We start from the raw sequence: 112,386 nt of genomic DNA, 5'->3' as shown, positions 1-112,386 counted from the left end.
AAGCGGCCCTGCGGACTGGATGCGTCAACCGTGCGACCGACGAAGTTCCGCGCGAACTGCCGGGCGATCCGGTGAACGGAATGACCCTCGGGCATCAACCAGCTTCTGGGTCGAACGAGTCCGTTACCGCGGTGTTCGCGACATCCCGCGGGTCAGGCAGCAGGGAACCGTCGGCCTCGTATGCCGCGATCTGGCCGATGCGGCGCACGTGACGTTCTTCGTTCGAGAACGGCGTCTCGATGAACCGGTCGATGAAGGTCACGACCTCGTCGAAAGAGTGCTGCCGGGCTCCGATGGCGATGACGTTCGCGTCGTTGTGCTGTCGCGCGAGCTCCGCAGTCGCGATGCTCCAGACGAGGGCTGCACGGATCCCGCGAACCTTGTTCGCAGCGATCTGCTCACCGTTTCCCGAACCGCCGAACACGATCCCGAGGGCCTCGACTCCCGCGCTCTGATCGGCGACGACACCGAGGGCGGCACGGATGCAGAACGACGGGTAGTCATCGACGGCGTCGTACTCGATCGGGCCGTGGTCGATGACCTCGTGACCCTCCTCAGCCAGATGGTGCTGAAGTTGCGTGGAGAACTCCATGCCGGCGTGGTCGGTGGCGATATGGATGCGCATGGCTCCCATCCTAGGGAAGCGCGGGTGAACGGCGCGGACCGATCTACGCCGATATGATGTTTTCATCATGCCATTGAATGATGCTCAAAGACCGCTCTATGAAGTCAAGGCCAACCTGTTCAAGGGGCTCGCGCATCCGTTCCGTATCCGCATCCTTGAACTGCTGTCTTCGAGTCCCGAAGTGAGCGTGGCCGATCTGCAGGGTGAGACGGCGCTGGAGGCGTCGCATCTGTCGCAGCACCTGGCAGTGCTGCGCCGCCATCGCCTCGTGCAGTCGGAGCGTCGAGGCAGCCACGTGTTCTACCGACTTGCTGATCCCCGCGTCGCCGACCTGCTCGCTGTCGCGCGGGCGCTGCTCCTGAGCCTGCTGGAAGCCGACAGCGCTCAATTGGCGCACGTCGACACACTGCCCACGTTCGGCACGGCAGCGCCATGAGTCGGGCACGCCGCTCGGCGCGGTCGCTCGCACAATCGGCGCGAGCACTCTTGCCGAGCATCCAGGACTACCGCCGGCTGCCCCGCACATGGCGGGGAGATCTCGTTGCCGGCGTCACGGTCGGAATCGTCGCGCTCCCACTCGCTCTCGGTTTCGGAGTGAGCTCCGGCCTCTCCGCTGAGGCGGGCCTGGTCACGGCGATCGTCGCGGGCATCCTGGCCGCCGTCTTCGGCGGATCGAACGTGCAGGTCTCGGGGCCGACCGGAGCGATGGTCGTCGTCCTGGTTCCCATCGTCGCAACCCATGGTGCCGGTGCCGTGGTCGCCGTCACGGCGATCGCGGGCGTCATCGTCGTCGCTGCCGGCGCTCTGCGGCTCGGTCGCGCCGTCTCGTTCATCCCCTGGCCCGTCATCGAAGGCTTCACCCTGGGGATCGCAGTCATCATCTTCCTCCAGCAGGTGCCGCTGCTCACCTCACCGCACACTGTTCATGCCGGCGACCACTCCTCGAACGCGATCATCGCCGCGGTCCAATCGGTCGCGGAGGCGGACTGGTCCTACGTCCCGTGGTCGCTGGGGGCTGCCGCCATCGTGTCCCTCGTCATGCTCATCGCGCCCCGGATCCACCGCGCTCTTCCCGGCTCCCTGATCGGCATCACCGTCGTGACGGCGCTTGCCCTGATCATCGCTACGCCACTGGCGACGATCGGCGCCCTTCCGTCGAGCCTGCCCTCGCCGTCTTTCCCTTCGCTCGACCCGAGTGTCATCGGTCAACTGCTGCTGCCCGCCCTGACGGTGGCAGCACTTGCGGCCATCGAGTCACTGCTCTCGGCTCGTGTTGCAGCGTCCCTCGCCGACACCGGACCCTATGACCCCGACCGCGAACTCGTCGGCCAGGGCATCGCCTCACTCGGCTCAGCACTTTTTGGCGGGATGCCTGCCACCGGCGCCATCGCACGCACCGCCGTCAACGTGCGCTCGGGCGGACGCACCCGTGTCGCCGCGATCACGCACGCTCTCGTCCTCCTGCTCGTTGTCCTCGTGATCTCTCGGCCCGTCGGCGCCATCCCCCTCGCCGCTCTCGCAGGCGTGCTGATGATGACGGCCGTGCGAATGGTGCATGCCTCGACCGTGCGAGCGATCATCACCTCGACACGCGCCGATGCGATCGCCTTCGTCATCACCGCGCTTGTGACGGTGTCGTTTGACCTCATCGTGGCGGTCATCATCGGCGTTCTGTTCGCGGGAGTCATCGCGGTGCGCAGCCTCTCGCGCCAGACCGGCGTGCGTCGCGAAGCAATCAGCGGCGAAGCGGTCGACGGAGACGAACGGATCGCGATCATCGCCATTGACGGCCCGCTCTTCTTCGCCTCCGCCGACCGCGTTTTCGAGCAGGTCGCCTCACTCACCGATGTCTCGGTCGTCGTGCTCCGGATGTCTCAGCTCGAGCTGGTGGATGCCACGGGTGCACGCATGCTGGCCGACATCATCCAGTCGCTCGAAAGACGCGGCATCACGGTGTTGATCAAAGGTGTGCAGCCGCTTCACGACGGTCTGTTCCGGCGGGTCGGGGTCCTGGATTCCCTGCGCCACCACAATCACCTCTTCACCGACCTTCCCGCAGCGATTACCCACGCCCGCAGTCACATCGCGCGAGAGCTCGCGGCGTAGGCTTGGGGGTTATCGCGCCCACAATGCGCGAGGCCGTGTCGCGGCATCCCTGACCCCTCACACACTTGGGAGCATCCGAAAGTGCCTGGAGAAAACCTCACCCGCATCGAAGCGCAGGAACGTCGCGGCGTCCTTGACACGCAGTCCTATGAGGTCGAGCTTGATCTGACCACCGGCCCGGAGGTGTTCCGCTCCACCGCAACGGTGCGTTTCACCGCAACCGAGGGCGCCTCCACGTTCATCGACCTGATCGCGCGGGCCGTCCACTCGATCACGCTCAACGGGCGCAGCATTCCGACATCCGCGTTCGCGGACTCCCGGATCGCACTGGACCAGCTCGCACTCGAGAACGAGCTCGTCGTCGTCGCCGACTGCGAGTACACGAACACCGGCGAGGGCCTGCACCGGTTCGTCGACCCGGTGGACGGCGAGGTCTACCTCTATACGCAGTTCGAAGTGCCCGACTCCCGGCGAGTCTTCGCCGTCTTCGAGCAACCCGACCTGAAAGCGACGTTCCAGTTCACGGTTACCGCTCCCGCGTCATGGAAGGTCATCTCCAACTCCCCCACCCCCGCGCCTGTGCCCAGCGGCGAAGGCATCGCGACGTGGGAATTCGAGCCGACCCCGCGCATCTCGTCCTACATCACTGCGCTGATTGCCGGCCCCTACGAGTCGACGTACTCCGAACTCACGAGCACGTCCGGCCGGGTCATCCCGCTCGGCATCTTCGCGCGAAAGAGCCTGTGGCAGTACCTGGATGCCGACTACATCTTCGAGAAGACCCGTCAGGGCTTCGCCTACTTCGAGGAGAAGTTCGACTATCCGTACCCGTTCGCCAAGTACGACCAGCTGTTCGTCCCGGAGTTCAACGCGGGAGCGATGGAGAACGCCGGCGCGGTCACGTTCACCGAGGTCTACGTCTTCCGGAGCAAGGTGACGGATGCCGTCAAGGAGCGCCGGGTCGTCACCATCCTGCACGAGCTCGCGCACATGTGGTTCGGCGACCTCGTCACGATGAAGTGGTGGAACGACCTGTGGCTGAACGAGTCGTTCGCCGAGTGGGCGTCCACGATCGCCACGGCCGAGGCCACGGAGTGGACCGAGGCCTGGACCACCTTCAACGCGATGGAAAAGACCTGGGCCTACCGTCAGGATCAGCTCCCCTCGACCCATCCTGTCGTCGCCGAGATCAACGACCTCGAGGACGTCCAGGTCAACTTCGACGGCATCACCTACGCGAAGGGCGGATCGGTTCTCAAGCAACTGGCGGCCTGGGTCGGCATCGACGAGTTCTTCGCGGGCGTCGGCGCCTACTTCCGCAAGCATGAGTACGGCAACACCGAGCTGCGCGACCTGCTCACAGAACTCGAGACCACGAGCGGACGAGAGCTGACGGCATGGTCCAAGAAGTGGCTGGAGACCGCTGGCGTCAACACCCTCTCTCCGGCGATCGTGGAGGCCGCCGACGGGACGATCTCGGCCTTCAAGATCGTTCAGACGGCGCCGGCCGACTATCCGACGATCCGCCCCCACCGTCTGGGCGTCGGCTTCTACGCGCTCGATGGCGGTGCGCTCGTGCGCACCCACTTCACCGAGCTGGATGTCGACGGAGACCTCACTGACGTGCCCGAGCTGGTCGGTCTCCCGCGCCCCGACCTCGTGCTGCTGAACGACCACGACCTCGCCTACGCGAAGATTCGCCTCGACGAGCGATCGCTGCAGACCGCGATCGACCACTTGTCGAAGATCTCCGACCCCCTCGCACGTTCACTCGTCTGGGGAGCGGCATGGGATCAGACCCGCGATGCCGAGGCGTCGGCATCGGCCTACATCGACCTCGTCCTGCGCAACATCGGGTCGGAGACCGAATCGACGACCGTGCGTACGACGCTGGCCCAGCTCCAGCTCGCCGCGAACTCCTACGTGGCGCCCCACAAACGAGACGCCTCACGCCAGAAGGTTGCTGACGGACTGTGGGCGCTCGCGCAGGCAGCCGAGTCGGGAAGCGACAGTCAGCTGCAGTTCGTGACGGCGTTCGCAAGCGCCGCCGCGAGCCCCGAGCACTGGGAGACGATCCGTTCGCTCCGCACTGGCGAAACGGCTCTGGACGGCCTGGCAGTCGACACCGACCTGTCGTGGCAGTTGTTGGTCTCGCTCGCGGCGGGGGGCGTCGTGACCGAAGGTGTCATCGATGAGGCGCTCGCGGCCGACAACACCGCCAAGGGCGCCGAGTTCGCGGCGCAGGCGAAGGCGGCGCTGCCGACGGCGGAAGCCAAGAGCGCGGCCTGGTCGTCCCTCGTCGATTCCGATCGTCTGTCGAACACCCTCGTGCGCTCGGCAGGTCTCGGATTCACCCATCCCGCGGGCGTCGCCCTGCTCGATGAGTTCGTCGACCAGTACTTCGCGATGCTGCTCCCGGTCTGGGAGTCGCGCACCTACAAGATCGCCGAGTATCTCGTGCTCGGCCTGTACCCCGCGCCACTGGCAAGTGCCGCTCTCCGCGACGCGACCCGCGCATGGCTGAACGAGCACACAGATGCCCCTCCCGCATTGCGCCGCCTCGTGGCCGAGAACCTCGCCGGTGTCGAGCGCGCCCTGGCCGTGCAGGAGCGCGACGATCACTGAGTGCGCTCCACAACCCGCGCCCTCAGTGATCGCGTATCGCTGAGGGCGCGGGTTCTAGGATTCCACTGATGCACTCGTTCGACACCGCTCCGACACCCGCGACCGTGTGGGACAGCTTCCTGTCCATCCTCGGCTCGATCAGCGGCACGTTGCTTCAGCTCCTCGGAGTGCTCGTCGGCGCGGTTCTGGTCGTGTGGCTGCTGCGCGTGATCATCCGACGCGTGGTCCGACGGGTCGTGGAGGGCGCGAAGTCCCGAGCGAGGGTCGACGACACGCAGGCACTGGACCGGTCGCCCCTGGCATCGGTCCGACTCGTGCAGCGAACGCGAACGCTCGGCTCGATACTGCAGAACATCGTCAACGTGACGGTCGTCATCGTCGCGATCTTGCTCATCATCCTGATCCTGGCAGGGCCCCAGGTCATGAGCTCTTTCACCCTGCTGAGCGCCGCGATCGGCGCAGGGCTCGGCTTCGGCGCGCAGAACATCGTCAAGGACGTCCTGAACGGGATCTTCATCGTCGCCGAGGATCAGATCGGGATCGGCGACGTGGCCGACCTCGGCCTTGCGACCGGGGTCGTCGAGTACGTCAGCGTGCGCATCACTCAGGTGCGCGATGTCAACGGGACGCTCTGGTTCGTCCGCAACGGCGAGATCACCAGAATCGGCAACATGTCGCAGGGTTGGTCCCGCGCCATCATCGACCTCGCGGTGCCGGCCAACGCCGACGTGGAGGAGGTCGAGCAGGCGATGCTGGACGCCGCCCGCGCGCTCGCGCAGGAGCCGAAGTGGCGCAGCCGCATCATCGAGGACCCCGAGGTCTGGGGTCTGGAATCCGTCTCCGGCGACGCTCTCGTCATCCGGATCGTCATGAAGACCCGCGCCGGCGCAAAGGATGATGTCGCGCGCGAATTGCGGATGCGCCTCAAGCGTGCGATTGACGGGCTCGGGCTGACCCTTCCGCAGATGAACTCGATCATGCTGTCGGGACTGGAGAACGCGGGCCGTGTCCGCGGCGCGAACCCCCCTCGCACCAAACCCACGCCGATCACCCAGCCGGGGGCGCCGGACCGGCCGGTCTGGCGTGCGAAGCGCACGAACAAGAAGGTCGATGCGCAGCCCGAGACAACCGAAGCCGGCGAGGAGACAGAGTCGTGAGCACACCCGCACAGCCCGGTACACCCGAACAGCAGTCGTTCTTCGATGCGGTGGGCGGCCACGAGACCTTCGTGCGGATCGTCGACGGCTTCTACCGCGGCGTGGCAGAGGATCCGGTGCTGCGCCCGATGTATCCCGAGGAGGACCTGGGGCCGGCGAAGGAGCGGCTGCTGATGTTCCTCGAGCAGTACTGGGGAGGACCGACCACCTACAGTGAGCAGCGCGGACACCCGAGGCTCCGGATGCGGCACGCACCGTTCCTCGTCAACCCCGACGCGCGGGATCGGTGGCTCGCTCACATGCGTGCCGCGCTGGACGAGGTCGAGTTGTCTCCCCTCCACGAAGAAGCGCTGTGGGACTACCTGAGTCGCGCCGCCCATGCGATGGTGAACTCGTTCGCGCCCACGGAGATCGGGCCGAACGCGGGACACCGCACAGACATCCCCCTGACGTCCGAGAACTGACGCAGGTGACGACGAAGGAGTCGCATGACCGCAGCATCCGTTCACCGCACCGACGTCCTGGTGATCGGCTGGGGGCTGGCAGGCCTGGTCGCCGCTGCTGAAGCGACGGCCGCCGGTAAACGCGTCACGATCATCGACCAGGAGCCGCGCACCAACCTCGGCGGCCAAGCATGGTGGTCCTTCGGTGGGCTGTTCTTCGTCGACTCCCCCGAGCAACGACGCATGGGCATCCGCGACAGTCTCGAACTGGCACGCCAGGACTGGTTCGGCACGGCCGGCTTCGACCGCGACGAGGACGCGTGGCCGCGGCGGTGGGCAGAGGCGTACCTTCACTTCGCGGCAGGAGAGAAGCGCAGCTGGCTCCGCGAGCGCGGGGTCGGCTTCTTCCCCGTCGTGGGCTGGGCCGAGCGGGGCGGGTACACCGCCGGCGGTCCCGGCAACTCCGTGCCGCGATTCCACATCACCTGGGGTACGGGACCGGGCCTTGTCGCTCCGTTCCAGGCGGCGATCGAGCAGGCCGAGCGTGCGGGGATGCTCACCGTCCTCCCGCGCCACCGGGTCAGCGCGCTGACGGTCACGGATGGTGCGATCACCGGCGCCGAGGGCGACGTGCTCGCCCCTTCCAGCGCCGCCCGAGGACTGGCGACCTCGAGGGAGGTCGTCGGGACGTTCTCGATCGAGGCCGGGGCGACCGTGGTCGCCTCCGGCGGGATCGGGGGAAACCATGACCTCGTCCGCAGATGGTGGCCCGAGAGGCTCGGCACCGCGCCGACCGACATGGTGTGCGGTGTTCCCGCCTACGTCGACGGATCCATGCTCGAGGTCACGCAGGCCGTGGGAGCGAACCTCATCAATCGCGACCGCATGTGGCACTACGTCGAAGGCATCCAGAACTGGGACCCCATCTGGCCGATGCACGGCATCCGGATTCTTCCTGGGCCCTCCTCGCTCTGGCTCGATGCCACCGGGGCACGCCTGCCCGTGCCCCTGTTCCCGGGCTTCGACACGCTCGGCACCCTCGCTCACCTGCGCGCGACAGGCCACGATCATTCGTGGTTCGTGCTCTCTCAGCGCATCGTCGAGAAGGAGTTCACCCTGTCGGGCAGCGAACAGAACCCGGATCTCACCGGGAAGGATGTGCGCCTGCTCCTGCGCTCCCGGCTGGGGAAGGGCGCTGCCGGCCCCGTGCAGGCATTCCTCGACCATGGTGCGGATTTCGTCATCCGGGATGACCTCGACAGTCTCATCGATGGCATGCGTGCCATGCCGGGCGGTGACGCGCTCGATGCCGACCGCGTGCGATTCGAGGTCCAGGCGCGCGATCGTGAGATGGACAACGAGTTCACGAAGGACGCGCAGGTGGCGATGCTGCGCTCCGCGCGGGCATACCGCGGCGACCGCTTGGTGCGCACGGCGGCCCCACACCGCATCACCGATCCCGACGCCGGTCCGCTCATTGCGGTCAAGCTGCACGTCCTCACCCGCAAGTCACTCGGCGGCATCGAGACCGATCTGGAGGGACGAGTCCTCCAGCCCGGCGGCACTCCCCTCCCCGGGCTGTTCGCCGCCGGCGAGGCCAGCGGGTTCGGTGGCGGAGGCGTCCACGGATACCGCGCGCTCGAGGGCACGTTCGTCGGTGGATGCCTCTTCTCAGGCCGCGCAGCCGGTCGCGGCGCCGCGACGCACACCTGATCGCTGAGGGTCGACGCGCCGGGGCCGGTTCAGGTCAGCCCACCGTCCACCGAGCGGCCGTACTCTGACGGCGCGTCCCGGACGAGCACGGGCGTGTCACGGTTCAGGCTCTCCCCCCGGAAGAAGGACTTCGCACGGGGGAACAGGAACCACAGGAGCATCAGCACAACACCGAACGCGAGCGCTCCGATTCCCAGCACGAAAGTGCCGCCGACCCCGAGAAGCACCGTGTATCCGTAATCGACGTCGTACATGTCGATCGCGGATTGCACGAAGGCGTACGTCAGGGTGAGGGCGCCCAGGAGGGGAAAGAGGAACTTGTAGAAGAAGTTCCTGCGAGATGTGAACAGCTCCCGCCGGAAGTACCAGACGCAGGCGTAGCCGGTGATCGCGTAGTAGAACGCGATCGCAAGACCGAGCGAAAGAATCGAGTCCTGCAGGATGTTGTCGCTGATCAGGGTCATGCCGACGTAGTAGACGATGGCGACGATGCCCATGACCAGCGTCGAGAACGACGGCGTCCGAAAGCGCGGGTGGACCGTCGCGAACTTCTTGGGCAGCGCGCGGTACGCGGCCATCGCGAGCGTGCCGCGCGCGGTCGGGAGGATGGTCGTCTGCGTCGACGAGATCGCCGACACCATGACGGCAACGATGAGTACCCAGCCGAGCGGGCCGAGAAGACCATCCTTGACGGCGATGAAGAAATCGTCGGCATTCGTCTCGTTCCCCAGGCCCGTGGGTCCGTCACCGAGACCCGCGTACATCATCGCCGCGACCGTGACGGTGACGTACGTCACCAGCAGGATCACCGTCGTCAGCAGCGCGGCAAGTCCCGGGATGCGCCGTGGGTCCTTCGTCTCCTCGTTCAGGGCCAGGGTGGTGTCCCATCCCCAGTAGATGAACAGCGCCAACAGGATCGCCTGCACGAACCCGCTCCAGTCGGCGATCGCGAACGGGTTGAACCACGACCACTCGAAGGGCGTGGGATCGGGCGCGCTGCCGCCGAAGAAGTGCCACAGCGCGGCCACGACGAAGATCGCCAGAGCGAGGTACTGCACCGACAGCAGGACGTTCTGGACCTTCTCCCCGATCTCCACGCCGCGCCAGCTCACCCAGGTCATGGCGGCGATGAAGACGACGCCCGTCACCGTGACCAAAGGTGCGTTGTCCGCCAGCAGCGCGTCCTGGGGGCTTCCGACGATCCCGTCGACGAGCGCCCACAGGTAGATTCCGCTGATCTGCGCGAGGTTGGCGAGCACCACCATCCCCGCGACCGCAACACCCCAGCCGCCCATCCAACCGACCCACGGTCCGAAGGCTTTCGTACCCCAGGTGAAGGTCGTCCCGCAGTCGGGTATCTCCCGGTTGAGCTCGCGGTAGGCATAGGCGATGAAGAGCATGGGCACGAACGCCAGCACGAAGATGATGGGCGCTTGCGCGCCGACCGCGATGACGATGAACCCCAGCGTCGCGACGAGCGAGTAGACCGGTGCGGTGGACGCCAGCCCGATGACCGTGGAGCCCCAGAGCCCCAGAGTGCCGGCCGCGAGGCCCTTCCCCTCCGGAGCGGTGAATGTGATCGGTGCAGTCGCCATTCCGTCACCGTAGGGGTCGCGCGAATTCGCGGTCAAGCATGAGTGTGCCGCCGTGACGACGGTCGCGGCGTCACGACGCGCCAGTGCGGCGAATGCCACCGGCACGCCGGACCAGCACGTGGCCCCGGCGAAGCGACAGTCGCAGCCATGCACCGGACTCCCGCAGCGGCACAGTCTCCGCATCCTGCCCGAGGAATCCGAGCACCTGCGCGACGAATCCGGCGCCCCGAGGCAGGCCATCCAGACGCGGATCGGATGCCCCCCACACCGCACTTCGGATCTGGCGCACCACGTCCTCCCCCGCGTTCGCCGGCACCGCGGTGGCGACGTCCTCCATTCCGCGGTGAGCGGCGGCGGCGAGATCCGTCGATGACAGGTGGCCGAGCAGGGTCCAATCCGCGACGGGCGGCGACACCCCTGCCCACGCTGCACGCATCCCCGCGTCGGGGAGCCGGAGGGCCTGACCGTCCGCGCGAAGCGATGCGCCGTCGACGACGACGTCGCAGGACAGCTCGGGGTCGGCGCCGAGAACGCGCACGCCCAGGACCGTCGGCGAGGTGTCGAGGATGCCCCGGGGTGCGATCGGCGCGCAGCTCATGACCAGGATGCCGTCGGCGGCGCGAAGCCTGACCGCGCCGTCTCCGACACGAGCCGCTCGCGAGGCGAAGGTCTGCGCGTCCACCGCGGTCTCGGCATCAGCGAGAATCAGGAGCGTGGGCATCCGACCTAAACTACCAAGCGAGAAAGGCGCCGCGCCCGCGGCGGCACATTCGCGCTCCGAGGAGGCTCGATGACCGACGGCACCTCCAGCGAGATCGTCGAGGCCGATCCCGTCGCGTCGCTTCTGGCCGTCCTCGATCTCTCCTCCAACGGCGCCCGGACGACAGAGGACATCTTCACGGGAGTCTCGCAGTCGATGCCGCTCGGTCGCGTCTATGGAGGGCAGGTGCTTTCGCAGTCCATCGTGGCCGCATCCCGCACGCTCCCGCCGGGACGGTCCGTGCACTCCATGCACGGCTACTTCCTTCGCCCGGGAGATTCGTCGGCCGAGATCACGTTCGCCGTCGATCGGATCCACGACGGCCGATCCTTCTCGACGCGCCGAACGCAGGCCTTTCAGGACGGCGTGCCGATCTTCTCGATGATCGCGTCGTTCCAGGACGAGGACCCGGGCCTCGAGCACGCGGCTCCGATGCCCGAGGGCATTCCTCGTGCCGAGGAGCTGCCTGACATCGAGGACCACCTGATCGGGCTTCACCCCATGAGCAAGCGCATGTTCACGGACCGCCCTCTCGATGTGCGCCACGTCCCCTCGCCCATCTACCTCCACGTGGAAGGCGAGCGCGTCCCCCGCCAGGCGGTGTGGTTCCGCACACGTCGGCGCTTCCCCGACGATCCCGACCTGCATCGCGCGGCCCTCGCGTACATGAGCGACATGACGATCCAGGAATCGGTCCTGCGCGCGCACGGAATCGCCTGGGCAACGCCGGGGCTCAAGGTCGCAAGTCTCGACCATGCCATGTGGTGGCATCGATTCGCCCGTGTCGACGAGTGGCTGTTGTACGTCCAGGAGTCACCGAATGCGCGGGGCGGTCGCGGACTGGCCACGGGCCGGATCTACACCGCTGATGGCATCCTGGTGGCAAGCGTCGCGCAGGAGATCACGATCCGGGTTCCCGACCACGCCTAGCTGTTGTCAGCGACGGTGACCGTATCGGAGCGGCTCACCGACATACGGCGCCCACGCCTCGCGTTCTCGCTCGCTCAGACGCAGCGGGCGGCCGGAATCGGCATCGACCTTCACGACGACCGTCGTCGCACGCGCATAGATCTCCTGCCCGCTCTCGCCCGCGGTCTCCCGCGGGCTGCACACCTCGTAGCAGACGTCGATACTCGAACCACCGAGCCGCCCGAACCACAGTTGCACATCGAGCGGGTGCCGCTGGTAGGGCACCGGGCGCACGTACTCGATCTCCTGGCGGGCGATGAGGGTGAGCACTCCGGAGTGAAGGCTCGAGTCCATGACGGCGGTCGGCGGAGCCGTCTCGCCGTCACCGGGCTGCCAGAACGCGCGCACACGCGCTTCCTCGAGCAACTTGAGCATCGACGTGTTGTTCACATGGTTGAACGCGTCGAGATCTCCCCAGCGCAGATGGATCGGCAGGTGGACCCGGGCTCCCCCCGCCGCGGGCTCTTCCGGCTCGGTCATCGCGAGTTCAGTCTCGCGTCAGCTTGCGGTATGTGGAACTCGCGCGGTTGAGAGCGTCGGGCCCGAGCCGTTCGAGCTTGTTTCGCTCATACGCCTCGAAGTTGCCCTCGAACCAATACCACGCATCCGGATTCTCGTCTGTCCCCTCGTAGGCGAGAATGTGGGTCGCGATGCGGTCCAGGAACCACCGGTCGTGGGTGATCACCACGGCGCAGCCGGGGAACTCGAGGAGGGCGTTCTCGAGCGACTGGAGAGTCTCGACGTCGAGGTCGTTCGTCGGCTCGTCCAGCAGGAGAAGGTTGCCGCCCTCCTTGAGGGTGAGCGCGAGGTTGAGGCGGTTGCGCTCACCGCCGGAAAGTACGCCGGCCTTCTTCTGCTGATCGGGCCCCTTGAAGCCGAACTTGGACACATAGGCGCGCGAGGGAATCTCCGTCTTGCCGACCGTGATGATGTCGAGGCCGTCGGACACGACCTCCCACAGGGTCTTGTTCGGGTCGATGTTCGAGCGAGTCTGGTCGACATAGCTGATCTTGACCGTCTCGCCGATCTTCAGTTCGCCGCCATCGAGCGGCTCGAGTCCGACGATCGTCTTGAACAGAGTCGTCTTGCCCACGCCGTTGGGGCCGATGACTCCGACGATTCCGTTGGGCGGAAGGCTGAAGCTCAGCCCATCGATGAGGGATCGCCCGTCGAAGCCCTTCTTGAGCTTCTTGGCCTCGATGACGACACTGCCCAGTCGCGGACCCGGCGGAATCTGGATCTCTTCGAAGTCCAGCTTGCGCGTACGCTCCGCCTCGGCGGCCATCTCCTCATAGCGCGCGAGACGCGCTTTGGATTTCGCCTGGCGGCCCTTCGTGTTGGAGCGGACCCACTCGAGCTCGTCCTTCAGCCGCTTCGCGAGCTTGGCATCCTTCTTGCCCTGGATGTCCAGTCGCTCGGCCTTCTTCTCGAGGTAGGTCGAGTAGTTGCCCTCGTACCCGATGAGCCGGCCGCGGTCGACTTCCGCGATCCACTCGGCGACATTGTCGAGGAAGTACCGGTCGTGCGTGATCGCGATGACCGCGCCCGCATACTTCTGCAGGTGCTGCTCCAACCACAGGACGCTTTCGGCGTCGAGGTGGTTGGTGGGCTCGTCGAGCAGCAGCAGATCGGGCTTCTGCAGCAGGAGCTTCGTCAGCGCGACACGCCGCTTCTCACCGCCCGAGAGGTGCGCGACCTGGGCGTCTCCCGGCGGTGTCCGCAGGGCGTTCATCGCCTGGTCGAGCTGCGAGTCGAGGTCCCACGCGTCGGCCGCGTCGATCTCTTCCTGCAACGTGCCCATCTCTGCGAGCAGGCTGTCGAAGTCGGCGTCCGGGTCGCTCATGAGTCCGGAGATCTCGTTGAAGCGATCGAGCTTGGCCTTGATCGCGATCCCGTCCTGGATGTTCTCAAGAACCGTCTTGGACTCATCGAGCTCGGGCTCTTGCATCAGGATGCCGACGCTGAACCCCGGCGTGAGCGTTGCCTCACCGTTCGACGGCGTGTCCAGACCCGCCATGATCTTCAAGATCGTCGACTTTCCGGCACCGTTGGGCCCCACCATGCCGATCTTCGCTCCTGGAAGGAACGCCATCGTCACGTCGTCGAGGATCAGCTTCTCGCCCACAGCCTTGCGGGCGCGGACCATCTGATAGATGTACTCAGCCATAGCCCGACCAGTCTACGGGCCGACCGGCGACGCCCCGTTCAGTGGTCGCCGGCGGGCGGGCGGCACGGGGCCGGCCCCGCATCCCGCCGGCCCGTGCCGGGCGATGTGTCGGACGACTGTCACCAGTCGATCGGCCGCGTGTCGCCGATGAGGCACCGCTCGGTTGCGAGACCCGGCATGACCGCGACAACCGGATCGCCGGTGGACGGCCCGACCTGACCGACCAGACACTCATCCCCCCACCTCACCGAGAACTGGATGCTCTCGGCGGGGTTGCCGACGGTGGATTCGTCGTACGTGACCTCCATGGCCGACTTATCGAACCCTGCCTGGACCAGAGCGTCGATGTATGCGCGGCCCTGGAATCGCTGATCCGTCGCCCACACTGCTGTCACCACGTCGGCGAAGAACGGCAACGCCTGATCGGCATCCGTCGCCTCGCTCAGCTGCTGCGGCGTCGGGGTCGGCGTCTCCGTCGCCGTCGGTGGGGCACTGGCTGTCTCGCTCGGCGTCGGTGTCGGCGAGGGGCTGGGGGTGCACCCGGCGAGCCCGATCGCGGCGGCGGCGACGATTGCCGCCACTCGTGAGGCGCGCGGGCGACCGGCCGCCTCGCGCGGAGCGGTCATTCGAGCAGCACACACGCAGAGGAGTCTAGAGCCCCGCACCCCGCGGCTCCCTGAGAGCTAGAACGGCGTCTCGCTGACCGCGTGCAGGGCAGGGCGAGTGCCGTCGGCACCTCCGGGGGCCGCCCAGCCATCCTCCGCCGCCGCAGGTACGGGTGGGGTGTTCGGCTCCGACACCGAGGCGGCAGTTTGCGCGCTCGACTGTTTGGTGTAGGTCGCCGTGCCCCATCGCAGATCGTGCCCGAGCGTCTCGGCGTCGATCTCGATGCTGACTCCCTTCTTCCCCCCGGACTCCCACGCACGAAGTCGTAGCCGGCCGGTGACGACCAGGGGCTCGCCTTTGGAGACCGAGGCGGCGACGTGTTCCGCCAGTCCGCGGAACGCCGACACGTTGTACCAGTTCGTCCCGTCGTCGACCCAGCTGCCGCTTGATCGGTCGAAGTGGCGCTGGGCGCTGGCGAGGCGGAAGTTCGCCACCGGCATGCCGCCCGTGGTGACTTTGAATTCCGGTGGAGTGGCCACGTTTCCGGTGACCGTGATGACGTCTGACATTTCTCCCTTTCCCGTCCGGACCTGTTCCGGACTGCGCTGGTACCCGAGTGCCCGTCGGGTACCAGCGCCGAGATCAGGCTCGCCGATCAGCGGCCGCTACCGCGCGCGGTGCAGCGGTGTCGTGAACGCACCACCCATCGCGCGCGGCTGGGGAGGAATGCTCAGGCGGTGACGTACTCGGCGAAGCGGGCCCGCACCTTGTTGACCTTCGGTACCGCCACGGCCAGGCAGTACCCCTGCGTGGGGTTCTTCGCGAAGAAGTCCTGGTGGTACTCCTCGGCGGGGTAGAACGTTCCGAGCGGCTCGATCGTCGTGACGATCCCGCCGTCCCACCACTGCGCCGCACGATCACGCGCTGCCTCGAAAAGCTCGCGCTGCTCGTCATCTGCCGGGAACATCGCGCTGCGGTACTGGGTTCCGATGTCATTGCCCTGACGGTTGAGCTGACGCGGATCGTGCATCGTGAAGAACGCGTCGAGGATCACGTCGTCGGAGATGACGTCGGGGTCGAAGGTCACCGCGACAGCCTCGGCATGACCGGTGCGCCCGGTGCAGACCTGCTCATACGAGGGATTCTCGACAGCGCCGCCGACGTAACCCGAGACAACCGACGAGACGCCTCGCAGTGCGCGGTATGCCGCGTCGAGGCACCAGAAGCAGCCCCCGGCAAGAACGAACGTGTGCATGATTTCTCCTTGTTGTGCGCCGGATCCGCGGCGCCACTGGAGACAACAGTCTCGCGGGATCTGCTGTTCCCCGCATCCGTGTCGGTGGTCGGATCTATGTTCGACTCGGAGGGAGAGGGATGACGACACCACGCATACGGCTCGTACCGATCGGAATCGACACCTGGCGAGTGGTGCACGACGACCTCGGGCCCATCGGGCAGGTGCGGGCCGGATGGGACGAGCAGGGCGAGCACTACGCGGTGAAGCGGTTTCATCCGCGCGATCGCCGCTTTCACGTGCTCGGCCGATTCTGGAACAAGGATGACGCCATCGACGCGCTCGTCCTGTCGACATGACGCGAGCATCGATGCCGGGAGGTCACACCGGCGCGCTCCAGAGGTCACGCACGCCGCGTGGCGCATCCCGCAGCACGCCCGGCCAGATCTGCGCCAAGATCTCGACGGCACGCCGCAGGTCAGCGGGCGGCCCCGTGAAGGGAATGCGCAGGTGGCGCTCGTTCCCCCCCTCGAGAGCGAACCGGGGACCGGCAGCCAGCAGCAGTCCCGCCGAGCGAGCCTGAAGCACGAGCGCAGAACTCAGTGGCGCATTCAGTTCGACCCAGAGCGCGACACCCCCGTCCACTGACGGCACGCGCCACTCGGGCAGCCGTTCCGCGAGGGCCGAGACGAGCGTGTCCCGACCCTCCCGCAGGAACTCCCCTCGATGTCGCGCGATCTCAGGAAGGCGGGGCACGAGTCCCGTTGCGACGGCCTGTTCGAACTCCGGGGTGCCGAGATCGTACGCGGGCCGCTCTTGCACGAGTCGATCGATCAGCTCGTGATCGGTCCGGATCCATCCGACGCGAAGACCGCCCCACACGGTCTTGCCGAGCGAACCCACGCGGATCACGAGGGATTCGTCATCGGTGCGGAAGCCGCGGTCGCAGGGACCGCGATCGATGTCGAGGTCTGCGGTGGTCTCGTCGATCACGAGGCGTGTTCCCCAGCGACGCGCGGCGGCGAGCACTGTCTCTCGTTCATGCGCCGACATGCTGCGCCCGGTAGGATTCTGGAAGTCGGGCATGAGGTACGCGAGCACCGGACGCGTCCGCGCGAACGACTCCTCGACGCGCTCCAGATCCCACCCGGACTCGGCGGCGACGGGTATGCCGACCAGTCGCCCGCCCGCGCGGCGCAGGGCGTCTGCGGCGTGCGGGTACGTCGGAGTCTCGATTGCGACACGCTCACCGCGGTTGACCAGCACGCTCGAGAGCAAGTGGATCGCGCTCTGCGCGCCGGCGGTGATCATGACGTGGCGGGGCTCGGTCGGAAGCCCGCGCGCGCGGAAGTGTTCCGCGATCGCCTCACGCAGCTCTGCGCGGCCCAGAACGTCGTATCCCGATCGCGAGGCGAGGGTGGCCGCCTCGGCGGCGACATCCGCCATGTGTCCGGCAAGACCCGGCCATGCGGGTGGACTCGCCTGCTGCAAATCGATCGTGCCCGTCGCCCCCAAGACGCGCGCCACCTCGCGCCGACCGAGCGGGAGCGTGACGCTGCCGGAGCCGCGAACGCTGCTGATGTGGCCCGAGTCCCGCAAGCTCTGGTACGCCATTGACACGGTGCTGCGACTGATGCCCAGCGCCGACGCGAGTTCGCGTTCCGCGGGAAGCGCGGTTCGGGGCGCGATGCGATTGTCGAGGCACAGCAGACGGATGCCGTCCGCGAGAGCCTCGTATGCGGGCTCGCGTGTGCGCCAGCCGCCCAACGCAACGGTGAGCGCACGAGCGGACATTCGTGACTCCATGGCCACTCCTTCCCAATTGGACTGGTCGCCGCAGTCCACTTCTGGACTTGGATGGTGCCATGGTCCGCCGTATCGTGCAACTTCTCATCGGCCTCCCCCTCTACGGCGCAGGTGCGGCCCTGACAGTGGCGGCAGGGCTCGGTGTCGACCCGTGGACTGTCTTCGCCGAGGGGCTCTCGCTTCGCACCGGTATCGGGGTCGGCTGGATGACGAACATTCTCGGGCTGCTGATCCTGCTGGCGTGGATTCCGCTTCGCCAGCGTCCTGGAATCGGCACCATCGCCAACATCCTGATCGTCGGCACCGCGATGCAGATCACCCTGTGGCTGCTGCCGCCCATTTCGGGCTTTCTCGCGCAGCTGGCCGTCCTCGTGGGCGGAATCGTGCTGGTCGCGATCGCCTCGGGTCTGTACATCGGAGCACGATTCGGACCCGGACCCCGGGACGGTCTCATGACCGGTCTTCGGAGCCGCTTCGGGATGCCGATCTGGGCGGCGCGGGCGAGTGTCGAGGTGACGGTGCTCATTCTGGGATGGCTGTTGGGCGGCACTGTCGGACTGGGCACCGTGCTGTTCGCCCTGACGATCGGACCTCTCGTTCATGTGACGCTGCCGCTGTTCGACACGGCACGCAGACGGCATCCGGCGTCGCCGCTGGCTCCGGCGCCACTGGTCACACCGAGGTAGGAGAAGTGTGCCCCCGCGCCCTCCCGCCACTCCACGCGCCGCGACGCGACGCGCGGAGCCTCCGGCGGCAGGGGCCCGTGAATCGGGCGGTGTAGAGACGGAGAGGACCGCCCCTCCGGGACGGTCCTCTCCATCTCGTGCCCCCGACAGGACTCGAACCTGTAACCGGCGGATTAGAAGGCCGCTGCTCTATCCATTGAGCTACGGAGGCGCATCTCCCAGATTACCGGGAGCCGCCAGGGCACCCGGGAGGCCCCGCTCTAGGATGGGCGGCATGGCCTCGAGCGAGAACGACCGTCTGGTGTGGATCGACTGCGAGATGACCGGGCTGGATCTCGCCGTCGATGAACTCGTCGAGATCGCCGTCATCGTCACCGACTTCGAACTACGCCCCCTCGACCCGGGCTTCCAGGTCGTGATCAAGCCTGACGCCTACGCGCTGGCGAACATGAACGAGTTCGTCACCAGCATGCATCAGAAGTCGGGGTTGCTCGAGGAGATCCCGAATGGCGTGAGCGTGGCCGAGGCGGAGTTCGAGGTTCTCGAGTACATTCAGCGTTTCGTTCCGCAAGAGGGCAAGGCGCCCCTCGCTGGCAACACGATCGGCACTGACCGAATGTTCCTCGCGAAGTACATGCCCAGGGTCGATCGGTGGCTCCACTACCGCAACGTCGATGTATCCAGCATCAAGGAGCTCGCGCGACGCTGGTATCCGCGCGCCTACATCCACGCCCCGGCGAAGGATGGCGGCCACCGCGCTCTCGCCGACATCAGTGAATCCCTGCGTGAACTGGCGTATTACCGCAGCGTCGTCTTCGTTCCCGAGCCCGGACCCACAAGCGACGATGCCAAGCAGGCGGCGGCTGCCGCCGTGTCGGCGTTCACCTCCGGCGTGTGAGAGAATCTTTTGGTTGCCCGCCTCGGTGGGCACATGGTGGGTATAGCTCAGTTGGTAGAGCACCTGGTTGTGGTCCAGGGGGTCGCGGGTTCAAGTCCCGTTACTCACCCCAATGAAGCCGTGAACGACACCGGCAGGGTGCGGCCATGATCGAGATGGATGCGGAAACCTTCGAGCAGTTGGTCGTCGACGAGCTCGATCGCCTTCCCGACGACATGGTCGATGGCCTCGACAACGTCGTCTTCGTGGTCGAGGATCGTGGCGAAGACGGTTCGCTGGATCTTCTCGGACTGTATGACGGTTGGGCGCTCACCGAACGCGACAGGTACGGCGCGGGCGAGCTGCCCGACCGGATTATCGTCTATCGTGAAGCGCACTTGGCGGCGTGCGACGACCTCGACGAGCTTCGCGCCGAGATCCATACGACTCTTGTCCACGAAATCGCACACTTCTACGGCATTGACGACGACCGACTCCACGAGTTGGGATGGGCATGATGAACACGGCGACTCTCCCCCGTGCCGACGAGGATCTCGAACTGCGTGGCGCACCCGAAACGCCCTGGCAGACAGTGGTGTGGAACGATCCGGTCAACCTGATGAGCTACGTGACACACGTCTTCCGCACATACTTCGGATTCAGTGCTGAGCGGGCAGAGTCGCTGATGCTCGCCGTGCACCACGATGGCCACGCCGTGGTCGCGGAAGGAGCGCGCGAGCAGATGGAACTGCATGTCCACGCGATGCACGACTACGGGCTGACTGCCACGGTCCGGAGGGCCCCGCAATGACGCGCGAGCTCGTGATGGCGATCACGCGGGTGGAAGCGCTTCACCTGTCCCAGATGACACAGCAGTTCCTGGATCTGCTCGAGGCGACGACGGATGCCGCCAGCGACGAGGCGGTTGCCCGGCTCGTTCCGGACGGATACAGCGACGACGATGACGCGGCGCGCGAGTTCCGGCGCCTGACGGAGCGAGAACTGCTCGAGCGTCGTCACGTCGATGCCCAGGCCGTTCTCGAGATCCTCCGCCCGACGCTGCCCGACCAGCCGATCGCGCCCGACGACGCGTCTCTCACCGAGGAGGTCGTCGTCCATGCGAGTGCTGACGACGTCGGCGCACTCCTGCGCACCCTGTCGGCGATCCGCCTCGTCCTCGCCACGCGCCTGGGCATTCAGAGCGAAGACGACCACGATTCGACCGATCCGAGGTTCGGGATCTACGACTGGCTCGGCTACCGGCTCGACAGCCTGATCGCCGCGATCGACTCGGATTCGCCGCCCACGGCACCCTGACGACGCCCGCAGCCCTTAGCTGCGCTCAGGGCACGACCACATGGTGAGTGGCGTGGGCCGCCGGATCGTCGCGGTCGATATGACGCTGCTCCTGTCGTGCCCACCTCTCCCAGTGCGGCCGGTAGGTGTCGCCATCCCGCTCGAGGGCGCGTTCTCGACGCGACGGCTCCGGCGACTCGACCCACACGCGCACCTGCGCCAACTCGGCAGTAACCGGGGTGAGGATGCCCGAGCCCTCCACGAGCAGCGGCAGACCGGCATCCACCTCGTGCGTCTCGGCGTATGCGGCCGCCTCCCAGTCCCACCGGCGCCACGCTCCGCGCCGCCCTCGGGCGTGCGGGGTCAGAACGTGTCGCGCGACGTCGTCGACAGCGGCATCCAGCCCGTCCCACCCCGGGTAGGTCGAGTCCAACGCCAGCACCTGAGGTGACAGCGGCAGCGGCCACTGACCCACAAGGAGTCGCGCCAGGCTGGTCTTTCCAGCCCCACTGCGTCCGTCGATGAGCACGACAGGGGCTTCGATCCCCAGAGCGAGGAGGTCGGCGCGCAGCAGCTCCGTCGCCCCCGTCAATGCGTCGGCGACGAGAGCGTCACTTCTTGAGGGCGCGAATGACACGGATCAGCACATGCCCGGCAACCCAGACGAAAGGAATACCGACCGCGAGGAGCGAGACCAGGTTGGGCTCGAAACGCAGATCGTCACCGCGGCGAATGTACGCGCCGATGGGGATCGCCGTGCCTCCGGCGCCACCGCCGCCGTTGCCGCTCTCGTCGGAGCCGCCGCCGAAACCCGACGACGCGAGCGCGACGGGAATGATCCGGATGCCGTCGACGTCCTGCTGTTCTCCGTAGATGCCGGAGACGCCGAAGGATGCTGCCTGCTTGCCGATTTCGAGCGCGATGTTGGGCATGAGCCCCACGCTACCCGCACCGAGCGTCCGAGGACAGGCCGAAATGGGCCGGGTCGTGTCAGTTCGGCATGTCGCGCGGAGGACGCGGATTCGAGGGCAGGCTTCCGCCCCCGCGTTCGGTGATGAGTGTCGCGCGGGTGACGGCTCCTCGACCGAAGCGGGCCGTCGCGGTGTCCAGCGCGGACTCGACACGTCGCCACTCGCCGTCATCGTCCCAGAGCGCCGGCGCAGACTCAGCCACTGGCCGAAGCTTCTCGGCGCGGACCCCCACGAGCCTCACGGGCAGGCGCCGGTCGATGTCGTCGAACAGTTCGAGAGCGACATCTCCGATCCGCTGACCGACCGAGCTGGGTTCAGGGAGCGTGCGTGAGCGCGAGACGGTACTGAAATCGGAGAAACGCACCTTGATCGCCACGCTGCTCGCCTCCCACGACGCCGCGCGCAGGCGCGCCGCCACGCGGTCAGAGAGGCGCCGCAGCTCCGAGCGCAGCACCGCCGCATCGCCGATATCCGTGCGGAACGTCTCCTCGTGACCGACGCTCTTCTCCACGCGGGTCGTCGTGACCTCTCGTGCATCGCGCCCGCGGGCAAGATTCCAGACCCGCTCACCCATCGCGGCGCCGAGCGCACGGTCGAGAACCGCGCGCGGTGTCTCGATCACATCGGAGACGGTGTGGATGCCGCGCGAGGCGAGCGCCTCGGCAGCCTTCGGCCCCACTCCCCACAGAGCGCGAACCGGGCGCGGTGCGAGGAACGCGGCGGTGTCGGCCTCGGCGATGATCAACAGACCGTCGGGCTTGCTCATCGTCGAGGCCATCTTGGCGACGTGCTTTGTCGCCGCCGCCCCGACGCTGCACGTCAGCCCGGTTTCGTCCTTCACCCGCGCCCGAAGCATCCGGGCAATGGTGCCGGGAGGGCCCCAAAGCCGGCGCGCCCCGCGCACGTCGAGGAACGCCTCGTCGATCGAGAGCGGCTCCACCAGCGGGGTGATGTCGTGGAACACCCGCATGACTTCACGCGAGAGCGCAACGTAGCGATCGAAGTGGGGTGGTACGACGATCGCCTGCGGACACAGCCGCAGAGCCTGCCCGACGGGCATCGCGGCGCGCACGCCGAACGCGCGCGCTTCGTACGACGCGCTCGAGACCACCGAGCGGCTCTCCGGCGCCCCGATGATGAGGGGCTTGCCTGCCAACGACGGATCATCCAGCACCTCGACGGCGGCATAGAACGCGTCCATGTCGACATGCAGGATGTCGGCCCCGGTGTCATCGGCGTCCTCCGCCGACACGAGGCGATCGCGCCCATCCCCGCGTCCCATGCCCCTATTCTCCTCCGCCCCTCCGACAGCGGGCGGAGGGCTTTCTCACGGTCGTCCTTCAGCCGGAGGATCCGCATCCGCTATACCCTAGGGGGTATCAGAATCCATGATTCACAGGAGTACATGATGATCGCCTCGAAGGCGGCGAGGCTGGCCACATCGGCCGCTCTTGCTGCGCTGATCTCCACCACCGTCGTACTTGCCGGGTGCACAGCGTCCCCGCCTGAGAGCACGACCGTCGATCCTGTTGCGCCGACCGCTTCGCTGTCGACCCCGCCCTCCACCTCACCGGAGCCGCTCGAATCCGACGTCGCGGCCGATGCCGAGACCGAGCTTCGCGCCCAGCTGCTCTACCTCATCGAAGAGGAGAAGCTCGCGCACGACGTGTACACGGTGCTCGGTGATACGTGGGGCGGCAACGTGTTCGTGAACATCGCGGCGTCCGAGACCACTCATCAGGAGGCCGTCGCCGCGCTGCTTCCCGACTACGGGCTGACCGATCCGCGCGTGAACGAGGTGGGCCTCTTCCAGGACGCGAGCCTGCAGACCCTCTACGATCAGCTGATCGCCGAGGGCATGCGCTCCCGCGATGACGCGATCGACGTCGGCGTCCTCATCGAGCAGACCGACATCGCCGACCTCACCGAGGCTCTCGATGATGCACCGGATGACGTCGCCGTCGTCCTCGAACGTCTGCTCGCCGGGTCACAGAATCACCTTGCCGCCTTCGAGCGGCAGGCCTGAACCGGGCACCGATCAGGCCTGCCCAGCGCGCTCCAGAATCAGCTCACGCACGCGCGCGGCATCCGCCTGCCCTTTCATCGCTTTCATGACGGCGCCGATGATCGCGCCGGCAGCCTGAACCTTGCCGTCGCGGATCTTCTCGAGCACATCCGGCTGGGAGGCCAGCGCCTCGTCGATCGCGGCAATGAGCGCTCCGTCGTCCGAGACGACAGCGAGCCCTCGTGCGTCCACGACCTCCTGGGGCGTGCCCTCACCCGCGATGACACCCTCGAGCACCTGGCGGGCGAGTTTGTCGGTGAGCGTTCCCGCATCCACGAGCGCCTGCAGCGCCGCCACGTCAGCCGGGGAGACGAGCTCGCTCGCCTCCCGCTCCTGGGCGTTCGCGATGCGGGCGATCTCGCCGGTCCACCACTTGCGCGCGGCAGCCGGCGACGCACCCGCCGCGATCGTCGCCTCCACCTCGGCGAGGATGCCCCCATTGGCGACGTCCTGGAACTCCAGGTCCGTGAAGCCCCACTCGGTCTTCAGGCGCCGACGCCTCGCTGCCGGGGGTTCGGGCAGCGCCGCGCGCAGTTCCTCGATCAGCTCGAGCGACGGCTCGACCGGCAGCAGGTCGGGCTCGGGGAAGTACCGGTAGTCGTCGGCATCCGACTTCGGGCGTCCCGGCGAGGTCGTCCCGGTGTCTTCGTGCCAGTGGCGGGTCTCCTGGATGATCGTGCCGCCGGCGGCGAGGATCGCGGCCTGGCGCTGGATCTCGTGGCGCACCGCCCGCTCGACCGACCGCATCGAGTTGACGTTCTTGGTCTCGGTGCGCGTCCCCAGGGGCGCCGGCGGCTCTCCCGGGGCGGTACGGGGACGCAACGACACGTTGGCATCGCACCGGAGGTTTCCGCGCTCCAGTCGCGCCTCCGAGATGCCCAGCGACAGCACGATGTCGCGGATGGTCCGTACGTATGCCTTGGCCACCTCGGGTGCACGGTGCTCGGCGCCGAAGATCGGCTTGGTGACGATCTCGACGAGGGGCACACCGGCGCGGTTGTAGTCGACCAGCGAATACTCGGCGCCCTGGATGCGGCCGGTTGCCCCGCCCATGTGGGTGAGCTTGCCGGCATCCTCCTCCATGTGGGCCCGCTCGATCGGGACCTCCACGATCGTGCCGTCTTCGAGCTCGACCTCGACGGTGCCCTCGAAGGCGATCGGCTCGTCGTACTGCGAGATCTGGTAGTTCTTTCCGAGGTCGGGATAGAAGTAGTTCTTGCGCGCGAACCGACTCGACGGGGCGATCGAGCACCCCAGCGCCAGGCCGAGGCTGATCGACGAACGCACCGCGGTCTCGTTGACGACCGGCAGCGCGCCCGGAAGCCCCATGTCGACGGGAGCGACGAGGGTGTTGGGCGCAGCGTCGTGGTTGTCGGCGTGAGCGGGGTTGCCGGCGGGCGAGAACATCTTCGTGCGGGTGTTCAGCTCGACGTGCACCTCGAATCCGAGCACGGGCTCGAACAGCTCGAGCGCCTTGTCGAAGTCCATCAGCTTCGCGGTGGCCATCAGGCTCGCCCTCCCATCGATGCCCCCAGGACCGGCGCCCGATCCAGCAGGGGTCCTCCCCACTCATCGACCAGCAACGCCTCCAGCGCCGCCCCGACCCGGTAGAGGCGGGCATCCTGCCGCGCGGGGGCGAGGAACTGGATGCCGACCGGTAGGCCGTCCTCGGCAGCCAGGCCCGACGGGAGAGAGATGCCGGGCACACCGGCGAGGTTCGCGGGGATCGTCGCGACGTCGTTCAGGTACATCTGCATGGGGTCGTCGACCTGCTCGCCCAGGCGGAACGCGGTGGTCGGCGCTGTCGGGGTCGCGATGACGTCGACCTGCTCGAACGCCTCGTCGAAGTCGCGCTGGATGAGCGTGCGTACCTTCTGCGCCGACCCGTAGTACGCGTCGTAGTATCCGGCGCTGAGCGCGTAGGTGCCGAGGATGATGCGGCGCTTGACCTCGTCGCCGAACCCGGCATCCCGGGTCGCCGCCATGACGTCTTCGACCGTGCCGCCGGGGACGTCGACCCGCAGTCCGAAGCGCACGGAATCGAACTTGGCGAGGTTGCTGGATGCCTCAGCCGGAAGGATCAGGTAGTACGCGGCGACCCCGTACTCGAAGTGGGGTGCGCTGATCTCGACGATCTCGGCTCCCTGGGCCTCCATGGCCGCGAGCGCTTCCCGGAAGGATGCCGAGACGCCGGGCTGGAATCCGCTGTCGGGCAGCTCGCGGATGACGCCGACCCGCAGGCCCTTGAGCACATCGCCGCGGGCACCCTCGCGGGCGGCATCCGCGAACGAGGGCCAGTGCTCGTTCAGCGAGGTGGAGTCGTGCGGGTCGTGCCCGCCGATGACGTCGTGGAGCAGGCCCGCGTCGAGCACGGTGCGGGTGACGGGGCCGATCTGATCGAGGCTCGAGGCCAGGGCGATCGCCCCGTACCGGCTGACCGCGCCGTAGGTCGGCTTGACGCCGACGGTTCCGGTCACGTGCGCGGGCTGGCGGATCGAACCGCCCGTGTCCGATCCCAGCGCGAGAGGCGCTTCGAACGCGGCGACCGCTGCCGCCGATCCGCCGCCGGAGCCGCCGGGGATGCGGTCGAGGTCCCAGGGGTTGTGGGTGGGACCGTACGCGGAGTGCTCGGTCGACGAGCCCATCGCGAATTCGTCCATGTTCGTCTTGCCCAGTGGCACGAGCCCGGCGGCGCGGGCGCGGGCGACGACCGTCGCGTCGTACGGCGAGACGAACCCCTCGAGGATGCGGGAACCGCTCGTGGCGGGCATGTCGGTCGTGACCAGCACGTCCTTGATCGCCAGCGGCACCCCGGCAAGCGGCGGAAGGTCCTCCCCCGCCGCCCGACGGGCATCGATGGTCTCGGCGACCTCGATGGCGTGATCGCTGACGTGCAGGAAGGCGTGGATGTCGGCATCCACCGCCGCGATGCGGTCGAGGTGCGCGCGGGTCGCCTCGACACTCGAGACCGCACCGGTGCGCAGCTGCTCGGCGAGGTCGGCCGCGCTCAGGCGGATGAGGTCGTCGCTCACTGCTCTTCTCCCAGGATCGCGGTGACCCGGAACCTGCCATCGGCAGCATCCGGCGCATTCTGAAGCACCTGCTCGGGGGTGAGCATGTCGCCCGGCTCGTCGGGGCGGAAGACGTTCTGCAACGGGATCGGATGGCTCGTCGCCACCACATCGGGGGTCGCGACCTGCGAGACCTTGGCGATGTTGTCGACGATCACGTCGAGCTGCCCCGTCAGGCGCTCCACCTCCTCGTCGCTCAGGTGGATCCGGGCGAGCACGCCGAGATGGCGCACGAGATCGGGGGTGATTTCAGACACCGGACCATTCTAGGCGGGGCACTCCACGCAGCCCGTTCTGCCCCTTCCCGTCGATGTCGCATCACCCATAGGCCCGGCGCTGCGCCACCCATAAGCTGGGTGCCGTGACGACGTACGACCCGCCCCGTCCCTGGATCGCCAGCTATGCCGAGGGGGTGCCGGCCGATCTCGACCCGGTGTCGGGCTCGCTCGTCGACATCGTCGCGGCATCCGTGCGCGACTACCCCGATGCGCCCGCGCTGCAGTTCTTCGGTCGCACGACGACCTATCGGTCGCTGGACGAGCAGATCCAGCGCGCGGCGGCTGCCCTCCACGAGCACGGTGTGCGGCCGGGAGACCCCGTCGCGATCGTGCTTCCGAACTGCCCCCAGCACATCGTCGCGTTCTACGCGATCCTGCGGCTGGGAGCCGTGGTCGTCGAGCACAACCCGCTCTACACGCCACGGGAGCTGCGGAAGCAGTTCGAGGATCACGGCGCGAAGCACGCGATCGTCTGGAGCAAGGTCGTACGCACCGTCCAGGAGTTCCCGCGGGACCTCCGGGTGGACACGCTGATCTCGGTGGACATCACCAAGGGCATGCCGTGGACGATGCAGCTGGCCCTGAGGCTGCCGATCGCGAAGGCGAAGGAGGCGCGCACGGCCTTGACCGAGCGGGTCAACGGCACCGTCAGCTGGGAGGATGTCGCGTCGCACGCGCCCCTGCCGGCGACCCACCCGACTCCGGGGACCGATGATCTCGCCCTCATCCAGTACACGAGCGGCACCACGGGAACCCCCAAGGGCGCCTCGCTGACCCACCGGAACCTCCTGTCCAATGCCGCGCAGGCGCGTGCCTGGGTGCCCACGATCCACCGCGGCGAAGGATGCGTCGTCTACGCCGTCCTCCCGATGTTCCACGCCTACGGGCTGACGCTGTGCCTGACGTTCGCGATGTCGATGGGGGCACGGCTCGTGCTGTTCCCCCGCTTCGACCCCGACATGGTGCTGGAGGTCACCAAGAAGCACCCCGCGACGTTCCTGCCTCTCGTCCCGCCGATCGCGGATCGACTGCTCAAGGAGGCCAAGCTCAAGGGCGTCTCGCTGGCGGGCACGGGTGTTGCGATCTCGGGGGCGATGGCCCTGCCGCACGAGCTGGTCGTGCCGTTCGAGGCCGAGACGGGCGGATATCTCGTCGAAGGGTACGGTCTGAGCGAGTGCTCGCCGGTCTTGATGGCCAACCCGGTCGCCGACAATCGCGTCCCCGGAACGGTGGGCCTTCCGCTGCCCGGCACCGAATGCCGCGTCGTCGACCCCGAGAACCCCACCGTCGATGTCGCGCCCGGCGAACGCGGCGAGCTCATCGTTCGCGGTCCGCAGGTGTTCTCGGGTTACTTCGGCAAGCCGGAGGCCACTGAGGCGGTATTCGTCGACGGCTGGTTCCGCACCGGCGACATCGTCACGATCGATGACGCCGGATTCGTGCGGATCGTCGACCGCATCAAGGAACTGATCATCACCGGCGGGTTCAATGTCGCTCCGACCGAGGTCGAGAGCGTGTTGCGCCAGCATCCATCGGTCGCCGACGTCGCCGTCGTCGGTCTGCCATCGGACCGGTCGGGCGAGGAAGTCGTCGCCGCTGTGGTCCTTGAGCCCGATGTCGACGAGGTGGATGAGGCAGCCATCCGGGAGTTCGCGCGCAGCATCCTGACCCCGTACAAGGTGCCCCGCCGCATCTTCGTCGTCGACGAGTTGCCGAAGTCGCTCATCGGCAAGGTCCTGCGTCGCCAGGTGCGCGACAAACTCCTGGAGCTCTCCGGCGACGAGTAATCCGTCGATGACGTTCAACCGGGGGACTTCGACCTCGAGCCGTCGAGCCTCAGGCGCGTGGTCGAGTTGCTGCGTGACTCCGGCGCTGGCTTCCGGCTCCGGCCTAGGGAGAAGAGCGACTCCCCGGGAGCGACTCACCCGCATCGACAACGCGGAAATACGCATGCGCCAGTCCGATGTCGGATCCCCCTCGTAGTGTTGGTATCAACAGGGAATCGCACACGTGCCCACTTCGTGCGAGACGGATGCCGCGGTTGCGGTCCGATCGGAGATGGGTATGGAACACGACGCGAACGCCGCCGTCGTGGGGTGGCGTGCCCTCGACGCGCTCGTGTCCGAACTCGGGGACGCGCATCGGGCTGTGGCGGAAGCTCAGGCGCGGGTGTCGCGGTTGTTCGCCGCGGCGCTCGATCTCGCGCTGGAGCGCGCTGCGCAGCAGCAGGCCGACGGCATCCGGCGCCGCGCCGACAGTGATCTGCCGGTGCGGGAGGTCGCTGCGGAGATCGCGGCGGCGTTGCGTCTGAGCGATCGGAGCGTGCAACGGCGGATGGGTGACGCGTTCACGACGGCCACCGACTACGCCCGCACTCAGGACGCGTGGGAACGCGGCGCGATCGATGCGGCTCACGTGTCGGCGATCCTCGATGGCGGTGTGGGGATCGATCCGACGCTGCGTGAGACGTACGAGCGCTACGCGTTGGCTGCCGCGGAGACCGAGACTGCGGGTCGGATGCGGAGCATCGCCCGCATCATCGCGGCGCGGGTCGACCCAGAGTCTTCCGCCCGGCGTCGAGCCCAGGCCAAAGCCGACCGCGGTGTGCGGGTCATCGATCTTCCCGACGGGATGGCCAGGCTCCTGGCAGAGCTCCCCGCACCCCTCGCGTACGCGATCCACGACCGACTCACCCGGATGGCGAAGCGCGTACACGAGGATCCGCCCCCGGTCACGGTCGACGAGCTCTCTCGCACCAACACCGCGGATTCCGTTCCCGGCGAACTGACGGACCCAGCGTCGGTCGACGAGACGCTCGACCCTGCGGGCGGCCTGGTGGTCGTCACAGGACCAGGACCTCATGGCACGGAGACCGCCGCCGACCGCCCTGAGCCCGATCTCGCAGGAACCGCGGTAGCGGTGGACGCTGCCGCGTGCGTGGGAACGGCTGCCGCGGGCACGACACCGCCGGTCGATACCCGCACGATGGATCAGACCCGGGCCGATCTACTCACCGATCTGCTGCTGGCCGCCACGCCGGTCGCCCACGGCGTCGGCCTGGACGCGATCACCGGCCACGTTCAGGTCACCGTTCCCGTGCTCACTCTCGCCGGCGTCGGGTCACAGCCCGCCCTCCTCGTCGGGCACGGTCCGGTCGACGCCGACGTCGCCCGCCGACTAGCCGCGAACGCTCCGGGGTGGGACCGGGTGATGACCGATCCGTACACCGGAGCGGTCCTCGCCGTCGATCGGTATCGACAGAGCGCCGACCTCGAACGATATCTCCGGGCGCGCGACGAACGGTGCCGGTGTCCCGGTTGCCGACGGCTCGCTCGGAGGTCCGATGTCGACCACACGGTGGATGCGGCTCGAGGAGGTCCGACAACGTCAACGAACCTCGCCCACGTCTGTCGACGACATCACACCCTCAAGCACGAGACCGCCTGGCGCGTCCGGCAACTCGCCGGCGGCGTGCTCGAATGGACAGGCCCCACGGGGCGGACGTACGTCGACCGGCCGCCGGGCATCGTCACCTTCGTGCCCGACGAAACGCCGCCACCGTTCTGAACCGGGCCGTCGGTTACGGGGGCGGGTCGCTGTGACAGACCGCATCTCATTCTGTGAAGTGGCGAAGGACCCGCATGGCGCGAAGGGTGATCACTCGGTGAGGCGTACCGGCGCGCGGGTAGACGACGTGCGTCATGCCCGGATACTGCGCGGCACCGACCCATCGGCCGTCCGGCCGCCGCCTGTGGCGGACGATGGCGAGCGCGGCGTCGAGGCGAGGGTCGTACGCGACGCCCGCACTCCGAAGCACGTCGAGTCCACGCAGCACGTCGAAGTGCCACCGCGCAGGATCATGAAACCGGGTGAACTCGGCGCGGATCGGCTCGCCGTCGGAGCGACGCTGGTACAGGTTCCGCTGCAGAAGGACGTCCACGGCGGACGCGACGGCGACCCGGATCTCGTCGGCGCGGTACAGGTATCCGCAGCGCAGGTACTCCGCCAGTCCGTCGATCACGCTCGTCGTGCTGTGAACGGATGAAACGCGGGCACCGGATCGGTTGGTCATGCAGTTGAACCCGCCGTCAGCCATCCGTTGTCTCAGGACGAAGTCCACGATGCTCCGCAACGCCGCCGGGTCCGCGCCGAAGTAGCTCGCGAACGCCAGGAACATCCCGTTCATGCAGACATCCGAGTGCCTCACCGAATCAGCGGGGTTGAAACCGCCGTCCTCGCCGATGTGTTCGCTCAGCGCCGCCTGTACGGCATCGACGCACGCCGGGTGGCGCTGTGGAATCGCGAGATCGCGCAGTTCGAGCAGCGAGTAGTGCCCGCACGTCCACTTGGGTTCATAGAAGCCCCGGCCCCACCCGCCGTGGGTTCGTGCGTCGAGAATCCGCGCCGCAACGCCCTCCGTCGCGGCCCGAGCGCGGAGGTCGGGACGTTCCTCATCCAGAAGATCGCGATAGACCTGGAACTGGACGGCAGCATCTCCGGCGAGCAGCCAGGAAACGACGTCCCGGTCGACCTCATCGGGCTCGTCGAATCCTCGCGCGACGTGCTCGCCGACGGCCGCCATGCCGACAGCATAAGGATGCAGAAGCCCCACGCACAGCGGACGACATCGCAGGACCGGTGTGTTCAGCCGTCGAGCGCCGCGGGTCCCTCCTCGACGAGGATGCGGAATTGCGCGGCGTCGATGATGCGGATGCCGAGCTCCTCGGCCTTCGCGAGCTTCGAACCGGCACCGGGGCCGGCAGCGACGAAGTCCGTCTTCTTCGACACGCTCGAGGCCGCCTTGCCGCCCGCAGCGAGGATTGCCTCCTGGGCGCCCTCCCGCGTGTATCCCTCGAGCGTCCCCGTCGCAACGACCGTGATGCCCTCGAGCACTCCCCCCGTGACGACTGCCGCGCCCGGCCCGGGGTGACCCGGGGTGGACAGTTGTGCCCCCGCGGCAGCCCAGCGTTCGACGATCTCGACGTGCCAATCGACCTCGAACCAGTCGATGATCGCATCGGCGATGATCGGGCCGACGCCCTCGACCGCCGCGAGCTCCTCCCGGGAGGCGGCACGGATCGCGTCGAGCGAACCGAACCACTGCGCGAGCGCGCGCGCCGCCACCGGGCCCACGTGCCGGATGCTCAGAGCGACCAGGAACCGCCACAGGTCTTTCGTCTTTGCCCGCTCGATGTTCTCGAGCAGTTCGCGGGCCGCCGCGGACAGGATGAAGTCCGCGTCCCCGTCGAACGGGCCGTCCGGATCGAACGCGGGGTCGGGTCGGGAGGCGGTCGGCGCGCGGCCGTCCAGCGGCGCCTTGCGCTGCCGCCGGAACGGGCTACGCGCGTCGGGGGTGCCGTCCGGCCGCAGTCGCACCAGTCCGGTCTCGGCATCCCGCACCTCGACATCGATCGGAAACAGGTCCTCGGCACGCAGCTCGAACAGACCGGCCTCGGTAACCAGAGGCGGCATCTCGGGGCGTAGCGGGTGGGTGAGCGCAGCCGCCGACACCTCCCCCAGTCCCTCGATGTCCAGGGCGCCCCGTGAGCCGATGTGCTCCACGCGACCGCGCACCTGTGCCGGGCACGACCGAGTATTGGGGCACCGCAGGTCGATGTCGCCCTCCTTCGCGGGTGCCAACGGTGATCCGCATTCGGGGCACTGGGTCGGCATGACGAACTCGCGCTCAGAGCCGTCGCGCAACTCGACAACCGGCCCGAGCACTTCGGGAATGACATCACCCGCCTTGCGGATGACGATCGTGTCGCCGATCAGCACCCCCTTGGCCTTGACGACGTCCTGGTTGTGCAGCGTCGCTTGCCGCACCACGCTGCCCGCGACCCGCACCGGCTCCATGACAGCGAACGGCGTCGCCCGCCCGGTGCGACCGACCGAGACGACGATGTCGAGCAGGGTCGTGTTGACCTGCTCAGGCGGGTACTTGTACGCGATCGCCCACCGCGGCGCGCGGCTTGTTGCCCCCAGCTCATCGTGCAGCGCGAGCTCGTCGACCTTCACCACGACCCCGTCGATCTCGTGCTCGACATCGTGGCGGTGCTCGCCGTAGTGGCGGATGTAGTCCGCGGCCTCGTCGACGGATGCCGCGACCGTGAAGTACGTGCTGACCGGCAGGCCCCACGAGCCCAGAAGCCCGTAGACCTCGCTCTGCGTGGCCACGGGCGGGTTCGGCCACGCCCCGATCCCGTGCACCGTGAGCCGCAGTCGCGAGAGTCGCTCGTGCATCGCCTCGAGCTGCCGCTCGTTCTTGCCCTCGCGCTTCTGCCGCAGCGAGCCGGATGCCGCGTTGCGGGGGTTCGCGAAAAGACGGTCTCCCATCGACTCTTGGTAGGCGTTGAGCGATTCGAAGTCCGCGACGGTGAAGAAGACCTCCCCTCGAACTTCCACGAGGTCCGGATGCCCGTCTCCCGCCAGCACCTCGGGGATACCGGCGACATCGCGAACGTTCTCGGTGACGTCCTCGCCGACACGGCCGTCGCCGCGGGTCGCCGCCGACACGAGCCGACCGCGTTCGTACCGCAGCGAGAGCGCGAGCCCGTCGATCTTCAGCTCGCACAGGTAGCGCACCGGCCCGCCCACATCGCGCTGCACCCGGGCCGCCCACGCGCGGAACTCCTCCTCGCTGAAGACGTTGTCGAGGCTCAGCATCCGTTCGGCGTGCTCGACGGGAGCGAAGAGGGTTCCGGATGCCGCACCCACCGACAGCGTCGGCGAGTCCTGACCCTGCACCTCCGGGTGGAGCCGCTCGAGCGCCTCAAGCCGCTGCATCCAGCCGTCGTACGTCGCGTCGTCGACGATGACCTCGTCACGCCCGTAATACGCATCACGGGCCTCGACGATCAGGTCGGTCAGCCGCGCCGCTTCCGCGCGCGCGTCGTCGAGGGTGAGGTGCTCGAGACCGGTGTCGGCAGTCGTCGTGGTGAGGTCGGATGCGTCATTCGAAGCCACGTGTGCAGTCTAGGCAGGGCTGCCGACGCGAGGTCCGGAACGCCGGTCGAGGGTGTCTGCCGGTTCAGGCTTCCACCGGGACCGCGGAGCGCGTGCGATCGATCGTGAACTGCCCGAGCACGCGCGTGCCGTCGTAGAGCACCGCGGTCTGCCCGGGCGCGACGCCGTCCAGCGGAGCGTCGGGAATCACGACAACCTCGCCGTCGACGATCTCGGCGCGCGCGGGCACCGGGTCGGCGTGGGCGCGGATCTGCACGTGACAGGCGAAGGATGCCGACTCCGGCGCGGCTCCCGCCCAGCTGAATCGCGAACCGGCGATCTCGGCAGTTGCCAGGGCCTCCTTCGGCCCGACGATGACCGTGTTGCTCACCGGCCTGACCTCGAGCACGAACCGCGGCTTGCCGTCGGGCGCGGGCACGCCGAGCGCAAGTCCGCGGCGCTGCCCGACCGTGTAGGCGTGCGCGCCGTCGTGCGTGCCGACCTGAGCGCCCGAGCGATCGACGATCGGGCCCTGCGCGACACCGACTCGCTCGGCAAGCCACCCCTTGGTGTCTCCGTCGGGGATGAAGCAGATGTCGTGGCTGTCCGGTTTGTGCGCGACCGTCAGACCGCGCTCCTCCGCCTCGGCCCGGACGACGGCCTTCGACGGTGTCGCCCCCAGCGGGAAGTAACAGTGCGCGAGCTGCTCCGAGGTCAGGACGCCGAGCACATACGACTGGTCCTTGGCGGCATCCGACGCGCGATGCAGCTCTCGGCCGTCCGGGGTGTCCAGGAGCGTCGCGTAGTGCCCGGTGCACACGGCGTCGAAGCCGAGCTCGATCGCCCGTTCGAGCAGGGCTGCGAACTTGATCTTCTCGTTGCAGCGCATGCACGGATTCGGGGTGCGACCGGCGCGGTATTCGGCGACGAAGTCGTCGATGACCTCGTCACGGAAGCGCTCCGAGAAGTCCCACACGTAGAACGGGATGCCGAGGCGGTCGGCGGCGCGGCGGGCATCCATCGCATCCTCGATCGTGCAGCATCCGCGGCTGCCGGTGCGGAGGGTTCCGCCCGCGCGCGAGAGCGCGAGGTGCACGCCGACGACGTCGTGGCCGGCATCCACGGCGCGCGCAGCGGCCACGGCGGAGTCCACTCCCCCGCTCATCGCCGCCAGAACACGCATCTGTCCAGTCTAGGCAGCACCGCCTGGGCGGGACCCGGATGCCGACCGCGCGCGCTCGACGGCACTCGGCAACGCCGCGAGCAGAGCGTCGATGTCGGCATCCGTCGTCGTGCGTCCCAGCGTGAACCGCAGCACCTCGCGCGCTTCCCGGTCGCTGTGCCCCATCGCCATGACGACGTGCGAGGGCTCGGGAACTCCGGCCTGACACGCCGAACCGGTCGACGCCGAGATCCCCGACATGTCGAGCAGGAACAGGAGCGTCTCGCCCAGCGCCCCACGAAAGAGCACATGCGCATTGCCGGGGAGCCGGTCGCGAGGATCCCCGAGCGGCTGCGCATCCGGCACGGTCGCCAGGATCCCCTCGATCAGTCTGTTGCGCATCCTCGACAGGCGCACCGACTCGACGGCGAGCTCGGAGACGGCGAGCTCGGCGGCGACGGCGAAGGCCGCCGCGCCCGCGACATCCTGGGTTCCCGAGCGCAGCCCCCGCTGCTGCCCGCCGCCGTGCACGAGCGGATCCAGCCGGGCCGACCGGGCGACCACGAGCGCCCCGACGCCGATCGGACCGCCGATCTTGTGCGCCGAGACACTCATCGCGAGCAGCCCTGTCCCCGGCCGCGCGTCGCCGCGCAGGGTTGAGAAGGCGACGGGCACGTGCCCGAACGCGGCGATGGCGTCCAGATGCAGGGGCACGCCCTCGGCGGCGGCCGCTTGCGCGAGGTCCGCGACGGGATTGACGGTGCCCACCTCATTGTTCGCGATGAGCGCTGTCGCGAGCGCCGCTCCAGGGAGGGCTGCGGAAAAGTCCGCCTCCCGGATGCCGCCCGCCGGGGTGAGCGGGACGCGTCGGATGCGGGCACCCTCCCGCCGGGCGAGCCAGTCGACCGGATCGATCGACGCGTGATGCTCACCGTCGGGCAGAACGATCTCGGAGGTTCCGTGGCGGCGGGTGCCCCACAGCCCCTTCACCGCGAGATTCACCGATTCAGTGCCCCCGGAGGTGATCACGATCTCGACCGGATCGCACTCCAGGGCCGCCGCGAGCCGCTCCCGTGCGTCCTCCAGCATCCGCCGGGCACTCTGCCCGTTCGTGTGAATCGACGACGCGTTGCCGACCACCGCAGCCGCGTCAAGCCAGGCCTCTCGCGACTCGGGACGAAGCGGCGTCGACGCCGCGTGGTCCAGATAGATGCTCACGAACTCCACTGTGGCAAACATCGGCACCGGCGGGGCCCGAAAGATGAGATCCCTCTCATGAACGCGTGTTACGTCACCGCCCGTGTGCGCCGCACCGCCACTCTGACACCGTCAGATACTGATCCTCCCGAAAGGTCGTCATGGCTCCTGCGTCCCCTGCCCCGCGACGGACACGAACGCGCCGTGTTCTCCCCGCTCTCACCGTGACCGCTGCCGCCGCCGTCGTGGCAAGCATCGCCTTCACAGCCGGTCCCGCCCTCGGACACGGCTACGTCGGAGGCGGCGGCACGATCCTCGCCCGCGCGGCCGATCCCGCCAACTCCGGGCGGGGCGCGATCGCCTACGAGCCCCAGAGCCTCGAGGCACCGAAGGGTTTCCCCGCGGCAGGCCCGGCTGACGGCCAGCTCGCCTCAGCGGGTCTTGCCATTGCGGCAGCGCTCGACGAGCAGACCGCGACGCGCTGGCACAAGCACACGGTGACGACCGGTGCGCTCGTCGTACCCTGGCGCTATACGGCTCCGCACCGCACGTCGCAGTGGCGGTACTACCTGACCGTCCCCGGCTGGGATCCCAACGCTCCGCTCGATCGCGGCGACTTCGAGTTGATCGCCACGATCGCCCACGACGGCACGGCCGCCTCGACGAACCCCGCGCACACCATCACGATTCCCGCGAACCGTTCGGGGTATCACGTGCTCTACGCCGTGTGGGACATCGCCGACACCACCAACGCGTTCTACAACGTCATCGACCTCGACATCGTCGGTTCGGGCCCGCAACCGACACCGACGCCCACCGCGACTCCGACGCCCACCGCAACCCCCGCGCCGACCGCGAGCCCGACGCCGACGGCATCCCCGACTCCCAGCGCGACCCCCACTCCGACGGTCTCCCCCGCGCCCAGCCCGACAGCGACGACTCCGCCGGCGCCGGTACCTCCGGGGGCCCCGCACCATCTCCACACCATGTCGGTCAGCGCTGAGAGCGTGTCCTTGATGTGGTCGGCCGGCTCCGGCGCAGCCGCGTACGCCGTCACTCGGGACGACGTCCCGCTCACGACGACGACCGGCACGAGCTTCGTCGACGCGGCCCCGGTGCCTGGCGCGCGTCACACCTACAGTGTTCGATCGATCGGATCGACGGGAGTGGTCTCATCACGCGCGGCCACCTTGACGGTCACGATCCCGGGCCAGACGCCTGCTCCCGTTGAGCCGTGGAGCGCGACGGGGCGCTACAGCATCGGAGACGTGGTGAGCTGGGGCGGCGCGACGTTCCGCTGCATCCAGGCCTATCAGGGCTGGGGCGACCCGAACTGGATCTTGGCACCCTCGCTCTGGCAGCGGATGTAGATCACCATGCAGGTCGGGCCCCGGCGGCGCACGAGTGCATTCTCGGCGCGCGGCCGGGGTCCGACTGCGTCGTTATGCTCTACGCATGCCGATTCCCGAGTCAGCGGTGGTTTTGCGCGCCGAAACGGCACCGAGCGACCTCCGGTCCCCGCGGTTCGATGATCTCGGCGTCCACCTACACGAGGGCGGTGGCACGCTTCGCGTCTGGTCGGCCCGCGCCTCCTCGATCGATCTGCTGATCTTCGACGCCGACGACCTCGACTGGGTCGTGGAGACGGTTCCGCTGTCCCGCGTGGATGCCGACATCTGGTCGGCGTACTCGCCCCTCCTGCGCCCCGGAACCCCGTACGCGATCCAGGTCGACGGCCCCCCTGGGGCGGGCAACACCTTCAACCCCGCGACACTCCTGATCGAGCCCTACGCGCGAGGCCTCGTCCGCAGCGGATACGACGGATGGCGATCTGTCGTCGTCGCGGGAGACTTCGACTGGGCTGGGGTGCGTAAGCCCCTCGTCCCCCTTGACCGGACCGTCATCTACGAGGGTCACGTCAAAGGCATGACCAAGCGCCACCCCGAGGTTCCGGCGGCCCTGCACGGGACCTACGCTGGCCTCGCACACCCGGCGATGATCGAGCACTTCACGTCGCTCGGCGTGACAAGCATCGAGCTCTTGCCCGTGCACCAGTTCACGACCGAGCCGCGCCTGCTCGAACTGGGGCTCACCAACTACTGGGGCTACAACACTGTCGGGTTCTTCGCCCCCCATGCCGCGTATGCCACGGAGGCGAATCGACGAGAAGGACCCGAGGCTGTCCTGCGCGAGTTCAAAGGCATGGTCAAGCTCCTGCACGAGGCGGGACTGGAGGTCATCCTCGACGTCGTCTTCAACCACACCTCGGAAGCCGATCTCGGCGGGCCGCGGTCGAGTCTGCGCGGTATCGACAACCGGGGGTACTACCGCCAGCATCCGGACGGCGCCTACATCGATGTCACGGGGTGCGGCAACAGCGTCGACACCTCGACGGATGCCGCGGCACGCCTCGTGCTGGACTCACTGCGGTACTGGGCGAACGATGTCCAGGTGGATGGCTTCCGCTTCGACCTGGCCGCGACCCTCGGCCGGGACAAGGACCACACCTTCACTCCCGACCATCCCCTCCTGCGCGCAATCATCGACGACCCCGCCTTGGCCGGAGTCAAGAAGATCGCCGAGCCGTGGGACGTCGGGATGGGCGGGTGGCAGACAGGCAACTTCGGCGACGGCTGGATGGAGTGGAATGACCGCTACCGCGATCGTGTCCGCAACTTCTGGCTCAGCGACGTCGACTACGGACGCCGAGCCGCGACGGCCCCCGTCGGCGTCGGCGGCTTCGCGACACGGCTCGCCGGATCGTCCAACACGTTCAGCGCCGAACGCGGACCGCTCGCAAGCGTGAACTTCGTCACGGCGCACGACGGATTCACGCTCCACGACCTCGTGTCCTACGACGTCAAGCACAACGCGGCGAACGGCGAGCACAACCGCGACGGCGCCGACACGAACCGGTCCTTCAATCACGGCGCGGAGGGCGAGACCGACGACCCGGTCATCCTTGCGACCCGTCGGCGGGCGATGCGCAATCTCCTCGGCACACTGCTGCTGTCCGCCGGCGTGCCGATGATCACCGCCGGAGACGAGTTCGGGAGGACTCAGCACGGTAACAACAACGCGTACTGCCATGACAGTGCGCTCACCTGGCTGCCCTGGGAACACGCTCCCTGGCAGACGGATCTGTTCGCGCACGTGCAGCGCCTGCTGAGCCTGCGGGCCGAGAATCCTGCGCTACGGCCGAGCCGGTTCGCCCGCGACGATCAGGATATCCCGTCGGCATCCGTCATGGACTGGTACGACGAACGGGGCGAGATGATGTCGGGCGAGCGGTGGGCCGATCCCACGCACCGAACCCTTCAGTACCTCGCGACCTCCACTCCCGAGCTCGAAGCGCCGAACCGAACTCTGCTGATCGTGCACGGGAACGAGCGGCCCGTCACGGTGCGCTTGCCGCTCGTCGACGGCGTCGCCCAGTACCGATCGGTGTGGTCCAGCGAGGATGAACACCCCTCAGCGACCACGAGTCTGCACGAGCCCGGATCGACCATCGAGCTCGGACCGACCTCGATGCGACTGTTCGTGGCAGTTCCTACCTGAGAGGTCCGCTCGCGCGAATTGTGGCCGACGGGGCGCGCCCTGTCCACGCCTGTCCCGGCGGGGGCGAGCGGGGTAGGTTCGAAGCGTGGCATCCAGCAAACGATCTCCCGCCCCTCGACCCTGGCGAAGCGCCACCGCGATCCCGGTACGGCAGGTGACCTCTCCTGCCCCACCGGCCGATGCCGCGATGGGTCGCATCCCGATGGTGCGCCCGCGCCCGGACACACCGGACGCCCACTACCGGCCGAGCGCGTTCCGGGGCGAGGTCGTCCCGTTCGGCGTCACGGCCTTCCGTGAGGGGCACGACCGGATCGGCGTGCACGTCCGGCTCTTCTCACCGTCCGACGATGAGTCACTGCACCGACTGGAACCCGCGAATGACGGGTTCGACCGGTGGTGGACTCACGTCGCGCTTCTGGAGGAGGGGACGTGGACGTTCCGTTTCGAATCGTTCGCCGACGACTTCGCCACCTGGCACCACGCCGCCCACGTCAAGGTACTCGCGGGCGTGGACGTTCCTCTCATGCGGGAGATGGGCGCGCTCCTGTGCGAACGCGGCGCCGGGGAGCGCACTCGCCCCGCCGCGGAGCGTCGCCTTCTGACTGAGCTGGCGGATCAGTTCCGTGCGGATGCCGTGAGCGACCCGCTCAGCCTGATCGACGACCCGCGACTGAAGACCGTCTTCACCGAGCGCCCGCTGCAATCCCTCGTCACCGTTGGACCCGATCGCGAACTGCTCGTGGAACGAGAGCGGGCGGGGGTCGGCGCATGGTACGAGTTCTTCCCGCGCTCAGAGGGGGCCAAACGCCGGAAGGACGGCACGATCAAGAGCGGCACGTTCCGCACCGCCAGCAAGCGGCTGCCCGCCGTGGCCCGCATGGGTTTCGATGTCGTGTATCTGCCTCCTGTGCACCCGATCGGACTGACCAATCGCAAGGGGCCGAACAACTCGCTGACGCCCGGCCCGGGCGATCCTGGGTCGCCGTGGGCGATCGGGGCCGCAGAGGGGGGTCACGACGCGATCCATCCCGACCTGGGCACTCTGGCCGACTTCCGGGCTTTCGTGCGTGCCGCCGCCGCCGAGGGACTGGAGGTGGCCATGGACTTGGCGCTGCAGGCATCCCCGGACCACCCGTGGGTGACCGCCCACCCGGAATGGTTCACCACCCTGCCCGACGGATCGATCGCCTACGCCGAAAACCCGCCCAAGAAGTACCAGGACATCTATCCGATCAACTTCGACAACGATCCGGAGGGCATCCGCGCCGAGGTACTGCGCATCGTGCGGCACTGGATCGCGCAGGGCATCCGCATCTTCCGCGTCGACAATCCGCACACCAAACCCCTGCAGTTCTGGGAGTGGCTCATCCGCGAAGTCACCGCCGAACACCCCGACGTCATCTTCCTGGCTGAGGCGTTCACGCGCCCTGCCCCGCTTCAGGGCCTCGCGATGGTCGGATTCCAGCAGAGCTACACCTACTTCACGTGGCGAAACACGAAGCAAGAGCTCGAAGAGTTCCTGTCCTCGCTGGCTCACGAGACAGCGGACTACCTGCGCCCGAACCTCTTCGTCAACACCCCCGACATCCTCACCGAGTACCTTCAATACGGCGGTCACGCCGCCTACGTCATCCGTGCCGCCATCGCCGCCACCGCCGCACCCGTGTACGGCGTCTACGCCGGCTACGAACTCTTCGAGAACGTCGCACGCCCCGGGTCGGAAGAGAACATCGACAACGAGAAGTACGAGTACAAGTTCCGAGACTGGGAGGCGATCGACGCGGCCGGCACGTCGCTCGCGCCGTTCCTGACGCGGCTCAACGAGATCCGCCGTGACCACCCCGCACTGCGCCAATTGCGAAACCTCGCGATCCACTGGAGCGACGACGACGCGATCCTGGTCTATTCGAAACACCTCGACGCCGCCCTCTCCCCCACGGGCGAGGCCGACACCATTCTCGTCGTCGTCAACGTCGACCCACACTCGATGCGGGAGACCACGGTCCATCTGGACACACGCATCTGGGGAGTCGAGCCCGGAGACGCGTTCAGCGTGACCGATCTGATCACGGGCGCGCAATGGACGTGGACCGACCACAACTACGTGCGGCTCGACGCATTTCGCGAGCCCGTGCACATTCTGCGGATTGAGGGACAACGATGAACGCGATCGACCCCGGCACACTCGACGCCGTCGCGCACGGCACCTATCACGATCCGCACAGTGTGCTCGGCATCCATCCCACCGGCAAGGGGACGTGGGTCATCCGCACCCGGCGACCACTCGCCACGACGGTGACAGCGGTCTTCGACGGCGGGAAACGCGCGCGGCTCGAACACCTCGCATCCGGAATCTGGGAGGGCACCGTCACCGGCCCGATCGGCCCCTATCGCATCGATGCATCGTATGACGACGGGCCCGACTACCGCGCCGACGACCCGTACCGGCACGCGCCCACCATCGGTGAACTCGACCTTCACCTGATCCGCGAGGGTCGTCACGAGCGCCTCTGGGACGTACTCGGATCGCACGTCCGCACGCACGAAGAAAGCCATGGCACCTCCTTCGCCGTGTGGGCGCCCAATGCGCGCGCGGTGCGCGTGGTCGGCCAGTTCAATGGATGGGACGGCTCCGCCCACGCCATGCGGTCGATGGGCGGTTCCGGCGTCTGGGAGCTGTTCGTTCCCGCGGTGAGCGAGGGCACGGTCTACAAGTACGAGATCCTCGGCCCCGACGGGCACTGGCGACTCAAGGCCGACCCGCTTGCGCGAGAAGCAGAGGTGCCGCCCGCCACCGGTTCGGTGGTCACGGCATCCTCATACCGATGGGAGGACTCGGCCTGGCTCGCGCAACGCGCGAAGCGCCGTCCCGTGACCGAGCCGATGTCGATCTATGAGGTACACCTCGGGTCGTGGCGCCCCGGTCTGTCCTATCGAGACGCCGCAGATCCCCTCATCGACCATGTCACGTCTCTGGGCTTCACACACGTCGAGTTCCTGCCGCTGGCCGAACACCCCTTCGGCGGTTCATGGGGCTACCAGGTCACGGGGTATTACGCCCCGACGAGCAGATTCGGCAGCCCCGACGATCTCAAGTACCTCATCGACCGGCTTCACCAGGCAGGCATCGGGGTCATCATGGACTGGGTGCCGGGGCACTTCCCCAAGGACGAGTTCGCCCTGGCGAAGTTCGACGGCAAGGCGCTGTACGAGCACCCCGACCCTCGGCGAGGCGAGCACAAGGACTGGGGAACGCTCATCTTCGACTACGGCCGGAACGAGGTACGCAACTTCCTGGTCGCCAACGCGCTCTACTGGTACGACGAGTTCCATGTCGACGGACTCCGAGTGGATGCCGTCGCCTCGATGCTCTACCTCGACTACTCCCGCAACCCGGGGGAATGGGAACCGAACATCCACGGCGGGCGCGAGAACCTCGAGGCGATCCGGTTCCTCCAGGAGGTCAACGCGACGTGCTACAAGACCTTCCCCGGCATCAGCATGATGGCCGAGGAGTCCACGAGCTTCCCCGGCGTGACGGCTCCGACCGACCATGCCGGCCTCGGATTCGGCTTCAAGTGGAACATGGGGTGGATGAACGACAGCCTCGAGTACATCGCCCGGGATCCGCTCTACCGGTCGTATCACCAGGGTGAGCTGAGTTTCTCGTTCGTGTATGCGTTCAGCGAGAACTACGTCCTGCCGATCAGCCACGACGAGGTCGTGCACGGCAAGGGCAGCCTGTTCTCGCGGATGCCCGGAGACCACGCCGGCAAGCTCGCCAACATGCGCGCCTATCTCGCATACATGTGGTCACATCCCGGCAAGCAGCTTCTGTTCATGGGACAGGAGTTCGGGCAGATGGCCGAATGGTCGGAGTCGCGAGGGCTGGATTGGTGGACGCTCGATCAGCCCACGCACCGACAGCTTCAAGATTTCGTGGGTGCACTCAACGGCATCTACCGCGCCAACCCGCCGCTGTGGAGCCGCGACAACGACGGATCGGCCTTCAGCCGAATCGGCGCCCCCTCGTGGAATCCGAACGTCCTCGCCTTCACCAGGCGCGACTGGGACGGGAACACCATCGCGGTCGTGTGCAACTTCTCGGGGACGACGCTCTCGAACTATGCCCTCGATCTGCCGCAGGCCGGGGTGTGGCGAGAGATCCTCAACACCGATGCGCACGAGTATGGGGGCGCCGGAGTCGGCAATCTCGGAATGGTCGTCGCCGGCGAGGACGGCCGCGCCTCCATGGTGCTCCCGGCCGTCAGCGCGATCTGGCTGCGCTATGACCCACAGGCACGGATCCCGTCGACCACACACGGCTGAGCGGGTGCGCCGTCCCCTGCGTCAGGTCTAGAACAGCAGCGAGGCGAGACGACTGCGAGCACGGATGACGCGAGGGTCATCGTCACCGACGATGCCGAACAGTTCCAGCAGACGCTCGCGCACAGGCATCCGATCGTCGCTGGGCAGCGCCGCGAACAAATCCAGGAGCCGCTCGAACGCGTCCTCGACATGACCCCCCGTCACATCGAGGTCAGCGACCAGCAGCTGGGCATCGACATCGGTGGGGGCAGCGGCTGCAGCCGCACGCGCGGCCTGGAGGTCGGCCCCCTGGATGCGCGAAAGCAGCCGGACCTGGGCGAGGCCTGCGCGGGCATCGGTGTCCCGCGGGTTCTCGGCCAGTGCGCGCTCGTATGCCGAGACGGCGGCGGCGTAATCGCCGGATTCGATCGCTGCGAACGCCTCGGCGTGCAGTGGGGGCAGCGCGGGCTCCTCGGGCGTCTCCCCGTCGGCTTGACTGTCACCGACCGACCCGGTGACACCGTTCTGCGCCGCGAGCTGGAGAAGTTGCGCGAACACATCGCGGACCTGCTGCTCGGGAACGGCACCCGTGAACAGCGGCACCGCCTGTCCGCCGACCAGAGCGACGACCATCGGAATGGACTGAGCGCGGAACGCCTGAGCAAGCTGCGGATTGGCGTCTACGTCGACCTTTGCCAACACCAAGCGACCCGCGTGCTCGGTGACGACACGCTCGAGAACCGGGCTGAGCTGCTTGCACGGCCCGCACCACTCGGCCCACAGGTCCACCACGACGGGGACGGTCTTGGACAGCTCCAGGACCTCGGGGAACATCGCGTCCGTGACGTCGATCACCAGCCGGGCGGCGGTTCCGCCCGCAGGTGCACCCGCCGTGGGTTCAGTCGGGGCAGGCGCCGCGGGGCGGTTGCGCAGGGCGGACAGGTCGACGGCGCCCCGGAGCGGAGCGCTGGAGCCGGGAAGTGTCACAGCACGGAGCCTTTCAGAATCGAACTGGAGTATCCCAGGAGTTGGATCGGCTCACTCGATCCTCGCTCTGGGACGTAGAAGAACAACTGGTCGCTGAAGGTCGTCGAAAAGCCGGATGCCGACTGGTCGGCGCCCGCGAGGGTCTTCACGGTCTCATTGCCTTCGAGCTTGATGACCGCGTCCTCGTTGGTCGGCTTGACGGTGTCGGTCTCGTAGATGCTGACCGCGACGATCGCGCCGCTCTCGAGCGTCGCGATCGCGAAGGGGGAGAACTCGCCCGCCGCGGCGCTGAACGTCAAGCTCCCCGTCTCGGCACCGGTCTGGTTGAACTCGTCGAGCCGCTCTTTGCGATCGGCGACGACACCCGCTCGGAACGTGTCGCTCTCCTCGTCGAACAGGCCGGCGAACTCGGACTCGTCACCCTTGTTGAGCACGTCCGCGTAGGCGGAGGCGAGTTCATCGGGTGGCAGGAGCAGGAACGGGGAGTCGGGTGCGAGTTGGCTGGCGCCGATGTAGGAGGGAGCGAGCTCCGGCATCAGGGTGTTCGCTCCCAGATTGCCGAGATAGCTCAGCTTGTATTCCGTCCACGGATCCGCCTGGGACAGCACCATGATGCTGGAGGTGTTCGCCTCGTCATCGGTGATGACCGCGAGGAAGGAGCGAGGCCACCCGTTGTAGGCCTGCGGCAGGAGGACCTCGACGGGCTTGCCCGGCACAGCGGTGGGCAGCGGGTAGTCGGCGATCGCGTCGCGCAGCGTGTAGTTCGTCTTGCGCTCGGCCAGGAGCGCGCCATCCAGCCGGGTCGCGGCGAGGTCCGCATCCTTGGTCTCGTCCGCCTCCGCGACGGTCTGCGCGACCTGGGCGAGGATCCGCTCCGCCTGCGGCTTGGTCACGGCGGGAGCCTGCTGTCCTTCCGGGACGATCACCGACGCTGTCGGGCTCGGCGTCTCGGAGGGCACCAGCTCTGGCCATGCGTCGGCCGTACACCCAGACAGCAGCGCGCCGGCCAGCGCGACGGCCGGGACAGCGATGAGGCGCCGACGGCCCCACGTGATCGAACGCTTGGGTTTGCCCGCGCTGATCACGCCCTTGTCGGCTTCGGCGACGGAAAGGTCGATCGGTTCGGTGACGGGAATGGGCAACCCCTTGCGTCGTGGGCCGCGGGAGCGTCGCACGTGGCGGATGCCGAGAATGTACAGCACGACACCGACTGCCATGAGGATGCCGCCGCCGACGATGAGCGGGCCCGCCCACGGCGTCGAGTTCGCGATCGGCCACGTCACGCTCACTGTCGTGGGCGCCGGAGCCGTGCCATCTGAGGCGATGATCACGCTCATGTCAGCGGGAAGCTGCAGCGGCGCGATGACCAGATCCTCCTGCTGGTACTGGTCGAGCCAGAGGTCAGAGCCCGCGGGGTTGCGGCCCGGGATCGCCTCCTCGTCTGCGCCTTGCTCGGCTGCGGCGTCATCGGTTGCTGCCGCATCCGAGGCCGGCGCCTCCGTCGACTCGGCGGGGGTGGGCTCGGGAGCAGGCGTCGGGTCTACCTCTTCGGTGACGAGCGAGCCGTCCTCGGTGCGTACGACCTGGTTGTACGACGCGTCCGCGAGCCACGCCTGCACGTCGGCCGTCCGGCCGTACGCGGCGAACACGGTTCCCTCGCCGAGCACACGTAGCGTCTGAGAGCCCGGTGTCGAGGTCAGGACATCGCCACCGATGACCAGGTAGGGCTCGTTCTGGCTGATCGAGACCTCCGCCGTCGTCGATCGCGGGCCTTGGAAGATCGTCCGCTGGGCGATTCCCGCCCCGATCATCACGGTCGCGAGAACGAGCGCAACCACAGCCCATACGAAACGCACGAAGAACCTTTCTCGGCGCACGGACGTCGACGCACACCGGAATATCGACATTTCAGACTAGCGAAGATGACCTGAAAGTCCCCAGAGAGGCGCTGCATCACGTCCACGTCGTCCACTATGCGTATTCTGATCGCCAGGCGGTCGAGTCCCACAGAACGAGGTCCCGTGAAGCTGCAGAACCCCTTCCGCGTCGCATTCGTCGCGACGCTCGGCGTCGGTCTCGGTCTCCTGCTGATCGCCAGCGTGCAGACCCTGTCGACGATCCTCCTCTACGTGGGCACCGCCCTCTTCCTCGCGCTCGGTCTCGAGCCGATGGTCTCGTGGTTGATCCGCCGACGGCTCCCCCGGTGGGCCGCGGTTCTCGTGACGATCGTGGTCGTGCTGGGCGTGTTCGCCGGAGTCATCCTGATGGTGCTGCCGATCATCGTCGAGCAGATCACGCAGTTCGTGATCGAGGTGACCCGCATCCTGCAGAATCCGTCGTGGCCCGACGAGTTGCAGACCTGGCTCGAATCGGTCTTCCCCATGCTCAGGTGGGATGACATCTTCGCGTACATCCTGCAGTGGCTCGAGGGCCTGGACTTCGCCTCCATCGGTGGGTCGATCGGCGGGAACATTCTCGCGATCGGCGCGACGATCGCCAGCGGCCTGTTCGGCGCGTTCATCGTCCTGATCCTCACGATCTACTTCACGGCATCGATCCCCTCACTGAAGAAGGCTGTCTATCAGCTCGTCGCGGCCTCGAAGCGGCAGCGTTTCATCGACCTCGCCGAGCAGATCACCGACTCCGTCGGCTACTACGTCATCGGCCAGGTCACGCTGGGCGTGATCAACGGCATCCTGAGCTCGATCTTCCTGACCGTGATCGGCGCGCCGTTCCCGGCGGTGCTCGCCGTCGTGGCGCTGCTGTTCTCGCTCATCCCCCTCGTGGGTACGCTCACGGGGTCGACGATCATCGTGCTGACCTGCCTCATCCCAGGACTCGGCTCCCCGACGATCGCCCTCATCGCTGCGATCTACTACCTGATCTACATGCAGGTGGAGGCGTACGTCATCTCCCCACGCATCATGAGCCGTGCTGTCTCGATCCCCGGGGCCGTCGTGGTCGTCGCAGCCCTCGCCGGCGGGTCCCTCTTGGGACTCCTCGGCGCCCTGATCGCGATCCCTGCCGCCGCGAGCGTGCTGATCATCTACCGGCAGGTCGTCATCCCTCGTCAAAACGAGCGGTGACGCTCAGGCGGGCGTGCCGAGCTCGCCGTCCCAGTCCGTCGCCAGCGGAAGAGCGTCGGGGTTGATCGCCGCGACGATCTCGGTGAGCACCCTCCGAGTCTGATTCTCGCCGACCCACAGATGACGACCGCCCTCGACGGGGATGAGGGTCGCGTGGGGAATCACCGCGAACCGCTGTGCAGCCTCATCCGGCCGCAGAAAGTCGTCGAACTCGGGGACGAGCACGATGATCGGACGCGGATCTTCCGCCCAGCCGGCCAGCTCCTCGGATGTGGTTCTGTGCAGCGGCGGGGAAAGCAGCACGATCCCCTCGACGTCGTGCTCGGCCGCGTACTTCAGCGCGAGCTCCGTCCCGAAAGACCAGCCCACGACCCACGGGCGCGGCAGTCCGCGCTCGGCAACGAAGGACATCGCAGCCGCGACATCCCAGCGCTCGCCAGCTCCGCCGTCGAACGTTCCCTCGCTTGTGCCGCGCGGAGAGGTCGTTCCGCGCGTGTTGAATCTCAGTACCGCGAGGTCGGCCAGGGCCGGAAGACGCGCCGCCGCCTTGCGAAAGATATGGGAGTCCATGAAACCACCGGCCGTCGGCAGCGGATGCAGTGTCACGAGCGTCGCGTGCGGTGCGCGACCCTCCGGGAGTGCGAGCTCCCCGACGAGTCGAAGGCCGTCCTCGGTGTGAAGCTCGATCTCCTCCCGGCGGGCGGGCAGCAGCATCGGTCCGCGGATCTCCATGTCAGCTGATCCTCCAGCAGTGGGTATGCCAATGGCGCCGCGCGGCGATGTCTGCCGCGTCGCCGAGGACTCCGTCCGAGCGCCAGGCCACCACATGCGCGGTGCCCGGCTCGATCGGACGAACGCAGCCCGGGCACGCGTAGGCCTTCGTCGCCTGCGCTCCCGACACCGGTTGGACGGTCCAGGCCACGCCGCGGCGGACCTCTGTGCGTTTCCACCCAGCCAGGAAGCGCTCGAACCCGTCGTCGCCGGCGGGCTCAGGACGGCGACGATGAGATCGTGGCATCCTCGCCGATCACCACCAGTGGTTGTTGACCCAGAAGTTGTACGCTCCGCCCCAGCTGCCGTAGCGTCCCACCGCGTAGCCGTTGGCCCACCTCAGGTTGTCGACCGGGTTGTAGCCGCTCCCGGGAACCTTGCTGCACGGGAGCGCCTGAACGAGACCGCACGCCCCGGAGCGGCGGTTCGTGGCGTTGGGATTCCATCCGCTCTCGCGCGAGACGATGTAGTCGACATAGCCCCATTCGCTCTCGGGGATGCCCGCCGCCGACATCCACTCGGCCGGCGACCCGCCGCCGGAGTAGAACAACGGCGCCGCCGCTCCCCCGCCGCTACGGCTCGAGGCCACCACCGGAGTGGGCGTGGGCTTCGGTTTCACATAGACCTGGTAGCCGCCGCGGTCGGGATCGAAAGCAGCAGCATCGACATCAGCGTCGACGACGAGTGACTGCGCGTCGACCAGGGAGCTCGCGTAGAGGGAGACCGCCTCGGGTGCCTCGTCTTCGGGTGTCGCGAATGCCATGCCGCTCGGGCCCGCGTTGGCCGCGACGAACCCCATCGCCGCCAATGCCGCGAACACGGCCAGCACCCCGCGCCGCTTGGACCAGTGACCGACCGGGGCAGCGGCCGCGCGCGGCGGAACGCTCGAACGCCGCGTGGCGACGTCGGCACGAGGCCGCGCCGACACCTCAGCGTTGCGATTCTCACTAGTCACGATGAGTCGATTCTACCGACGCGCAGCGACGAACACGGTGCGAGTGTCCGTGGTTCACTCGACAGCGAGCATGACCTCGACGACGGCATCGAGCACGGCATCCACCTGGACTTCGCGATAGCCGCCTCGCTGCATCCTGAAGGCGACCCCTCGGACCTGCTCGATCGTCGCTCCCGTTCCAGACTCGAGGTAGCGGGCCAGCTTGTCCATCACGAAGTCGACTTCATCGATCCGATAGCCGTAGCGCAGGGCGCCGGTGCGCTGGAAACGTCGACGGGGCGGACGCTGCAGACGATCGAGGACGATCTGCGCATCTCGGCGGGTGCGCGCGATCCACACGTCGGTGCCCACGCGAGCAATGGCAGCGTCGCGCTCTCGCCGCGCGAACGCGTCCTCGATGCGCGTGAGTGCGGCATCCACGCTCGTGATCTCGTAGCCGCGGCGCGTCAGCGGGAACGCCGCAGCCCGGATCTGACCCGAGGTCATCGACGTGCGTCCCGGGGACTCGAATGCTTCCCGCGCGTGAGAGAGAAAGCTGTCCACAGCGGCCCGCTCATAACCCTTCACGCGGCCCCGCGTCACCGGGAACAACGCCCGTGCGGGCTCCGGAACCGCTGCAGCGGCGGAGTCGGTATGAGAAGTCATCGTCATGAGATCACCCACCTCGTGCTCGTGCAGCACATCATGCTGCCACGACCGGTGCGAACAGGTAGTACAGCGCGAGCGCGGCGGTCGCCGAGGGCAGGATCGAGTCCAGCCTGTCCAGGACGCCGCCGTGCCCCGGGAGCCAGGAACTCATGTCCTTGATTCCGAGGTCTCGCTTGACCATCGACTCGCCCAGGTCGCCGGTTGTCGCCGTGCCGAGGATCAGCGCACCGAAGATCGCACCGGCCCACCACGGCACCCCGAGCAGAAAGACCCCCAGCAGGATGCCGGCGGCGACCGCGCCGACCACGGCTCCGCCGAATCCCTCCCACGTCTTGTTGGGACTGATCCGAGGCGCCATCGGGTGTTTTCCGAACGTGAGGCCGGATGCGTAGGCCGCTGTGTCGGCGACCACAGCGACGGCGATGAAGGCGATGATCCACCATTCGCCTCCTTCCTGGCGCAGCAGGATCATGGCCATGCTCGCCAGGAACGGCACGTAGAACACGACGAACGTTCCCGCGAGCACGTCGCTCGTCACAGCGGTGTAGGGACGAGCGTCGGCGGCGGCCATCTGGGCGATCAACCGCCAGACGACCACGAAGACGAGAGCCGCAAACAGGGCGACCCAGTGGAGCCACAGCTCCAGGAACGCGCCAGACAGAAGAACGACGACGGAGGCGACCAGCTGTGGCGCCAGGTCGATACGTCGTCCCGACCCGGTCAGTGCCCGCGAGAACTCCACGACCCCGAGCACGACCACCCCGAGCGCCAGGAGGATGAACACCCACTTGACGAAGATGAGCGAGAGGAGCGCGACCGCCCCGATTCCCACTCCGATGAGGATCGCGAGGATCAGATCCCTACCTGTGCGCTTCTTGATGCGCTCATTCGCTTCCTCGAACTCGGCGCGCGCGTGCGCGACATGTTGCTCGAACTCACTGCGCGCAGTGCGCACGTGCGCCTGGAAGCCGGCGCCAGGATCCTCCGCCGGCACCCCAGCGGGGTCGCCGGGGAGGCGCGCGTCGGAACGATCGTCGGTCATGTCGACCGTTAGACCTCGAGAAGCTCTGCTTCTTTGCGCTTGAGCGCCTCGTCGATCTGGTCGACGTGTGCGCGCGTCAGCGCATCGAGCTCTTTCTCCGCACGAGACAGCTCGTCCTCACCGATCTCGCTCTTGAGGGCGTCGAGGTCGTCCTTCGCCTTGCGGCGGATGCCTCGGACATGCACCTTCGCATCCTCACCCTTGGCCCGCACAAGCTTGACGAACTCCTTGCGGCGCTCCTCGGTGAGCTCCGGCATCGTGACGCGCACGATCGTGCCGTCGTTGGTCGGGTTCGCGCCCAGGTTCGGGGCATCCCGGATGGCCTGCTCGATCGCCTTCAGCGCCGACTTGTCGTAGGGGTTGATGACGAGCGTGCGCGCCTCGGGGTTGTTCAGGGAGGCGAGCTGCGCGAGCGGCGTGGGCGAGCCGTAGTAGTCGACCATGATCCGCTGGAACAGCTGCGGATTGGCCCGACCCGTGCGCACGGTCGCGAAGTCATCCTTCGCGGCCTCCACGGCACGATCCATGCGGGTTCCAGCATCGGTCAAGACATCCGCGATCACGGCGACTCCTTACTGCGTCTGACCAGCCCAGTCTAGTCGGCAGGCCTTCAGCCGACCGTGACGACGGTGCCGATCGGTTCGCCCCGCAGCGCACGTGTGACGTTGCCCTCCGGTTCCATGCCGAACACACGCATGTCCATGCCGTTGTCCATGCACAGGCTGAACGCGGTCGAATCGACAACCTTCAGACCGCGCTGCAGGGCATCGAGGTAGGTGATCCGGTCGATGCGGGTCGCCGTCGGATCGGTGCGCGGATCGGCGGTGTAGACGCCGTCAACGCCGTTCTTGGCTACGAGAACCTCGGTCGCCCCGATCTCCAGCGCCCGCTGCGCCGCGACCGTGTCGGTCGAGAAGTAGGGCAGGCCAGCCCCCGCACCGAAGATCACGACGCGCCCCTTCTCCATGTGGCGCTCCGCGCGACGCGGGATGTAGGGCTCGGCGACCTGCGTCATCGAAATGGCGGACTGCACTCGCGTCGCAGCTCCCGCCTGCTCGAGGAAGTCCTGCAGCGCGAGTGCGTTCATGACGGTACCGAGCATCCCCATGTAATCGGCTCGGCCCCGATCCATCCCCCGCTGGCTGAGCTCCGCTCCGCGGAAGAAGTTTCCCCCGCCGACCACGACGGCGATCTCCACCTCATCGACCGCTGCCGCGATCTCGCGCGCGATCTGGCTGACGACATCCGGATTGACCCCGAGCTGCCCTCCCCCGAACGCTTCCCCCGAAAGCTTGAGCAGGACGCGTCGGCGTCCCGTCGATTCATCCGCCACGTACGTCTCCTCTGTGTCGCCTACAACCTACCGAAGCACATGAGAAAGGGCCCGCACGGAATGGTGCGGACCCTTTCATCGCGGTGCTTACGCGCCGACCTTGAACCGAGCAAAGCCCGTGAGTGTCAGGCCTGCATCCTCGGCCACCTGTGCGACCGAGAGCTTGTTGTCGCGGGCGTAGTCCTGATCGAGCAGAGCGACCTGCTTGAAGTAGGCGTTGACCCGGCCCTCGACGATCTTGGGGAGAGCGGCCTCGGGCTTGCCCTCGTTGCGCGAGATCTCGGTGACGATCTCACGCTCCTTCTCGACATCTGCCTCGGGGACCTCGTCGCGAGACAGGTAGGACGGGTTTGCGAACGAGATGTGCTGCGCGAGGGCGCGAGCGGTCTCGGCATCCTCACCCGTGTAGGCCAGCACGACGCCCACCTGGGGCGGGAGGTCCTTGTTGGTCTTGTGCAGGTAGATCTCGAACTTCTCGCCCTCGAGCGTGCGCACCTGGCGAAGCTCGACCTTCTCGCCGATGATCGCTGCCTCATCGGAGATCAGCTGGTCGACGGTGCTGGCACCCGCGGGAGCGGCCAGCGCCGCCTCGACGGAGTCCGCCGACACGGCTGCGGCAGCGTCCACGACCTTGTCGGCAAGGGCGACGAAACGGTCGTTCTTGGCGACGAAGTCCGTCTCGCACGCGAGTTCGATGAGAGTGACCTTGCCGCCCACCTCGCGAGCGGCGATGAGGCCTTCGCTCGTCGAGCGGTCGGCACGCTTGGCGTTGCCCTTCGCGCCCTTCAGACGCAGGATCTCGACGGCCTTCTCGACGTCGCCGTCGGCCTCTTCGAGCGCCTTCTTGGTGTCGACCATGCCCGTTCCGAGCTGCTCGCGCAGGGCCTTGATGTCGGCGATCGTGAAGTTTGCCATGGGTGGCGGCTCCTTGTTCGTGGTGAGTTCTCGTGGATGCTCCGGCGGCGCACACGCGCCGCCGGAGCGATGTCGATCGGCTACTTGGTCTCGGCGGTGTCAGCCTCGGCGGTGTCAGCCTCGGCGGCGTCCGCCTCGGCGACCGCGTCGGTTCCGGCGACTGCCTCGTGCGCGGCTGCCCCGGCAGCGTCGGCGTCGGACTCGGTCGCGATGGTCTCGACCTCGGCGAGGTCAGTGACCACCGGCGCACCCTGCTCGAGAAGCTCGCGCTCCCATTCGGCGAGGGGCTCAGCGGCCTCGGCCTCGTCGGCAGGCTGGTGACGCTGGATGAGGCCGTCGGCGGCAGCATCCGCGATGATGCGCGTGAGCAGGCTCACCGAGCGGATCGCGTCGTCGTTGCCGGGAATCGGGTACTGGAACTCGTCCGGGTCGGCGTTGGTGTCGAGGATGCCGATGACGGGGATGCCGAGCTTCTTGGCCTCGTCGATGGCGAGGTGCTCACGCTTGGCGTCGACGACCCAGATGGCCGAGGGGGTCTTCTGCAGGTTGCGGATACCGCCGAGCGACTTGTGGAGCTTGTCGAGCTCGCGCTTCTTGATGAGCAGTTCCTTCTTGGTCAGACCGCTCGCCGCCGGGTCGTCGTAGTCGAACTCCTCGAGCTCCTTCATGCGCTGCAGGCGCTTGGAGACGGTGACGAAGTTGGTGAGGAGGCCACCGAGCCAACGCTCGTTGACATAGGGCTGGCCCACACGGGTCGCCTGCTCGGCGATGATCTCCTGCGCCTGCTTCTTGGTGCCAACGAACAGGATCGTGCCACCGTGGGCAACGGTCTCCTTGACGAACTCGTAGGCCTTGTCGATGTAGGTGAGGGACTGCTGCAGGTCGATGATGTGGATACCGCTGCGCTCGGCGAGGATGAAGCGCTTGACCTTCGGGTTCCACCGGCGGGTCTGGTGTCCGAAGTGCACGCCGCTGTCGAGCAGCTGGCGAATCGTAACGACGGCCATGGCCGTACTCCTTTGCTGACGCGGTTGCGCGTCTCTTACGGTTGATCTCGTCGGTCGGCGACCGACGATCCTGGTGCCCGACGCGCTCCCGCTGGGCTCGGGTGAGCACAGACCGGTGGGAGTGGCGCCACCTGGCCGATAGCCAGGCTTTGGGCACGCGAAGTCACCCCGCGGACGGGGTGCCCCTCCAGTGTACCAGCGGACGCCTCACCGCAGGACGCGCGAGTGCGCAGCCGCATCCTCCCCAGCACCCGGGGTCGCACTGCCCGTCCCCCGCCTCGCGCCGGCGCCCCGGGCTCGCGCCTGGGCGACGGATGCTGGCAGCATGCCCCCGTCGCACCTCCTGCCCCCGTCGCACCTGACAGCACCGTCGCACCTGACAGCACCGTCGCGCCCCGATCGACTCTTACGCCGGATCGTTCTCGTCATTCTGGCGGTGGTCCTCCTGTCGCCAGCCTGCCTACCCGCGACCCCCTCAGCGGCGTCCGAGGACCATGCGCTCGGCGTCGACGGTCAGCCGACGGCCTCGGCCGCGGCGAGCCTCGGGCCCGGTCCCGCCGCGCGCGACTGGATCTGGCCAACGTCGGGGTTTCGACTCGTGGCCCCGTATGTCGCCCCGGCGCACCGCTACGGGCCCGGGCACCGCGGCGTCGATCTCGCGCTGTTCGACACTCGGACTGTGCGTTCGCCAGCCCCGGGGGTCGTGCGATTCACCGGCACCGTGGTCGATCGCGACCTCATCACGATCGACCACGGTGACGGTTTCGTGACGACCCTCGAACCCGTGGCATCTCCGCTCCGGGTGGGCGACCGCGTCGATCGAGGTCAACACGTCGGCATCGTCACGGAGGGCGGTCATGCACCCCGTGACGCTGTCCACTTCGGTGTCCGCTGGCACGGTGAGTACATCAACCCGATGCTGCTGCTCGGTGGCGTGCCGCGCGCGATCCTGCTTCCGTGCTGCCGATGACGCTCTCACACCGCCGGAGGCGAACTCAGCGGAAGACGTTCCGGTCGCCGTTGTCCTGGACCTGGCCGTAGCCTCTCGCGCTCAGTGTGTTGTCGTTGCCGTTCACGGTGACCAGATCGATCGTGCCGTCTGCCTCGATGAGCGTGCGGTCTCCGGCGATGTCGAGCACCCCGATGGCGCCGCCGGAGACGGAGTTGTCGTTGCCTTCCAGCCGCAGACTGCCGATGTCGCCGATGACGACGTCATTCGAACTCCCCTGCAAGAGCACGGTGTCGGCGTCGCCGTCGATGCGAGCGACGATACGGTTGCCTGCGATCGTCACGTCTGCGCAGTCGCCCGTGAGCGAGAAGGTGACGTCGTTGCCCGCGAGAACGGCCTGCCCGCCGACGCAGAGGGCGTCTGGTGCGGGCTCGGGGTCCACGGTCACCGTCGGAACGGGCGTCGGGGTGATCGTCGCCCACGTCGGTGTCGGCAGCGCAGTCGCGGGCGCTCGAGTCGGCACGACGGTGACCCGCGGTCCGGGCAGCGCGATGCATCCGCCGAGCGCGAACGTCACGACCAGGGCGAGGGCTGCACCGAGGGTGCGGCGCGGAGCATGCATGCGATAACCCTACGCGCGATATCCGCCATCTCCGGAGGACTGCGGGGGCGCTCTACGCGCGAGGATGGGCGAGACGGTAACTTGCGGCGAGCCGTTCACTCGACACGTGGGTGTAGATCTGCGTCGTGCCGAGACTTGCATGACCCAGCAGCTCCTGCACCGAGCGCAAGTCGGCGCCGCCGTCGAGCAGGTGCGTCGCACCGGAGTGGCGCAGCGCATGCGGACCGACGGCGCCGCCCGTGAGAGCCGCTACCCGGCGGGATACGACATCGTAGACGGCGCGGGCGCCGATGCGACCGCCGCGAACCCCGAGGAAGAGGGCGCCAGGGGCGGATGCCGAGTCGACAAGGGCGGGACGTCCGCGCACGAGATAGGCATCCAGCGCGCGGGCTGCCGCTCCGCCGTAGGGCACGATCCGCTCCTTGGATCCCTTGCCCCAGACTCGAGCAGTGCGCCGAGCAGCGTCCAGATCAGTCAGATCGAGGGCGCACAGCTCCGAGACGCGCAGGGCCGCACCGTACAGCAGCTCGAGGATCGCGTGGTCGCGAAGGTCGACGGGATCTCCTCGCTCGGTGGCGGTCTCGCCGAGCGCGTCGAGCAGGTGCGAGAGCCCTTCCGCCGACGCGACTTTGGGAAGCGTTCGCCCTCTTTTGGGTGCGATCAGGCGCACCGCCGGGTTGGACGCGATCAGTCCCTCATCCAGCGCCCATGCGAAGAAGGTGCGCACCGCCGCGGCACGCCGGGCAAGCGTCGAGCGCGCGTCACCGCGTCGGCTCGCTCGCCAGATCCAGTCCCGCAGGGCGTCGAGATCCACGGATGCCACGGTGACAGGCCCGACAGCATCGGCGAGGTCGGCCAGATCCGAGCGATAGGCGCGGATCGTGGCAGGCGAAAGCCGACGCACATGGGCGAGGTGGCGCAGATACTGCTCGGCCGCCTCGCTGATCTCCATGGGGACAGGATGCCGCAGCTCATGCACGGCGGCGGCCGCCCGACGCGGCGTGGCGCAAGCCCGCACCCCGCTCACCCGTCAGGTGAGCCGCCATCCGCCGGCAATGGCAACCACGAGGCCCTCCACCTGCAGAAGTCCCAGGTGGGACTGCACGTCAGTGACGCTGAGCCCGCAGCGCTGCGCGATCTCCTCCGGCGTGCGGGCCGACCGCGAGCTCAGGGCATCGCGCACGCGGGTTCGGTCCGATGTGTGCGCAGAGGAGTCCGCGGATCCCCCCTCGTCGGGAAGCTCTCCCCATCCCAGCAGTTCTCGCACATCCGCCGCATTCGTCACGCACGTGGCCTCGAGTTCGCGCAACAGCCGGTGACAGCCCGCGGAGGCCGCACTGGTCACGGGGCCCGGAACCGCGCCGATCGGACGCCCGAGGGCGCTCGCGTGGTGGGCGGTGTTGAGGGAGCCGCTGCGCCACCCTGCTTCGACAACCACCGTGACCGCCGACAACGCCGCGATGAGTCGGTTCCGCTGCAGGAACCGCCACTTGGTCGGCGCGGAGCCGGGCGCAACCTCGCTCACAACCGCCCCCGTGTCGGCGATGCGTTCGATCAGCTCGGTATGAGCCTGCGGATAGGCACGTTCGAGACCGCCTGCCATGAGCGCGACCGTCGTTCCCCGTCCCGCGAGAGTCGCCCGGTGGGCAGCGGCGTCAATCCCGAACGCGGCTCCCGAGACAATGCTGATGCCGCACGCGGCGAGTTCTGCCGCCATCTCCCCTGCAACATGCTCGCCGTAGCTCGTCGCCGCGCGAGCACCGACGATCGCGACACCGTGCTGGGCGCTCTCGAGTACACGCGGATCCCCCCGGACCCACAGGACGAGCGGCCCGTGCTCGGCGAGGTCATCCACGGAATCCGGCCACGTCTCGTCGTGGGGTGTCAGCAGACGCAGCCGTGCCGCACGCGCCGTTCGCAGCGCCGCCGAGACTGCGCCGGACCGCAGTCTCGGCCGCCATCGCTCCACCGCCGCGCGCGCGTCGTCCGGGTCCAGGATGCCGTCGCCCAGGTCATCGCGCCGGACCCGCTCGAACGCCTCGGCGGGGCCCACGGCGCCGACCAGCTGGCCGGCCGCACGATCCCCGGGTTCGGTGAGGATGTTCCAGAGGACACGCGTGTAGCGGTCGAGGATCTCGTCATCGGGGAGTGCCCCGACAACGAGAGGTCCCAGCTCGTCACGGGCACGCGAGAGATCGATCACGAGACAGTTCCTCTCTTCAAGAACAGGGCCCGGCCGATGTGGTCGGGAGTCGGCATCGGCACGCCGTCGAGATCGGCGAGGGTCCACGCGATCCGAAGGACGCGGTCGTACCCGCGGAGGGTGAGTGTTCCGCGGGCAAGAGCACGATCCAGAGGGGCGCGCGCGGCGGGAGGCAGCGCGCCCGGTCCGGAGCGCAGCCACGTTCCCGGGACGTCGACGTTCCGACGCCACGGCGTGTCGGCCAGCCGTCGCATCGCCCGCTCGCGGGCTCCGCGCACGAGCGCCGCGCCTTCCTGCGAACTCATGCGGCCCCGCTCCTCGGGCACCCGCCCGACCCGCAGGAGGGTCAGCTCGATGTCGACGCGGTCCAGCAGCGGGCCCGACAGGCGGTTGCGGTACCGCCGGACCGCCTGCGGCGGGCACTCGCACACGGCATCCCGCAGCCCGCGGTTCCCGCACGGACACGGGTTCGTGGCCAGCACCAGCTGGAATCGCGCGGGGAAGGATGCCGTGTACCCGGCGCGGTGAACCGTGATGCTTCCTGACTCGAGCGGCTGGCGCAGCGCATCGAGCACGTTGGTGGCGAACTCGGCAGCCTCATCCAGAAAGAGCACGCCCTCGCTCGCGCGCACGATGGCGCCTGGGCGGGGCACCCTGCTTCCGCCGCCGACGAGCGCTGCCGCACTCGCGCTGTGGTGCGGCGCCTCGAACGGCGGAACACGCGAGAGGTCGGTGACGGCATGTCCGGAAAGCGAGCGAACGGATGCCGCCGCCAGCGCCGCCTCATCATCCAAGGGCGGCAGGATGCCGGGGAGCCGCCGCGCGAGCATCGTCTTGCCCGCTCCGGGCGGACCCGTCATGAGCAGATGGTGACCGCCCGCCGCCGCCACCAGGAGAGCCGCGACCGCGTCGTCTTGACCCACGACGTCGGCAAGATCGAGCGCCTCCGGCGCCAGAGCCTGATCAGCACGCGCGTGGACCGGTTCCGCATCCGGCAGCCGCGCATCGATGCCGTGCCGGGACAGCACATCCCCGAGGCTCGTCGCCCCGACCACGGCGATCCCCGGCACGAGGGCCGCCTCGTCCTCGTTTGCGCGCGGCACGACGACGGTGCGAAGCCCCGCTCGGGCGGCAGCGACGACGGCGGGAAGAATGCCGGGAACCGGCCGGAGTCGGCCGTCCAGCCCCAGTTCGCCGATGTGCGCCGTGCGCAGGAGGGCGTCTGCCGAGAGCGGCAACTGCGTTGCCAGCGCTGCCACGGCGATCGCCAGGTCGAACCCGGAGCCATGTTTGGGCAGGCTCGCCGGCGAGAGGTTGACGGTGAGGCGTCGACTCGGCAGCGGCACGTCGCTGTTGGCGCACGCGTTTCGCACTCGCTGTGATGCCTCGCCCAGCGCCTTGTCCGCGAGGCCGATGATTCGAAAGTCGGGGAGCTGATCGGAAAGGTCCGCCTCGACCTCCACCGCGACTCCCTCGATCCCGACCAGGGAGATCGCCCACGTACGGGCCAGGCTCATGCGAGGTCCCGCAGATGCTCGATCCGGAGCGGCGCCGCCGGATCGCCGGTGATCGCGAGTCCATCCACCCGAAGGGTCCGTCCGCCGACGAGCTCGCGGTGCGCGGCCCGCCACTCCCGGGCGAGCTGATGCAAGCGGTGGAGCTTCTGCGAGCCGATCGCCTCGAACGGATGCCCGAAGGCGGCAGTGCGGCGGGTCTTGACCTCGACGATGGCGATGGTCTCGGCATCCGCCACGACCAGATCGATCTCACCGCTGCGGCATCGCCAGTTACGGTCGAGGATCGCGAAGCCACGGCCGCGAAAGTACGCCTCCGCGGTGCGTTCACCCGCCCTGCCGAGGTCGTCCTTGCGTGCCATTCCCCCAGCGTGACGGCGCCGGCGCGCGCGGCGTCAGCGAACCGGCCATGAGGCCGACAAGCGCGCGACGATCCCTCTTGGGGAGGAACGGAGCTCAGCTGTCGAGGGTGAGCTCGTCGGGCAGCTGGAAGTCACCCCGCTGCAGTTCTTCGACGTTGACGTCCTTGAAGGTCAGGACGCGCACCGACTTCACGAAGCGGTCGGCGCGGTAGATGTCCCACACCCACACGTCGTTCATCGTGATCTCGAAATAGAAGTCGTGCTCCGTGTCACGGCGCACGACATTGACATCGTTGGCGAGGTAGAAGCGCCGCTCCGTCTCGATCACATACTGGAACTGGTGCACGACATCGCGATACTCGCGGTACAGCGCCAGCTCGAGCTCTCGGTCGTAGTCCTCGAAGACCTCGTCATCCATGGTGCTCTCATCCTAGTTCCCGGGGCACACGACCCAGCCACAGTCGACCGACGACCAAGCGCTCAAAAGAGCGTCGGAGCACCCGCGAAAGCCCACGACAGCCGGTGGTGGTCGCTCACGCCGTGCTCGAGAATGGCGGCCCGGTGTTCGGGACTTGCGTAGCCCTTGTTGCGCACCCACTGGTAGGCAGGCAGATCGTCGTGCAGACGCACCATGAGTTCGTCTCGGGCCACCTTGGCGATCACGGATGCGGCGGCTGCGCCTGCGCAGTCGCGGTCGGCCTTCACCACCGGCTGCACCCTGAGCCCGGGACCGGGGGCACGCGAGATGTAGTCGTGATTTCCATCGAGCACCACGACCGCCGCCGTCACGTCGACACCGTGGGCTGACAGCTCGGCCAGCGCGCGACGGGCGGCGAGCCCGAGCGCCGGCAGGATGCCGATCTCATCGATCTCCGCCGAGCTCGCCCACCCCACGGCGCTGCCGGCAACCCATCCGGCGGCGCGGCGCGCGAGGTCGGCGCGCCGCGCCTCGGGAACGAGCTTCGAATCGCGAAGTCCTTCGGGAACCCGCCGCCGCGACAGGGCCGCATCCACGACGGTGGCACCCACCGCGACCGGGCCTGCCAGCGCGCCGCGTCCGACCTCGTCGCACGAGATCACGAGGTCGTACTCGCGCAGCAGCTTCCGCTCCAGCGTGAGGCGCGGGACCGCTCGCGACCCGGTGCTCATCGCGCGTCGGCTCCCTCGCCGTCCGGAACACCCGCGAACACCTCGCTGTGCGGATCCAGGAAAGCCCAGCGGGAGATCGGCCAGGTGATGACGAAGGCGCGTCCGACGACGTTCTCGATCGGCACGAAACCGCCGCCGGGTTGCTCCTGATTGAACCGCGAATCCTTCGAATGGTCCCGGTTGTCCCCGAGGACCCACAGGCTCCCCTCCGGAACGACGACGTCGAACGGCACGAGGTTCGGTGAGCTCTGCCCCGGGTCGAGCTTCACGTATGCGGACTCGTCGATCGGCATGTCGTTGATCGTGATCTGCCCCAGCGCGTTGCAGCACACGACATGGTCGCCGGGCAGACCGATGACGCGCTTGATCAAGTGGTCCTCGGAGTCCGACACCGAGAGTCCCACGAGCGTGAGCAACCAGTCGACCCCCTCGACAAAGGGCGATTGCGGCGTCGAGGGATGCACGGGAAGCCACCCGCCCGGGTCCTGAAACACGACGATGTCGCCACGCTCGTACCCATTCCAGCGCGGCGTCAGCTCGTCCACGAGGATGCGGTCGTTGATCTGTAGCGTGTCCTCCATCGACCCCGACGGGATGTAGAACGAACGGACGAGGAACGTCTTCACGAGCGCGGAGACCACGACCGCGATCAGGATGATCACCAGAACGTCACGCAGGAATACCCACGCGCCCCGCCGACCTCCTCGTTGGCGCCGCTGCGACCGCGTCACGGGTTCAGCGGGTGCCTCGGCGTCGGAAGTCATGCAGCGATCCAATCCGTCCGACCAGATGCGGACGCTCAGACAAGGGTGTCACACGATGGGGCAGCACGAGTGTCGTGCAACGCCCGGAGAGACACGTGTGCCCCGGTACGAAGGGCACCGGGGCACACGGGGAAACGCGCGGAATCAGTTCTCGCGCTTCTCCTTGATCTTGGCCTTCTTACCGCGGAGCTCCCGCAGATAGTAGAGCTTCGCGCGACGCACGTCGCCGCGGGTGACCAACTCGATCTTGTCGATGATCGGGCTGTGCACGGGGAAGGTACGCTCGACGCCCACCTGGAAGCTGATCTTGCGGACGGTGAAGGTCTCGCGCACGCCGTCGCCGGAACGGCCGAGCACGACGCCCTGGAAGACCTGGACGCGCGAGCGGCTTCCTTCGACGATGTTCACGTGCACCTTGACGGTGTCACCGGGGCCGAACTCCGGGATGTCGGTACGCAGGGAGGCGGCGTCGACGATGTCGAGGGTCTGCATGATCGCTACTCTCTGCGGCCGCCGCAGGTCGGCCGCGGGTGATAAGGAAAGGATGAGGCGTGCCGCACCGCAGTCGAAACCAGTCGGTGGATTCCCCTGAGGCAGAATCCGTCAAGGCACAAACATCCATTCTGCCATGACGGATGAGCGGAACAAAACCGTCAGGAGCGCGGCTGCTGCTCCGTGATCACGATGACCTCGGGATCTTCTCGCCGCGGGGGCGTCGTGCCTGACGGTGGAATGTAGGGGATGCCCGACGCGCTGCGAAGCGTGACCAGGCCCGGCCGCGCCTCCCGCCACAGTTGCCACAGCATGAGCCAGAACAGCGAAATGCCCACCGCAACCGTCAGCAGGAACACCGGAAGCCACCACGCCGCCACGAAGAACCCCAGCGCGAACGTCAGCGCGTGCCACACGGCGAACCCCGCGACGTCCCACCACGACACCGCTCGGGCGGCGCGGGCGGTCGGCCGGGCGCGAACGAGGAGCGTCAGCACCAGCTGACCGATCAGCACCGACGGAATCGCGACCAGGAGAACCCAGAGCAGCGCCCATGCGCCCGCGTCGAAAGCGATCCATCCGACGAACAGCCACAGCGGCAGCACAAAGGCGGCCGGAATCATCCAGCCGTAAAATGCGCGTCGGAGCCACATGCTTCGATGCTACGCCGGGGCCGGGACGCCGGCGCCCGTGGCACGCGATGCGGGGCATCCTCACAGCCGGTCGAGGGTGCATCAGACAGAATGGACCGGTCGAGAGGAACCGGATGATCGAGTTACGCACCCCCGCCGAGATAGAGGCCATGAAGCCGGCGGGGCGTTTCGTCGCCGAGGTCCTCGCGACCCTTCGCGAGGAGACGCGGGTCGGCACGAACCTCCTCGAGATCGACCGGCGAGCCCACGAGATGATCCGTGCCGCAGGGGCGGAGTCGTGCTACATCGACTACCACCCGTCGTTCGGAGCCAGCCCGTTCGGAAAGGTCATCTGCACCTCGATCAATGACGCCGTGCTTCACGGCCTCCCCCACGACTACGCGCTGCGCGACGGCGACCTGGTCACCCTCGACTTCGCCGTGGCCGTGGACGGCTGGGTCGCCGACTCGGCTGTCTCGTTCGTCGTCGGCACGCCGCGGGATGAGGATCTTGCGCTCATCGACACGACCGAGCGAGCCCTGGATGCCGCGATCGCCGCCGCCGTCGTCGGCAACCGCATCGGCGACATCTCCGCGGCGATCGCGGCCGTCGCACACGGCGAGGGGCTCTCGATCAACACGGATTTCGGCGGCCACGGCGTCGGTCGCGAGATGCACGGGGATCCGCACGTCGCCAACAACGGGAAGCCCGGCCGCGGCTATCCGCTCCGCGCCGGCCTGGTCCTTGCGCTCGAACCCTGGTTCCTGCAGTCGACCGATCAGCTGCGCACGGATGCCGACGGGTGGACCCTGCGCAGCGCAGACGGCTCGCGGGGAGCGCACTCGGAGCATACGATCGCGATCACGCAGGACGGTCCGCTCATCCTCACTGACCGGAGCTTCCTCGGCGTCGACTGAGCTCGACCTCGAGGTTCAGGAGCCGTCGGAGGCGCCGACGGTGTGCACGCGCACGTTGTTGGTCGACCCGGCGATCCCGGGGGGTGCCCCCGCCGTCATGATCACGACATCACCGGGCTGAACACGCCCCGCGTCGATGAGCACGCGGTCAAGCAGTGCGATGAGCCCGTCGGTCGAGGCCGCGCGGGCGACGAGGAACGGCTCGACCCCCCACGTCAGCGCGAGCCGTGACCGGGTACTCGGAAGATCGGTGAACGCGAGGATCGGAACGCGGTGACGCAGACGCGCCATCCGGCGCGCCGAGTCGCCGGACTGGCTGAAGACGCACACGTACTTCGCGTCGACGAAGTCCGCGATCGTTGCCGCCGCAAGGGTCAGCGCACCACCCTGGGTCCGTGGTGTGGTGCCGAGCCGCGGAACCCGTTCGAGCCCGGTGTCCTCTGTCGATGCGACGATCCGCGCCATGGTTTCCACGACCGTGACCGGGTGGGCGCCGACGCTCGTCTCACCCGAGAGCATGACGGCGTCCGCGCCGTCGAGCACGGCGTTGGCGACATCCGAGGTCTCGGCCCGCGTCGGCACCGGGTTCTCGATCATCGACTCGAGCATCTGCGTGGCCACGATGACGGGCTTTGCCCATCGGCGAGCCAGTTCGATCGCGCGCTTCTGAACGATCGGCACCGTCTCCAGCGGCAACTCCACCCCGAGATCGCCCCGGGCGATCATGACCCCGTCGAACGCGTCGATGATCTCCTGCAGGTGGTCGACAGCCTCCGGCTTCTCGATCTTCGCGATGAGGGGAATCCGCCGGTTCTCCTCGGCCATGATGACTCGGGCTCGCTGCGCATCCTTCGGAGATCGCACGAACGAGAGCGCGATCATGTCCACGCCCAGCGCAAGTGCCCAGCGCAGATCGGCCTCGTCTTTCGCGCTCAGCGCCGGTGCGCTGACGGCGACGCCGGGGAGATTGATTCCCTTGTTGTTGGAGACCGCTCCCCCGACGACGACCTCGGTCCGCACCCGGATGCCGTCGGTCTGCAGCACCTTCAGCCGAACCTTACCGTCGTCGATCAGAAGCGTGTCGCCGGCGACGACATCGGCAGCCAGCTGCGGGAACGTGGTGCCGCAGATCTCGCGGGTGCCCTCGACATCCTCCGTCGTGATCGTGAACACATCGCCGGGCGCGAGGTGGTGAGGACCGTCGACGAACCGTCCGAGACGGATCTTCGGCCCCTGCAGGTCCACGAGAATGCCCACAGGCCTGCCGGTCGAGTCGGCGGCGCGACGCACATGAGCGTACGACTGCTCGTGGACGACCCGCTCGCCATGGCTCATGTTCAGCCGAGCGACATCCATACCCGCCCGGACGAGAGCCTCAACCTGGTCATAGGTCGCCGTCGCGGGACCGAGCGTGGCAACGATCTTTGCGCGGCGCATGGCAACGCTCCCTCCGGCGGGTGACGGGATACCAGTCTCGCGTGCCGGGCGGGCCGGTGGGTTTCCCGAATGTGACGAATCGGTGTCGGGACGCACGCGGCGAGCGGACGGCCGGCTCCGGGCCCTACTCCGGAAGCAGATCCGGGCGGCGCGTGCGCGTGCGTTCGAGCTGCTGGTCCGCGCGCCAGCGCGCGATGGCCGCGTGGTTGCCGCTGAGGAGGACCTCGGGGACCGCGCGACCACGCCATACGGCCGGCTTCGTATAGGACGGGTACTCCAGCAAGCCGTCCTCGTGGGATTCCTCGACGATGCTCGCCGGGTTCCCGACCATTCCCGGCATGAGACGCCCGATCGCCTCGATCATCGCCATCGCAGCCACCTCGCCGCCGTTGAGAACGTAGTCGCCGAGGCTGAGAAGCCGTACCGAGCCCCGCGCCGAGGCGTCCTCGAAGACACGCTCGTCGATGCCCTCATAGCGCCCGCAGCCGAAAACGAGGTGCTCTTCGAGGGCAAGCTCGCGGGCGGTCGCCTGCCGAAAGAGCTCCCCCGCCGGCGACGGGAAGATGATCGTGGGACGACGTTGCGCATCCGTGGGTGCGAGTGCGTCGAGAGCCTCACCCCAGGGCTCCGGCTTCATCACCATTCCCGCGCCCCCGCCGTACGGCGTGTCATCGACCGTTCGGTGACGGTCGTGGGTCCAGCTGCGGAGGTCATGCACCCTGACATCGAGCAGGCCGCGCTCTCGCGCTTTGCCGATCAGTGAGACCTCCAGGACGTCGAAGAACGCCGGAAAGATGGTGACGACGTCGATCCGCACGTCAGCTCCCGTCGGTTGCGGTCGCTGCATCCTCGGGTGAGCCGCCGGTGTCCGCGGAGGGGTCGGGGTCGTCATCCGGCAGGTCCTCGAACAGCCCCGCGGGAGGAGTGACAACGACGTGGCCGGCCACGGGATCGACCACCGGCACGATCGCCTTGACGAAGGGGACGAGCACTTCGCGGTCGTCGCGTGTCCGTACGATCAGGAGGTCCTGCGCGGGCAGGTGTTCAACCCGCACGACGCGCCCGATCGACTCCTCGCCGCGCCGCACGTCCAGTCCGACGAGCTGGTGATCGAACCAGGCGTCCTCTTCGTCGGATGCCGCATCCGCTGCCTCATCGACCCAGAGGATCGCGCGCACGAGGCTCTCTGCGGCAGTGCGGTCATCGACGCCCTCGAAGAAGGCGACCGGGTGGGAGTTCATCCAGCGGAACTCACGAACCGTCAGCGGTTTGCCGTGCCACGGAGAGGTGTCAGGGACCTGCAGCGTGAAGGTTGCCCCCGGGAAGAACCTGCCGTCGGGGTTGTCGGTGTAGAGCTCGAGCTTGAGAGCCCCCTTGAGCCCGTGTGCCTTGACCAGCCGTCCGACCCGGAGCTGGGTTCCTGCCGAAGGGGGCGGCGCGGGGCGCCCGTCCGAATCGACCACGTCAGTCGTCCGCGACATCAACCCGCACGCGGCGCCCGTCGGCCAGCGCCGAGATCAGGGTGCGGATGGCTTTGGCCGTGCGGCCGCCGCGCCCGATGACACGTCCCCGGTCGTCGGGGTGCACGTGCACCTCGAGTACCTCACCCCGTGAGGACTCCGACGAGAGGATGCGCACGTCGTCCGGGTTGTCGACGATCCCCTTGACGACGTGTTCGAGCGCAGCGGCGAGCACGGACTCAGGCTTCTGCGGTCTCGGCCGACTCGGCGGCCTCGGGCTCAGCAGCAGCGTCCGCGTCGACGGCCGGCGCCTCCTCGGTCTTCTTCTCAGCCTTGGGCTTGACGACCGACTTCTTGGCGGTCTCGACCTCGAACGCGGGCTTGGGCTCGGCGGTCTTGAGCGTCGACACGGCGTTCTTGTCGCCCTTGAAGGTGCCCCAGTCGCCGGTGATCTTGAGGATGGCGCGCACCTGCTCGGTGGGCTGGGCGCCCACGCTGAGCCAGTACTGCGCACGGGCCGAGTCGACCTCGATGAACGAGGGCTCCTCGGTCGGGTGGTACTTGCCGATCTCTTCGATCACACGACCATCACGCTTGGTGCGCGAGTCTGCGACGACGATGCGGTAGTAGGGCGCGCGGATCTTTCCGAGACGCTTGAGACGGATCTTGACAGCCACGATTCTCCTGTGTGGTGGAACTCGAACGAACTGATCGCCTGGAGCGTGGGGTGCACACCCGGCGGAAGCTCAGGGGGTTGGCGCGCTGGATAGAGGGTCGAGCGCGGTCCGACCCTCTATTCTGCCAGATCCCACCGGATGCCGAGAACCGCGCAGTCAGGACGTCAGGAGCCACCCCCCGGCGCCCGATAGCGTGTGAGCCGTGAGGCGACGGAAGACGGCCTGCCACGGAGGCGCACCATGACGAAATGGCTGTACCTGATCGGCGCGATCGTGCTGGAGGTCGGCGGAACGCTCTCGCTGCGCCTCTCGGTGGATTCGGCGGGGTGGTTCCTCGGGGTGGGCGTGGGCTATGTCGGGGCCTTCGCGTGCCTCACCCTGCTGCTGCGCGCAGGTGCCCCGATCGGTCTCACCTACGGTGTCTGGGCGGCATCCGGGGTGGCGCTCACAGCGGTGCTCGCAGCAGTGCTGTTCGGAGACCCGCTGACGTGGCTCATGAGCCTCGGGATACTGATCGTCATCGGAGGCGTTCTCCTGGTCGAGATCGGAGCCAGCGCGAGCCGTCGGGCAGCACCGCACGCCGCCGACAACACGGAGGCCGAACGATGATGTGGCTGTACCTGGTGGGCGCGATCGTCTTCGAGGTCACCGGGACCATGTCGCTGCGCGCGTCGGAGGGCTTCCGGCGCCGCGTGTGGATCGCGCCGGTGCTCGTTTCGTATGTGCTGGCCTTCACGCTTCTGTTCCTGTGCCTTGCAGAGGGGATGCCCGTGGGGGTCGCGTACGGAATCTGGTCGGCGACCGGGGTCGCGCTCACGGCAGTGCTCGCGAAGATCCTCTTCGATGAGCCGTTCACCTGGCTCATGGGTCTGGGAGTGGTCGCTATTGCGGGCGGGGTGCTGCTGATCGAACTCGGTGCGCACTGACCCGCGGCGTGGTGTGTCGCAATCGGCGGCAGACTCCGTGGAGCGTGCGAAACTGACGCCATGACGCTCGGATTCGCGACATCCGCTCGTTCGACCGTGGGGCTCGAGTGGGAGCTGATGCTCGCCGACCGCACGACGGGGGACCTCGCGGGCAAGGCGCCCGAGATCCTCGACGAGATCACACCATCGATTGAGCTCGAACGCTTCTCGCTCACGAGCGAGCTGCTCACGAACACTGTGGAGGTCACCAGCGGCATCGGTGCGACCGTGGCTGCCGCCGCGGAGGACATGGTGGACGGAATCCGCGCCCTGCGTTCCGCGACCGAGCCCCGCGAACTGGATCTGATGTGCGCCGGCTCGCATCCGTTCGCCCAGTGGTACGACCAGCAGGTGACCGACAAGACGCGCTATCAGGCCCTCATCGAGCGGACACAGTGGTGGGGTCGGAACATGATGATCTGGGGCATCCACATCCACGTGGGCGTCGAGGATGTGAACAAAGTCATGCCGCTCATCCGTGCGCTGTCGGCCTACCTCCCCCACCTGCAAGCACTGTCGGCGTCGAGCCCGTTCTGGGCCGGTGACCGCACCGGCTATGCATCCAACCGCGCGCTCGTGTTCCAGCAGCTGCCCACGGCGGGCCTGCCGTGGCTCCTCGAGGACTGGGAAGCGTTCGAGGCGTACCTGGATGACATGGTGCGCACCGGCGTCATGGTCGATGCCAGCGAAGTGCGCTGGGACATCCGCCCGGCTCCGCGATGGGGCACGATCGAGGTGCGTGCATGTGATGGGATGTCGACGCTCCCCGAGCTTGCAGCTGTCGCCGCCCTCGTGCAGGTGCTCGTCGAGCACTTCTCGCGCCGGCTTGATGACGGTGAACAGCTCACCGGCATCCAGCCGTGGTTCCTCCGCGAGAACAAGTGGCGTGCCGCACGCTACGGCCTGGACGCGGAGATCGTCGTCGACCGCGCGGGCACGCTCACGCCCGTGCGAGAGCACCTTCGCCAGGTGCTCGACGACCTCGCCGAGATCGCCGTCGAACTCAAGTGCGCGAAAGAGTTCGCCGGGGTGGAGACGATTCTCGCCACTGGCGCGAGCTATGAACGACAATTGCGGGTCGCGGACGAGAACGGGGGCGATCTGCGGGCGGTGGTGCGTCATCTGGTGACGGAGTTCCGGGACGGACCGACCCTGCGCGATCACCTCAACGCGCTTCGCTGAAGCCCATCGCGGGATGGCACCGCCGAGGACGCGAGCGGCTCGCCCTGGCAGACTGTCGCTGTGCGGCACCGTTCCGACTGGCTGGTCATCGCGCAGTTCGTGCTGCTTGCTCTGCTGCTCCTACCGGGGACGCCGACATGGGGTGCGGCGTGGCTCACCGTGCTGGCTGCCGCCGCCGGCATCCTCGGCCTCGGGCTGGCGATCACGGGCGTGGCGACACTCGGCCGTGACATCGTCCCGTGGGTCGCGCCCAAGCCCGGTGCCCCGCTGCGCACCCGGGGAGTCTTCCGTCTGACGCGCAACCCGGTCTATCTCGGCATCCTGATCGGATCCGCGGGCTGGGTGGCGTGGCGGGGGCGTGGCGAGCTGCTCGTCGTGTGGGTGCTGCTGGCGGCGGTGCTCATCGCGAAGGCGCACGTCGAGCAGCGGTACCTGCTCGACGCGTTCGGAGATGAGTACCGTGCCTACGCGGCGCGAACCTCGCTCATCCTCTGGCGCCGAGGAATCCGCTGAAGCCGGTCACCGCGACATCCACCAGCGCTCCGGCGGTCGCGCGCGGATCATCCGGGGGCAACCGCGCGATCACCCGTCCGGGAGGAACCGGCGGGTGCGACGGTCCCGGGCGTCGCCGTTCCGTCTTCGTGCAATTCGAAGGCCGACGTGCCGTGCTCGGTCTTCTGCCAGTAGTGCGGCTTGGTGATCAGCTGCCAGAGCGCCTTGTAGGAGGCGACCGAGTGCAGCAGCCAGTATGCCGGGTTGAGGATCGCCCACCCCACCAGGGAGAAGGCTCCCCGTTTGAACGGACCCATCATGTTGAGGTAGATCATCAGAGCGTTTCCGATGAGGAAGTTCAGCAGGCTCAGCCAGAGCACGATCGGGGGAAAGACCGGCGCGATGCTCCACCCGGCCAAGACAAGGGAGGCGACGAGCAGAATCGAGAAGGGAATGACGCCGAGAAATGTGAGCGGCGTCCCAGCGATGAGCAGTGCGAACGATCCGAAGCGGCGCAGTCCGATCTGACGGATCAGCGTACCCGGGCGACGGGCGTGCACGAGCGCTGTCTGCATGTACCCCTTGATCCATCGACTGCGCTGACCGATGAAGATCCCGATCGCGCTCGTCGCCTCCTCCATCGTGGTGGAGTCCACGACCCCGACTCGATACCCGAGCGCGCTCGCGCGGATGCCGAGGTCCGCGTCTTCGGTCACGTTGTACGGGTCCCATCCACCGAGCTCGCGCAACGCTCGGGTGCGGAAGTGGTTTGACGTGCCGCCCAGCGGAATCGGGAGGTCGCGAACGTCGAGTCCGGCGAGCATGTAGTCGAACCAGTAGCTGTACTCGAGTGTGAACAGCCGGGTCAGGACGTTCTCGCGAGCATTGAAGTAGTTCAGCGCTGCCTGCATCACGACCGTCTCGGGTGAGGCATGGGAGAAGGCGACGATGGTCTTCTTCAGCTGGTCGGGCTCGGGGGCGTCCTCCGCGTCATAGATGACGAGGAACTCGCCACGCGCGACCTCGAGACCGACATTGCAGGCGCGCGGCTTCGTCTGCGGCGATCCCTTGGGTACCGTCACGACAACGAAGTTCTCCGGCGGGTGCGAGGCCTCGATCGCCTCTCGCGTCTCGACGTCTTCCTCTTCGACGAGGACGATGATCTCGAGCTTGTGCGCTGGATAGTCCAAGCGCCCCAGGTTCGCCACAAGCCGCCCGACCACACCCGCCTCCCGGAAGACCGGCACCAGCACGCTGTAGATCGGTAGGTCCTCATCCCTGACCGTGCGGATCTCGTCGTCACTGACGCGTCGTACCAGATCGAACCGCGACCCGCGCAGCGCGACGGAGAACTTGAAGAGGGTACTGGCGAGGAAGATGACGCTGGCGACGGCGACGATCGAGACCACGGTCCCGATGGGCCACAGCACGACGAGCCCGACGAGCACGATCAGTCCGAGGAAGGCCCAGGCCTTTTGCCCGCGCGAGAGAACCTCGCGAGCAGACAGCCCCGGATCCTGCTGGTACAGACCATCTGCCGCCGACTCCACGAGCTCCTCCGAGAAGGACTCGACGATTGTCTCGACGATGTCGCGCTGCGACATCGATTCGATCCGGATCGGTGCATCGACCACTGCGCTGATGCGTGCGTCCCGCCGCGGTGACGACCGTCCGGAAGACCCGATGACGACGACCCCGTCCTCCCAGCGCAGCGGCACCCACCCCTCGCGGGCGTAGCGCAGGCGGAGGTCCGCGCGGGGAACCGAGGGGTCTGCCGGACTCATGCCAACACCCCCGCGAGCGCGTGAAGCCATCCGTTCACCGCCGAGCGATCCAGTGCGTCGAGAACGCCGACGATCCATAGCAACACGGCTGCGGCACAGACCAGGACCGACGGTACGGGGCCCCGGATGGCGGGCACCGCAGCCACCGCGAAGAGAAGCATCGCGATGAAGGTCGTTCCGGCGGTGCCAGGCGGGGTGAGTTCCAGCGTGTACGCAAGGATGATGCTCAGCGTGAGCGCGACGGGCAGCACGGCCATGGCCCGCGAGCCCAGCGCCAGCGTCGCAACGGAGACGATGACCATCGGCGCGAGGAACAGCAGGCCGGGAATCGTCGCGACGTTCTGAAGCACGCTTCCGAACCGCTCGCCGTTCCACGCAAAGTCACCACCGATCATCGCCCAGGGGTCGCCGACGAAGGCTGCGCCGAGCAACGCGAGCGATGCATAGACAGCGACGGTGGGGAACACGGCAACCACGGCGTTGGCCAGTCGTGCTCCCTGTCGCGACTGACGGAACAGAACGGCAGCAAGCGCCGCCACCACGGATGCGAAGATCAGCGTCGAGTCTGACAACGATGCGCACGCCAGCAGGATGCCGGCACGAAAGCCCGCTTGAGTGTTGGCCCACCCCACGAACCGTACGAGCGCGATCATTCCGAACCCGAAGAACATCAGTCCCACGATCGCTTCGAAGTTCGTCGTCGCGGTGAAGGCGAATAGCGGTGAGGTGGCCAGGACACCGACGAACAGGCTGCGCACCGGCAGTGTGAGTCCCCGGCGGTACAGCGCCTGGGCAACCGTCTGGACGATGTAGCCGGCAACGAACGACCCGGCGATCGCCAGTCCGAACGCGCCGCCCGGAATCACGAAGGCAAGGAAGTTCGTGATCGGCGGGTCAAGGAGTACGAGTGCCTGGATCGGGTCCGAGCCCGGGGCGAATCCCGATACGCGTTCAGAGAGGGCCTGGTTGGCTGTCCCTGCCCAGTCACCCGCGACGGCGACCTGGTATCCGAGTGCGAACACGGCATAGACGGCACCGAGGGCCACACGCAGAAGCGCACGACGCGCGGTGCTCCTCGGATAGCGCGGCACGCGTCCCGTGTCGCTTTCGAGGACGAGCGGCTCATCACGGGCGAACACGTTCGCCGCAGACAGCCCTGTCGTCACGCGTCCCGCCGCTCTGTGTGTCGCGTCATCCGGCGACGGTATGCCGCCTACACATCACGGTAGTAGCCGCGCCGGTCGAACCGACGCAGCGACCGTCAGTTCTTGCCGAGGAGCTTGTGCAATTCTGCGAGATCAGCCTCGGTCGGGGCCTGCTGGCCGCTGCCGAGACCGAAGCCCGACCCGGTCGGTGCCGGATTCTGTGCCGCGATCCCGGCATTCTCGGCGGCGCGCTTGGCGGGATTGCCCGACCGGGAGCCCTGGCGGGCCTTCTGGCTCTTCGACTGCTTGCCGCGCTTGGCGGATGCGCCAGGCCGCCCGCCGCCCGGGACAGGTCCCATCCCCGGGATGTTCGGCACACCGCCGCGAGCGACGGTCTTCATCATCTTGGCCGCCTGGTCGAAGCGCTGCACGAGCTGGTTGACATCGGTGACCGTCATGCCCGAGCCCCGGGCGATCCGCAGGCGGCGTGACCCGTTGAGGATCTTCGGGTTGCGCCGCTCCCCCGGTGTCATCGAACGGATGATGGCCTCGGTGCGATCGATCTCGCGCTCGTCGAAGTCCTCGAGCTGCTGCTTCATCTGACCCATGCCCGGGAGCATCCCGAGCATCTTCTTCATCGAGCCCATCTTCTTGAGCTGCTGCATCTGCTCGAGGAAGTCCTCGAGCGTGAACTGCTCGGTCGCGAGCTTCTCGGCCATCTTGGCCGCTTCTGCCTCATCAAAGGCCTGCTGGGCCTGCTCGATGAGGGTCAGGATGTCGCCGAGGTCGAGGATGCGGCTGGCCATCCGGTCGGGGTGGAACGGCTCGACGTCCTCGAGCCCCTCCCCCGTCGAGGCGAAGATGATGGGACGGCCGGTGACGGAGGCGACCGAGAGGGCAGCACCGCCTCGGGCGTCGCCGTCGAGCTTGGACAGCACGACGCCGGTGAAGTCGACGCCCTCCTGGAACGCCTTCGCGGTGTTGACGGCGTCCTGACCGATCATCGCGTCGATGACGAACAGCACCTCGTCGGGGTCTGTCGCGCGGCGGATGTCGGCGGCCTGCCTCATGAGTTCGGCATCCACACCCAGGCGGCCGGCGGTGTCGATGATGACGATGTCGTGCTGCTTCTGCTTTGCGAACTCGACGCCGTCCTTGGCCACCTTCACGGGGTTGCCGACGCCGTTGCCCGGCTCGGGCGCATAGATGGCTGCGCCGGCGCGCTCGGCGACGACCTGGAGCTGATTCACGGCGTTCGGGCGCTGCAGGTCGCACGCGACCAGAAGCGGGGTGTGGCCGTCCTTCTCGAGCATCTTCGCGAGCTTGCCCGCGAAAGTCGTCTTGCCCGAGCCCTGGAGCCCCGCGAGCATGATGACCGTCGGCGGGTTCTTGGCGAACTGCAGGCGACGCTGCTGACCGCCGAGGATCGCGACGAGCTCCTCGTTGACGATCTGCACGACCTGCTGCGCCGGGTTGAGCGCGCGGTTGACCTCGTCGCCGAGCGCGCGCTCGCGCACCTTCGCGGTGAAGTCCTTGACCACGGGGAGCGCGACGTCGGCATCCAGCAGCGCGCGCCGGATCTCGCGGACCGTGCCGTCGACGTCCGCGGGCGTGAGCTTGCCCTTCGTGCGGAGATTCCGGAAGGTTTCGGTGAGGCGGTCCGAGAGCGTGCCGAAGGTTGCCATGATCGTCCGATTCTACGTGGGATGCCGGCCGTCGCGACCCACGGCCACCCCCATCACCCGACGACCGCGAGCGCCTCAGCCAGAAGACCGTCAAGCCGCTCTCGACCCGCGCCCGCGAGCGCCCACGCGCGCAGCGCCGCGATCACCGCGCCGGCATAGCCTGCAGCATGGACCTCAGCGGGCAGCGATGGTTCCCCGGACCGTTGCAGGTACGCACTGATCGACCTGGCGATGCGCCACTGCCGTATCGCCATCTCTTGGGCTAGTTCGGGAACGACACCCATCGCGTCGGAGTGGACCAGCGCCAGTGCCAGCGCGTCGGGCGCGAACTGAGACAGCGCCTCGCGGACGGCATCCGACACGACAGACGACGCATCCTGCGATGGGCAGGCGGCTGCCAGAAACCCGTCGAGGAACGCGATCCTGGCGTCGAGCCCCGACCAGAAGACGTCGGATTTCGACTCGAAGTAGTTGAAGAAACTCGACCGGCTCACGCCCGCGCGCCGAGCGATCTGCGCAACCGTGGTCCGCTCGTAGCCCTGCTCGAGGAACAGCTCGCACGCCGCTTCAGCGATGAACTCGCGCGATACCGCGTGCGGCCTGCCTCCGGACATGCACGCAGAGTACACGGTCGACCCGACGCACAGACGGCGTATTGTTGGACGCAGTCCATAAACCGCCGAGGAGGCGCACACGTGCTCGACATCCTGGAGGCGGGGCTCTCGCCCGCGACAGTCCCCTACCTCGACGGGTGGGCGCTGCAACGACGGATCCACGACGAGGTCGCGCGCGGGGAACGGCCCGACACGCTGATCCTGCTCGAACACGACCCGGTCTACACGGCGGGAAAGCGCACCGAGGCGCACGAACGTCCCACCGACGGGACCCCCGTCATCGATGTCGACCGCGGCGGGAAGATCACCTGGCATGGACCCGGACAGCTCGTCGGCTACCCGATCGTGCGCCTGCACGAGCCCGTGGACGTGGTAGCCCATGTGCGGCGCATCGAGCGCCTGCTCATCGCGGCCCTGGCGTCGTGCGGAGTCGACGGTTACCAGGTCGAGGGCCGCAGTGGGGTGTGGGTGCGCCGCCCTCTGTCGGAGGACAAGGTCGCCGCGATCGGCGTCAGAGTCCAGAGGGGTGTCACGATGCACGGATTCGCGGTGAACTGCAACAACACCCTGTCGGGGTTCCGCGGCATCATTCCGTGCGGCATCACGGATGCCGGCGTCACGACGATCAGTGAGGTCGTCGGAGCCGACATCGCGCCCTGCGACATCCTGCCCGAGGTGATCGCGCAGTTCGAGAACGAGTACGCCGACGAGTACACGGAGGTCACGGCATGAGCACGTGCGGCACAGGACCGGCGACGGGAGCGCAGGCGGCACCCGAGGGTCGCAGGATGCTGCGACTGGAGGTCCGCAACGCCCAGACACCGATCGAGCGCAAGCCGGAGTGGATCCGCACCAAGGCCAAGATGGGCCCCGAGTACACGCAGCTGCACAGCCTCGTGAAGGACGAGGGCCTGCACACCGTGTGCCAGGAGGCCGGCTGCCCCAACATCTACGAGTGCTGGGAAGACCGCGAGGCGACCTTCCTCATCGGCGGATCGCAGTGCACGCGGCGCTGCGACTTCTGCCAGATCGACACCGGCAAGCCCGCCGCGTACGACACCGACGAGCCCCGGCGGGTCGCCGAGAGCGTGCAGCGGATGCAGCTGCGGTACGCGACCGTCACATGCGTCGCGCGTGATGACCTCGGCGACGGCGGTGCGTGGCTCAACGCCGAGACGGTGCGGCAGATCCATACCGTCAACCCCGGGACCGGCGTCGAGCTGCTGGCCACGGACTTCAACGGGGATCCGCGGCTGCTGAACGAGGTCTTCGACGCGCGCCCCGAGGTGTTCGCCCACAACGTCGAGACGGTGCCCCGCATCTTCAAGCGCATCCGTCCCGCCTTCCGCTACGAGCGCTCCTTGGACGTGCTCACGCAGGCGCGCGCCGCCGGTCTCATCACGAAGTCCAATCTCATCCTCGGCATGGGCGAGGAGCCCGACGAGGTCGTGCAGGCGCTGCAGGACCTGCACGACGCCGGAACCGACATCGTCACGATCACGCAGTACCTGCGTCCGTCGCCCCGGCACCTCCCGGTGGCCCGGTGGGTCAAGCCCGACGAGTTCGTCGCCTTCAAGGAGGAGGCCGAGCGAATCGGGTTCCTCGGTGTGCTGGCGGGGCCGCTGGTGCGCTCCTCGTACCGAGCCGGGCGACTCTGGGCGCAGTCGATGCTGTCGAAGGGCAGGCACATCCCCGACAACCTCGCCCATCTCGCGGACGACATCGCCCGAGAGGGTCTCAGCTTCGCGCAAGCGGTGTGAGAGCGGCCCGGATCAATCGGCGCTGGTGACCGAGAGCACCGCTCCGTCGGAGGCGATGTTCACGAGGAGCACATCGTCGGTGGCATCCGGGTCGAGCGCATACTCGAGCACCGCAAACGGATCAGCGCCCCCGTGCTCGTCCGCGAGGATCGTCATGCTCATGAGCTGAAGCGCACGGATCACGTCGATGTGGGTGTCTCCCGAGACATCAACGAGGAAGTCCTCGAGTTCCTCCCCGAGTTCTTCCTGCTGCTGCAGGATGTACTCCGTCACCTCGCTCGTGCGATCGCTCAGCTGCGACACCATCGCTTCCCGGGCGGTGCGATCCACATCCTCGAGCGATGAGATCAGTGAAGCGGCGACATCCAGGGCTGCCGGCGAGACGTCGTCCTGATCGGGCGCGGTCAGATCAACGGTGACCGACTGGTCTCCGAACTCGACGTTTTCGGACCAGAAGATCGAACCGTCCGGGCCGGATTCCAGCAGGCCGAAGAAGTCGTGCTCGATCGCCATGACCCCATGAAACCAGCCCCGGGGGCCGACCGATAGTCCTCGTCCTCGGCGCGGCGTCAATCCACCAACGCAGCAGCGAAGACGTGGGGCGTGAAGCCGGTCAAGTCGCCGATCCCCTCGCCCTGTCCGAGGAGCTTGACCGGGATGCCGGTACGTTCCTGGACGGCGAGCACGAAACCGCCCTTTGCGGACCCGTCGAGCTTGGTCAGCACGAGTCCGGTGACACCGGCGTGCTGCAGAAACGCCTCCGCCTGCATGACGCCGTTCTGGCCCGTGGTGGCATCCAACACGAGCAGCACCTCGCTGATCGGCGCCTGCTTCTCGATCACGCGACGGATCTTGCCGAGTTCGTCCATCAGGCCGCCTTTGGTGTGCAGGCGCCCCGCCGTGTCCACCAGAACGATCTCCGTGCCGGTGCGCTTGGCATACTCGATCGTCTGGTACGCGACGGATGCAGGGTCCTGGCCCTCATGCTGCGGGCGGACGATGTGCGCCCCGCCGCGTTCTGCCCAGGTCGCGAGCTGATCGACGGCCGCCGCCCGGAAGGTGTCGGCGGCCCCGACGACGACGCTGCGCTGATAGCGACGGAGGAAGTTCGCGAACTTGCCGATCGTCGTGGTCTTGCCGACGCCGTTCACGCCCACCACAAGGACGACGGCGGGGCGCTCCGTGAGCTTGAGCGTCGTGTCGAACTTCGCGAAGTGCTCCTCGAGCGTCTCTTTCAGCATCCGCTGCAGATCCCGGGGATCGGTGGTGCGGTATCGATCGACCTTCTCGCGCAGCTCGTCCACGATGCGTTCGGTGATATCGGGTCCGAAATCGGCTGTCAGCAGCGCGGTTTCGAGGTCATCCCACGTCGTCTCGTCGATCGTGGGCTTGACGAACATTCCGCGCAGCGCCCGTCCGAGCGACCAGGAGGATTCGGCCATGATCCCACCCTACGGTCAGCTGGCGGCGCGGTCGGCGATGCGCTGCCCGACCACTGCGGAGACCCCGTCCTGCCGCATGGAGACGCCATAGAGCGCGTCGGCGATCTCCATCGTCCGCTTCTGGTGCGTGATGACGATGAGCTGGCTGCTGGCGCGCAACTGCTCGAACACGCCGAGGAGGCGCCCGAGGTTGGCGTCGTCGAGCGCCGCCTCCACCTCATCGAGGATGTAGAACGGACTCGGCCGCGCTTTGAAGATCGCGGTCAGGAGGGCGACGGCCGCCAGCGAACGCTCCCCTCCTGACAGGAGCGAGAGTCGCTCGATCTTCTTGCCGACCGGCCGCACAGCGACCTCGATGCCCGTGGTGAGCGGGTTGTCGGGGTCGGTCAGGCTCAGGCTCCCCGACCCACCCGGGAACAGGATGGGGAACACCTCGTCGAAGGCCGTACGCGTGTCCTCGAACGCCGCCAGGAAGATCGTCTGCATGCGCTCATCGAGGTCATCGATGATCGTGACGAGATCCTTGCGCGTGCTCGTGAGGTCGGCAAGCTGCTCGGTCAGGAACGCGTGACGCTGCTCGAGGGCGGCGAACTCCTCGAGAGCGAGCGGATTGACCCGGCCCAACTGCGCGAGTTTGCGTTCGGCATCCTGCAATCGACGACGCTGACTTGTGCGATCAAAGACCCCCGGCTCCTCACCGTCTTCGGCAGGTATCGGCTGGTCGGGGCCGTATTCCGATATGAGAATGTCCTCGTCGAGGCTCAGCTCCGAGCGAGCCCTCTCCAGAATGCTGGTCACGTGGAGTCGCTTCTCGTGCATCTGCAACTCGAGCCCGTGCACGCTTTCGGTCAAGCCCGCAAGGCGTTCCCGGACCGTCGCCTCCTCCGCGCGAACCGCCGACAACTCCGACGTCACAGCCGACCGGGCGGACTCGGCCTCGGCCAAGGCAAGCCGGGCCGCCGCGACCGACCGGTCAACCGAGTCGAGCACCGGCGGCAAGGTCGCAGCGACATCGGCTGCCACCTGGCGCTGGCGACGCCGGATCACCGCTCGCCGAGCGGCTTCCTCCGCGGCTGCGGCCTCACGCTCGCGCTGGCGCTCGAGTTGCTGTACTCGCGCCTGGCCTGCGCGCACGCGCTCGCGGAGCGTCTCGACATCCAGCCGTGCCCGCATCTCATGCTCACGCGCACTCTCGAGCGCCTCGAGCAGCCCGTCACGCGCGGACGCATCGAGGATAGGTCTGGGGGCTTCGAGCGCGTGCTGCAGCTGCGTCTGAGCCGATGCGGCGGCGGCTGCCGCCTCGTCCCGTGAGCTTTGCGCTTGCGCCACCGCCGCAGCCAGTCGTTCGCACTCGGCCGCCGCAGCCTCGACCTGAACTGTCGCCCGATTGACCTGCTCGGTGTGGGCCGCGACCGCGGCATCGTGCTCGCGTAGCCGAGTGAGCGCCGCACTCGTCCTCCGCTTCGCTTCCTCGGCCTCGACCCGCGCATCGGCGAGCGCTTCGCGCAGCGAGTCGGCAACGACGACGAGCTCGTCGCGGCGCTCCGCTGCCGCGTCCCGCTCGGCCAGCAGCTCGAGTCGCGACCGCGATGCGCCGGCGCCAGCGCGCAGGGACGAACCCGTGAACAGTTCGCCGGCGCGTGTGACGACGGTGATCGTGCGAGGATCGGCGATGATCGTGGCGGCGTGATCTCGCACCGCCGCAAGATCATCCGCGATCAAGACCCGCGACAGCAGAGCGCGAACGCCGGCCGGGCCGATCACGACGTCGCTGGCCGGCCGAAGCGAGCCGAAGCCGGACAGGTCGTCGGTGGCAACGTCGACCTCGCCGATGACGAAGTCGACGAGGCCGCGGTCGGCATCGCGCACCCGCGTCGCGAGCGCGAAGCCGTCCTCGAGGCTGTCGACGAGCACGCCCTCGGCCCGAGGGCCCAGCACGGCGGCAATCGCCGCCTCGTATCCGGGCGTGATCTGGATGGCGTCGCCGACGAGGCTGCGCACGCCGGGCGCGCCCTCGGCGATGAGATCGGCGGATGCGTTCTTGACCCCCAGCGCACGAGTGAGCGCGGTGGTCTGTGCGGTCAGAGCCTCCACCTCACGCTCGGTCGCGTGGAGCCGGTCCCGCAACTCCGAGACCCGGGTGTCCGTCTCCTGGGCTCGGCGCTCGGCTTGCTCGTACTCCGCGGCGTACTCGGCAGAACTGCCCTCGGGAACAAGGTCGGGATCGACGCCCGCCAGCTCCGCGGCGGCGGCATCCCGACGGGCCGTGGCCGCGTCGAGTGCGCGCTGCTGCCGTGCGAGCGCGTCGTCGATCGCGGCGAGCGCTGACTCCGCCGCATCCGCGGCGCCCCGAAGCGCCGTGAGCTTCATGTCGTGCTGCGAGACCAGCGCGCTCTGCTCGGCAATGTCGACATCGAGCGCGTCCAGCTCCGCGCGGGCCCGCTGCACATCGCGAGCCGCCTCGGATGCCGCATCCTCGGCGTCGGTGAGCCCAGACGAGACCTCGTCGATCTCCGCGCGCGCGTCCTCGATCATCGCGCTCGTGACCGTACGGACCGCGGCGGCATCGTCGTCCTCGGACTCCCCCAGCAGCGTCATCCGTTGGCCGGCGAGCGAATAGAGCCCCCGCAGGCGCTCTTGGATGCGCTCGAGTGAGAACAGGACGCGGCGTGCGCCGTCGACCGCCTCAGAGCGCTGGTCCGCCTCCAACTGCGCGATCCGCGCGCGGAGCTGGTCGGATCGATCCTGAAGAACGAGGCGCTCGGTATGGCGCTCGTGCTCGGCGCGCATGTGGTCTGCCAGCTCCGCGCGCAGGCCGACGAGCTCATCGGCGATCAGCCGCGCCTTCGCGTCGCGGACCACAGCCGCGATCGTGGCGGCCTCGCGAGCGATCTCGGCCTGGCGCCCGAGAGGCTTGAGCTGGCGACGAAGCTCTCCGGCCAGGTCGCTCAGGCGAGTGAGGTTCGCCTCCATCGCTTCGAGCTTTCGCAGGGTCTTCTCTTTGCGTCGCCGGTGCTTGAGGATGCCGGCAGCTTCTTCGATGAAGCCACGCCGGTCCTCCGGTGAGGCTTGCAGCACCGTGTCCAGGCGCCCCTGCCCGACGATGACGTGCATCTCCCGCCCGAGCCCAGAATCACTCAGCAGTTCCTGCACATCGAGCAGGCGACAGGCTTCCCCATTGATCGCGTACTCGCTCGCGCCGTTGCGAAAGAGCGTACGGCTGATCGTCACCTCGGAGTACTCGATCGGCAGCGCCCCGTCGCTGTTGTCGATCGTGAGCTGCACCTCGGCGCGTCCGAGAGGGCCGCGCGTGGAGGTTCCGGCGAAGATGACATCCTCCATCTTGCCGCCGCGCAAGGTCTTCGCGCCCTGCTCGCCCATGACCCATGCCAACGCATCGACGACGTTCGACTTGCCGGAACCGTTCGGACCGACGATCGCGGTGACGCCGGGCTCGAACGCGAAGGTCGTCGGCTGGGCGAACGACTTGAACCCCTTGAGCGTGACGCTCTTCAGGTGCATGCGCGTTCCTTCCCGACCAGCAACGTCGACCAATGCGGCCGGCCGTCGACCTACGGTACCCTGCCGCGCCGCACGACTGTGGGAGCCAGGCCACGCCCGGGCGACACGCCCGGGCGGAAGCCGATTCTGGGAGGTTGCTTGACACGACGCTTCGGGACCGGCTAGCATTCCAGATCGCGACACGTCACGAAAGGAGGACAGCCATGATGATTCGCACTGCAGTATTCGGAGACACTCCGATGCGCGCGCTCGTGGGACTGACCTCCCCGTACGCTCCCGCCGCTCCCAGCGCTGTCTGACACGCCCTGGTCGAGCCACCGGACCCGATCGGTTCCGGTCCACGGACGATATGTCCGATCCTCACTCCGCGCGTCACCGCCCTGCCATACATGGCCAGGCGAGCTGATGCATCTCGCGGCCCGTCGGCTATCGCCCGGCATCCGCCACTGTTCAAAGGCATCTCATGTACACCACGATCGAGCCTGTCGAGGCTCTCATCACCCACCCGCACATCCGCCGACATCTCACGCTCGCCGAACGCGCAAGCCTTCGAGTTGCCCTCTGGATCCTCACACGCCACGTGCGCCGCGCTGCTTCACGTGAGCAGCGTGACGTCGCCCGACACCGCTACGACCTCGACCGTGCGCGCCAGGAGCGCGACGCCCAGACGCTTCGCCTTGCTGCCTGGCATCTCGGCGCGAGGTGAGAGCACCCGGGTACGAGCCGATGACCCGATCACACGTTGACAAAGGACATGACGTGGAGACCGCGAACGCCCTCATCCGGCCCCTCACCATCCCGAGCACGCTCGGTGGCCCCGACGCCGCAGAGTTCCTCGAGATGGTGAGGGTCCGCAACATCGTCTACGAAGAGATCAGCGGTAACCGGGATGAGGAGCTCGATGCGGCCGTCCTGCTCCCCGCGTACCAGCCGTCCGCTTTCGACGAGCGGCTGTTGTGGAGCATACGCGACGGCGGAGAGTTCGTAGGGCGGGCCGGCCTGGACCTTCCCCGCGATGGGGACGAAACGATCGCCTACGCACAGATCGAGCTGCGCCGCCACGCGTGGGGGCGAGGCATCGGTACCGCCGCGCACGAGATCCTCGAGTCGGCGGCCGCTGCTCACGGGCGCCGCGTGATCGAGACCTGGATCGAGCATCCCTCGGCGGCCGGCGAGCAGCTCACGCCACCGACGGGGTTCGGACGGATCCCCCTCGATCACGCCGCACGGTTCGCGTTGCGCCACGGATACGAGCTGCAACAGGTCGAGCGCAAGAGCATCCTGGATCTGACAACAGACGCGGGGCCGACCCTTCTCGACGACCTCCACCGGCAGGCCGCGGCGGCCGCCACCGGGTACGACATCGTCTCCTGGCATCCCCCGACACCCCCGGAGTTCGTGGATGACTACGCGTGGATGAAGTCACGGATGAGTGTGGATGCACCGAGCGCCGGGATGGACATCGCCGAAGAACAGTGGGATGCCGCCCGCATCGCCGAGCACGACACGCACTGGATCGACGGGGGGCGCACCGTACTCATCGTCGCCGCGCGCCACCGAGAGTCGGGACGACTCGTGGCTTTCACCGAGCTGGCCTCCAGCCCCGGGCATCCGGTGACACATCAGGAGGACACCCTGGTCCTGAGGGAGCATCGCGGGCATCGACTCGGGATGCTCATCAAGACCGCGGCGCTGCGGCACTGGCGCGGCCTGGCACCACACACACAGCGGGTCCTGACCTACAACGCGGAAGAGAACCGACCGATGCTCGACGTGAACGAGGCGATCGGGTTCCGCCCCGTCGCGTACATCGGCGCGTGGAAGAAGTCACTCACTGCGGCATGCGCGGTGGCCGCTGACACCGCGGGCAGAAGTGGCTCGAGCGATTCGTGAACGCCACCTTGACGATCGGGGCACCGCACCGAGGGCACGGCTGGGCGGTCCGGCCGTAGGCATTCAGCGAGTGCGCGAAGTACCCCGCCTGGCCGTTGACGTTGACGTACTGGGCGTCGAAGCTCGTGCCCCCCTCGGCCAGCGCCTTCTCGAGCACGGTCCGCACGTCGCCGACCAGGCGATGAACCGCGCGGGTGCTCAGCTGCGCGGCGGGAGTGTCGGGATGGATGCGCGCAGCCCACAGCGACTCGTCCGCGTAGATGTTCCCGATCCCCGAAACGATGGTCTGGTCAAGAAGCACCCGCTTGATCGCGGAGGCCTTTCGGGCAAGGACCTGCCGGAAATGGCGCAGGTCGAAACCCGGATCCAGAGGATCGCGGGCGATGTGCGCGACCTGAGCGGGAACGAGGGCATCAGCCGCCCCGAGCCCCCCGGGCAGGCCATCCGCAGTGGGCACGAGCGGGTCGATGGCAAGGGAACCGAACGTGCGCTGATCGGCGAAGACGACGGCAAGATCGCCATGCTCGGGGTGGCGGAGGTCGAGGCGGACGCGTTCGTGGCGTTCGAGCGGAGAACCTGACGGGCGCAGGAGCATCTGGCCGCTCATCCCCAGGTGTGCGACGAGCGCATCCACGGCGCCCGTCTTTCCGGAGTCCGCGGTGGCGAGCGGAATCCACAGGAACTTCCCTCTTCGCGCGGGTGTCCGCAGTATGCGGCCCCGCAGTCGGCTCTCGAAGTCGATCGCGCCGGGCGGATGCCGCGTGAGGGCGCGGTCGTCGGCCACGGTGGCGGCCTCGATCACGGCATCCGTCACGGCCGGCGCCAGGCCCGCGCGGACGACCTCGACTTCCGGAAGCTCAGGCATCGTCCACCTCAGCCACCGCGGAGCTCAGGCACGGGAGGTCAGCTCGTGCCATGCCCGGAGAGCCGCGGCCATCTCGGCCTGCTTCTTGCTCGTCCCCGCTCCTTCAGCACGGTGATCGCCGACGGCGACGATCGCCGTGAACCGCCGGTCGTGGTCGGGTCCGGTCGATGACACCTCGTAGGCAGGAGGCGCGACGTTCCGGCGTGCCGCGAGCTCCTGCAGTGCCGTCTTGGGGTCGACAGCTGCCCCGTAGCGATCGGGGTCGGACAGCAGCGGATCGATGAGGCGGAGCACGAGTTGCGATGCAGCCTCCGGTCCCGCCGACAGGTACGTCGCGCCGAACACGGCTTCCATCGTGTCGGCCAGGATCGAGTCCTTCTCCCGGCCCCCGGTCTGCTCCTCGCCGCGCCCGAGCAGCACGAACGCCCCGAGGTCGATGCTGCGTGCGACCTCGGCCAGCGCGACGGTCGAGACGACAGCTGCCCGGCGCTTGGCGAGCGCTCCCTCGTCGAGGTCGGGATGCGCGCGAAAGAGCCGAACGGTCACCGCCTGACCGAGCACCGCGTCACCGAGGAACTCGAGCCGCTCATTGTGGGGAACTCCGCCGTTCTCGTAGGCCCACGACCGATGGGTCAATGCCAGCGTAAGAAGCTCGGGGTCGATGTCGATCCCGAGCTTCTTGGCGAGTTCAGCGGACTCGCGAGTTGTCACGACGATCAGACGTCGGCGACCTTGCGGCCCTTGTACTCGAGGAAAAGCTCCGTGCCCTGCGAGTCGGTGACGACCTTCGCCTGGTGCGGACGGCTGTAGACGGTCTTGCCGTTTTCGACGGTCTTCACGAGAGTGGGCGCTTCCGCCTTCCACTGCGCGCGACGCGAGCGGGTGTTCGAACGCGAGACCTTGCGCTTCGGGGGGTTACCAGCCATTGTTCAGCTCATCTCTTTCTTCTCGGCGGCCACTCACGCGCGTGAGTCCTGGTCACCGTGGTCCGTGGTGTCGTCCTGGGGGGTGTAGCCCTGGAGCGTCGCCCACCGCGGATCGATGGGTTCGCGCTCGGGCGAACCGGTGTTCTCGGTCAACCGCTCACCCGTGACCGGATCAAGGCCGGGGCAATCCGGCTGACACACCGGTTGAAACGGAAGCGACAGGACGATCGCATCCCTGACCGGAGTTTCAAGATCCACGTGGTCGCCTTGAACCTCGAAGTCAGTTTCTTCTCCCCCAGGATACGCGAAAAGCTCCTGAAACGCGACGCGGACACTCTCGGCGACCTCGCCCAGGCACCGTCCACAGGTTCCGGTGTACTCGGTGTCGACCTCGCCGGTGGCGAGAATCCCCTCGTGGACGCTCTCCAGCCGCACATCCACGACGATCGGCTCGCCCTGCGCGACGGACACGAGGCCTTCCCCCCACTTGTCCGGCGCGGGGATCTCGAGGGAGAACTCCCGCATCTCGCCAGGACGGTGCGTGATGTCACGGACGGGGATCACGAACGGTCCCGAGTGCTGCCTGCTCACGGGGGTCCATGCTACCCGCGTGAGCAGAGGCCGTCTCGATCGAGGCTAGAGGTCGTGACCGCCCGTGTGCAGAAAGCGAGCGACCGCGGGCGGCACGTACGGCGAGACGTCGCCTCCCAGGGCAGCGACCTGACGGACCAGAGAACTCGACACCATCGCGTGCGCCGGGTCGGGCAGCAAGAAGACGGTTTCCACGTCGGCGAGGTCGCGATTGACAACCGCCATGGGCACCTCGTACACGACATCCGCTTGGGAACGGATGCCTTTCACCAGCACCCCCGCGTTGACGTCACGCGCGTAATCCACGAGCAACCCGACGCTCCAGGAGGCAACGACGACATTGCCGTCGATGTCGTCCTCGGCGATCGACTGTTCCAGCAGCGAGAGCCGCTGCGCGATCGGGAGCATCGCCTCTTTGCCGGGGTTGTGCACCACGACGACGTGAAGCTGATCGTACAGTCGCGCTGCGCGACGGATGACGTCGAGGTGACCGCGGGTCGGCGGATCGAAGGAGCCCGGAACGACGGCGATCCGACTGTTCATGCTGTCAGCCTACCGGGGCCGGGATCAGTTCTTGGCGAGCGCGGCGCGCTCCTGCTGCCCCACTCGCCGCTCGATCTCGTCCGCGAGTGCACGGTGCGCCGACAGGGTCGGGTCATCGTCGAGGACCTGTTCCGCGACTGCCCGGGCGTGGGTGATGAGGTCGGCATCCTTCACGACCCGCAACAGTCGCAGTGACGAACGCGCCCCCGACTGCGCGGCTCCGAGCACATCCCCCTCCCCTCGAAGCTCCACGTCGACCTCGGCAAGGGCGAACCCGTCCACGGTGCCGGCCACCGCCTCGACCCGGGCACGGCCCAGGGTCCCCACCTCGCTCTCCGTCACCAGCAGACACAGGCCCGGCACCGAACCTCGACCGACGCGTCCGCGCAACTGGTGCAGCTGCGAGACCCCGAACCGGTCGGCCTCGAGGATCACCATGGTCGAGGCGTTCGGCACGTCCACCCCGACCTCCACGACGGTCGTGGCCACCAACACATCGATTCGCCCTGCCGCGAAGGCCTGCATCACGGCGTCCTTCTGGTCGGCCGCCATCTTGCCGTGGAGGATCTCGACCGCGAGTGTCTCGAAGGACGGATGCCGAGACAGCAGTTCAGCAACCTGCACGACCCCCCAGCGGGTTCGCTGCCCGCTCGGCGCGCTCCCCTCCGCGGGCGGTGCGTCAGCGACGGGGGCGTCGGCATCGTCGACGGCCGCTGCCCCACTGGCGGCGGCGTCGATGGCTGGGCACACGACGAAGGCTTGGCGACCGGCGGCGACCTCTTCGGCGACCCGCTCCCAGACGCGCGCGAACCACGCAGGTCGATCCGCCACCGGGGCGACGAAGGTCTCGATCCCCGCGCGGCCGGCGGGCATCGAGCGAATCGTGGAGACGTCGAGGTCGCCGAACACCGTCATGGCGACGGTACGCGGGATCGGTGTGGCAGTGAGCACAAGGACGTGCGGTGTCGTCCCCTTGGCACGCAGCGCCTCGCGCTGATCGACCCCGAAGCGGTGTTGCTCGTCGACGACGACGAGCCCCAGGTCCGCGAAGGTGGTCGACTCGCTCAGCAGGGCGTGCGTACCCACGACGATGCGGGCCTGGCCGGATGCCACGCGCAGGGACGCCCGGCGCCGCTCGGCGGCGGTGAGCTGGCCGGTCAGCAGTGTCGGCATGAGTTCGACGGCGAGGTCGGGTCCCAGCATCCGTGCGATGGAGCGCAGATGCTGGGAGGCGAGCACCTCGGTCGGTGCGATGAGCGCCGATTGCCCGCCGCTCTGCGCGACCTGCAGCATCGCCCTCAGCGCGACGAGGGTCTTACCCGAACCCACCTCGCCCTGCACGAGTCGGTTCATGGGCCACTGACCGACCAGATCGAGCGAGATACGGTCACCGACCTCCACCTGATCGGGTGTGCGCGGGAACGGAAGCGACGCGTCGAAGCGCTCCACGAGGGCTCCCGCAGGTCTCGGTGTCGCCCGCAGCGACCGCACGAGCTGGCGCTGCTGCAAGAGTGCCGCCTGCAGCACGAACGCCTCATGCCAGCGCAGCGTCGCCCGGGCAGGCTCGATGTCGTCCATGGCGGCGGGACGGTGAATCCGCTCGAAGGCATCGCCGAACGGCAACAGACCCTCGGCCCGTCGGACATCGGCGGGAAGGGGGTCAGGAACCTCGCCGAGTCCATCGAGGACGAGACCGATGATCTTTGCGATCTGCCAACTCGCGAGCGACGAGGTCGCGGGATAGATCGCAACCGGAACGTTGGCCGTGGCCTCGGCGGTCGCCCGCGCGCTCACCTCGTCATCGAAGAGCTCGTAGTCCGGATGCGTCAGCTGGAGCGTCCCGCGGTACTCCCCCACCTTGCCCGCGAAGACTCCTCGACGGCCCGGCCGCAACTCCTTGGCCCGCCAGGCCTGATTGAAGAACGTGAGCGAAAGCTGACCGTTCCCGTCACTGATCACGACCTCGAGCAGCGAACCGCGGCGGTTCTGCATCCGTCGCTCAGTGGCACTACGCACCTCCGCGACGATCGTCACCGCTTCGCCGACCGGGAGTGACGCGATGGGCGTGAGTTCGCCGCGGCGCGCGTACCGGCGCGGGTAATGCTCGAGCAGGTCGCCGACGGTTCGCATCGCGAACGCGCGTTCGAGCGCCTTCGCGGTCTTTCCGCCGACAGCGCCGTCCAACCGCGACGACAGCGTGAGGGCGACCATGTCCCGAGTCTAGGCAGGACCTCGGACGCGTACTCCTCGATGACAGCACCGACGACGCTGTGTGCGGCGTTTGTACAGTGGAGCCGTGACACGCATCATCGCCGGAGCAGCCGGTTCCCTGGCGCTCGATGTCCCGGCAAGCGGTACTCGGCCGACCAGTGACCGCGTCCGCGAGTCGATCTTCGGCGCGCTCGACGCCGCGAATGCGATCGCCGGAGCCCGCGTGCTCGATCTGTATGCGGGCTCGGGCGCGTTGGGCCTGGAGGCCCTCAGCCGAGGCGCGGCTCAGGTCGAGCTCGTCGAGAAGTCTCCGCGCGCGGCGAGTGTCATCGATCGCAACGCGAGGCGCGTCCAGCACGCCGCCGGCGGGTCGTACCGTGTGCACCGCACGTCGGTGGATGCCTACCTCGCGGTGGTCCGCGAACCGTACGACCTGGTGTTCATCGACCCGCCGTACGACCTCGGCGAAGACGGTCTGCACGAGACGCTGCGACTGCTCGCTCCCGCGCTCGCCCCCGCGTCGCTCACGATCGTCGAACGCGCGGCACGGTCGCCGCAGCCGGTCCTTCCGGACGGTCTCGCCCTCGAGCGGCACCGGCGGTATGGCGATACCGCGGTGTGGTGGCTCACGCCCCGGGAGGGGGCCGATCAGCCCCGAGAGGCATCCCAGTCGCGGTAGGGATCCCACCCGCCGACGCCCTCGAAGGGTACGCCGTCGACGAGGACAGGCGCCTCACCCCGGGCGCGAACCACGCCGATGATCGCGAAGCCGTCGGGGACGGCATCCGTGTGGGGAAACGTGGCGAGCAGCCCGTGGTCTTCGCCGCCGGTCAATGCGTCATCCGGGTGCGGACCAAGGGCCGAGCGGCGCAGGTCGAGGGTGACTCCGGATGCCGCGGCCAGCCGGCCCGCGTCGAGCACCAGCCCGTCCGACACGTCCATCATGGCCGTCGCCCCGGCCTCCGCAGCGCGTACCCCGTCGCGGATCTGCGGGGCAGGTCGCAGCTGGGCATCGATCTCACGGACTTGCTCGTCCGTGAGGCGGGACCGGTCCACCGGCACCGGCTGACCGTCGGCACCCCGGAACGCGTCGAAGAGCAGACGGAGGCCGCGTGCGGCAGAACCGAGCCGGCCCGAGGCGGCAACCACGTCTCCGACACGGGCGCCCGAACGGCGCACGGGTGAGCGGCCGTCGAGCGTGCCCAGCGCCGTCACAGCGATCGTGAGCACGTCCGAGACGGTGAGGTCGCCTCCCTCGACCACGCACCCGGGCGCGAGCGCGTCGCAGCCGGCACGCAGACCGCGGGCGAGGTCGACGACGAACGAGAGTCGCGTGTCATCGGGCATCGCGAGCGCAATGAGCAGTGATGTCGGTGTGGCCCCCATCGCGGCGACGTCCGCGAGGTTCACCGCCGCCGCTTTCCAGCCCAACTCGAATCCGCTCGACCACGCGAGCCGAAAATCGGGACCGTGAACCAGGGTGTCGACCGTCGCGACGACGCGGCCGTCGGGCGCCGACAGCACCGCGGCGTCGTCGCCGGGGCCCACCTCCGCGCCGGAGGGGCCCAACTCTCGCAGAATCGCGGACAGCACCTCTCCCTCAGAAAGCTCACCGACCGTCGAATCGCGCATCGCTCCACGCTACCGCGGCGGTAGATTGGACCAATGCCTCTCGCCCGACGCGCCCCCGCCGCGTTCGCGCTTGGTGGGGCGATCCTTCTGCTTCTCGCCGCGTGCAGCACGACCGTGTCGCTGCAGCCGGCGCCGGATGCGAACAACCCCGCCTGCGCGGATGTGACGGTCCGGTTTCCGAAGACGCTCGACGGCTTCGATCGCCGCTGGACGGATGCGCAGTCCACCGGCGCGTGGGGCAGCGGCGCCAGCGACATCATCGTCGCGTGCGGCGTCGAGGTGCCGGGGCCGACGACGCTCCCCTGCTCGACAGTCGGCGGCGTGGACTGGATCGTCGATGACTCGGATGCCCCGTACTACCGCATCACCTCGTTCGGCACTGACCCTGCCGTCGAGGTATACCTCAACAGTGAGACGGCCTCGAGCGCAGAGGTGCTCGATGTGCTCTCGAACATCATCGTGCAGACGCTTCCTGTGAACGGCCTGCAGTGCACCGAGCAGGTCGGCGGCTGAGATCAGCCCCGAAGGAGCGCCGTATCCAACAGGTCGCTGATCAGCTCCGTGTAGGTCATTCCGGAAGCGATCCAGCACTTCGGGAACATCGAAATCGGCGTGAACCCCGGCATCGTGTTCAGCTCATTGACATAGATCGCCTCGGGCGTCAGGAAGAAGTCGACGCGTGCCAGGCCCCGCCCACCGACAGCGTCGAAGGCACGCACTGCCACCTCCTGCAGCGCCGCGATCTCGTCCTCCGTCAGGGACGCCGGACACACGACCTCGGCGCCGTCTCCGCCGAGGTACTTGCCTTCGAAGTCGTAGAACTCCCGCGCGGTCAGCACGATCTCACCGGGAAGCGACGCCCTCGCCGGCGCGCCGCCCGGCGTCTCGAGGACGGCGACCTCGATCTCGCGGCCGACGATCGCGGTCTCGACCAAGGCCTTGTCGTCCTCGGCGAGCGCGAGCTCGACAGCAGCGTCGAACTCGTCCCAGTCATGGACCTTCGAGACACCGACGCTGGAACCGGCGCGCGAAGGCTTGACGAAGTTCGGGACCCCGAGCGCGCGCGCCGCTCGGCGTGCGGCATCCGGATCCGCCGCCCAGCCGTCTCGGGAGATCGTCACCCACGGCGCGACGGTGACTCCGGATGCCTGCAGCACGATCTTCATGAAGTGCTTGTCCATGCACAGCGCCGAGTCCAGCACCCCGCCGCCCGCATAGGGAATCCGCAGGGTGTCGAGAAATCCCTGCACGGTGCCGTCCTCCCCGTGCACACCATGCAGAATCGGCAGCACCACGTCGATCTCCCCGAGCGACTGGACCGTACCGTCTTCCCGCCGCACGCGAAGGACACGATCGGCACCGCCCTCGGGCCACAGCACCCGGGTGCCGTTGTCGACGACGTCGGGAAGGTGGGCAGCATCCAGAGCGAACTTGTCGGGGTTGTCCTCCTCGAGGACGAAGACGCCGTCGCGGGTGATGCCGACCGGAATCACCCGGAACCGGTCACGATCGAGGGCCCGCAGCACCCCGCCCGCCGTGACGGAGCTGATCGAGTGCTCGCTGGAGCGACCGCCAAACAGCACCGCCACCGTCGCCTGTGCCATTCTGCGTCCTCTCACCCTGGGGTTCGTCGTCATCGGTTGTCAGGTGCGGCGCGATGTCCTTGGGGTTCATCGTGCCGTCCAGAACCATCTTCACCTGCTCCACGATCGGCATGTCGACACCGGCCTCCGCCGCAAGCGACAGGATCGGGGCGACGGATGCGAGACCCTCAGCGGTCTGCTCCATCTGCTTGACGACATCCTGGAAGCTGTAGCCCTGGCCGAGAAGGCGACCGGCGGTGTTGTTGCGGCTCAGCGGCGACTGGCACGTCGCGATCAGATCGCCGAGCCCCGCCAGCCCCTGCAACGTCTCGGGGTGCGCGCCCTGGGCGACCGCGAAATCCGTCATCTCGACGAGCCCGCGCGTGATGATGGATGCTTTCGTGTTCTCGCCGTACCCCACCCCGTCGACGATCCCGATCGCCACGGCGATGAGATTCTTGAGCACCCCGCCGAACTCGGTACCGATGACATCGGTGTTCACGAAGGTCCGGAAGTACGCGTTCCGCGCGCGACGGGCGACAGCATCCGCGGTCTCCTGACTCCGGGAGGCGATCACCGCCGCGGTCGGTTGTTCCTTCGCGATCTCGAGGGCGAGGTTCGGGCCCGACGCGACCGCGATGAGATCGGGATCGCAGCGCAACTCCTGCTCGATCACCTGACTCATCCGCAGACCGCTCTTGCGTTCGACACCCTTCATGAGCGATACGACCGGCACCGAGGTGCCCTCGATGAGCGGGCGGATCGCCTTGAGGTTTTGCCGCAGAGCCTGACTGGGCACGGAAAGGTAGATCTGCTCGGCGCCCGAGAGCGCCTCCTCGAGGTGCGAGGTCGCCGTCACGTGGCGGGGGAGGTTGATCCCCGGCAGGTAGTGGCTGTTGCGCTTGGCCTCGGTGATCTCGGTGGCAAGCTCCGGGCGTCGCGCCCACATCGTGACGCGCGCGCCGCCGTCGGCGAGGACTTTGCCGAAGGTCGTCCCCCAGCTGCCGGCGCCGACCACCGCGACCCGCGGCCTGGCGGCATCCTCTCTACGACTCAAGACGCCCGGTCTCCTTCTGCCCATGAGATGCCGGATCCCACCGTTCGGCGGGCGCGGGCTCACCCCGCAGTTCGCTCTCGAGACGGGCGATCTCCGCCATCAACAGGTCGGTTGCCGCAACGAGCGCGGATGCCTCTCGGGTCCGGCCCGCGAAGGCGGACAGGTCGAGTGCGTCGCCGACGCGCACGCGCACGCGCTTTCTCAGCGGCCACAGACTGAGCTTTCCGTAGCGCGGCAGGATTTCCTGCACACCCCAGTGCGCAACCGGGATGAGCGGAATCTCACCCGCCAGCGCAAGCCGCACAGCCCCTGTCTTTCCGCGCATCGGCCACAGGTCCGGGTCGCGGGTGAGGCTGCCCTCGGGGTACACGATCACCCCGCGACCTTCGGCGACGAGGTGCTCGGCCTGGGCCATGGTCTGCTTGGCCGCGCCCGCCGACGACGCCCTCGCGACGGGGATCATGCCGGTTGCCCGCAGGACCGCGCCCAGGACGGGGACCGAGAACAGGCTCTCCTTCGCCATGAACCTCGGCGCCCGACCCATCCCCCACACGGCACGCGCGACGATGATCGGGTCGAACTCGCTCATGTGATTCGGTGCGAGCACGAAGGCTCCCTCGCGCGGAAGCTTGTGTCCGTCCTGGATCTCGACGCGAGCGACGATGCCCAGCAGCGGCACAACGATCGCCGCCAGCGGCCAGAAGACGCTGGGCCGCGTCTTCTCCGAGGAGGCTCGCGGTTTCGGGTCGCCCATGTCAGCCGACGATATCGAAATCTGCACCGAGCGCCGACAGCTTCGTGAAGAGCTTCTCGTAGCCGCGGCTGAGGATCCCGACCCCCCGGACGGTGGACTCGCCGTTGGCCGTCAGCGCGGCGATGAGGTGACTGTAGCCGCCCCGCAGATCGGGAACCACGACATCGGCGCCGTGGAGCGGCGTCGGACCTGTCACGACAGCTGCCTGCTCGAGAGCGCGGCGCGGCACGCGGCGGTAGGGCGCGACGAGGCCGTCGGCGTGGACGACGATGCTCGCACCCATCTTGTTCAGAGCATCCGTGAACCCGAACCGGTTCTCGTACACGGTCTCGTGGACGACGGACTCGCCCTCTGCCTGGGTGAGCGCGACGATCAGGGGCTGCTGCCAGTCGGTCATGAACCCGGGGTGCACGTCCGTTTCGACGATCACGGGCTTGAGTGGTCCACTGCGACGGAACTGGATGCCGTCCTCGCGCACATCGAACCATCCGCCGGCCTTGCGGTAGATGTTCAAGAACGTCAGCATCTCCTGCTGCTTGGCGCCCTCGACGAAGATGTCTCCGTCGGTCGCGAGCGCAGCCGACGCCCAGGACGCGGCCTCGTTGCGGTCGAAGATGCACCGGTGGTCGTAGCCGGAGAGCGCATCGACGCCCTCGATGAGGATGACGCGATTGGGCTCGTAGGAGATGATCGCGCCCATCTTCTGCAGCACCGCGATCAGATCCATGATCTCGGGTTCGATCGCGGCCCCGCGTAGCTCCGTGACACCCCTGGCGCGCACCGCCGTCAGGAGCACCTGCTCAGTCGCCCCAACACTCGGGTACGGCAGATCGATGTTCGCTCCGTGAAGCCCCTCCGGGGCCGAGAGACGGATGCCGGTCGGCAACTTCTCCACGATGGCACCGAACTGGCGGAGCGCATCCAGGTGGAAGTTGATCGGGCGATCGCCGATACGGCACCCACCGAGGTCGGGAATGAACGCCTCACCGAGCAGGTGCAGGAGAGGGCCGCAGAACAGGATCGGGATACGCGATGCGCCCGCGTGCGCGTCGATCTCTTCCATGTGTGCCGAGACGGCATCCGTCGGGTCGAGCACGAGCGAGCCGGGCTCGGATCCGTCGGCAACCCGCACACCGTGAACCTCCAGGAGCGAGCGGACGACACGAACATCGCTGATCTGAGGGACATCACGCAACGTGCTCGGAGAGTCGCCCAGGAGGGAGGCCACCATCGCTTTGGTTGCGAGGTTCTTGGCACCGGTCACGGTCACCCGCCCCCGCAGAGGACGCCCGCCGCGGACGAGGAGCACTTCGCCGGCCGGTTCCGTTGCTGCCGCCCGCGCGGCGTCGTCGCTCAGAAGCGTCTTCATCCGGGATGAACCTCACTTACGTCTCGACATCGGCGGGGCGATCGGCCTCGCGGTGCCTCGGTGGGTGGCTACGGAACGGGGAGGGTGCGCGGCCGCCAGGATGCGCGGCGCGACTCGAACTGCGTGATCGCTTCCTCGTTACGCAGTGTCAACCCGATATCGTCGAGTCCCTCCAGGAGCCGCCACCTAGTGTAATCGTCGATGTCGAAATCAACCTGGAGGTCACCCAGCGTCGCGCGGCGGGCGTCGAGGTCGACCGTCATCTGCGCTCCGGGGTTCGCGTCGGTCGCGGCCCAGATCGCTTCGAGATCGCTTTCGCTGATCACCCCCGTGAGCAGGCCTTGCTTGCCCGAGTTGCCACGGAAGATGTCGGCGAACTTGGGGCTCAGCACGACGCGGAACCCGTAGTCGCGCAGCGCCCAGACGGCATGCTCACGGCTGGAGCCGGTGCCGAAGTCGGGTCCGGCAACCAGAATCGATGCCCCGGCGAACGCGGGCTGATTCAGAACGAACTCGGGGTCCTGACGCCAGTTCGCGAACAACGCGTCCTCGAATCCCGTCTTGGTCACTCGCTTGAGGTACACCGCGGGGATGATCTGGTCGGTGTCGACGGCTGAGCGCTTCAGTGGCGCGACGACACCCGTATGCGTGATGAACTTCTCCATGTCAGGCCTCCGCTGCGCTGGTAGCTACCGCTTGGTTGAGCGGTTCGAGATCGCTCGGGCTGGACAGCGTGCCTCGCACGGCTGTGGCAGCCGCGACGAGCGGCGACACCAGGTGAGTACGTCCGCCCTTGCCCTGCCGTCCCTCGAAGTTGCGGTTTGAGGTCGATGCGCACCGCTCTCCGGGAGCGAGCTGATCAGGGTTCATCCCCAGACACATGGAACACCCCGCAAAGCGCCATTCCGCACCGAACTCGGTGAAGATCTTGTCCAGACCCTCGGCTTCTGCCTCCAGCCGCACGCGAGCAGAGCCCGGCACGACCATGACGCGCACGCCCTCCGCCTTGGTACGGCCCTTGATGATGGATGCGAAAGCGCGGAGGTCCTCGATGCGGCTGTTGGTGCACGATCCCATGAAGACGGCATCCACGGCGACATCCTTCAGCGGTGTGCCGGGAACCAGATCCATGTACTCGAGGGCGCGTTCGGCGGCGGCACGTTCGTTCGGGTCCGTGAACGACTCAGGCGCGGGAACGCGGTCGCTCAGCGAGACGCCCTGGCCGGGGTTGGTACCCCAGGTCACGAAGGGCTCGAGCTCGTTCGCATCGATGAAGACCTCGGCGTCGTAGACGGCGCCTTCGTCGCTGGGAAGGGTGCGCCAGTAGGCGACCGCGTCGTCCCAGTCCTGCCCCTTAGGGGCGTGCGGACGACCCTTGAGGTATGCGAACGTCGTCTCGTCGGGGGCGACCATTCCCGCGCGGGCACCGGCTTCGATCGACATGTTGCAGATCGTCATCCGTCCCTCCATCGAGAGGGCGCGGATGGCGGAGCCGCGGTACTCGAGCACGTAACCCTGGCCGCCGTTGGTGCCGATCTTCGCGATGACGGCGAGGATGATGTCCTTGGCGGTGACGCCGGGCTTCAGCTCGCCCTCGACCGTGATCGCCATCGTCTTGAAGGGCTTCAGCGGCAGTGTCTGGGTGGCCAGCACGTGCTCGACCTCGCTCGTACCGATCCCGAAGGCCATCGCTCCGAACGCACCGTGCGTGGAGGTGTGGGAGTCGCCGCAGACGACCGTGATACCGGGCATCGTGAGACCGAGCTGCGGACCCACGACGTGGACGATCCCCTGCTCTTTGTCACCGAGCGAGTGCAGGCGCACACCGAACTCCTCGGCGTTGCGGCGCAGGGTTTCGATCTGGGTGCGGCTTGTGAGATCCGCGATCGGCTTGTCGATGTCGAGCGTCGGGGTGTTGTGATCCTCGGTCGCGATCGTGAGATCGAGCCGGCGGACGGGACGTCCCTCGGCCCGCAGCCCGTCGAAGGCCTGCGGACTGGTCACCTCGTGCACGAGGTGCAGGTCGATGTAGATGAGGTCGGGCTGACCGTTCTCGCCCTTCACGACCAGGTGGTCGTCCCAGACCTTCTCGGCCAGAGTGCGGGGGTGTTCGGGAATGCCGACGTCGATGGTGGATTCGCTCATGAGTTCTTTCGTTCCAGGGAAATGTGGTTCAAGCCCGCGACGAAACTCCGCGACGGGGATGGCCTGAGAACTAGGACCCGTCGCGGCCGCTAAGAAGAACGCGAGCGATCCGCATGCGCTCAGACTACCACCGGCGTCAGGGCGTGCCGTCGGAACGCTCGACGGTCGAGGGCGTGCCCTTCTCGTCGGCGACCGAGGATGCCGCATCCACAGGGTTGTGCGGCGCGGGAGCCACTCCCGCGCGACGCTCCCGGGCAGATGCCGCCAGGCTCGCGACGGTCGCGACGATCATCGACACCACGATGACGCCGAGCGACACGAACGTCGAGATCTCGGGAGCCCATTCGATCGGCTCTCCCCCGTTGATGAACGGCAGCTCGTTGACGTGCATCGCGTGCAGGAAGAGCTTCACACCGATGAAGGCCAGGATGAAGGCGATGCCGTAGTGCAGATAGCGCAGGCGATCGAGCAGGTCGCCCAGCAGGAAGTAGAGCTGACGCAAACCCATGAGAGCGAAGATGTTCGCGGTGAACACGATGAACGCGCTCTGCGTGATGCCGAAGATCGCGGGAATCGAGTCGATCGCGAAGATCAGATCGGTCACGCCGATCGCGGCGAACACGATGATCATGGGCGTGAACATCCGCTTGCCGTCGACGGTCGTACGAATCTTCGCGCCGTCGTAGTGGTCGCTGATGTCGACCGTGCGGCGGATGAGCCGCACCACGAAGTTCTCCTTCTTGACCTCGTCATCGTGACCTGCGCCCGGGAACGCCTGCCGGTAAGCGGTCCAGACCAGGAACGCCCCGAAGACATAGAAGACCCAGCTGAAGTTCTCGATGATCGCGGCGCCGGCGAGGATGAACAGACCGCGCAGCACAAGGGCGATGATGATGCCGACCATCAGCACTTCCTGCTGATACCGCCGCGGTACCGCGAACTGACTCATGATCAGCACAAAGACGAACAAGTTGTCGATCGACAGGCTGTACTCGGTGAGCCACCCGGCAACGAACTGACCCGCATATTCGCCGCCGGCGATCAGCCACATGAGGCCCGCGAAGATCAGCGCGAGGGTCACATAGAAGACAACCCACAGGGTCGATTCCCGCGTGGACGGGATGTGGGGCCGCTTCAAGATGATGAGCAGGTCGGCCACAAGGATCAGCGTCAGCGCGACGAGCGAACCGATCTCGAACCAGAGCGGGAGGGTGAGATCCACGGGAGCCTTTCGCGGCAGGAGGGCATTGCGGTCACCGAAAGTCTCTCCCCCGCGTGTCGCGGTGCGCGCCCGGGGCAGTCGGCCCGTGATGACGAACGCGCAAGAACGGGATACTCCCTCTCGCCGCTCCAGGATACGTGAGACGAATGGCCGGATGCCGACACTGACCGAGTGAGAGACAATGAGGCGCGCCGATGGACGGTGCGAGGGGTAGCGATGACCGATGCAGTGACCACGGGTGACGCCGAGCTCGTCGCCCGCGCCGCCGGCGGCAGCGAGCAGGCCTTCCGCATGCTCTATCGGGCCTACGTCCGACCGGTGTACTGGATCGCCCACCGTCTCCTCGGCGATTCCTCGGATGCCGAGGATGTCGTTCAGGAGACCTTCGTCGTCGCATGGCGCAAGCTTCCGGAGCTCGATCTGGCGTCGGAGTCGCTGCTGCCGTGGCTGGCGACGATCTGCCGATTCCAGTCGGCGAACCGGATGCGCGCGCAACGGAAAGACCGCGATCACACCGGGCCCGTCGTGGATGAAACCATCCCGGCGATGGTGGACGTCGAGCAGCAGGTGATCGACCAGGAGTACCTCCGCCTGATCGCCGCAGAGATCGCCACCCTCTCGGACACCGACCGCGAGATCCTTCGCCTATGCGCTGCCGAGGGCTACGCGTACAGTGCGGCAGCCGAACAGCTCGGCATCCCGCACGGATCGGTCCGTAACCGTCTCTCCCGCATCCGCACGCGTCTGCGGACCGTTGCCAAGGAGAGCACATGAACACCCCGACCCTCCCCCCGTCCGGCGCCGACGACCAGCCGGATGCCGGTACGACTCCCGTCCTGCCGCCGTTGACCGATGATCGCGTCCAAGCGATGGAGGACCGGGTCTTCACGACCATCGAGCGGGAGCGCGCGGCATCCGTTCGCCGTTCGGCACGCCGCGGGCGCCTCTGGATGACCGGTGCGGCGGCCGCCGCGGTGGTCGCTGTCGCGGCGATCATCTCGCCGGCGGTGCTTGCTGGGCTCAACGGCACGAACGAGAGTGGAGCGACCGGCGGCGTCATGTCCGCCGACATGTCGACCGATGGCGCAATGCCAGGCGGAGAGGTGATGCTCACCGACGGAACGGTGGTCGATGGTGCCGATGTCTCGGGCCAGTCCGAGCTGCGCGCGGAGGGCGCCGACTCGGCGATCGACGAAACCGGTCGGGCGATCATCGCGTCCTCGTCGGCGACAGTCGTCGTCGACGACGTTCGGGCGGCTGCCGAACAGATCGCGGCCGTCGCCGATGGGCGCGGCGGTTACGTCGAGTCACTGAGCATCGGATCCGGGTATTCCGGTGTCCCCGTCGACCTCGCCGACCCGAGCGTCGCGGTCACGAACGGGTGGATCACCGTCCGGGTTCCGGCCGACGAGCTCGCCTCCGCCATGGCCGATCTGGAGCAGATCGGCGAGGTGACGGCATCTTCGATCGACCGCTTCGATGTCACCGATCAGGTCGTCGATCTGCAGGCGCGGGTGGAGGCGGCGCAGGCATCCGTTGACCGGCTGCTCGAACTGATGGCACAGGCGGGGTCGGTCTCTGACCTCCTCGCCGCCGAGTCCGCCCTCGCCGAACGCCAGGCGACCCTCGAGTCGTACCAGCAACAGCTGGAGTCGCTCGAGGACCAGGTCGCGATGTCGTCGCTGAGCGTGTCGCTCACGGTGCGGCACGAATCCGTGGACGCCAACCCCGCGGGCTTCTGGGATGGTCTCGTCGCCGGCTGGAACGGACTCGTGGCGACGCTCAACGGCGTCGTGGTCGCCCTCGGCTTCCTGCTTCCCTGGATCGCGGTGGTCGCGGTCATCGGCGGCGTCGTATGGGGCATCGTCGTCCTGGTACGCCGGTCACGCCGAGGTCCGCGCGCAGACTCCTGATCCGCCGGGATGTCGCCGCCCTGCGGCAGGCGAGCAGATCACCGGGTCGGCCATGCCCAGGACGGGGCGTCGAGGGGACCCTGACCCTGGACGCGGGTCTCGCCGTCGACCTTCTCGAGAACGTGTACTGCCGCGCCCGAGCGCTCGAGGGCGGCCACCAGCGGTGCCGAATGGGAGACGACGATGATCTGGGACCTGGTCGCCGCGTCCACGAGCATGCCCGCGAGAGGCTCCAGGATGCTCGGATGCAGGCTGGTCTCGGGTTCGTTGACCGCCATGAGCGCGGCGGGTCGCGTGCTCATGAGGGCGGCCACCCACACCAGGTAGCGGAGCGTGCCGTCCGACAGCTCCGCCGCGCTGAGCGCTCTCAGCATTCCCGGTTGGCGCAGCGAGAGCTCGAAGCGGCCACCATGGTCGGTGATCTGAAGCCGACTCCCCGGCAGGGCGCGGTCGATCGATGCCGCAAGCGCTGCGGGATCTCCCTGCTCGCGAATCGTCTGCAGCGCGGAGGCGAGATCGCTGCCGTCAGACGCGAGAATCGGGGTGCGTGTGCCGATCGCCGGACGGCGAGCGGGGGCATCCGCATCGGTGCGCACCGAATCGTAGAACCGCCAATCGCGCAGACCAGATCGCAGTTCCAGGAGGTCGGGGGTCACGTCCGGATCGCCGAACTCTGCCAGCATGCTCTCCCACGGTGCCAGCGCACGCTGGATCGTGAGCCACCCGGCGCCGGTGCGGGTGCGAACGATCGCGCCGCGCCGTTCGCTGATCAGGGAGCCACTGCGCAGTACCGGACCGCTCCAGAGGGCCTCCGCCTTGATCTCCGGGTCGGCGCCAAACATGGTCTGCGACGGGATGGGCATGCCGAGATCCATCGCGTACCCGAAGCCGTCGGCATCCGTTCCGAAGCCCAGGCGAAGCGCGACCGGCCGGCGCCGTACTGTTCCCTGCACGGGTCCGCTGGCGGGTGCACCTGACTCAGGTCCCGCCCAGAGCGTGCCGGGAAACCCGCCCTCCGCGGCCAGCGCACGGATCGCCCCGTCGCGCGCCGCCGCGCCCAGCAGCCGCAGCGACCGGTACAGACTCGACTTGCCGCTGCCGTTGGCTCCCGTCACCACCGTGAGCGGGGAGAGGGGGACGACCAGGCTGCGAAGGGAACGGTAACCGTCGATCGCGAGCGTGGTGAGCACGCCGTCAGCCTACGCGCGGCCCCCGACGACGCGCGGAGCCTCCGGCGGCGTGAGCCCGCCCGTCCACAGATTCCCCCGCAACAGCAAGCGCCGGCAACAGCAGAAAGCCCGGCACAAGGCCGGGCTTTCTGCTGTTGGTGACCCCAGCGGGATTCGAACCCGCGTTACCGCCGTGAGAGGGGAATAGGCTCCCCCGGAACTGCGTGCCCGACCCGGTTCTGCCCTGTGTTTACTGGGGTTCCGCGTGCGTCGAGTGCGTCGCGGAAAGTCCTGTCGTCAGCGTTCGTTGCCAAAATGTTGCCACGTTTGCGCCCCTCCAGAGGCGGGTAATCCTGGTGCCTCTGCGCGCCTGCCGAGTGTGCCGAGTAGCGAACTCACGTTCCCGCGCCTGACCCGCTCTACCAGCTTGCGGGGTCGTGGCGGATGCCGCAACACCACGTCGCTGCGCTCGGATGTTGCACCCTCCGTCCCGACCCGCGAACAGCAGGGAGCGGGTCCGGGGCGGGAGCGGACCGGGGAGGTAGAATGAGCAACGACGAAGCAGAGGTGATCCCATGAGCGTGACGATTCCGAGCGCGATCCCGGCCGAGTCCCTGCGCGCCTGGTACGACGACGAGCCCCGCGTGAGCGATGTGGCCCTCTACGACATGACCGCCCAGGGCGCGACCACCCTGGCCTCCGTCCTGATCGAACGGCAGCTCGCCACGACCGACGAGCGCGAGCGCGAGTATTGGGCCGCGCGGGTGCGCCTGGTGAACCAGCAGCGCACGGCGCTGGACCCCGACGACCGGCTCGGGCTGATCGCCCAGCAGCAGGCATGGCTCGATGAGATCGACGCCCTGACCGGCCAGGCGAGCCGCCGGATCGCGTGACCGAACCCGTCGCCTCCGACGAGGCGCGGCTGCGGCAGGTGTTCGACGCCACCGCGCGGCAGGCGATCTTCCCGCCGGTCCCGACCGGCGACCGGCTCCTGGTACTGCTCGGCGGCCAGCCCGCCGCGGGCAAGACGAGGGCGCAGGCGGCGATCCTCGCGGAGCACCCCGAGCTGGTGTCCATCACCGGGGATGACCTGCGCGCCTACCACCCCGGCTACCGGGATCTCGCGGTGAACGACCCGCTGGCGATGCCGGCCGCGACCGCGCCAACCTCCAGCGGGCTCATCCGCCTCGCCCTGGACCATGCGATCGAGCACGGCTACCCGGTGCTGCTGGAAGGCACCTTCCGCGATCCAGCGATGGTCATCGACACCGCGGCCCGGTTCGCGGAGGCCGGTTACCGGGTCGAGGTCGTCGCCGTCGCCATGCCCGCCCCGGTGTCGCGCCTGGCCGCGGAAGAACGGTTCCTGCGCGCCCGGCGCGGCGAGGTCGGCCGCTGGACCCCGCCCGAGGCGCACGAGACGGCGCTGGCCGGCTCACCCGAGGTCGTGGCCGCGCTGGAGGCCCTGCCCGCCGTCGCCCGCATCCAGGTCTACACCCGCGACCGCCGCCTCTACGACAACCGCCGCACCGAATCCGGCGCATGGGAGCACGAGCCCCACGCGGCCGAGGTGCTGCGCAGCGAGCAGACCCGAGAGCTCACCCCGGTCGAGGCCGTTGCCTGGCTCGCGGACTACGGCGCCGTATTCGGCGCCGCTCACGCCCGGCGCGGCTACCTCAGTCCGAGGACCGCGTCGGCCTACCGGCGGCTGCAAGACGACGCCGCCCGCATGATCGAGCTGGCCGCCTCCGACCCCAGTGCCGACGTGCGGGCGCTGGAAGAGCAGCAGACCCACCGCCGGATCGCACTGAAGGTCGCCGTGCCCGAGCCGCCGGGGATCGTCGGACGGATCGGGCAGACCCTTCGGCGCTCACTCCCGCCCTATCGTCCAGCTCCGTCGCGTGACGCGCCCGGTAACGAACCACCGAGCATCGGACGCTGAGAAGACGCCTATCGTTCCCCCACTCACGACGACGACGTGGGAGTAGAACTGTTCGACACCCCTGTCCCCGCCGGATCACGAAAGCACGTTCTGGCCCGTAAAACACGGGCGAGTCGCCGGGTGGCCGCGTGGACAACTCCCTCAGGATTCACGGACCTACGCGGTCGGTAGCACATGAGAACGAGCCTGCCGAGACGCCGCCAAACCCGATACCCGAGTCTGCGCGATCGCGCCGGATGTCACAAGCCGGTTCGGGCATTGCGGCCTCCGCCCCGACCCCGCGACTGGCAGGGAGCGGGTCCGGTGCTTGTGGAAGTCGACTGTCAGGCGCGGGAGGGGACGCCGAGTTCGGCCAGCAGGTTCAGCACGCGGCGCTCGATCTCGTCGCGCACCGGCCGCATCCCGTCCGGGGTCCAGCCCGCGGGATCGGGTAGCGTCCATTCCTCGTACCGCTTGCCGGGGAAGATCGGGCAGGCGTCGCCGCAGCCCATCGTGATCACCGCGTCCGCCGCCCGCACGATCTCGTCGGTCCAGGGCTTGGGGAACTCGCCGGCGATGTCGATGCCCCGTTCGGCCATGACCTGAACGGCGACCGGGTTGATCTGCTCGCCGGGCTCGGAGCCGCCGGACCAGCCGATCGCCCGGTCGCCGGCGTGGTGCTGGAAGAAGCCGAGGGCCATCTGCGAGCGGCCGGCGTTGTGGACGCACAGGAACAGCACGGTCGGCGTGCCCGTCAGGTGCATCCCGTCGACCTTGGCGAGCGCGCGCAGCCGCTGCCGGGCGAACTTCTCGGTCAGCAGCGGCAGATAGGTCGGCACCGTCGCACGGGCGGCGAGGTCGGTGTAGGAGGCGTGCAGGAAACGGTCGATCGTCTCCCGCCCGAAGGTGCCCTCGAACTCCCGCGTCAGGCGCTCGGCGCTGGTGGCGAGGCCCGCTTCCTGGTCGATGGTGATCGTCGCGTGGCGCTCGTGCTCGTCTGGCATCGTCGTCATCCCTTCGTCGTGGTCAGCCGGGGCGCGAGGCTCTGGATGCGGGCGGCGATGTCCTCGAACGCCGCGTCGAAGGCGGCGTCCGTCCCGTCGCGCACCGGGTCCGGCACCGACCAGTGCACGCAGCCGGCGTCGCCGAGTTCTTCGTGCGCGGTGTCGCACACGGTCACCACGAAATCGTCCGCGCCGAGCACGTCGTCCAGCGCGCGCGGGGCGCGGGCTCGCAGGGTGAGGCCGTGTCGGTCCGCGGCGGCGATCGCGCCCGGCTCGATCTGCGCGGCCGGGTGCGTGCCGGCCGAGGCCACCGGGATATCGCTGCTGCCGTGCCAGAGCGCAGCGGCGAGCTGGGATCGGGCCGAGTTGCCGGTGCAGACGAACACCACCCGCCGCACCCCGAGCATCGGGGAAGGGGTGAGGCCGTCGAGCGCGCCGGGCGCGAGGTGGAGGTAGGTGCGGCGCCGGTCGGCCTCCGACCGCGTCCGCACGATCAGCCCTGCCTGTTCGAGCTGGTTCAGGTGATGGGCGAGCAGGCTCGATGAGACACCCAGCTCGCCTTGCAGCTCGACCGGGGCGACATCGCCCAGGGTGAGCAGGTCCACGATCCGCAGCCGCACAGGATCGGCCAGCGCCGCATACCGCGCGACCCGACCCGCAAGGCAAGTTTCCTCAATGTTCATTACCTCAAGTTTGACTGAGCGAACCGGATTCGTCAAGATGGGCAGCGATGAACACCACCACGACCGAGGCCGTCCCGCTGTGGCGGCGTGCTGCCGCTGAGCTGCTGGGCGCCGGCCTGCTGGTGACGGTCGTGGTCGGTTCCGGCATCGCCGCCTCGCGTCTCTCGCCCGGCGATGTGGGCTTGCAGCTCCTGGAGAACTCGATCGCCACCGCGCTCGGCCTGACCGTCCTCATCCTGATCTTCCAGCCCGTCTCCGGCGCGCACCTGAACCCGGTCGTCACCCTCGCCGACCGCGCCCTCGGCGCACGGCACGGCGGCGGCGAGATCGCCGTCTACGCTGGCGCTCAGATCGTCGGCGGCATCGGTGGGGCGCTGCTGGCGAACCTCATGTTCGCCGTGCCGGCCGCGCTGTCGGTGACCGACCGGGCGGCACCGGGGCAGGTGCTCGGCGAGGTCGTCGCCACCGCCGGGCTGATCCTCACGATCTTCGCCCTGGCTCGCACCGGCCGCGCGGCGCTGGTCGCCCCGGCGGTCGGTGCCTACATCGGCGCCGCGTACTGGTTCACCTCGTCCACCTCGTTCGCCAACCCCGCCGTGACCATCGGCCGGATCTTCACCGACACCTTCGCCGGCATCGCCCCGACCTCCGCGCTGTGGTTCCTCGCCGCCCAGGTCGTCGGCGCGGTCGTCGGCGTCGGGCTTGTGTTCCTGCTGTTCCCGAATCGAAAGGCCCAGCCATGACCCATCTGATCGCCATCGGCGGCTCCGACGCCGGTATCTCCGCCGCGCTCCGTGCCCGCGAACTCGACCCGACCACCGACGTGACGGTGGTGGTGGCGGACGAGTACCCGAACTTCTCCATCTGCGGCATCCCCTACTACTTCACTGGCGAGGTCGCCCCGTGGCAGTCGCTCGCGCACCGCACGAGCGCTGACTTGGAGGCCACCGGGATGCGGCTGCGGCTCAACACTTTCGCCACGGGCATCGACGTCGCCGGGCAGCGGCTCACTGTCCGCACCCCGGACGGCATCTTCGAGGATCTGGCCTACGACGAGCTGATCGTCGGCACCGGCGCGCTCCCGTCCCACGCCGGCATCGCCGGCCTCGATGCGCTGACCCCGGAGGACGGGGTGCATGTCATTCATTCGATGGGTGACACTTTCGCCCTCGACCACGACCTCACTACCCGGCAGCCGCAGTCTGCGATCATCGTCGGCGCCGGCTACGTCGGCCTGGAGATGGCCGAAGCCTTCATCACCCGCGGGATGCAGGTCACCCAGCTCCAGCGCGGACCCGAAGTGCTCTCCACCCTCGACCCCGAGCTCGGCGCCCTCGTCCGCGACGAACTCACGACGCATGGCGTCGAGGTCGTCACCGGCTCGACCGTGACCGGGATCGAGAAGACCCCGGTCGGGCTCACCGTCACCGGCACCCGCGACGGGCAGCCCTTCGCACAGACCGCGGACCTCGTGCTCGTGGTCGTCGGGGTGCGGCCGAACACCGAGCTGCTCGAGCAGGCCGGAGCGAGCCTCGGCGCGGGCCGCGCCGTCGTGGTCGATGAGCACATGCGCACCGGGCTCCCGCACGTCTGGGCCGCCGGCGACGGCATCATCACGCATCACCGCCTCCTCGGCGCGACCTATCTGCCGCTGGGGACGACCTCGCACAAGCAGGGCCGCATCGCAGGAGAGAATGCTCTCGGCGGCGACCGAGCCTTCGCGGGGTCGGTCGGCACCCAGGTCGTCAAGGTCTTCGACCTCGTCGCCGCCCGAACCGGCCTGCGCGACCACGAGGCGATCGCCGCCGGCTACGCGGCAGCAACGATCACCGCGGCCGCGGACGACCACAAGCGGTACTACCCCGGTGCCCACCCGATCCACTTCCGCATCACCGGGGACACCGGCGACGGGCGTCTGCTCGGCGCGCAGCTCGTCGGGCGGCGCGGCACCGAGGTCGCCAAGCGGGTCGACACCTTCGCCACCGCCCTCTATGCCGGGTTGACCATCGGGCAGTTCGATGACCTCGACCTCTCCTACACCCCGCCGCTCGGCTCTCCGTGGGATGCCGTGCAGCTCGCGGCGCAGGCGTGGTCGGCCGCGAATGCCAGGGTGCTGGTCTAGTGAGCGTCAAGTGACTGGGGCAGACTGAGCGCGATGAGCCTTTCCCCCTCGACCGGCGGGCGCCGCCACCCCGGCACGGTCGGAGAGGTGTTCCTCGTGTTCCTGCGCCTGGGACTGACCTCCTTCGGCGGCCCGGTCGCGCACCTGGGGTACTTCCGCGAGGCGTTCGTGGAGCGGCGCAAGTGGCTGGGCGACCGCGCCTACGCGGACCTGGTGGCGCTGTGCCAGTTCCTGCCCGGCCCCGCATCCAGTCAGGTCGGCATGGCGATCGGGCTGCAGCGCGCAGGGTTCGGCGGGCTGCTGGCGGCGTGGGCGGCGTTCACCCTGCCGTCGGCGATCCTGCTGGTCGCGTTCGCCTACGGGGTCACGGCGCTCGGTGACCTGTCCGGCGCCGGATGGATTCACGGGGTGAAGGCCGCCGCGGTCGCGGTCGTCGCCCACGCCGTGCTGGGCATGGCGAGAACCCTCACCCCGGACGCGAAGCGGGCCACGATCGCCGTGGCGGGCATGATCGTCGTCCTGCTCGTCCCGAGCGCGTTCGCACAGGTCGCCGTGATCGCCGCCGCGGGAGTCGTCGGGCTGGTGTGGCTGCGCCCGCAGGCCGCCACGGCATCGGAGTCGGAGCCATTCGTCGTGCGGGTGCCTCGCTGGGCCGCGATCGGGAGCCTGGCCTTTTTCGTGATCCTGCTCGCGGGCCTCCCCCTGCTCGTGTCCGCCACTGAGAACGGGGCGGTACGCTTATTCGACGTGTTCTACCGGGCTGGGGCACTCGTGTTCGGCGGCGGTCACGTCGTGCTGCCGCTGCTGGAGGCCGGGACCGTGCAGACCGGCCTCGTCGACCACGACGTGTTCCTCGCCGGCTACGGTGCCGCGCAGGCGGTCCCCGGTCCCTTGTTCACCTTCGCCGCCTACCTCGGCGCCGCGACTACCAGCCCGCCGTCCGGGCTGCTCGGCGCCGCGATCGCGCTGGTCGCGATCTTCCTCCCCGCGACACTGCTCGTGGTCGGGGTGCTGCCGTTCTGGGACCGGCTGCGTCGCGCTCCACTCGCGCAGCGGGCGCTCATGGGCGTGAACGCCGGCGTGGTGGGGATCCTCGCCGCAGCGCTCTACACGCCGGTGTTCACCGAAGGGGTCACATCGGTCGCGGCCCTCGGGATCGCCGCCGCCGGGTTCGTCGCCCTGACCTCGTGGAAGGCGCCGGCGTGGGCGGTCGTCATCGCCGCGGGCCTCATCGGCTGGGCCGTACTGTGAGCAAGGGGTGAGTCCGCGCCGCCTCAGCCGACGACCGTGCCGAACAGGGAGCCGACCAGGAAGGTCGCTCCCAGGGCGAGCGCACCGCCGATCACCAGGCGCACCACGGCCCGCCACCGATGAGAGCCGCCGATCCAGGCCGCGACGTATCCGGTGACCGCCAGGGCGAGGAGCACGGCAACGAAGGTCCACACGATGCGCGCCGGGTGCGGCAGCAGCAGGATCGTCAGCAGCGGCAGCACGGCGCCGATCGTGAACGCGATCAGCGAGGCGAAGGCGGCGTGCCAGGGGCTGACGACGTCCTCCTGGTCGATGTTCAGCTCGAGCGCCAGGTGGGCCTTGAGCGCGTCGCGCTCGGTCAGCTCCGTCGCCACCAGGCGGGCGGTTCCGGGGGTGAGGCCCTGCTCCTCGTAGAGCCCGACCAGCTCCTCGAGCTCGACCTCGGGATCCTCCTCCAGCTCGCGCCGCTCCTTCTGGATGAGAGCCCGCTCGCTGTCCCGCTGGCTGGACACCGAGACGTACTCGCCGAGCGCCATTGAGATAGCCCCGCCGACCAGGGCCGCGGCCCCCGCCAGCAACACTGGCGTGACCTCCGCTGTCGCTCCGGCGACACCGACGACGACCGCCGCCGTGGACACGATCCCGTCGTTCGCTCCCAGCACTCCTGCGCGCAGCCAGTTGAGTCGCTGCGCGAGCCCCGTTGCGTGAGGCTCGCCGGAATGCCGGTATGGAGGGGATTGCGTCGTCACGGCTCCTCACGGTAGTTCGGTAGTTCTCCTGCCGCCAGGAAGGAGAGGCAACCCTGCACCTCGGCTCTTCGCCCGCAGATTCCAGTCGTGGTGCTCGGGTTTCAGAGCGTCACACGCGGTGCGAGTCGGACTCCGTGTCGGATCGGCGTGACGGCGGCGGTGCGGCAGCGGGGAGTCCGCTCGGCGGGCCGCCCAGCGCGCGGAGCGCGTAGAGGATCGTGGCGAGGTCCACGAGCTCCTGCGTGAGAGCGCCGGCGACGGCGGGGATGGCGCCCGTCATGGCGATGACCATGAGGACCACGCTGAGACCGATGCCGAGCCATATCGCCGTCAGCGCGACGCGAAGCGTGTGCCGCCCGATCGACACGGCGTCGACCACCTTGCTGAGCGAGTCGACAAGGATCACCACGTCAGCGGCATCGCCGGCCGCGGTCGCGCCTTTCGCGCCCATCGCAACGCCGATGTCGGAGGCGGCCAGCACCGGGGCGTCGTTCACCCCGTCGCCGACCATCATCACGGGTCGTGGATGCAGGTCGGCCGCGAGATGAACCTTCTCTGGCGGAAGGAGCTCGGCATGCACCTCGTCGATCCCGGTCTGCCGCGCGATCGATTCGGCTGTCGCACGAGTGTCTCCCGTGAGCATGACGATCCGTTCGACACCGTTCGCGCGCAGCCACGACACCACCGCGACGGACTCCGGGCGGGGATCGTCGGCGAGCACGAGGACGCCGGCGAACCGGCCGTCGATGGCGACGTAGGCCGCGGCCTCGCCCGTCGTCAGGTCTGCGCGCACCGTGTCGGCCGCCACTGACGCGACGTAGGAGGGCTTCCCCACGACGACCGTTCGCCCCCCGATCACCGCGGTCACACCATTCGTGGCGACCTCACTGGCCTCCTCGGCCGCGAGAAGGTCGATGCCGCGCTCGACCGCGGCCCGGCGGATGCTGTCTGCGAGCACATGCGACGAGTACTGTTCAGCAGACGCGGCGAGCTGCAGCAGTTCGCCCGCCTCGAAGCCGCCGACAGGGCGAACGTCAACGAGGGTCGGCTGGCCCTGCGTCAGCGTTCCGGTCTTGTCGAAGGCCGCGGACTGCACTCGGGCGAGCTGTTCTACGACACCTCCGCCCTTCATGATCACGCCGGCCTTCGCGGCCCGCGAGAGCCCGCCGAGGAACGCGACCGGTGCAGCGATCAGCAGCGGGCACGGCGTCGCTAGCACCAGCACCTCAGCGAAGCGCGTCGGATCGCCCGATACCGCCCACGCTATGCCGGCCAGGGCGAGCGAGACGGCCGTGAAGGGGATCGCAAACCGATCCGCGAGCCGCACGACGGGCGCACGCGAGTCCTCCGCGGCACGCACGAGCGCGACGATCTGCTGGTACTGACTGTCCGCGCTGCGCCGCACCGCCCGGATCCGCACCGCCCGGTTCCCGTTGATAGCGCCGGAGAGCACGTCGCTGCCCGCCTCACGAGTCACCGGCAGACTCTCCCCAGTGAGCGACGATTCGTCGAACGTGCCGCTCTCGGTGAGCAGGATGCCGTCGACCGGCACGATCTCGCCCGGCCGCACCAGCAGCACATCATCGATCCCTACGTGCTCGACCGCGACATCCTGCACCTCGTCCGAGTCCGACGCATGCTCGTGAGTGAGAACATGCGCGGTGCGCGGCGATCGGTCCAGCAGCGCGGTGAGGTCGCGCCTGGCCCGCCGGGCGGCGAAGTCCTCCAACGCTTCACCGCCGGAGAGCATCAAAACGATGATGAGCGACGCGATGTACTCGCCCACGGCGAGGGTTGCGACCATCGCCACCACCGCGAGGATGTCGAGCCCGACATGCCCGCGAAGCACATCACGCACCATCCGAACCAGCGTCCACACGACGAACGCTCCGACGTAGGCCGTCGCCGTCCACCGTCCCACCGCATCCGCTCCGACGGCGTGGAGGACCACGACCGCGGCGAGCACCACGACGGTGACCGAGATGATCGGGTATCGCCACAGCGGCCGCAGCAAGCGCATACGTCTCAGCCTTGTCGACTGCTGCACTCGCCG

At 68.1% G+C, this 112,386-nt stretch carries 112 protein-coding genes and 2 tRNA genes (1 of these 114 only partly in view); 41 read left to right on the top strand and 73 right to left on the bottom strand.

The features are described from left to right. Both AC3ENO_RS10650 and AC3ENO_RS10645 read right to left on the bottom strand, forming a co-directional pair. Window positions 1-95, bottom strand: the 5' end (the start) of a protein-coding gene (locus AC3ENO_RS10650; protein ID WP_434970596.1) for an Fpg/Nei family DNA glycosylase. It extends 904 nt beyond the left edge of the window; the window shows 95 of its 999 coding nt (coding positions 1-95); the start codon lies at window positions 93-95; its stop codon lies beyond the left edge, outside the window. After that, window positions 95-625 carry a ribose-5-phosphate isomerase gene (locus tag AC3ENO_RS10645; RefSeq protein WP_434970595.1) on the bottom strand — a complete coding sequence of 177 codons (531 nt, stop codon included), beginning with the start codon at window positions 623-625 and terminating at the stop codon, window positions 95-97. The genes AC3ENO_RS10650 and AC3ENO_RS10645 overlap by 1 nt, the downstream gene beginning before the upstream one ends. Window positions 626-692: 67 nt before the next feature. Here AC3ENO_RS10645 and AC3ENO_RS10640 point away from each other — a divergent pair, with 67 nt between their 5' ends. The 6 genes from AC3ENO_RS10640 (at window position 693) to AC3ENO_RS10615 (ending at window position 8,669) form a co-directional block, all read left to right on the top strand. After that, window positions 693-1,061 (top strand): ArsR/SmtB family transcription factor, encoded by a 369-nt coding sequence (locus AC3ENO_RS10640; RefSeq protein WP_331791567.1) that lies wholly within the window; start codon window positions 693-695, stop codon window positions 1,059-1,061. Beyond that, window positions 1,058-2,731 (top strand): SulP family inorganic anion transporter, encoded by a 1,674-nt coding sequence (locus AC3ENO_RS10635; RefSeq protein WP_434970594.1) that lies wholly within the window; start codon window positions 1,058-1,060, stop codon window positions 2,729-2,731. Before AC3ENO_RS10640 ends, AC3ENO_RS10635 begins: the two co-directional genes overlap by 4 nt. Window positions 2,732-2,812: 81 nt before the next feature. Beyond that, complete coding sequence (gene pepN / locus AC3ENO_RS10630; RefSeq protein WP_434970593.1) at window positions 2,813-5,356, top strand: aminopeptidase N; 2,544 nt, start codon at window positions 2,813-2,815, stop codon at window positions 5,354-5,356. A 68-nt stretch (window positions 5,357-5,424) separates the two neighbouring features. Continuing rightward, a complete protein-coding gene (locus AC3ENO_RS10625) occupies window positions 5,425-6,513 on the top strand; it encodes a mechanosensitive ion channel family protein (RefSeq protein ID WP_434970592.1) in 1,089 nt (362 codons plus the stop codon). After that, window positions 6,510-6,977: a globin gene (locus AC3ENO_RS10620; RefSeq protein WP_434970591.1), complete on the top strand. Its 468-nt coding sequence runs from the start codon at window positions 6,510-6,512 to the stop codon at window positions 6,975-6,977. Before AC3ENO_RS10625 ends, AC3ENO_RS10620 begins: the two co-directional genes overlap by 4 nt. A gap of 24 nt (window positions 6,978-7,001) precedes the next feature. Continuing rightward, entirely contained in the window at window positions 7,002-8,669 is a 1,668-nt protein-coding gene (locus AC3ENO_RS10615; protein WP_434970590.1) for an FAD-binding dehydrogenase, read from the top strand. Window positions 8,670-8,698: 29 nt separating this feature from the next. On the opposite strand, the gene AC3ENO_RS10610 is transcribed toward AC3ENO_RS10615, so the two are convergent. Both AC3ENO_RS10610 and AC3ENO_RS10605 read right to left on the bottom strand, forming a co-directional pair. Further along, the gene (locus AC3ENO_RS10610; RefSeq protein ID WP_434970589.1) at window positions 8,699-10,264 is read right to left on the bottom strand and encodes an APC family permease; all 1,566 of its coding nucleotides are present in this window, start codon (window positions 10,262-10,264) and stop codon (window positions 8,699-8,701) included. Between the two features lie 70 nt (window positions 10,265-10,334). Continuing rightward, window positions 10,335-10,985: a DUF8185 domain-containing protein gene (locus tag AC3ENO_RS10605; protein ID WP_434970588.1), complete on the bottom strand. Its 651-nt coding sequence runs from the start codon at window positions 10,983-10,985 to the stop codon at window positions 10,335-10,337. A 69-nt stretch (window positions 10,986-11,054) separates the two neighbouring features. Between AC3ENO_RS10605 and AC3ENO_RS10600 the strand changes: the two genes are divergently transcribed. Further along, the gene (locus AC3ENO_RS10600) at window positions 11,055-11,954 is read left to right on the top strand and encodes an acyl-CoA thioesterase (RefSeq protein WP_434970587.1); all 900 of its coding nucleotides are present in this window, start codon (window positions 11,055-11,057) and stop codon (window positions 11,952-11,954) included. Window positions 11,955-11,960: 6 nt separating this feature from the next. Here AC3ENO_RS10600 and AC3ENO_RS10595 read toward each other — a convergent pair whose 3' ends face one another. The 5 genes from AC3ENO_RS10595 to msrA form a co-directional block, all read right to left on the bottom strand. Next, on the bottom strand, window positions 11,961-12,473 hold the full coding sequence (locus tag AC3ENO_RS10595; protein WP_434970586.1) for an acyl-CoA thioesterase: 513 nt from the start codon (window positions 12,471-12,473) through the stop codon (window positions 11,961-11,963). 7 nt (window positions 12,474-12,480) lie between these two features. Further along, window positions 12,481-14,160, bottom strand: a complete 1,680-nt coding sequence (ettA, locus tag AC3ENO_RS10590; RefSeq protein WP_434970585.1) for an energy-dependent translational throttle protein EttA — start codon at window positions 14,158-14,160, stop codon at window positions 12,481-12,483. A 119-nt stretch (window positions 14,161-14,279) separates the two neighbouring features. After that, the gene (locus tag AC3ENO_RS10585) at window positions 14,280-14,786 is read right to left on the bottom strand and encodes a DUF6993 domain-containing protein (RefSeq protein WP_434970584.1); all 507 of its coding nucleotides are present in this window, start codon (window positions 14,784-14,786) and stop codon (window positions 14,280-14,282) included. 57 nt (window positions 14,787-14,843) lie between these two features. Beyond that, entirely contained in the window at window positions 14,844-15,335 is a 492-nt protein-coding gene (locus AC3ENO_RS10580; RefSeq protein WP_434970583.1) for a single-stranded DNA-binding protein, read from the bottom strand. 161 nt (window positions 15,336-15,496) lie between these two features. Next, window positions 15,497-16,021 (bottom strand): peptide-methionine (S)-S-oxide reductase MsrA, encoded by a 525-nt coding sequence (gene msrA / locus AC3ENO_RS10575; protein ID WP_434970582.1) that lies wholly within the window; start codon window positions 16,019-16,021, stop codon window positions 15,497-15,499. Between the two features lie 119 nt (window positions 16,022-16,140). On the opposite strand from msrA, the gene AC3ENO_RS10570 reads away from it, so the two are divergent. Then, window positions 16,141-16,359, top strand: coding sequence for a hypothetical protein (locus tag AC3ENO_RS10570; RefSeq protein ID WP_434970581.1), 219 nt, complete (start codon window positions 16,141-16,143; stop codon window positions 16,357-16,359). Between the two features lie 22 nt (window positions 16,360-16,381). Here the strand turns inward: AC3ENO_RS10570 and yczR are convergent, their stop codons facing one another. After that, the gene (yczR, locus tag AC3ENO_RS10565; RefSeq protein WP_434970580.1) at window positions 16,382-17,806 is read right to left on the bottom strand and encodes a MocR-like transcription factor YczR; all 1,425 of its coding nucleotides are present in this window, start codon (window positions 17,804-17,806) and stop codon (window positions 16,382-16,384) included. Between the two features lie 59 nt (window positions 17,807-17,865). On the opposite strand from yczR, the gene yczE reads away from it, so the two are divergent. Beyond that, the gene (gene yczE / locus AC3ENO_RS10560; protein ID WP_434970579.1) at window positions 17,866-18,492 is read left to right on the top strand and encodes a membrane protein YczE; all 627 of its coding nucleotides are present in this window, start codon (window positions 17,866-17,868) and stop codon (window positions 18,490-18,492) included. A 138-nt stretch (window positions 18,493-18,630) separates the two neighbouring features. Here the strand turns inward: yczE and AC3ENO_RS10555 are convergent. Next, window positions 18,631-18,703: transfer RNA gene (locus tag AC3ENO_RS10555), tRNA-Arg, on the bottom strand. Between the two features lie 63 nt (window positions 18,704-18,766). On the opposite strand from AC3ENO_RS10555, the gene orn reads away from it, so the two are divergent. The 5 genes from orn (at window position 18,767) to AC3ENO_RS10530 (ending at window position 20,686) form a co-directional block, all read left to right on the top strand. Continuing rightward, a complete protein-coding gene (gene orn, locus AC3ENO_RS10550) occupies window positions 18,767-19,390 on the top strand; it encodes an oligoribonuclease (RefSeq protein WP_434970578.1) in 624 nt (207 codons plus the stop codon). 36 nt (window positions 19,391-19,426) lie between these two features. After that, window positions 19,427-19,502: transfer RNA gene (locus tag AC3ENO_RS10545), tRNA-His, on the top strand. A 34-nt stretch (window positions 19,503-19,536) separates the two neighbouring features. Further along, complete coding sequence (locus tag AC3ENO_RS10540) at window positions 19,537-19,887, top strand: metallopeptidase family protein (RefSeq protein ID WP_434970577.1); 351 nt, start codon at window positions 19,537-19,539, stop codon at window positions 19,885-19,887. After that, on the top strand, window positions 19,878-20,180 hold the full coding sequence (clpS, locus tag AC3ENO_RS10535; protein WP_434970576.1) for an ATP-dependent Clp protease adapter ClpS: 303 nt from the start codon (window positions 19,878-19,880) through the stop codon (window positions 20,178-20,180). The genes AC3ENO_RS10540 and clpS overlap by 10 nt, the downstream gene beginning before the upstream one ends. After that, the gene (locus AC3ENO_RS10530; RefSeq protein ID WP_434970575.1) at window positions 20,177-20,686 is read left to right on the top strand and encodes a DUF2017 family protein; all 510 of its coding nucleotides are present in this window, start codon (window positions 20,177-20,179) and stop codon (window positions 20,684-20,686) included. The genes clpS and AC3ENO_RS10530 overlap by 4 nt, the downstream gene beginning before the upstream one ends. 25 nt (window positions 20,687-20,711) lie before the next feature. Here AC3ENO_RS10530 and AC3ENO_RS10525 read toward each other — a convergent pair whose 3' ends face one another. From AC3ENO_RS10525 to AC3ENO_RS10515, 3 genes are read right to left on the bottom strand one after another with little or no spacing between them, the layout of a single operon-like run. Continuing rightward, window positions 20,712-21,302, bottom strand: a complete 591-nt coding sequence (locus AC3ENO_RS10525) for a nucleoside/nucleotide kinase family protein (RefSeq protein WP_434970574.1) — start codon at window positions 21,300-21,302, stop codon at window positions 20,712-20,714. Next, the gene (locus AC3ENO_RS10520; protein ID WP_434970573.1) at window positions 21,277-21,597 is read right to left on the bottom strand and encodes a hypothetical protein; all 321 of its coding nucleotides are present in this window, start codon (window positions 21,595-21,597) and stop codon (window positions 21,277-21,279) included. Before AC3ENO_RS10520 ends, AC3ENO_RS10525 begins: the two co-directional genes overlap by 26 nt. A 58-nt stretch (window positions 21,598-21,655) precedes the next feature. Continuing rightward, window positions 21,656-22,918: a DNA polymerase IV gene (locus AC3ENO_RS10515; protein WP_434970572.1), complete on the bottom strand. Its 1,263-nt coding sequence runs from the start codon at window positions 22,916-22,918 to the stop codon at window positions 21,656-21,658. 123 nt (window positions 22,919-23,041) lie between these two features. On the opposite strand from AC3ENO_RS10515, the gene AC3ENO_RS10510 reads away from it, so the two are divergent. Further along, a complete protein-coding gene (locus tag AC3ENO_RS10510; RefSeq protein ID WP_434970571.1) occupies window positions 23,042-23,662 on the top strand; it encodes a DUF2202 domain-containing protein in 621 nt (206 codons plus the stop codon). A 12-nt stretch (window positions 23,663-23,674) separates the two neighbouring features. Here AC3ENO_RS10510 and gatB read toward each other — a convergent pair whose 3' ends face one another. Genes gatB through gatC form a run of 3 tightly spaced genes read right to left on the bottom strand, consistent with a single transcriptional unit; the run spans window position 23,675 to window position 27,029 of the window. Continuing rightward, entirely contained in the window at window positions 23,675-25,207 is a 1,533-nt protein-coding gene (gatB, locus tag AC3ENO_RS10505) for an Asp-tRNA(Asn)/Glu-tRNA(Gln) amidotransferase subunit GatB (protein ID WP_434970570.1), read from the bottom strand. Further along, a complete protein-coding gene (gene gatA / locus AC3ENO_RS10500; protein ID WP_434970569.1) occupies window positions 25,207-26,733 on the bottom strand; it encodes an Asp-tRNA(Asn)/Glu-tRNA(Gln) amidotransferase subunit GatA in 1,527 nt (508 codons plus the stop codon). The genes gatB and gatA overlap by 1 nt, the downstream gene beginning before the upstream one ends. Then, on the bottom strand, window positions 26,730-27,029 hold the full coding sequence (gene gatC, locus AC3ENO_RS10495) for an Asp-tRNA(Asn)/Glu-tRNA(Gln) amidotransferase subunit GatC (RefSeq protein ID WP_434970568.1): 300 nt from the start codon (window positions 27,027-27,029) through the stop codon (window positions 26,730-26,732). Before gatC ends, gatA begins: the two co-directional genes overlap by 4 nt. A 104-nt stretch (window positions 27,030-27,133) precedes the next feature. Between gatC and AC3ENO_RS10490 the strand changes: the two genes are divergently transcribed. Further along, entirely contained in the window at window positions 27,134-28,837 is a 1,704-nt protein-coding gene (locus AC3ENO_RS10490; RefSeq protein ID WP_434970567.1) for a long-chain-fatty-acid--CoA ligase, read from the top strand. A 223-nt stretch (window positions 28,838-29,060) separates the two neighbouring features. Beyond that, window positions 29,061-30,617, top strand: a complete 1,557-nt coding sequence (locus AC3ENO_RS10485; RefSeq protein ID WP_434970566.1) for an HNH endonuclease signature motif containing protein — start codon at window positions 29,061-29,063, stop codon at window positions 30,615-30,617. 46 nt (window positions 30,618-30,663) lie between these two features. On the opposite strand, the gene AC3ENO_RS10480 is transcribed toward AC3ENO_RS10485, so the two are convergent. The 4 genes from AC3ENO_RS10480 to AC3ENO_RS10465 all read right to left on the bottom strand — a co-directional run bounded on the left by AC3ENO_RS10480 (window position 30,664) and on the right by AC3ENO_RS10465 (window position 36,375). After that, window positions 30,664-31,632 (bottom strand): prenyltransferase/squalene oxidase repeat-containing protein, encoded by a 969-nt coding sequence (locus AC3ENO_RS10480; protein ID WP_434970565.1) that lies wholly within the window; start codon window positions 31,630-31,632, stop codon window positions 30,664-30,666. 62 nt (window positions 31,633-31,694) lie between these two features. Continuing rightward, complete coding sequence (gene ligA, locus AC3ENO_RS10475) at window positions 31,695-34,016, bottom strand: NAD-dependent DNA ligase LigA (protein ID WP_434970564.1); 2,322 nt, start codon at window positions 34,014-34,016, stop codon at window positions 31,695-31,697. A gap of 64 nt (window positions 34,017-34,080) precedes the next feature. Continuing rightward, window positions 34,081-35,178 carry a tRNA 2-thiouridine(34) synthase MnmA gene (gene mnmA / locus AC3ENO_RS10470; RefSeq protein WP_434970563.1) on the bottom strand — a complete coding sequence of 366 codons (1,098 nt, stop codon included), beginning with the start codon at window positions 35,176-35,178 and terminating at the stop codon, window positions 34,081-34,083. 9 nt (window positions 35,179-35,187) lie between these two features. Beyond that, on the bottom strand, window positions 35,188-36,375 hold the full coding sequence (locus tag AC3ENO_RS10465; protein WP_434970562.1) for a cysteine desulfurase family protein: 1,188 nt from the start codon (window positions 36,373-36,375) through the stop codon (window positions 35,188-35,190). 203 nt (window positions 36,376-36,578) lie between these two features. Between AC3ENO_RS10465 and AC3ENO_RS10460 the strand changes: the two genes are divergently transcribed. The 4 genes from AC3ENO_RS10460 (at window position 36,579) to glgB (ending at window position 44,241) form a co-directional block, all read left to right on the top strand. Further along, entirely contained in the window at window positions 36,579-37,724 is a 1,146-nt protein-coding gene (locus tag AC3ENO_RS10460; RefSeq protein WP_434970561.1) for a lytic polysaccharide monooxygenase, read from the top strand. 85 nt (window positions 37,725-37,809) lie between these two features. Then, window positions 37,810-39,912 carry a glycogen debranching protein GlgX gene (glgX, locus tag AC3ENO_RS10455; protein WP_434970560.1) on the top strand — a complete coding sequence of 701 codons (2,103 nt, stop codon included), beginning with the start codon at window positions 37,810-37,812 and terminating at the stop codon, window positions 39,910-39,912. Window positions 39,913-40,099: 187 nt separating this feature from the next. Further along, window positions 40,100-42,076, top strand: a complete 1,977-nt coding sequence (locus AC3ENO_RS10450; protein WP_434970610.1) for a maltotransferase domain-containing protein — start codon at window positions 40,100-40,102, stop codon at window positions 42,074-42,076. Next, window positions 42,073-44,241: a 1,4-alpha-glucan branching protein GlgB gene (glgB, locus tag AC3ENO_RS10445; RefSeq protein WP_434970559.1), complete on the top strand. Its 2,169-nt coding sequence runs from the start codon at window positions 42,073-42,075 to the stop codon at window positions 44,239-44,241. Before AC3ENO_RS10450 ends, glgB begins: the two co-directional genes overlap by 4 nt. A gap of 27 nt (window positions 44,242-44,268) precedes the next feature. On the opposite strand, the gene AC3ENO_RS10440 is transcribed toward glgB, so the two are convergent. Continuing rightward, window positions 44,269-45,207 (bottom strand): tetratricopeptide repeat protein, encoded by a 939-nt coding sequence (locus tag AC3ENO_RS10440; RefSeq protein WP_434970558.1) that lies wholly within the window; start codon window positions 45,205-45,207, stop codon window positions 44,269-44,271. Further along, a complete protein-coding gene (locus AC3ENO_RS10435) occupies window positions 45,204-47,063 on the bottom strand; it encodes a DUF8094 domain-containing protein (protein ID WP_434970557.1) in 1,860 nt (619 codons plus the stop codon). The genes AC3ENO_RS10440 and AC3ENO_RS10435 overlap by 4 nt, the downstream gene beginning before the upstream one ends. 165 nt (window positions 47,064-47,228) lie before the next feature. Between AC3ENO_RS10435 and AC3ENO_RS10430 the strand changes: the two genes are divergently transcribed. Beyond that, window positions 47,229-48,293 carry an AI-2E family transporter gene (locus AC3ENO_RS10430; RefSeq protein WP_434970556.1) on the top strand — a complete coding sequence of 355 codons (1,065 nt, stop codon included), beginning with the start codon at window positions 47,229-47,231 and terminating at the stop codon, window positions 48,291-48,293. A gap of 3 nt (window positions 48,294-48,296) precedes the next feature. Here AC3ENO_RS10430 and AC3ENO_RS10425 read toward each other — a convergent pair whose 3' ends face one another. The 9 genes from AC3ENO_RS10425 to rpsB form a co-directional block, all read right to left on the bottom strand. After that, entirely contained in the window at window positions 48,297-49,025 is a 729-nt protein-coding gene (locus tag AC3ENO_RS10425) for an alpha/beta hydrolase (RefSeq protein ID WP_434970555.1), read from the bottom strand. A 1-nt stretch (window position 49,026) separates the two neighbouring features. Further along, a complete protein-coding gene (locus tag AC3ENO_RS10420) occupies window positions 49,027-49,311 on the bottom strand; it encodes a hypothetical protein (RefSeq protein ID WP_434970554.1) in 285 nt (94 codons plus the stop codon). Window positions 49,312-49,320: 9 nt separating this feature from the next. Beyond that, on the bottom strand, window positions 49,321-50,019 hold the full coding sequence (locus AC3ENO_RS10415) for an aggregation-promoting factor C-terminal-like domain-containing protein (protein ID WP_434970553.1): 699 nt from the start codon (window positions 50,017-50,019) through the stop codon (window positions 49,321-49,323). Window positions 50,020-50,073: 54 nt separating this feature from the next. Further along, a complete protein-coding gene (locus AC3ENO_RS10410; protein ID WP_434970552.1) occupies window positions 50,074-50,670 on the bottom strand; it encodes a DivIVA domain-containing protein in 597 nt (198 codons plus the stop codon). 31 nt (window positions 50,671-50,701) lie between these two features. Beyond that, a complete protein-coding gene (locus tag AC3ENO_RS10405) occupies window positions 50,702-51,709 on the bottom strand; it encodes a phosphatidate cytidylyltransferase (RefSeq protein ID WP_434970551.1) in 1,008 nt (335 codons plus the stop codon). An 8-nt stretch (window positions 51,710-51,717) separates the two neighbouring features. Continuing rightward, window positions 51,718-52,272 carry a ribosome recycling factor gene (gene frr / locus AC3ENO_RS10400; protein ID WP_434970550.1) on the bottom strand — a complete coding sequence of 185 codons (555 nt, stop codon included), beginning with the start codon at window positions 52,270-52,272 and terminating at the stop codon, window positions 51,718-51,720. Between the two features lie 47 nt (window positions 52,273-52,319). After that, window positions 52,320-53,042: a UMP kinase gene (gene pyrH / locus AC3ENO_RS10395; RefSeq protein WP_434970549.1), complete on the bottom strand. Its 723-nt coding sequence runs from the start codon at window positions 53,040-53,042 to the stop codon at window positions 52,320-52,322. An 87-nt stretch (window positions 53,043-53,129) separates the two neighbouring features. Further along, window positions 53,130-53,957, bottom strand: a complete 828-nt coding sequence (gene tsf, locus AC3ENO_RS10390) for a translation elongation factor Ts (protein ID WP_434970548.1) — start codon at window positions 53,955-53,957, stop codon at window positions 53,130-53,132. Window positions 53,958-54,037: 80 nt separating this feature from the next. After that, window positions 54,038-54,964, bottom strand: coding sequence for a 30S ribosomal protein S2 (gene rpsB, locus AC3ENO_RS10385; RefSeq protein WP_434970547.1), 927 nt, complete (start codon window positions 54,962-54,964; stop codon window positions 54,038-54,040). A 325-nt stretch (window positions 54,965-55,289) separates the two neighbouring features. On the opposite strand from rpsB, the gene AC3ENO_RS10380 reads away from it, so the two are divergent. Beyond that, window positions 55,290-55,934 (top strand): murein hydrolase activator EnvC family protein, encoded by a 645-nt coding sequence (locus AC3ENO_RS10380; RefSeq protein ID WP_434970546.1) that lies wholly within the window; start codon window positions 55,290-55,292, stop codon window positions 55,932-55,934. 25 nt (window positions 55,935-55,959) lie between these two features. Here the strand turns inward: AC3ENO_RS10380 and AC3ENO_RS10375 are convergent, their stop codons facing one another. The 10 genes from AC3ENO_RS10375 to AC3ENO_RS10330 form a co-directional block, all read right to left on the bottom strand. Continuing rightward, on the bottom strand, window positions 55,960-56,535 hold the full coding sequence (locus AC3ENO_RS10375) for a hypothetical protein (protein ID WP_434970545.1): 576 nt from the start codon (window positions 56,533-56,535) through the stop codon (window positions 55,960-55,962). Window positions 56,536-56,587: 52 nt separating this feature from the next. Beyond that, window positions 56,588-57,487, bottom strand: a complete 900-nt coding sequence (locus AC3ENO_RS10370; RefSeq protein ID WP_434970544.1) for a tyrosine-type recombinase/integrase — start codon at window positions 57,485-57,487, stop codon at window positions 56,588-56,590. A 78-nt stretch (window positions 57,488-57,565) separates the two neighbouring features. Then, a complete protein-coding gene (dprA, locus tag AC3ENO_RS10365; RefSeq protein ID WP_434970543.1) occupies window positions 57,566-58,738 on the bottom strand; it encodes a DNA-processing protein DprA in 1,173 nt (390 codons plus the stop codon). Then, window positions 58,735-60,255, bottom strand: coding sequence for a YifB family Mg chelatase-like AAA ATPase (locus tag AC3ENO_RS10360; RefSeq protein WP_434970542.1), 1,521 nt, complete (start codon window positions 60,253-60,255; stop codon window positions 58,735-58,737). The genes dprA and AC3ENO_RS10360 overlap by 4 nt, the downstream gene beginning before the upstream one ends. Continuing rightward, window positions 60,252-60,614, bottom strand: coding sequence for a YraN family protein (locus tag AC3ENO_RS10355; RefSeq protein ID WP_434970541.1), 363 nt, complete (start codon window positions 60,612-60,614; stop codon window positions 60,252-60,254). The genes AC3ENO_RS10360 and AC3ENO_RS10355 overlap by 4 nt, the downstream gene beginning before the upstream one ends. Before the next feature lie 94 nt (window positions 60,615-60,708). After that, a complete protein-coding gene (locus tag AC3ENO_RS10350; protein WP_195691615.1) occupies window positions 60,709-61,032 on the bottom strand; it encodes a DUF2469 family protein in 324 nt (107 codons plus the stop codon). 62 nt (window positions 61,033-61,094) lie between these two features. Beyond that, window positions 61,095-61,763 carry a ribonuclease HII gene (gene rnhB / locus AC3ENO_RS10345; protein ID WP_434970540.1) on the bottom strand — a complete coding sequence of 223 codons (669 nt, stop codon included), beginning with the start codon at window positions 61,761-61,763 and terminating at the stop codon, window positions 61,095-61,097. After that, on the bottom strand, window positions 61,760-62,527 hold the full coding sequence (gene lepB, locus AC3ENO_RS10340) for a signal peptidase I (protein ID WP_434970539.1): 768 nt from the start codon (window positions 62,525-62,527) through the stop codon (window positions 61,760-61,762). The genes rnhB and lepB overlap by 4 nt, the downstream gene beginning before the upstream one ends. 144 nt (window positions 62,528-62,671) lie before the next feature. Continuing rightward, window positions 62,672-63,019 carry a 50S ribosomal protein L19 gene (gene rplS / locus AC3ENO_RS10335; RefSeq protein WP_434970538.1) on the bottom strand — a complete coding sequence of 116 codons (348 nt, stop codon included), beginning with the start codon at window positions 63,017-63,019 and terminating at the stop codon, window positions 62,672-62,674. Between the two features lie 161 nt (window positions 63,020-63,180). Further along, window positions 63,181-63,672 carry an MFS transporter permease gene (locus AC3ENO_RS10330; protein WP_434970537.1) on the bottom strand — a complete coding sequence of 164 codons (492 nt, stop codon included), beginning with the start codon at window positions 63,670-63,672 and terminating at the stop codon, window positions 63,181-63,183. Between the two features lie 113 nt (window positions 63,673-63,785). On the opposite strand from AC3ENO_RS10330, the gene map reads away from it, so the two are divergent. Next, a complete protein-coding gene (map, locus tag AC3ENO_RS10325; protein ID WP_434970536.1) occupies window positions 63,786-64,568 on the top strand; it encodes a type I methionyl aminopeptidase in 783 nt (260 codons plus the stop codon). Between the two features lie 15 nt (window positions 64,569-64,583). Here the strand turns inward: map and pyk are convergent, their stop codons facing one another. The 5 genes from pyk to rpsP form a co-directional block, all read right to left on the bottom strand. Then, a complete protein-coding gene (pyk, locus tag AC3ENO_RS10320) occupies window positions 64,584-66,005 on the bottom strand; it encodes a pyruvate kinase (RefSeq protein ID WP_434970535.1) in 1,422 nt (473 codons plus the stop codon). A 124-nt stretch (window positions 66,006-66,129) separates the two neighbouring features. Continuing rightward, window positions 66,130-66,822, bottom strand: coding sequence for a tRNA (guanosine(37)-N1)-methyltransferase TrmD (gene trmD, locus AC3ENO_RS10315; RefSeq protein WP_434970534.1), 693 nt, complete (start codon window positions 66,820-66,822; stop codon window positions 66,130-66,132). 1 nt (window position 66,823) lies between these two features. After that, a complete protein-coding gene (gene rimM / locus AC3ENO_RS10310; RefSeq protein ID WP_434970533.1) occupies window positions 66,824-67,486 on the bottom strand; it encodes a ribosome maturation factor RimM in 663 nt (220 codons plus the stop codon). Beyond that, window positions 67,470-67,700: an RNA-binding protein gene (locus tag AC3ENO_RS10305; protein WP_228178146.1), complete on the bottom strand. Its 231-nt coding sequence runs from the start codon at window positions 67,698-67,700 to the stop codon at window positions 67,470-67,472. Before AC3ENO_RS10305 ends, rimM begins: the two co-directional genes overlap by 17 nt. A 4-nt stretch (window positions 67,701-67,704) precedes the next feature. Continuing rightward, complete coding sequence (gene rpsP, locus AC3ENO_RS10300) at window positions 67,705-68,142, bottom strand: 30S ribosomal protein S16 (protein WP_434970532.1); 438 nt, start codon at window positions 68,140-68,142, stop codon at window positions 67,705-67,707. Window positions 68,143-68,382: 240 nt separating this feature from the next. Between rpsP and AC3ENO_RS10295 the strand changes: the two genes are divergently transcribed. From AC3ENO_RS10295 to AC3ENO_RS10280, 4 genes are read left to right on the top strand one after another with little or no spacing between them, the layout of a single operon-like run. Beyond that, on the top strand, window positions 68,383-68,751 hold the full coding sequence (locus AC3ENO_RS10295) for a DMT family transporter (RefSeq protein WP_434970531.1): 369 nt from the start codon (window positions 68,383-68,385) through the stop codon (window positions 68,749-68,751). Then, window positions 68,748-69,068 (top strand): DMT family transporter, encoded by a 321-nt coding sequence (locus AC3ENO_RS10290; protein ID WP_434970530.1) that lies wholly within the window; start codon window positions 68,748-68,750, stop codon window positions 69,066-69,068. Before AC3ENO_RS10295 ends, AC3ENO_RS10290 begins: the two co-directional genes overlap by 4 nt. 60 nt (window positions 69,069-69,128) lie before the next feature. After that, window positions 69,129-70,289, top strand: coding sequence for a glutamate--cysteine ligase (locus tag AC3ENO_RS10285; RefSeq protein ID WP_434970529.1), 1,161 nt, complete (start codon window positions 69,129-69,131; stop codon window positions 70,287-70,289). Between the two features lie 60 nt (window positions 70,290-70,349). Next, the gene (locus AC3ENO_RS10280; RefSeq protein WP_434970528.1) at window positions 70,350-70,802 is read left to right on the top strand and encodes a methyltransferase family protein; all 453 of its coding nucleotides are present in this window, start codon (window positions 70,350-70,352) and stop codon (window positions 70,800-70,802) included. Between the two features lie 47 nt (window positions 70,803-70,849). Here the strand turns inward: AC3ENO_RS10280 and AC3ENO_RS10275 are convergent, their stop codons facing one another. The 4 genes from AC3ENO_RS10275 to AC3ENO_RS10260 form a co-directional block, all read right to left on the bottom strand. Beyond that, on the bottom strand, window positions 70,850-72,565 hold the full coding sequence (locus tag AC3ENO_RS10275) for a glycosyltransferase (RefSeq protein WP_434970527.1): 1,716 nt from the start codon (window positions 72,563-72,565) through the stop codon (window positions 70,850-70,852). Continuing rightward, window positions 72,562-73,731, bottom strand: coding sequence for a hypothetical protein (locus AC3ENO_RS10270; protein WP_434970526.1), 1,170 nt, complete (start codon window positions 73,729-73,731; stop codon window positions 72,562-72,564). Before AC3ENO_RS10270 ends, AC3ENO_RS10275 begins: the two co-directional genes overlap by 4 nt. Window positions 73,732-73,826: 95 nt before the next feature. After that, on the bottom strand, window positions 73,827-75,395 hold the full coding sequence (gene ffh / locus AC3ENO_RS10265) for a signal recognition particle protein (protein WP_434970525.1): 1,569 nt from the start codon (window positions 75,393-75,395) through the stop codon (window positions 73,827-73,829). Window positions 75,396-75,448: 53 nt separating this feature from the next. Continuing rightward, a complete protein-coding gene (locus tag AC3ENO_RS10260; RefSeq protein ID WP_434970524.1) occupies window positions 75,449-76,009 on the bottom strand; it encodes a TetR/AcrR family transcriptional regulator in 561 nt (186 codons plus the stop codon). Window positions 76,010-76,090: 81 nt separating this feature from the next. Between AC3ENO_RS10260 and lipB the strand changes: the two genes are divergently transcribed. Next, window positions 76,091-76,741 (top strand): lipoyl(octanoyl) transferase LipB, encoded by a 651-nt coding sequence (gene lipB, locus AC3ENO_RS10255; protein ID WP_434970523.1) that lies wholly within the window; start codon window positions 76,091-76,093, stop codon window positions 76,739-76,741. Beyond that, the gene (lipA, locus tag AC3ENO_RS10250; protein ID WP_434970522.1) at window positions 76,738-77,769 is read left to right on the top strand and encodes a lipoyl synthase; all 1,032 of its coding nucleotides are present in this window, start codon (window positions 76,738-76,740) and stop codon (window positions 77,767-77,769) included. The genes lipB and lipA overlap by 4 nt, the downstream gene beginning before the upstream one ends. Window positions 77,770-77,781: 12 nt before the next feature. Here the strand turns inward: lipA and AC3ENO_RS10245 are convergent, their stop codons facing one another. Genes AC3ENO_RS10245 through smc form a run of 3 tightly spaced genes read right to left on the bottom strand, consistent with a single transcriptional unit; the run spans window position 77,782 to window position 82,733 of the window. Then, on the bottom strand, window positions 77,782-78,282 hold the full coding sequence (locus AC3ENO_RS10245) for a DUF2004 domain-containing protein (RefSeq protein ID WP_434970521.1): 501 nt from the start codon (window positions 78,280-78,282) through the stop codon (window positions 77,782-77,784). Window positions 78,283-78,338: 56 nt separating this feature from the next. Then, window positions 78,339-79,211, bottom strand: coding sequence for a signal recognition particle-docking protein FtsY (gene ftsY, locus AC3ENO_RS10240; RefSeq protein ID WP_434970520.1), 873 nt, complete (start codon window positions 79,209-79,211; stop codon window positions 78,339-78,341). A 15-nt stretch (window positions 79,212-79,226) separates the two neighbouring features. Then, window positions 79,227-82,733, bottom strand: coding sequence for a chromosome segregation protein SMC (gene smc, locus AC3ENO_RS10235; protein ID WP_434970519.1), 3,507 nt, complete (start codon window positions 82,731-82,733; stop codon window positions 79,227-79,229). Window positions 82,734-83,196: 463 nt separating this feature from the next. Here smc and AC3ENO_RS10230 point away from each other — a divergent pair, with 463 nt between their 5' ends. Together AC3ENO_RS10230 and AC3ENO_RS10225 are read left to right on the top strand one after the other, a co-directional pair. Beyond that, window positions 83,197-83,439: a hypothetical protein gene (locus tag AC3ENO_RS10230; RefSeq protein ID WP_434970518.1), complete on the top strand. Its 243-nt coding sequence runs from the start codon at window positions 83,197-83,199 to the stop codon at window positions 83,437-83,439. Window positions 83,440-83,492: 53 nt separating this feature from the next. Then, window positions 83,493-84,626, top strand: a complete 1,134-nt coding sequence (locus AC3ENO_RS10225) for a GNAT family N-acetyltransferase (protein ID WP_434970517.1) — start codon at window positions 83,493-83,495, stop codon at window positions 84,624-84,626. Here the strand turns inward: AC3ENO_RS10225 and mutM are convergent. The 6 genes from mutM to AC3ENO_RS10195 all read right to left on the bottom strand — a co-directional run bounded on the left by mutM (window position 84,565) and on the right by AC3ENO_RS10195 (window position 89,762). After that, the gene (gene mutM, locus AC3ENO_RS10220; protein ID WP_434970516.1) at window positions 84,565-85,491 is read right to left on the bottom strand and encodes a bifunctional DNA-formamidopyrimidine glycosylase/DNA-(apurinic or apyrimidinic site) lyase; all 927 of its coding nucleotides are present in this window, start codon (window positions 85,489-85,491) and stop codon (window positions 84,565-84,567) included. The genes AC3ENO_RS10225 and mutM overlap by 62 nt on opposite strands. A 24-nt stretch (window positions 85,492-85,515) precedes the next feature. Further along, window positions 85,516-86,211: a ribonuclease III gene (gene rnc, locus AC3ENO_RS10215; RefSeq protein ID WP_434970609.1), complete on the bottom strand. Its 696-nt coding sequence runs from the start codon at window positions 86,209-86,211 to the stop codon at window positions 85,516-85,518. Continuing rightward, on the bottom strand, window positions 86,208-86,417 hold the full coding sequence (gene rpmF / locus AC3ENO_RS10210; RefSeq protein ID WP_045297913.1) for a 50S ribosomal protein L32: 210 nt from the start codon (window positions 86,415-86,417) through the stop codon (window positions 86,208-86,210). Before rpmF ends, rnc begins: the two co-directional genes overlap by 4 nt. Before the next feature lie 33 nt (window positions 86,418-86,450). Continuing rightward, the gene (locus AC3ENO_RS10205; protein ID WP_434970608.1) at window positions 86,451-86,942 is read right to left on the bottom strand and encodes a YceD family protein; all 492 of its coding nucleotides are present in this window, start codon (window positions 86,940-86,942) and stop codon (window positions 86,451-86,453) included. Window positions 86,943-87,053: 111 nt separating this feature from the next. After that, entirely contained in the window at window positions 87,054-87,551 is a 498-nt protein-coding gene (gene coaD, locus AC3ENO_RS10200; RefSeq protein WP_434970515.1) for a pantetheine-phosphate adenylyltransferase, read from the bottom strand. A 24-nt stretch (window positions 87,552-87,575) separates the two neighbouring features. Further along, window positions 87,576-89,762, bottom strand: coding sequence for an ATP-dependent DNA helicase RecG (locus AC3ENO_RS10195; RefSeq protein ID WP_434970514.1), 2,187 nt, complete (start codon window positions 89,760-89,762; stop codon window positions 87,576-87,578). 85 nt (window positions 89,763-89,847) lie between these two features. Between AC3ENO_RS10195 and rsmD the strand changes: the two genes are divergently transcribed. Beyond that, a complete protein-coding gene (gene rsmD, locus AC3ENO_RS10190; RefSeq protein WP_434970513.1) occupies window positions 89,848-90,441 on the top strand; it encodes a 16S rRNA (guanine(966)-N(2))-methyltransferase RsmD in 594 nt (197 codons plus the stop codon). Here the strand turns inward: rsmD and thiL are convergent. After that, on the bottom strand, window positions 90,411-91,394 hold the full coding sequence (thiL, locus tag AC3ENO_RS10185) for a thiamine-phosphate kinase (RefSeq protein ID WP_434970512.1): 984 nt from the start codon (window positions 91,392-91,394) through the stop codon (window positions 90,411-90,413). The genes rsmD and thiL overlap by 31 nt on opposite strands. A gap of 33 nt (window positions 91,395-91,427) precedes the next feature. On the opposite strand from thiL, the gene AC3ENO_RS10180 reads away from it, so the two are divergent. After that, window positions 91,428-91,907, top strand: a complete 480-nt coding sequence (locus tag AC3ENO_RS10180) for a DUF3515 family protein (protein WP_434970511.1) — start codon at window positions 91,428-91,430, stop codon at window positions 91,905-91,907. A gap of 2 nt (window positions 91,908-91,909) precedes the next feature. On the opposite strand, the gene AC3ENO_RS10175 is transcribed toward AC3ENO_RS10180, so the two are convergent. The 7 genes from AC3ENO_RS10175 to AC3ENO_RS10145 all read right to left on the bottom strand — a co-directional run bounded on the left by AC3ENO_RS10175 (window position 91,910) and on the right by AC3ENO_RS10145 (window position 99,524). Beyond that, window positions 91,910-92,998, bottom strand: coding sequence for a D-alanine--D-alanine ligase family protein (locus AC3ENO_RS10175; RefSeq protein WP_434970510.1), 1,089 nt, complete (start codon window positions 92,996-92,998; stop codon window positions 91,910-91,912). Then, entirely contained in the window at window positions 92,898-94,034 is a 1,137-nt protein-coding gene (locus AC3ENO_RS10170) for an NAD(P)H-dependent glycerol-3-phosphate dehydrogenase (RefSeq protein ID WP_434970509.1), read from the bottom strand. The genes AC3ENO_RS10175 and AC3ENO_RS10170 overlap by 101 nt, the downstream gene beginning before the upstream one ends. After that, entirely contained in the window at window positions 94,024-94,788 is a 765-nt protein-coding gene (locus AC3ENO_RS10165; protein WP_434970508.1) for a lysophospholipid acyltransferase family protein, read from the bottom strand. The genes AC3ENO_RS10170 and AC3ENO_RS10165 overlap by 11 nt, the downstream gene beginning before the upstream one ends. A gap of 1 nt (window position 94,789) precedes the next feature. Beyond that, window positions 94,790-96,157 carry a UDP-N-acetylglucosamine 1-carboxyvinyltransferase gene (gene murA, locus AC3ENO_RS10160; protein WP_434970506.1) on the bottom strand — a complete coding sequence of 456 codons (1,368 nt, stop codon included), beginning with the start codon at window positions 96,155-96,157 and terminating at the stop codon, window positions 94,790-94,792. A 68-nt stretch (window positions 96,158-96,225) separates the two neighbouring features. After that, window positions 96,226-96,822: a 3-isopropylmalate dehydratase small subunit gene (gene leuD, locus AC3ENO_RS10155; RefSeq protein WP_434970505.1), complete on the bottom strand. Its 597-nt coding sequence runs from the start codon at window positions 96,820-96,822 to the stop codon at window positions 96,226-96,228. A 1-nt stretch (window position 96,823) separates the two neighbouring features. Continuing rightward, window positions 96,824-98,302 (bottom strand): 3-isopropylmalate dehydratase large subunit, encoded by a 1,479-nt coding sequence (leuC, locus tag AC3ENO_RS10150; protein WP_434970504.1) that lies wholly within the window; start codon window positions 98,300-98,302, stop codon window positions 96,824-96,826. A gap of 136 nt (window positions 98,303-98,438) precedes the next feature. Next, complete coding sequence (locus AC3ENO_RS10145) at window positions 98,439-99,524, bottom strand: TerC family protein (protein WP_434970503.1); 1,086 nt, start codon at window positions 99,522-99,524, stop codon at window positions 98,439-98,441. Window positions 99,525-99,740: 216 nt separating this feature from the next. On the opposite strand from AC3ENO_RS10145, the gene AC3ENO_RS10140 reads away from it, so the two are divergent. Together AC3ENO_RS10140 and AC3ENO_RS10135 are read left to right on the top strand one after the other, a co-directional pair. Next, window positions 99,741-100,298, top strand: coding sequence for an RNA polymerase sigma factor (locus AC3ENO_RS10140; RefSeq protein WP_434970502.1), 558 nt, complete (start codon window positions 99,741-99,743; stop codon window positions 100,296-100,298). After that, the gene (locus AC3ENO_RS10135; protein ID WP_434970501.1) at window positions 100,295-101,437 is read left to right on the top strand and encodes a DUF4349 domain-containing protein; all 1,143 of its coding nucleotides are present in this window, start codon (window positions 100,295-100,297) and stop codon (window positions 101,435-101,437) included. The genes AC3ENO_RS10140 and AC3ENO_RS10135 overlap by 4 nt, the downstream gene beginning before the upstream one ends. Window positions 101,438-101,475: 38 nt before the next feature. Here the strand turns inward: AC3ENO_RS10135 and AC3ENO_RS10130 are convergent, their stop codons facing one another. Then, complete coding sequence (locus AC3ENO_RS10130) at window positions 101,476-102,627, bottom strand: AAA family ATPase (RefSeq protein ID WP_434970500.1); 1,152 nt, start codon at window positions 102,625-102,627, stop codon at window positions 101,476-101,478. Between the two features lie 554 nt (window positions 102,628-103,181). Between AC3ENO_RS10130 and AC3ENO_RS10125 the strand changes: the two genes are divergently transcribed. Further along, window positions 103,182-103,499 (top strand): hypothetical protein, encoded by a 318-nt coding sequence (locus tag AC3ENO_RS10125; protein ID WP_195691657.1) that lies wholly within the window; start codon window positions 103,182-103,184, stop codon window positions 103,497-103,499. After that, window positions 103,496-104,545, top strand: a complete 1,050-nt coding sequence (locus AC3ENO_RS10120; protein WP_195691658.1) for a zeta toxin family protein — start codon at window positions 103,496-103,498, stop codon at window positions 104,543-104,545. Before AC3ENO_RS10125 ends, AC3ENO_RS10120 begins: the two co-directional genes overlap by 4 nt. Window positions 104,546-104,868: 323 nt before the next feature. Here the strand turns inward: AC3ENO_RS10120 and AC3ENO_RS10115 are convergent, their stop codons facing one another. Both AC3ENO_RS10115 and AC3ENO_RS10110 read right to left on the bottom strand, forming a co-directional pair. Beyond that, on the bottom strand, window positions 104,869-105,528 hold the full coding sequence (locus AC3ENO_RS10115) for an arsenate reductase ArsC (protein WP_228178110.1): 660 nt from the start codon (window positions 105,526-105,528) through the stop codon (window positions 104,869-104,871). A gap of 5 nt (window positions 105,529-105,533) precedes the next feature. Beyond that, complete coding sequence (locus tag AC3ENO_RS10110; RefSeq protein WP_195694251.1) at window positions 105,534-106,211, bottom strand: arsenate reductase/protein-tyrosine-phosphatase family protein; 678 nt, start codon at window positions 106,209-106,211, stop codon at window positions 105,534-105,536. A gap of 47 nt (window positions 106,212-106,258) precedes the next feature. On the opposite strand from AC3ENO_RS10110, the gene AC3ENO_RS10105 reads away from it, so the two are divergent. Genes AC3ENO_RS10105 through chrA form a run of 3 tightly spaced genes read left to right on the top strand, consistent with a single transcriptional unit; the run spans window position 106,259 to window position 109,584 of the window. Further along, entirely contained in the window at window positions 106,259-106,954 is a 696-nt protein-coding gene (locus AC3ENO_RS10105; protein WP_195691660.1) for an aquaporin, read from the top strand. After that, window positions 106,951-108,333 (top strand): FAD-dependent oxidoreductase, encoded by a 1,383-nt coding sequence (locus AC3ENO_RS10100; protein WP_195691661.1) that lies wholly within the window; start codon window positions 106,951-106,953, stop codon window positions 108,331-108,333. Before AC3ENO_RS10105 ends, AC3ENO_RS10100 begins: the two co-directional genes overlap by 4 nt. 33 nt (window positions 108,334-108,366) lie before the next feature. After that, entirely contained in the window at window positions 108,367-109,584 is a 1,218-nt protein-coding gene (chrA, locus tag AC3ENO_RS10095) for a chromate efflux transporter (RefSeq protein WP_195691662.1), read from the top strand. A gap of 23 nt (window positions 109,585-109,607) precedes the next feature. On the opposite strand, the gene AC3ENO_RS10090 is transcribed toward chrA, so the two are convergent. Continuing rightward, window positions 109,608-110,333, bottom strand: coding sequence for a VIT1/CCC1 transporter family protein (locus tag AC3ENO_RS10090; protein WP_195691663.1), 726 nt, complete (start codon window positions 110,331-110,333; stop codon window positions 109,608-109,610). A gap of 109 nt (window positions 110,334-110,442) precedes the next feature. Further along, complete coding sequence (locus AC3ENO_RS10085; RefSeq protein WP_195691664.1) at window positions 110,443-112,353, bottom strand: heavy metal translocating P-type ATPase; 1,911 nt, start codon at window positions 112,351-112,353, stop codon at window positions 110,443-110,445. Window positions 112,354-112,386 lie beyond the last annotated feature (33 nt).

This window comes from Microbacterium sp. bgisy207, from assembly GCF_057706855.1.
The sequence above is the reverse complement of the archived record's forward strand: the minus strand, read 5'-3'. Positions and strand labels throughout refer to the sequence as shown.

Excerpts from the sequence above, each read along its gene's own strand:
- AC3ENO_RS10645 (WP_434970595.1), bottom strand. The coding sequence starts at position 625 with ATGCGCATCCATATCGCCACCGACCACGCCGGCATGGAGTTCTCCACG.
- AC3ENO_RS10640 (WP_331791567.1), top strand. The coding sequence starts at position 693 with ATGCCATTGAATGATGCTCAAAGACCGCTCTATGAAGTCAAGGCCAAC.
- AC3ENO_RS10635 (WP_434970594.1), top strand. The coding sequence starts at position 1,058 with ATGAGTCGGGCACGCCGCTCGGCGCGGTCGCTCGCACAATCGGCGCGA.
- AC3ENO_RS10625 (WP_434970592.1), top strand. The coding sequence starts at position 5,425 with ATGCACTCGTTCGACACCGCTCCGACACCCGCGACCGTGTGGGACAGC.
- AC3ENO_RS10615 (WP_434970590.1), top strand. The coding sequence starts at position 7,002 with ATGACCGCAGCATCCGTTCACCGCACCGACGTCCTGGTGATCGGCTGG.
- AC3ENO_RS10610 (WP_434970589.1), bottom strand. The coding sequence starts at position 10,264 with ATGGCGACTGCACCGATCACATTCACCGCTCCGGAGGGGAAGGGCCTC.
- AC3ENO_RS10605 (WP_434970588.1), bottom strand. The coding sequence starts at position 10,985 with ATGCCCACGCTCCTGATTCTCGCTGATGCCGAGACCGCGGTGGACGCG.
- AC3ENO_RS10600 (WP_434970587.1), top strand. The coding sequence starts at position 11,055 with ATGACCGACGGCACCTCCAGCGAGATCGTCGAGGCCGATCCCGTCGCG.
- AC3ENO_RS10595 (WP_434970586.1), bottom strand. The coding sequence starts at position 12,473 with ATGACCGAGCCGGAAGAGCCCGCGGCGGGGGGAGCCCGGGTCCACCTG.
- ettA (WP_434970585.1), bottom strand. The coding sequence starts at position 14,160 with ATGGCTGAGTACATCTATCAGATGGTCCGCGCCCGCAAGGCTGTGGGC.
- AC3ENO_RS10585 (WP_434970584.1), bottom strand. The coding sequence starts at position 14,786 with ATGACCGCTCCGCGCGAGGCGGCCGGTCGCCCGCGCGCCTCACGAGTG.
- AC3ENO_RS10580 (WP_434970583.1), bottom strand. The coding sequence starts at position 15,335 with ATGTCAGACGTCATCACGGTCACCGGAAACGTGGCCACTCCACCGGAA.
- msrA (WP_434970582.1), bottom strand. The coding sequence starts at position 16,021 with ATGCACACGTTCGTTCTTGCCGGGGGCTGCTTCTGGTGCCTCGACGCG.
- AC3ENO_RS10570 (WP_434970581.1), top strand. The coding sequence starts at position 16,141 with ATGACGACACCACGCATACGGCTCGTACCGATCGGAATCGACACCTGG.
- yczR (WP_434970580.1), bottom strand. The coding sequence starts at position 17,806 with ATGGAGTCACGAATGTCCGCTCGTGCGCTCACCGTTGCGTTGGGCGGC.
- yczE (WP_434970579.1), top strand. The coding sequence starts at position 17,866 with ATGGTCCGCCGTATCGTGCAACTTCTCATCGGCCTCCCCCTCTACGGC.
- orn (WP_434970578.1), top strand. The coding sequence starts at position 18,767 with ATGGCCTCGAGCGAGAACGACCGTCTGGTGTGGATCGACTGCGAGATG.
- AC3ENO_RS10540 (WP_434970577.1), top strand. The coding sequence starts at position 19,537 with ATGATCGAGATGGATGCGGAAACCTTCGAGCAGTTGGTCGTCGACGAG.
- clpS (WP_434970576.1), top strand. The coding sequence starts at position 19,878 with ATGGGCATGATGAACACGGCGACTCTCCCCCGTGCCGACGAGGATCTC.
- AC3ENO_RS10530 (WP_434970575.1), top strand. The coding sequence starts at position 20,177 with ATGACGCGCGAGCTCGTGATGGCGATCACGCGGGTGGAAGCGCTTCAC.
- AC3ENO_RS10520 (WP_434970573.1), bottom strand. The coding sequence starts at position 21,597 with ATGCCCAACATCGCGCTCGAAATCGGCAAGCAGGCAGCATCCTTCGGC.
- AC3ENO_RS10515 (WP_434970572.1), bottom strand. The coding sequence starts at position 22,918 with ATGGGACGCGGGGATGGGCGCGATCGCCTCGTGTCGGCGGAGGACGCC.
- AC3ENO_RS10510 (WP_434970571.1), top strand. The coding sequence starts at position 23,042 with ATGATGATCGCCTCGAAGGCGGCGAGGCTGGCCACATCGGCCGCTCTT.
- gatB (WP_434970570.1), bottom strand. The coding sequence starts at position 25,207 with ATGGCCACCGCGAAGCTGATGGACTTCGACAAGGCGCTCGAGCTGTTC.
- AC3ENO_RS10480 (WP_434970565.1), bottom strand. The coding sequence starts at position 31,632 with ATGGCGGCCGTCGGCGAGCACGTCGCGCGAGGATTCGACGAGCCCGAT.
- mnmA (WP_434970563.1), bottom strand. The coding sequence starts at position 35,178 with ATGCGTGTTCTGGCGGCGATGAGCGGGGGAGTGGACTCCGCCGTGGCC.
- glgX (WP_434970560.1), top strand. The coding sequence starts at position 37,810 with ATGCCGATTCCCGAGTCAGCGGTGGTTTTGCGCGCCGAAACGGCACCG.
- AC3ENO_RS10450 (WP_434970610.1), top strand. The coding sequence starts at position 40,100 with ATGGGTCGCATCCCGATGGTGCGCCCGCGCCCGGACACACCGGACGCC.
- glgB (WP_434970559.1), top strand. The coding sequence starts at position 42,073 with ATGAACGCGATCGACCCCGGCACACTCGACGCCGTCGCGCACGGCACC.
- AC3ENO_RS10425 (WP_434970555.1), bottom strand. The coding sequence starts at position 49,025 with ATGGAGATCCGCGGACCGATGCTGCTGCCCGCCCGCCGGGAGGAGATC.
- AC3ENO_RS10420 (WP_434970554.1), bottom strand. The coding sequence starts at position 49,311 with ATGCCACGATCTCATCGTCGCCGTCCTGAGCCCGCCGGCGACGACGGG.
- AC3ENO_RS10410 (WP_434970552.1), bottom strand. The coding sequence starts at position 50,670 with ATGACGATGACTTCTCATACCGACTCCGCCGCTGCAGCGGTTCCGGAG.
- AC3ENO_RS10405 (WP_434970551.1), bottom strand. The coding sequence starts at position 51,709 with ATGACCGACGATCGTTCCGACGCGCGCCTCCCCGGCGACCCCGCTGGG.
- tsf (WP_434970548.1), bottom strand. The coding sequence starts at position 53,957 with ATGGCAAACTTCACGATCGCCGACATCAAGGCCCTGCGCGAGCAGCTC.
- rpsB (WP_434970547.1), bottom strand. The coding sequence starts at position 54,964 with ATGGCCGTCGTTACGATTCGCCAGCTGCTCGACAGCGGCGTGCACTTC.
- AC3ENO_RS10380 (WP_434970546.1), top strand. The coding sequence starts at position 55,290 with ATGCCCCCGTCGCACCTCCTGCCCCCGTCGCACCTGACAGCACCGTCG.
- AC3ENO_RS10375 (WP_434970545.1), bottom strand. The coding sequence starts at position 56,535 with ATGCATGCTCCGCGCCGCACCCTCGGTGCAGCCCTCGCCCTGGTCGTG.
- AC3ENO_RS10370 (WP_434970544.1), bottom strand. The coding sequence starts at position 57,487 with ATGGAGATCAGCGAGGCGGCCGAGCAGTATCTGCGCCACCTCGCCCAT.
- AC3ENO_RS10360 (WP_434970542.1), bottom strand. The coding sequence starts at position 60,255 with ATGAGCCTGGCCCGTACGTGGGCGATCTCCCTGGTCGGGATCGAGGGA.
- AC3ENO_RS10355 (WP_434970541.1), bottom strand. The coding sequence starts at position 60,614 with ATGGCACGCAAGGACGACCTCGGCAGGGCGGGTGAACGCACCGCGGAG.
- AC3ENO_RS10350 (WP_195691615.1), bottom strand. The coding sequence starts at position 61,032 with ATGGATGACGAGGTCTTCGAGGACTACGACCGAGAGCTCGAGCTGGCG.
- rnhB (WP_434970540.1), bottom strand. The coding sequence starts at position 61,763 with ATGAGCACCGGGTCGCGAGCGGTCCCGCGCCTCACGCTGGAGCGGAAG.
- lepB (WP_434970539.1), bottom strand. The coding sequence starts at position 62,527 with ATGACTTCCGACGCCGAGGCACCCGCTGAACCCGTGACGCGGTCGCAG.
- rplS (WP_434970538.1), bottom strand. The coding sequence starts at position 63,019 with ATGCAGACCCTCGACATCGTCGACGCCGCCTCCCTGCGTACCGACATC.
- AC3ENO_RS10330 (WP_434970537.1), bottom strand. The coding sequence starts at position 63,672 with ATGTGGCTCCGACGCGCATTTTACGGCTGGATGATTCCGGCCGCCTTT.
- map (WP_434970536.1), top strand. The coding sequence starts at position 63,786 with ATGATCGAGTTACGCACCCCCGCCGAGATAGAGGCCATGAAGCCGGCG.
- pyk (WP_434970535.1), bottom strand. The coding sequence starts at position 66,005 with ATGCGCCGCGCAAAGATCGTTGCCACGCTCGGTCCCGCGACGGCGACC.
- rimM (WP_434970533.1), bottom strand. The coding sequence starts at position 67,486 with ATGTCGCGGACGACTGACGTGGTCGATTCGGACGGGCGCCCCGCGCCG.
- AC3ENO_RS10295 (WP_434970531.1), top strand. The coding sequence starts at position 68,383 with ATGACGAAATGGCTGTACCTGATCGGCGCGATCGTGCTGGAGGTCGGC.
- AC3ENO_RS10290 (WP_434970530.1), top strand. The coding sequence starts at position 68,748 with ATGATGTGGCTGTACCTGGTGGGCGCGATCGTCTTCGAGGTCACCGGG.
- AC3ENO_RS10285 (WP_434970529.1), top strand. The coding sequence starts at position 69,129 with ATGACGCTCGGATTCGCGACATCCGCTCGTTCGACCGTGGGGCTCGAG.
- AC3ENO_RS10275 (WP_434970527.1), bottom strand. The coding sequence starts at position 72,565 with ATGAGTCCGGCAGACCCCTCGGTTCCCCGCGCGGACCTCCGCCTGCGC.
- ffh (WP_434970525.1), bottom strand. The coding sequence starts at position 75,395 with ATGGCAACCTTCGGCACGCTCTCGGACCGCCTCACCGAAACCTTCCGG.
- AC3ENO_RS10260 (WP_434970524.1), bottom strand. The coding sequence starts at position 76,009 with ATGTCCGGAGGCAGGCCGCACGCGGTATCGCGCGAGTTCATCGCTGAA.
- lipA (WP_434970522.1), top strand. The coding sequence starts at position 76,738 with ATGAGCACGTGCGGCACAGGACCGGCGACGGGAGCGCAGGCGGCACCC.
- AC3ENO_RS10245 (WP_434970521.1), bottom strand. The coding sequence starts at position 78,282 with ATGGCGATCGAGCACGACTTCTTCGGCCTGCTGGAATCCGGCCCGGAC.
- ftsY (WP_434970520.1), bottom strand. The coding sequence starts at position 79,211 with ATGGCCGAATCCTCCTGGTCGCTCGGACGGGCGCTGCGCGGAATGTTC.
- smc (WP_434970519.1), bottom strand. The coding sequence starts at position 82,733 with ATGCACCTGAAGAGCGTCACGCTCAAGGGGTTCAAGTCGTTCGCCCAG.
- AC3ENO_RS10230 (WP_434970518.1), top strand. The coding sequence starts at position 83,197 with ATGTACACCACGATCGAGCCTGTCGAGGCTCTCATCACCCACCCGCAC.
- mutM (WP_434970516.1), bottom strand. The coding sequence starts at position 85,491 with ATGCCTGAGCTTCCGGAAGTCGAGGTCGTCCGCGCGGGCCTGGCGCCG.
- rpmF (WP_045297913.1), bottom strand. The coding sequence starts at position 86,417 with ATGGCTGGTAACCCCCCGAAGCGCAAGGTCTCGCGTTCGAACACCCGC.
- AC3ENO_RS10205 (WP_434970608.1), bottom strand. The coding sequence starts at position 86,942 with ATGCGGGAGTTCTCCCTCGAGATCCCCGCGCCGGACAAGTGGGGGGAA.
- coaD (WP_434970515.1), bottom strand. The coding sequence starts at position 87,551 with ATGAACAGTCGGATCGCCGTCGTTCCGGGCTCCTTCGATCCGCCGACC.
- AC3ENO_RS10195 (WP_434970514.1), bottom strand. The coding sequence starts at position 89,762 with ATGGTCGCCCTCACGCTGTCGTCGCGGTTGGACGGCGCTGTCGGCGGA.
- thiL (WP_434970512.1), bottom strand. The coding sequence starts at position 91,394 with ATGCGCGATTCGACGGTCGGTGAGCTTTCTGAGGGAGAGGTGCTGTCC.
- AC3ENO_RS10180 (WP_434970511.1), top strand. The coding sequence starts at position 91,428 with ATGCCTCTCGCCCGACGCGCCCCCGCCGCGTTCGCGCTTGGTGGGGCG.
- AC3ENO_RS10175 (WP_434970510.1), bottom strand. The coding sequence starts at position 92,998 with ATGGCACAGGCGACGGTGGCGGTGCTGTTTGGCGGTCGCTCCAGCGAG.
- AC3ENO_RS10165 (WP_434970508.1), bottom strand. The coding sequence starts at position 94,788 with ATGGGCGACCCGAAACCGCGAGCCTCCTCGGAGAAGACGCGGCCCAGC.
- murA (WP_434970506.1), bottom strand. The coding sequence starts at position 96,157 with ATGAAGACGCTTCTGAGCGACGACGCCGCGCGGGCGGCAGCAACGGAA.
- leuD (WP_434970505.1), bottom strand. The coding sequence starts at position 96,822 with ATGGAGAAGTTCATCACGCATACGGGTGTCGTCGCGCCACTGAAGCGC.
- leuC (WP_434970504.1), bottom strand. The coding sequence starts at position 98,302 with ATGAGCGAATCCACCATCGACGTCGGCATTCCCGAACACCCCCGCACT.
- AC3ENO_RS10140 (WP_434970502.1), top strand. The coding sequence starts at position 99,741 with ATGACCGATGCAGTGACCACGGGTGACGCCGAGCTCGTCGCCCGCGCC.
- AC3ENO_RS10135 (WP_434970501.1), top strand. The coding sequence starts at position 100,295 with ATGAACACCCCGACCCTCCCCCCGTCCGGCGCCGACGACCAGCCGGAT.
- AC3ENO_RS10125 (WP_195691657.1), top strand. The coding sequence starts at position 103,182 with ATGAGCGTGACGATTCCGAGCGCGATCCCGGCCGAGTCCCTGCGCGCC.
- AC3ENO_RS10115 (WP_228178110.1), bottom strand. The coding sequence starts at position 105,528 with ATGCCAGACGAGCACGAGCGCCACGCGACGATCACCATCGACCAGGAA.
- AC3ENO_RS10110 (WP_195694251.1), bottom strand. The coding sequence starts at position 106,211 with ATGAACATTGAGGAAACTTGCCTTGCGGGTCGGGTCGCGCGGTATGCG.
- AC3ENO_RS10105 (WP_195691660.1), top strand. The coding sequence starts at position 106,259 with ATGAACACCACCACGACCGAGGCCGTCCCGCTGTGGCGGCGTGCTGCC.
- AC3ENO_RS10100 (WP_195691661.1), top strand. The coding sequence starts at position 106,951 with ATGACCCATCTGATCGCCATCGGCGGCTCCGACGCCGGTATCTCCGCC.
- chrA (WP_195691662.1), top strand. The coding sequence starts at position 108,367 with ATGAGCCTTTCCCCCTCGACCGGCGGGCGCCGCCACCCCGGCACGGTC.
- AC3ENO_RS10085 (WP_195691664.1), bottom strand. The coding sequence starts at position 112,353 with ATGCGCTTGCTGCGGCCGCTGTGGCGATACCCGATCATCTCGGTCACC.